This is a genomic window from Streptomyces sp. NPDC091272 (assembly GCF_044757485.1).
In the GTDB taxonomy this organism is placed as follows: Bacteria; Actinomycetota; Actinomycetes; order Streptomycetales; family Streptomycetaceae; genus Streptomyces.
On sequence record NZ_JBIVVC010000002.1, the window covers coordinates 286,770 to 400,321 of the forward strand.

Annotated in this window: 103 protein-coding genes and 2 tRNA genes (2 of these 105 cut by a window edge); 35 read left to right on the forward strand and 70 right to left on the reverse strand. The window is 71.5% G+C overall.

Translation table 11 applies throughout. From position 1 onward, the window contains the following. The 4 genes from rsrA to ACIQM4_RS06105 form a co-directional block, all read right to left on the reverse strand. Positions 1-350, reverse strand: partial view of a mycothiol system anti-sigma-R factor gene (gene rsrA / locus ACIQM4_RS06090; RefSeq protein WP_401586697.1) — the 5' portion only. The gene continues 1 nt to the left of window position 1, outside the view; only the first 350 of its 351 coding nucleotides appear in the window; the start codon lies at positions 348-350; only part of the stop codon is in view: it crosses the left edge, with 2 bases visible at positions 1-2. Further along, a complete protein-coding gene (locus ACIQM4_RS06095; protein ID WP_401588124.1) occupies positions 347-1,015 on the reverse strand; it encodes a sigma-70 family RNA polymerase sigma factor in 669 nt (222 codons plus the stop codon). The genes rsrA and ACIQM4_RS06095 overlap by 4 nt, the downstream gene beginning before the upstream one ends. A 240-nt stretch (positions 1,016-1,255) precedes the next feature. Next, the gene (locus ACIQM4_RS06100; protein ID WP_401586699.1) at positions 1,256-1,888 is read right to left on the reverse strand and encodes an alpha/beta family hydrolase; all 633 of its coding nucleotides are present in this window, start codon (positions 1,886-1,888) and stop codon (positions 1,256-1,258) included. Between the two features lie 106 nt (positions 1,889-1,994). After that, a complete protein-coding gene (locus ACIQM4_RS06105) occupies positions 1,995-2,816 on the reverse strand; it encodes an SOS response-associated peptidase (RefSeq protein ID WP_401586702.1) in 822 nt (273 codons plus the stop codon). Positions 2,817-2,865: 49 nt separating this feature from the next. Here ACIQM4_RS06105 and ACIQM4_RS06110 point away from each other — a divergent pair, with 49 nt between their 5' ends. The 4 genes from ACIQM4_RS06110 (at position 2,866) to ACIQM4_RS06125 (ending at position 6,614) form a co-directional block, all read left to right on the forward strand. After that, on the forward strand, positions 2,866-3,642 hold the full coding sequence (locus tag ACIQM4_RS06110; RefSeq protein WP_401586704.1) for a M50 family metallopeptidase: 777 nt from the start codon (positions 2,866-2,868) through the stop codon (positions 3,640-3,642). A 172-nt stretch (positions 3,643-3,814) separates the two neighbouring features. Further along, on the forward strand, positions 3,815-5,158 hold the full coding sequence (gene aroA, locus ACIQM4_RS06115; protein ID WP_401586706.1) for a 3-phosphoshikimate 1-carboxyvinyltransferase: 1,344 nt from the start codon (positions 3,815-3,817) through the stop codon (positions 5,156-5,158). Positions 5,159-5,177: 19 nt separating this feature from the next. Further along, a complete protein-coding gene (gene rsgA, locus ACIQM4_RS06120) occupies positions 5,178-6,194 on the forward strand; it encodes a ribosome small subunit-dependent GTPase A (protein WP_401586709.1) in 1,017 nt (338 codons plus the stop codon). Positions 6,195-6,290: 96 nt separating this feature from the next. Next, positions 6,291-6,614 carry a DMT family transporter gene (locus tag ACIQM4_RS06125; protein WP_401588127.1) on the forward strand — a complete coding sequence of 108 codons (324 nt, stop codon included), beginning with the start codon at positions 6,291-6,293 and terminating at the stop codon, positions 6,612-6,614. A gap of 71 nt (positions 6,615-6,685) precedes the next feature. Here the strand turns inward: ACIQM4_RS06125 and ACIQM4_RS06130 are convergent, their stop codons facing one another. Continuing rightward, on the reverse strand, positions 6,686-7,264 hold the full coding sequence (locus tag ACIQM4_RS06130; protein ID WP_401586712.1) for a TetR/AcrR family transcriptional regulator: 579 nt from the start codon (positions 7,262-7,264) through the stop codon (positions 6,686-6,688). Positions 7,265-7,407: 143 nt separating this feature from the next. On the opposite strand from ACIQM4_RS06130, the gene hisN reads away from it, so the two are divergent. Next, positions 7,408-8,208 (forward strand): histidinol-phosphatase, encoded by an 801-nt coding sequence (gene hisN, locus ACIQM4_RS06135; protein ID WP_401586714.1) that lies wholly within the window; start codon positions 7,408-7,410, stop codon positions 8,206-8,208. Positions 8,209-8,368: 160 nt separating this feature from the next. Then, positions 8,369-8,773: a cyclic nucleotide-binding/CBS domain-containing protein gene (locus ACIQM4_RS06140; protein WP_401586717.1), complete on the forward strand. Its 405-nt coding sequence runs from the start codon at positions 8,369-8,371 to the stop codon at positions 8,771-8,773. Positions 8,774-8,864: 91 nt separating this feature from the next. Here ACIQM4_RS06140 and ACIQM4_RS06145 read toward each other — a convergent pair whose 3' ends face one another. Beyond that, positions 8,865-10,373, reverse strand: a complete 1,509-nt coding sequence (locus tag ACIQM4_RS06145; protein WP_401586719.1) for a catalase — start codon at positions 10,371-10,373, stop codon at positions 8,865-8,867. Between the two features lie 93 nt (positions 10,374-10,466). On the opposite strand from ACIQM4_RS06145, the gene ACIQM4_RS06150 reads away from it, so the two are divergent. Next, positions 10,467-10,877: a Fur family transcriptional regulator gene (locus ACIQM4_RS06150; protein WP_401586722.1), complete on the forward strand. Its 411-nt coding sequence runs from the start codon at positions 10,467-10,469 to the stop codon at positions 10,875-10,877. Positions 10,878-11,011: 134 nt separating this feature from the next. Here the strand turns inward: ACIQM4_RS06150 and ACIQM4_RS06155 are convergent. The 4 genes from ACIQM4_RS06155 to ACIQM4_RS06170 form a co-directional block, all read right to left on the reverse strand. Next, positions 11,012-11,085 (reverse strand) — tRNA-Met (locus ACIQM4_RS06155). A 92-nt stretch (positions 11,086-11,177) separates the two neighbouring features. Next, entirely contained in the window at positions 11,178-13,193 is a 2,016-nt protein-coding gene (locus ACIQM4_RS06160; RefSeq protein WP_401586725.1) for a tetratricopeptide repeat protein, read from the reverse strand. Positions 13,194-13,357: 164 nt separating this feature from the next. Beyond that, a tRNA-Met gene (locus ACIQM4_RS06165) sits at positions 13,358-13,431 on the reverse strand. Between the two features lie 67 nt (positions 13,432-13,498). Beyond that, positions 13,499-16,411, reverse strand: a complete 2,913-nt coding sequence (locus ACIQM4_RS06170; protein WP_401588129.1) for a UPF0182 family protein — start codon at positions 16,409-16,411, stop codon at positions 13,499-13,501. 186 nt (positions 16,412-16,597) lie between these two features. On the opposite strand from ACIQM4_RS06170, the gene ACIQM4_RS06175 reads away from it, so the two are divergent. Further along, positions 16,598-17,179, forward strand: coding sequence for a PPA1309 family protein (locus ACIQM4_RS06175; protein ID WP_401586727.1), 582 nt, complete (start codon positions 16,598-16,600; stop codon positions 17,177-17,179). Positions 17,180-17,306: 127 nt separating this feature from the next. On the opposite strand, the gene ACIQM4_RS06180 is transcribed toward ACIQM4_RS06175, so the two are convergent. From ACIQM4_RS06180 to ACIQM4_RS06195, 4 genes are all read right to left on the reverse strand, one after another. Continuing rightward, positions 17,307-18,395: a PDZ domain-containing protein gene (locus tag ACIQM4_RS06180; protein WP_401586729.1), complete on the reverse strand. Its 1,089-nt coding sequence runs from the start codon at positions 18,393-18,395 to the stop codon at positions 17,307-17,309. Positions 18,396-18,588: 193 nt separating this feature from the next. Next, a complete protein-coding gene (locus ACIQM4_RS06185) occupies positions 18,589-18,759 on the reverse strand; it encodes a hypothetical protein (RefSeq protein WP_401586731.1) in 171 nt (56 codons plus the stop codon). Positions 18,760-19,060: 301 nt separating this feature from the next. After that, the gene (locus tag ACIQM4_RS06190; protein WP_401586734.1) at positions 19,061-19,534 is read right to left on the reverse strand and encodes a molybdenum cofactor biosynthesis protein MoaE; all 474 of its coding nucleotides are present in this window, start codon (positions 19,532-19,534) and stop codon (positions 19,061-19,063) included. A 163-nt stretch (positions 19,535-19,697) separates the two neighbouring features. Further along, positions 19,698-20,828, reverse strand: a complete 1,131-nt coding sequence (locus ACIQM4_RS06195; protein WP_401586737.1) for an SDR family oxidoreductase — start codon at positions 20,826-20,828, stop codon at positions 19,698-19,700. A 192-nt stretch (positions 20,829-21,020) separates the two neighbouring features. On the opposite strand from ACIQM4_RS06195, the gene ACIQM4_RS06200 reads away from it, so the two are divergent. Beyond that, a complete protein-coding gene (locus ACIQM4_RS06200) occupies positions 21,021-22,487 on the forward strand; it encodes a zinc-dependent metalloprotease (RefSeq protein WP_401586740.1) in 1,467 nt (488 codons plus the stop codon). Further along, entirely contained in the window at positions 22,484-23,005 is a 522-nt protein-coding gene (locus ACIQM4_RS06205; RefSeq protein WP_401586743.1) for an NUDIX hydrolase, read from the forward strand. Before ACIQM4_RS06200 ends, ACIQM4_RS06205 begins: the two co-directional genes overlap by 4 nt. Before the next feature lie 156 nt (positions 23,006-23,161). Here the strand turns inward: ACIQM4_RS06205 and ACIQM4_RS06210 are convergent, their stop codons facing one another. From ACIQM4_RS06210 to ACIQM4_RS06225, 4 genes are all read right to left on the reverse strand, one after another. Continuing rightward, complete coding sequence (locus ACIQM4_RS06210; RefSeq protein ID WP_401586745.1) at positions 23,162-23,917, reverse strand: AIM24 family protein; 756 nt, start codon at positions 23,915-23,917, stop codon at positions 23,162-23,164. Between the two features lie 17 nt (positions 23,918-23,934). Then, positions 23,935-24,615 carry an AIM24 family protein gene (locus tag ACIQM4_RS06215; protein ID WP_401586748.1) on the reverse strand — a complete coding sequence of 227 codons (681 nt, stop codon included), beginning with the start codon at positions 24,613-24,615 and terminating at the stop codon, positions 23,935-23,937. Positions 24,616-24,628: 13 nt separating this feature from the next. After that, the gene (locus ACIQM4_RS06220) at positions 24,629-26,284 is read right to left on the reverse strand and encodes a TerD family protein (protein ID WP_401586751.1); all 1,656 of its coding nucleotides are present in this window, start codon (positions 26,282-26,284) and stop codon (positions 24,629-24,631) included. Between the two features lie 138 nt (positions 26,285-26,422). Then, positions 26,423-26,965, reverse strand: a complete 543-nt coding sequence (locus tag ACIQM4_RS06225; protein WP_401586754.1) for a M48 family metallopeptidase — start codon at positions 26,963-26,965, stop codon at positions 26,423-26,425. Positions 26,966-27,332: 367 nt separating this feature from the next. On the opposite strand from ACIQM4_RS06225, the gene ACIQM4_RS06230 reads away from it, so the two are divergent. Both ACIQM4_RS06230 and ACIQM4_RS06235 read left to right on the forward strand, forming a co-directional pair. Further along, a complete protein-coding gene (locus ACIQM4_RS06230) occupies positions 27,333-28,478 on the forward strand; it encodes a ThiF family adenylyltransferase (RefSeq protein WP_401586757.1) in 1,146 nt (381 codons plus the stop codon). A gap of 78 nt (positions 28,479-28,556) precedes the next feature. After that, positions 28,557-30,002, forward strand: a complete 1,446-nt coding sequence (locus ACIQM4_RS06235; RefSeq protein ID WP_401586760.1) for an ABC1 kinase family protein — start codon at positions 28,557-28,559, stop codon at positions 30,000-30,002. A 49-nt stretch (positions 30,003-30,051) separates the two neighbouring features. Here ACIQM4_RS06235 and ACIQM4_RS06240 read toward each other — a convergent pair whose 3' ends face one another. From ACIQM4_RS06240 to ACIQM4_RS06260, 5 genes are all read right to left on the reverse strand, one after another. After that, positions 30,052-30,264: a hypothetical protein gene (locus ACIQM4_RS06240; RefSeq protein ID WP_401586762.1), complete on the reverse strand. Its 213-nt coding sequence runs from the start codon at positions 30,262-30,264 to the stop codon at positions 30,052-30,054. A 181-nt stretch (positions 30,265-30,445) separates the two neighbouring features. After that, positions 30,446-30,775, reverse strand: coding sequence for a hypothetical protein (locus tag ACIQM4_RS06245; protein ID WP_401586765.1), 330 nt, complete (start codon positions 30,773-30,775; stop codon positions 30,446-30,448). Continuing rightward, complete coding sequence (locus tag ACIQM4_RS06250) at positions 30,772-31,149, reverse strand: WhiB family transcriptional regulator (RefSeq protein ID WP_401586768.1); 378 nt, start codon at positions 31,147-31,149, stop codon at positions 30,772-30,774. The genes ACIQM4_RS06245 and ACIQM4_RS06250 overlap by 4 nt, the downstream gene beginning before the upstream one ends. Positions 31,150-31,322: 173 nt before the next feature. Next, on the reverse strand, positions 31,323-31,667 hold the full coding sequence (locus ACIQM4_RS06255; protein ID WP_401586771.1) for a hypothetical protein: 345 nt from the start codon (positions 31,665-31,667) through the stop codon (positions 31,323-31,325). Positions 31,668-31,837: 170 nt separating this feature from the next. Then, positions 31,838-34,021, reverse strand: coding sequence for an ATP-dependent DNA helicase UvrD2 (locus ACIQM4_RS06260; protein ID WP_401586774.1), 2,184 nt, complete (start codon positions 34,019-34,021; stop codon positions 31,838-31,840). Between the two features lie 223 nt (positions 34,022-34,244). On the opposite strand from ACIQM4_RS06260, the gene ACIQM4_RS06265 reads away from it, so the two are divergent. Further along, positions 34,245-34,502 (forward strand): glutaredoxin domain-containing protein, encoded by a 258-nt coding sequence (locus ACIQM4_RS06265; RefSeq protein ID WP_401586776.1) that lies wholly within the window; start codon positions 34,245-34,247, stop codon positions 34,500-34,502. Positions 34,503-34,677: 175 nt separating this feature from the next. Here the strand turns inward: ACIQM4_RS06265 and nudC are convergent, their stop codons facing one another. The 6 genes from nudC to ACIQM4_RS06295 form a co-directional block, all read right to left on the reverse strand. Next, a complete protein-coding gene (gene nudC, locus ACIQM4_RS06270; protein ID WP_401588132.1) occupies positions 34,678-35,628 on the reverse strand; it encodes an NAD(+) diphosphatase in 951 nt (316 codons plus the stop codon). 343 nt (positions 35,629-35,971) lie between these two features. Continuing rightward, positions 35,972-37,366: a dipeptidase gene (locus tag ACIQM4_RS06275; protein ID WP_401586779.1), complete on the reverse strand. Its 1,395-nt coding sequence runs from the start codon at positions 37,364-37,366 to the stop codon at positions 35,972-35,974. A gap of 10 nt (positions 37,367-37,376) precedes the next feature. Beyond that, on the reverse strand, positions 37,377-41,240 hold the full coding sequence (locus tag ACIQM4_RS06280; protein WP_401586781.1) for a UvrD-helicase domain-containing protein: 3,864 nt from the start codon (positions 41,238-41,240) through the stop codon (positions 37,377-37,379). A gap of 64 nt (positions 41,241-41,304) precedes the next feature. Beyond that, on the reverse strand, positions 41,305-44,733 hold the full coding sequence (locus ACIQM4_RS06285; RefSeq protein WP_401588134.1) for an ATP-dependent helicase: 3,429 nt from the start codon (positions 44,731-44,733) through the stop codon (positions 41,305-41,307). Positions 44,734-44,980: 247 nt separating this feature from the next. Continuing rightward, positions 44,981-45,103, reverse strand: a complete 123-nt coding sequence (locus ACIQM4_RS06290; protein ID WP_401586783.1) for a hypothetical protein — start codon at positions 45,101-45,103, stop codon at positions 44,981-44,983. Positions 45,104-45,162: 59 nt separating this feature from the next. Beyond that, on the reverse strand, positions 45,163-45,549 hold the full coding sequence (locus ACIQM4_RS06295; RefSeq protein ID WP_401588137.1) for an MGMT family protein: 387 nt from the start codon (positions 45,547-45,549) through the stop codon (positions 45,163-45,165). Between the two features lie 170 nt (positions 45,550-45,719). On the opposite strand from ACIQM4_RS06295, the gene ACIQM4_RS06300 reads away from it, so the two are divergent. Both ACIQM4_RS06300 and ACIQM4_RS06305 read left to right on the forward strand, forming a co-directional pair. Next, the gene (locus ACIQM4_RS06300; RefSeq protein ID WP_401588140.1) at positions 45,720-48,497 is read left to right on the forward strand and encodes a lysylphosphatidylglycerol synthase domain-containing protein; all 2,778 of its coding nucleotides are present in this window, start codon (positions 45,720-45,722) and stop codon (positions 48,495-48,497) included. Positions 48,498-48,587: 90 nt separating this feature from the next. Next, positions 48,588-50,156, forward strand: a complete 1,569-nt coding sequence (locus ACIQM4_RS06305) for an alpha/beta hydrolase (RefSeq protein WP_401586786.1) — start codon at positions 48,588-48,590, stop codon at positions 50,154-50,156. Between the two features lie 152 nt (positions 50,157-50,308). Here ACIQM4_RS06305 and moeZ read toward each other — a convergent pair whose 3' ends face one another. The 7 genes from moeZ to ACIQM4_RS06340 form a co-directional block, all read right to left on the reverse strand. Beyond that, positions 50,309-51,487 (reverse strand): adenylyltransferase/sulfurtransferase MoeZ, encoded by a 1,179-nt coding sequence (gene moeZ, locus ACIQM4_RS06310; protein WP_401586789.1) that lies wholly within the window; start codon positions 51,485-51,487, stop codon positions 50,309-50,311. Between the two features lie 63 nt (positions 51,488-51,550). Next, positions 51,551-52,372, reverse strand: a complete 822-nt coding sequence (locus ACIQM4_RS06315; protein ID WP_401586792.1) for a spherulation-specific family 4 protein — start codon at positions 52,370-52,372, stop codon at positions 51,551-51,553. Then, the gene (locus tag ACIQM4_RS06320) at positions 52,360-53,367 is read right to left on the reverse strand and encodes an NAD-dependent epimerase/dehydratase family protein (protein WP_401586794.1); all 1,008 of its coding nucleotides are present in this window, start codon (positions 53,365-53,367) and stop codon (positions 52,360-52,362) included. The genes ACIQM4_RS06315 and ACIQM4_RS06320 overlap by 13 nt, the downstream gene beginning before the upstream one ends. Before the next feature lie 185 nt (positions 53,368-53,552). After that, entirely contained in the window at positions 53,553-54,794 is a 1,242-nt protein-coding gene (locus tag ACIQM4_RS06325) for a hypothetical protein (RefSeq protein WP_401586796.1), read from the reverse strand. Then, positions 54,791-56,872 carry a DUF3492 domain-containing protein gene (locus tag ACIQM4_RS06330; RefSeq protein ID WP_401586799.1) on the reverse strand — a complete coding sequence of 694 codons (2,082 nt, stop codon included), beginning with the start codon at positions 56,870-56,872 and terminating at the stop codon, positions 54,791-54,793. The genes ACIQM4_RS06325 and ACIQM4_RS06330 overlap by 4 nt, the downstream gene beginning before the upstream one ends. Before the next feature lie 243 nt (positions 56,873-57,115). Next, entirely contained in the window at positions 57,116-58,873 is a 1,758-nt protein-coding gene (locus ACIQM4_RS06335; RefSeq protein WP_401586801.1) for a DUF3152 domain-containing protein, read from the reverse strand. Positions 58,874-58,881: 8 nt separating this feature from the next. Next, a complete protein-coding gene (locus ACIQM4_RS06340; RefSeq protein WP_401586803.1) occupies positions 58,882-59,868 on the reverse strand; it encodes an alpha/beta fold hydrolase in 987 nt (328 codons plus the stop codon). A 144-nt stretch (positions 59,869-60,012) separates the two neighbouring features. On the opposite strand from ACIQM4_RS06340, the gene ACIQM4_RS06345 reads away from it, so the two are divergent. The 4 genes from ACIQM4_RS06345 (at position 60,013) to ACIQM4_RS06360 (ending at position 62,169) form a co-directional block, all read left to right on the forward strand. Continuing rightward, positions 60,013-60,249 carry a hypothetical protein gene (locus ACIQM4_RS06345; RefSeq protein WP_401586806.1) on the forward strand — a complete coding sequence of 79 codons (237 nt, stop codon included), beginning with the start codon at positions 60,013-60,015 and terminating at the stop codon, positions 60,247-60,249. 312 nt (positions 60,250-60,561) lie between these two features. Then, positions 60,562-61,260 (forward strand): TetR/AcrR family transcriptional regulator, encoded by a 699-nt coding sequence (locus ACIQM4_RS06350; protein ID WP_401586809.1) that lies wholly within the window; start codon positions 60,562-60,564, stop codon positions 61,258-61,260. A 133-nt stretch (positions 61,261-61,393) separates the two neighbouring features. Then, entirely contained in the window at positions 61,394-61,621 is a 228-nt protein-coding gene (locus ACIQM4_RS06355; RefSeq protein WP_389244036.1) for a DUF3107 domain-containing protein, read from the forward strand. A 278-nt stretch (positions 61,622-61,899) separates the two neighbouring features. Then, complete coding sequence (locus ACIQM4_RS06360) at positions 61,900-62,169, forward strand: hypothetical protein (protein WP_401586811.1); 270 nt, start codon at positions 61,900-61,902, stop codon at positions 62,167-62,169. A gap of 57 nt (positions 62,170-62,226) precedes the next feature. Here the strand turns inward: ACIQM4_RS06360 and ACIQM4_RS06365 are convergent, their stop codons facing one another. Then, positions 62,227-62,964 carry a ferritin-like fold-containing protein gene (locus ACIQM4_RS06365; RefSeq protein ID WP_401586814.1) on the reverse strand — a complete coding sequence of 246 codons (738 nt, stop codon included), beginning with the start codon at positions 62,962-62,964 and terminating at the stop codon, positions 62,227-62,229. A 490-nt stretch (positions 62,965-63,454) separates the two neighbouring features. On the opposite strand from ACIQM4_RS06365, the gene ACIQM4_RS06370 reads away from it, so the two are divergent. Together ACIQM4_RS06370 and ACIQM4_RS06375 are read left to right on the forward strand one after the other, a co-directional pair. After that, positions 63,455-65,467, forward strand: a complete 2,013-nt coding sequence (locus tag ACIQM4_RS06370; protein ID WP_401586816.1) for a DEAD/DEAH box helicase — start codon at positions 63,455-63,457, stop codon at positions 65,465-65,467. A 381-nt stretch (positions 65,468-65,848) separates the two neighbouring features. Then, positions 65,849-66,742, forward strand: a complete 894-nt coding sequence (locus ACIQM4_RS06375) for an alpha/beta fold hydrolase (protein ID WP_401586818.1) — start codon at positions 65,849-65,851, stop codon at positions 66,740-66,742. A gap of 44 nt (positions 66,743-66,786) precedes the next feature. On the opposite strand, the gene ACIQM4_RS06380 is transcribed toward ACIQM4_RS06375, so the two are convergent. Then, the gene (locus tag ACIQM4_RS06380; protein ID WP_401586820.1) at positions 66,787-67,704 is read right to left on the reverse strand and encodes an NYN domain-containing protein; all 918 of its coding nucleotides are present in this window, start codon (positions 67,702-67,704) and stop codon (positions 66,787-66,789) included. 212 nt (positions 67,705-67,916) lie between these two features. Between ACIQM4_RS06380 and ACIQM4_RS06385 the strand changes: the two genes are divergently transcribed. Next, entirely contained in the window at positions 67,917-68,069 is a 153-nt protein-coding gene (locus ACIQM4_RS06385; protein ID WP_185032735.1) for a hypothetical protein, read from the forward strand. Positions 68,070-68,141: 72 nt separating this feature from the next. On the opposite strand, the gene ACIQM4_RS06390 is transcribed toward ACIQM4_RS06385, so the two are convergent. From ACIQM4_RS06390 to ACIQM4_RS06400, 3 genes are all read right to left on the reverse strand, one after another. Next, complete coding sequence (locus ACIQM4_RS06390) at positions 68,142-68,747, reverse strand: MarC family protein (RefSeq protein WP_401586823.1); 606 nt, start codon at positions 68,745-68,747, stop codon at positions 68,142-68,144. A gap of 272 nt (positions 68,748-69,019) precedes the next feature. Next, on the reverse strand, positions 69,020-69,886 hold the full coding sequence (locus tag ACIQM4_RS06395; protein ID WP_401586826.1) for a PHP domain-containing protein: 867 nt from the start codon (positions 69,884-69,886) through the stop codon (positions 69,020-69,022). Positions 69,887-70,089: 203 nt separating this feature from the next. Then, positions 70,090-70,728 (reverse strand): DUF6758 family protein, encoded by a 639-nt coding sequence (locus tag ACIQM4_RS06400; protein ID WP_401586828.1) that lies wholly within the window; start codon positions 70,726-70,728, stop codon positions 70,090-70,092. Between the two features lie 214 nt (positions 70,729-70,942). On the opposite strand from ACIQM4_RS06400, the gene ACIQM4_RS06405 reads away from it, so the two are divergent. After that, the gene (locus ACIQM4_RS06405) at positions 70,943-72,214 is read left to right on the forward strand and encodes an MFS transporter (protein ID WP_401586831.1); all 1,272 of its coding nucleotides are present in this window, start codon (positions 70,943-70,945) and stop codon (positions 72,212-72,214) included. A gap of 186 nt (positions 72,215-72,400) precedes the next feature. Here the strand turns inward: ACIQM4_RS06405 and ACIQM4_RS06410 are convergent, their stop codons facing one another. Further along, complete coding sequence (locus ACIQM4_RS06410; RefSeq protein ID WP_401586833.1) at positions 72,401-72,985, reverse strand: suppressor of fused domain protein; 585 nt, start codon at positions 72,983-72,985, stop codon at positions 72,401-72,403. A gap of 527 nt (positions 72,986-73,512) precedes the next feature. Between ACIQM4_RS06410 and ACIQM4_RS06415 the strand changes: the two genes are divergently transcribed. Next, positions 73,513-74,628: a magnesium and cobalt transport protein CorA gene (locus ACIQM4_RS06415; RefSeq protein ID WP_401586836.1), complete on the forward strand. Its 1,116-nt coding sequence runs from the start codon at positions 73,513-73,515 to the stop codon at positions 74,626-74,628. A 52-nt stretch (positions 74,629-74,680) separates the two neighbouring features. Continuing rightward, positions 74,681-75,193: a hypothetical protein gene (locus tag ACIQM4_RS06420; protein WP_401586838.1), complete on the forward strand. Its 513-nt coding sequence runs from the start codon at positions 74,681-74,683 to the stop codon at positions 75,191-75,193. 31 nt (positions 75,194-75,224) lie between these two features. Here ACIQM4_RS06420 and ACIQM4_RS06425 read toward each other — a convergent pair whose 3' ends face one another. Beyond that, complete coding sequence (locus ACIQM4_RS06425; RefSeq protein WP_401586841.1) at positions 75,225-75,992, reverse strand: hypothetical protein; 768 nt, start codon at positions 75,990-75,992, stop codon at positions 75,225-75,227. Positions 75,993-76,202: 210 nt separating this feature from the next. Here ACIQM4_RS06425 and ACIQM4_RS06430 point away from each other — a divergent pair, with 210 nt between their 5' ends. The 3 genes from ACIQM4_RS06430 to ACIQM4_RS06440 are packed head-to-tail and all read left to right on the forward strand — an operon-like array spanning position 76,203 to position 79,228. After that, entirely contained in the window at positions 76,203-77,474 is a 1,272-nt protein-coding gene (locus tag ACIQM4_RS06430) for a magnesium transporter MgtE N-terminal domain-containing protein (protein ID WP_401586844.1), read from the forward strand. Then, positions 77,464-78,051: a DUF1003 domain-containing protein gene (locus ACIQM4_RS06435; protein ID WP_401586846.1), complete on the forward strand. Its 588-nt coding sequence runs from the start codon at positions 77,464-77,466 to the stop codon at positions 78,049-78,051. The genes ACIQM4_RS06430 and ACIQM4_RS06435 overlap by 11 nt, the downstream gene beginning before the upstream one ends. Positions 78,052-78,094: 43 nt before the next feature. Then, entirely contained in the window at positions 78,095-79,228 is a 1,134-nt protein-coding gene (locus tag ACIQM4_RS06440) for an Mrp/NBP35 family ATP-binding protein (RefSeq protein ID WP_401586849.1), read from the forward strand. 77 nt (positions 79,229-79,305) lie between these two features. Here the strand turns inward: ACIQM4_RS06440 and ACIQM4_RS06445 are convergent, their stop codons facing one another. From ACIQM4_RS06445 to sigE, 5 genes are all read right to left on the reverse strand, one after another. Beyond that, positions 79,306-79,983 (reverse strand): hypothetical protein, encoded by a 678-nt coding sequence (locus tag ACIQM4_RS06445; protein WP_401586851.1) that lies wholly within the window; start codon positions 79,981-79,983, stop codon positions 79,306-79,308. A gap of 210 nt (positions 79,984-80,193) precedes the next feature. After that, positions 80,194-80,676 carry a sec-independent translocase gene (locus tag ACIQM4_RS06450; RefSeq protein ID WP_401586854.1) on the reverse strand — a complete coding sequence of 161 codons (483 nt, stop codon included), beginning with the start codon at positions 80,674-80,676 and terminating at the stop codon, positions 80,194-80,196. Between the two features lie 131 nt (positions 80,677-80,807). Beyond that, entirely contained in the window at positions 80,808-82,511 is a 1,704-nt protein-coding gene (locus tag ACIQM4_RS06455) for a S1C family serine protease (protein ID WP_401586857.1), read from the reverse strand. Between the two features lie 147 nt (positions 82,512-82,658). Then, positions 82,659-83,666 carry an anti-sigma factor family protein gene (locus tag ACIQM4_RS06460; protein WP_401586860.1) on the reverse strand — a complete coding sequence of 336 codons (1,008 nt, stop codon included), beginning with the start codon at positions 83,664-83,666 and terminating at the stop codon, positions 82,659-82,661. Continuing rightward, on the reverse strand, positions 83,663-84,445 hold the full coding sequence (gene sigE, locus ACIQM4_RS06465; protein WP_401586863.1) for an RNA polymerase sigma factor SigE: 783 nt from the start codon (positions 84,443-84,445) through the stop codon (positions 83,663-83,665). The genes ACIQM4_RS06460 and sigE overlap by 4 nt, the downstream gene beginning before the upstream one ends. A gap of 152 nt (positions 84,446-84,597) precedes the next feature. On the opposite strand from sigE, the gene ACIQM4_RS06470 reads away from it, so the two are divergent. After that, a complete protein-coding gene (locus tag ACIQM4_RS06470; RefSeq protein WP_401586866.1) occupies positions 84,598-85,263 on the forward strand; it encodes an O-methyltransferase in 666 nt (221 codons plus the stop codon). 126 nt (positions 85,264-85,389) lie between these two features. On the opposite strand, the gene ACIQM4_RS06475 is transcribed toward ACIQM4_RS06470, so the two are convergent. Next, positions 85,390-85,557, reverse strand: coding sequence for a DUF3117 domain-containing protein (locus ACIQM4_RS06475; protein WP_003966491.1), 168 nt, complete (start codon positions 85,555-85,557; stop codon positions 85,390-85,392). Positions 85,558-85,858: 301 nt separating this feature from the next. Between ACIQM4_RS06475 and ACIQM4_RS06480 the strand changes: the two genes are divergently transcribed. Continuing rightward, positions 85,859-86,659: an enoyl-CoA hydratase/isomerase family protein gene (locus ACIQM4_RS06480; protein WP_401586868.1), complete on the forward strand. Its 801-nt coding sequence runs from the start codon at positions 85,859-85,861 to the stop codon at positions 86,657-86,659. A gap of 42 nt (positions 86,660-86,701) precedes the next feature. Here ACIQM4_RS06480 and ACIQM4_RS06485 read toward each other — a convergent pair whose 3' ends face one another. Then, entirely contained in the window at positions 86,702-87,286 is a 585-nt protein-coding gene (locus ACIQM4_RS06485; RefSeq protein WP_401586870.1) for a DNA-3-methyladenine glycosylase I, read from the reverse strand. Continuing rightward, the gene (locus tag ACIQM4_RS06490; protein ID WP_401586872.1) at positions 87,283-87,765 is read right to left on the reverse strand and encodes a DivIVA domain-containing protein; all 483 of its coding nucleotides are present in this window, start codon (positions 87,763-87,765) and stop codon (positions 87,283-87,285) included. The genes ACIQM4_RS06485 and ACIQM4_RS06490 overlap by 4 nt, the downstream gene beginning before the upstream one ends. Before the next feature lie 140 nt (positions 87,766-87,905). On the opposite strand from ACIQM4_RS06490, the gene folP reads away from it, so the two are divergent. Further along, positions 87,906-88,766, forward strand: coding sequence for a dihydropteroate synthase (gene folP, locus ACIQM4_RS06495; protein WP_401586874.1), 861 nt, complete (start codon positions 87,906-87,908; stop codon positions 88,764-88,766). Between the two features lie 202 nt (positions 88,767-88,968). On the opposite strand, the gene ACIQM4_RS06500 is transcribed toward folP, so the two are convergent. Next, positions 88,969-89,718, reverse strand: coding sequence for a TIGR00730 family Rossman fold protein (locus ACIQM4_RS06500; RefSeq protein ID WP_401586877.1), 750 nt, complete (start codon positions 89,716-89,718; stop codon positions 88,969-88,971). Positions 89,719-89,787: 69 nt separating this feature from the next. Beyond that, on the reverse strand, positions 89,788-90,867 hold the full coding sequence (gene dapE / locus ACIQM4_RS06505; protein ID WP_401586879.1) for a succinyl-diaminopimelate desuccinylase: 1,080 nt from the start codon (positions 90,865-90,867) through the stop codon (positions 89,788-89,790). A 147-nt stretch (positions 90,868-91,014) separates the two neighbouring features. Between dapE and ACIQM4_RS06510 the strand changes: the two genes are divergently transcribed. Beyond that, positions 91,015-92,019: a hypothetical protein gene (locus ACIQM4_RS06510; protein ID WP_401586882.1), complete on the forward strand. Its 1,005-nt coding sequence runs from the start codon at positions 91,015-91,017 to the stop codon at positions 92,017-92,019. 408 nt (positions 92,020-92,427) lie between these two features. Continuing rightward, positions 92,428-92,877: an ATP-binding protein gene (locus ACIQM4_RS06515; RefSeq protein ID WP_401586884.1), complete on the forward strand. Its 450-nt coding sequence runs from the start codon at positions 92,428-92,430 to the stop codon at positions 92,875-92,877. A gap of 84 nt (positions 92,878-92,961) precedes the next feature. On the opposite strand, the gene dapC is transcribed toward ACIQM4_RS06515, so the two are convergent. Then, the gene (gene dapC, locus ACIQM4_RS06520; protein ID WP_401586887.1) at positions 92,962-94,062 is read right to left on the reverse strand and encodes a succinyldiaminopimelate transaminase; all 1,101 of its coding nucleotides are present in this window, start codon (positions 94,060-94,062) and stop codon (positions 92,962-92,964) included. Positions 94,063-94,203: 141 nt separating this feature from the next. Further along, positions 94,204-94,524, reverse strand: a complete 321-nt coding sequence (gene fdxA / locus ACIQM4_RS06525; protein ID WP_018089397.1) for a ferredoxin — start codon at positions 94,522-94,524, stop codon at positions 94,204-94,206. A 143-nt stretch (positions 94,525-94,667) separates the two neighbouring features. Between fdxA and ACIQM4_RS06530 the strand changes: the two genes are divergently transcribed. Together ACIQM4_RS06530 and ACIQM4_RS06535 are read left to right on the forward strand one after the other, a co-directional pair. Then, on the forward strand, positions 94,668-95,684 hold the full coding sequence (locus tag ACIQM4_RS06530) for a GNAT family N-acetyltransferase (RefSeq protein WP_401586891.1): 1,017 nt from the start codon (positions 94,668-94,670) through the stop codon (positions 95,682-95,684). A 1-nt stretch (position 95,685) separates the two neighbouring features. Beyond that, positions 95,686-96,543 (forward strand): tetratricopeptide repeat protein, encoded by an 858-nt coding sequence (locus tag ACIQM4_RS06535; RefSeq protein WP_401586893.1) that lies wholly within the window; start codon positions 95,686-95,688, stop codon positions 96,541-96,543. A 161-nt stretch (positions 96,544-96,704) separates the two neighbouring features. Here ACIQM4_RS06535 and ACIQM4_RS06540 read toward each other — a convergent pair whose 3' ends face one another. The 15 genes from ACIQM4_RS06540 to ACIQM4_RS06610 all read right to left on the reverse strand — a co-directional run. After that, the gene (locus ACIQM4_RS06540) at positions 96,705-99,104 is read right to left on the reverse strand and encodes a peptidoglycan binding domain-containing protein (protein WP_401586896.1); all 2,400 of its coding nucleotides are present in this window, start codon (positions 99,102-99,104) and stop codon (positions 96,705-96,707) included. Between the two features lie 150 nt (positions 99,105-99,254). Next, positions 99,255-99,719, reverse strand: a complete 465-nt coding sequence (locus tag ACIQM4_RS06545; RefSeq protein WP_401586899.1) for a DUF6113 family protein — start codon at positions 99,717-99,719, stop codon at positions 99,255-99,257. After that, entirely contained in the window at positions 99,716-100,612 is an 897-nt protein-coding gene (gene mshB / locus ACIQM4_RS06550; protein ID WP_401586901.1) for an N-acetyl-1-D-myo-inositol-2-amino-2-deoxy-alpha-D-glucopyranoside deacetylase, read from the reverse strand. Before mshB ends, ACIQM4_RS06545 begins: the two co-directional genes overlap by 4 nt. 113 nt (positions 100,613-100,725) lie before the next feature. Then, positions 100,726-100,920, reverse strand: a complete 195-nt coding sequence (locus tag ACIQM4_RS06555; protein ID WP_401586904.1) for a hypothetical protein — start codon at positions 100,918-100,920, stop codon at positions 100,726-100,728. Between the two features lie 309 nt (positions 100,921-101,229). Then, a complete protein-coding gene (locus ACIQM4_RS06560) occupies positions 101,230-102,312 on the reverse strand; it encodes a hypothetical protein (protein ID WP_401586907.1) in 1,083 nt (360 codons plus the stop codon). A 250-nt stretch (positions 102,313-102,562) separates the two neighbouring features. Beyond that, positions 102,563-103,750, reverse strand: a complete 1,188-nt coding sequence (locus tag ACIQM4_RS06565; protein WP_401588142.1) for an ABC transporter ATP-binding protein — start codon at positions 103,748-103,750, stop codon at positions 102,563-102,565. 1 nt (position 103,751) lies between these two features. Then, positions 103,752-104,726 (reverse strand): ABC transporter ATP-binding protein, encoded by a 975-nt coding sequence (locus tag ACIQM4_RS06570; RefSeq protein ID WP_401586909.1) that lies wholly within the window; start codon positions 104,724-104,726, stop codon positions 103,752-103,754. A 14-nt stretch (positions 104,727-104,740) separates the two neighbouring features. After that, positions 104,741-105,727 (reverse strand): ABC transporter permease, encoded by a 987-nt coding sequence (locus tag ACIQM4_RS06575; protein WP_401586912.1) that lies wholly within the window; start codon positions 105,725-105,727, stop codon positions 104,741-104,743. Continuing rightward, positions 105,720-106,643 carry an ABC transporter permease gene (locus ACIQM4_RS06580; RefSeq protein WP_401586914.1) on the reverse strand — a complete coding sequence of 308 codons (924 nt, stop codon included), beginning with the start codon at positions 106,641-106,643 and terminating at the stop codon, positions 105,720-105,722. Before ACIQM4_RS06580 ends, ACIQM4_RS06575 begins: the two co-directional genes overlap by 8 nt. Before the next feature lie 58 nt (positions 106,644-106,701). Then, positions 106,702-108,324 carry an ABC transporter substrate-binding protein gene (locus tag ACIQM4_RS06585; protein ID WP_401586917.1) on the reverse strand — a complete coding sequence of 541 codons (1,623 nt, stop codon included), beginning with the start codon at positions 108,322-108,324 and terminating at the stop codon, positions 106,702-106,704. 181 nt (positions 108,325-108,505) lie between these two features. Beyond that, positions 108,506-109,654 carry an ABC transporter ATP-binding protein gene (locus ACIQM4_RS06590; RefSeq protein WP_401586919.1) on the reverse strand — a complete coding sequence of 383 codons (1,149 nt, stop codon included), beginning with the start codon at positions 109,652-109,654 and terminating at the stop codon, positions 108,506-108,508. After that, the gene (locus tag ACIQM4_RS06595) at positions 109,647-110,705 is read right to left on the reverse strand and encodes an ABC transporter ATP-binding protein (protein WP_401586921.1); all 1,059 of its coding nucleotides are present in this window, start codon (positions 110,703-110,705) and stop codon (positions 109,647-109,649) included. Before ACIQM4_RS06595 ends, ACIQM4_RS06590 begins: the two co-directional genes overlap by 8 nt. Before the next feature lie 9 nt (positions 110,706-110,714). Further along, positions 110,715-111,680: an ABC transporter permease gene (locus ACIQM4_RS06600; protein WP_401586923.1), complete on the reverse strand. Its 966-nt coding sequence runs from the start codon at positions 111,678-111,680 to the stop codon at positions 110,715-110,717. Next, entirely contained in the window at positions 111,673-112,599 is a 927-nt protein-coding gene (locus tag ACIQM4_RS06605) for an ABC transporter permease (RefSeq protein WP_401588145.1), read from the reverse strand. Before ACIQM4_RS06605 ends, ACIQM4_RS06600 begins: the two co-directional genes overlap by 8 nt. A 143-nt stretch (positions 112,600-112,742) precedes the next feature. Then, positions 112,743-113,552, reverse strand: the 3' end of a protein-coding gene (locus ACIQM4_RS06610; protein WP_401586925.1) for an ABC transporter substrate-binding protein. Its footprint extends 834 nt past the window's final position; only the last 810 of its 1,644 coding nucleotides appear in the window; its start codon lies off the right edge, out of view; its stop codon occupies positions 112,743-112,745.

Genomic DNA, 113,552 nt, shown 5'->3' on the forward strand with positions numbered 1-113,552 from the left:
TACTTCTTCTCCTTGGCCCCGGCCGACAGCACGTCCGCCGTCACCTCCGGCGGGGCCAGGTCCGGTGCGGCCACGTCCTGTTCCGGCACGGCCTGCCCGGAACGGATCAGGTCGATCCGGCCAAGCACCTTCGACCGCAGGTCTACCGGTACGTCGTCCGAGCCGCAGCAGCGCTTGACGAGCTTCTTCACGGCCTGCTCCAGGCCGTACTTCTCCAGGCACGGCGAGCACTCCTCGAAGTGCTCCTCGAACTTGGTGCACTCGCCGTCCGGCATCTCTTTGTCGAGGAACTCGTAGAGATGGTCGAGCACCTCAGAGCAGTCCGTCTCGTGCGGATCTCCGCAGCTCATGAGCCCGAGCCTTTCGCGTCGTTCGACTCCCCGGACACCGGTCCGCCGCCCGCAGGCACCAGGCCGCGGTCCCGGGCGTAGTCCTCAAGCATGCCGCGCAGCTGGCGGCGTCCCCGGTGCAGCCGGGACATGACCGTGCCGATCGGTGTCCCCATGATGTCCGCGATTTCCTTGTAGGCAAACCCCTCGACATCGGCGAGGTACACCGCGATCCGGAACTCCTCCGGGATCGCCTGCAGCGCGGACTTCACGTCCGAGTCGGGCAGGTGGTCCAGCGCCTGCGACTCGGCGGAGCGCAGCCCCGTCGACATGTGCGACTCGGCGCGGGCGAGCTGCCAGTCCTCGATCTCCTCGGACGCGCTGCGCAGCGGCTCGCGCTGCTTCTTGCGGTACGAGTTGATGAAGGTGTTGGTGAGGATCCGGTAGAGCCAGGCCTTGAGATTGGTCCCCTCACGGAACTGGTGGAAGGACCCGTACGCCTTGGCGTACGTCTCCTGGACCAGGTCCTCCGCGTCGGCCGGGTTGCGCGTCATGCGCAGCGCGGCCGAGTACATCTGGTCGAGGAAGCCCAGCGCGTCCCGCTCGAAGCGCGCGTTGCGCTCGGCGGTGGTCTCCTCCGCGTGGCCGGCATCGGTCCCTGCGTCGGTCCCAGTGACCGGACCCACCTCCTTCAGCGCCGTGGCGAGCCCGAATGCGGACCCGCTCGACTCGGAGGATAGACGACTACCCTGCTTGCCCGCCGCCTGAGCGGACGTGGTCGCCGCTGCGGAAAGCACCGTCCAGTCCAGGTCAGAGGCGCGCGGTCGGCGCGGGCAGATGGTGGAACCCATGCGGCGAACTCCCTCTCGTTTCAATGTCGGACGCTGGCGACAACAGCGCCGGGACGCCCGGCATTCCCGAGCTGTTCACCGCAGCCGCGCCAGCCACTCCCGCACCGCGGCCGTCAGCCCGGCCAGCGCCGCCTCCTGGCCGGTCTCCGCCCGCTTGGGCACCGCGAAACCGTGGTCCCCGTACGGCACTTCGACGAGAGAGAAATCACCGTCGGGGAACTCCCCCGGCCGACCGAACGGATCGTTGCCGCCCTGTACGACCAGAGTGGGCACGCCCGCCCCCAGCAGTTCGTCCTTACGGGACTTCTCGGGCCTCCCCGGCGGGTGCAGCGGAAAGCTCAGCGCGAGCACGGCGCGCGCGCCGAGCCCGGCCGCCGTCCGGCACGCGACCCGCGCCCCCGCGCTGCGCCCGCCGGACACCACGGGCACCCCGGCCGACGCCAGCTCCGGCCACACCCCGTGCCAGCCGACGTCGAGCGTCCTGGGCGCGGGCGCCAGCTTCTTCCCCGCCACCCGCCAGGGCTGCTCGACGAGCGCGACGCTCACGCCGGCGGCGGGCAGGGCGGCGGCGAGGGCCTGGAGGTCGCGGGCCTCGATGCCGCCCCCTGCCCCGTGACCGAGGGCAGCGACCGCCCACGCGGCCTTCGCGTCGTACCAATGCACACGTGCCTCGCCGGCACCGGTCTCCACACTCACCACTCGGCTCATGCGGCCATCCTGCCGGGCCCCGCAGGGGGACGCCGCCCCTGAGACCCCCCTTGAGAACCGCCGCCCCTGAGACCCGCCGGACGTGAGACCCGCCGGACGTGGTCCGTCAGAAGAGGGTTCCCACCTCGGGTCCGTCCAGCTCCGCCACCAGCTCGGGCCCGTTGTTGCGGACGTTGCTGACCGCCGTGCCCACCGGGTACGCCCGCACGGCCCCGGCCCGCGGCGGCGCCAGCAGTTCCCGTACCTCCTCGGTCTCCGTCAGCGCCGGGTCCAGCCAAGCGGCCCACTTCTCCGGCGTCAGCACCAACGGCATCCGCGGGTGGATCTCGGCGAGCGAGGCAGGACCGCCCTCACCCGCCGGCCCGCCGGCGAACGGTGCCTCCTCCGCCGCGGTGGTGACCACGGAGCACGTCGCCCACCAGGCCGACGGGTGGTCGTCGGGCAGCGTCCGGTCGCGCCAGAACTCGTAGAGCCCGGCCATCGCCATGACGTCCCCGTCGGCGGGCGTCACGAAGTACGGCTGCTTGCGCGCCCGCTTCTTCTTGCCCTCCTCCTCAAGGTCGCGCTCGGCGGCCCCGGTCACCCACTCGAAATAGCCGTCCGCCGGCACGATGCACCGCCGTGACGCGAACGCCTTGCGGAACGACGGCTTCTCGTGCACCGTCTCGGCCCGCGCGTTGATCAGCCGCGCGGCGCCCTCGGGCGACTTCGCCCAGGAGGGCACCAGGCCCCACTTCAGCATCCGCAGCTGGCGAACCGGAGACGGGTCCGCCGCGTCCTTCAGGGGGCGCTGCAAAATCACCGGCACCGTCTTCGTCGGCGCCACGTTCCAGTCCGGCACGTAGCTCTCGGCCGGATCCCACTTCTCCACCTCGAAGAGCCCGGCGAGGTCTTCGGCCCCGCGGCTCACCGCATACCGTCCACACATACTTGTCACACTGCCATGCCCGTCCAGTCCCCAAGGAGCCGCCCGAAAAATGGACACCCTCAACACGGCCGGCGCCCACCTCTCCACCCACCTCTCCCAGCACGTCAGCACCCTTGCCGCCGCCGACCTCGGGCCCCTCTGGGACCGGCTCACCGGCACCCAGCCCGACCCCGAGCAGTGGATCCTGTACGCGACGGCCGCCCTCGCCCTCGTCGCCGTCGTGCCGCACGCCCTGTGGCGACTCTCACGCAACGCGATCACCATCGCGCACGAGGGCGGGCACGGCCTGGTCGCACTGCTCACCGGCCGCACCCTCACCGGCATCAGGCTGCACTCCGACACCAGCGGTCTCACCCTCAGCCGCGGCAAACCGACCGGCATCGGCATGATCCTGACCGCCGCCGCCGGGTACACCGCACCACCCCTGCTCGGCCTCGGCGGCGCATGGCTGCTGGCCGCCGACCACATCACCCTCTTCCTCTGGCTCGCGACGGTGCTGCTCCTCGCGATGCTGGTGATGATCCGCAACGCGTACGGGGTGCTGACGGTCGTCCTCACGGGTGCGGCCTTCGTCCTGGTGTCCTGGCTGACCGGTCCTGACGTGCAGGCCGCGTTCGCCTACACCGCTGTCTGGTTCCTGCTGCTCGGCGGCGTGCGGCCGGCCTTCGAGCTCCAGTCCAAGCGGCGGCACGGCGGGGCACCGGACTCGGACGCCGACCAGTTGGCCCGCCTCACGCACGTACCGCCGCTGATGTGGCTGGCAATGTTCCACATCGTGTCGCTGTGCGCGCTGCTGGGCGGCGGACGCTGGCTGCTGGGGCTGTAGGCCCCCGGGCCGCCGTACCCGAGGAACGTTCCGGGAAGGTCCGCGAACGTCCTGGAACGCCCAAGAACGCTCGGCAAAGCCCGGGAGCTGCCCTATCACTCCCGGATTACGCCCCGGTTTCCACATATCTGATCAAGATCTGAGCCCCCCAAGAGCCATTAAAGTGAAGGCCATGACCGAAAGCGCCGTGCACCCTGCCCTCTGGCCCGCCCCCTACGCGACCGGGGCCGTCGACGCGACGGTCACCGTGCCCGGCTCCAAGTCGGTCACCAACCGCGCGCTCGTCCTGGCCTCGCTCGCCGCGGAGCCCGGCTGGCTGCGCCGTCCGCTGCGCTCGCGCGACTCGCTCCTGATGGCCGAGGCACTGCGCTCGATGGGCGTGGGCATCGAGGAGACCGTGTCCTCCAGCTCCTCGGTCGCGGGCGGCCCCGACGGTTCCGGCGAGGCCTGGCGGGTCATCCCCTCCGGGCTGCACGGCCCGGCCACGGTCGACGTCGGCAACGCCGGTACGGTCATGCGCTTCCTGCCGCCCGTGGCCGCCCTCGCGGACGGCCCGATCCGCTTCGACGGCGACCCCCGTTCCTACGAGCGGCCCCTCGGCGCGGTCATCACGGCGCTGCGCACGCTCGGTGCCCGCATCGACGACGACAACCGGGGCGCCCTGCCCCTCACCGTCTTCGGCGGAGGCGGTATCGAGGGCGGCCGGGTCGAGATCGACGCGTCCTCGTCCTCCCAGTTCGTCAGCGCGCTGCTGCTTTCCGCGCCGCGCTTCAACCAGGGTGTGGAAGTACGGCACACCGGCCCCACGCTGCCCTCCCTGCCGCACATCCGGATGACCGTCGACATGCTGCGGGCCGTCGGCGCCCAGGTCGACACTCCCGAGTCCGGGGGCGAGGCGAACGTCTGGCGGGTCGCGCCCGGCGCGCTGCTCGGCCGCGACCTGACCGTCGAGCCCGACCTGTCCAACGCGCAGCCGTTCCTCGCCGCCGCGCTGATCACCGGCGGCCGGGTCACCGTTCCGGACTGGCCCGAGCACACCACCCAGCCCGGCGACGCGCTGCGGGAGATCTTCACCGCCATGGGCGGTTCCTGCGAGCTGACCGAGCAGGGTCTGACCTTCACCGGCACGGGCACCGTCCACGGCATCGACTGGGACCTGAGCGAGGTCGGCGAGCTGACCCCGGGCATCGCCGCTGTCGCCGCCCTGGCCGACTCCCCCTCCACCCTCCGCGGTGTCGCGCACCTGCGCCTGCACGAGACGGACCGGCTCGCCGCGCTCACCAAGGAGATCAACGAGCTCGGCGGCGACGTCACCGAGACCGCCGACGGCCTGCACATCCGCCCGCGCCCGCTGCACGGCGGCACCTTCCACACCTACGACGACCACCGGATGGCGACCGCGGGCTCGATCCTGGGCCTGGTGGTCGAGGACGTCCGCATCGAGAACGTGGGGACGACGGCCAAGACGCTGCCCGACTTCCCGCAGATGTGGTCCGACATGCTCGCGGGCAACTGACCGGCCGGGCGGAACGACGATGCGCCGCTACGGCAAGAACCCCGACGAGGACGACATCCGCGTCCGCCCCAACCGCAAGGGCAACCGGCCCCGCACCCACATCAGGCCCAAGCACGAGGACGCCCAGCAGGGCATGGTCCTCACCGTGGACCGGGGACGGCTGACCTGCCTCGTCGAGGGCCGTACGGTCATGGCTATGAAGGCCCGTGAACTGGGCCGCAAGGCAGCCGTGGTGGGCGACAAGGTCATGATCGTCGGCGATCTCTCGGGCGCCAAGGACACCCTCGCCCGCATCGTCCGCATCGAGCCGCGCGCCTCCGTCCTGCGCCGCACGGCCGACGACGACGACCCGTTCGAGCGGGTCGTCGTCGCCAACGCCGACCAGCTCGCCATCGTGACCGCCCTCGCCGATCCGGAGCCGCGCCCCCGCATGATCGACCGCTGTCTGGTGGCAGCGTACGACGGAGGTCTGACACCGCTGCTGGTGCTCACCAAGTCCGACCTGGCCTCCGCCCACGACCTCCTTGAGATGTACGTGCCGCTGGGCGTGCCGTACATCGTCACCAGCCGCGAGGAGCTGGAGAACGGGGCGGCGGGCGACGTCGTCCGCGACCACCTCGACGGCAAGGTCACCGCCTTCGTGGGCCACTCGGGCGTCGGCAAGACGACCCTGGTCAACACCCTCGTACCGGAGGAAAGGCGGCGCACGACGGGACACGTCAACGCGGTCACCGGGCGCGGCCGGCACACCACCACCTCCGCGCTCGCGCTCCCCCTCGCGGGTGACTCCGGTTGGGTGATCGACACCCCGGGTGTCCGGTCCTTCGGCCTGCACCACGTGGACCCCTCGCGCGTCATCCACGCCTTCCCCGACCTGGAGCCCGGCACGGAACAGTGCCCGCGCGGCTGTACGCACGACGAGAACGCGCCGGAGTGCGCCCTGGACAAGTGGGTGGCCGACGGGCACGCGGACCCCGCCCGGCTGATCTCGCTGCGCCGGCTGCTCGCCACCCGGGAACGGCGCGAGGGCGACTGAACCCCGGCGTTCGCCCCCGCGTCTGCCTGGTAAAGGCATAATCGCACCGAGCGAGACGAAGCGGTCACCTGCACAGGAGACATGGGAGGCACTCAAATGGCGTGGCTGCTGGTGGTGTTCGCCGGAATCCTCGAAACCGGCTTCGCCGTGTGTCTCAAGCTGTCGCACGGCTTCACGAGACTCTGGCCCACGATCGCCTTCGCGGCGTTCGCACTGGGCAGCTTCGGTCTGCTCACCCTGTCCCTGAAGAAGCTGGACGTGGGCCCCGCGTACGCGGTCTGGACCGGCATCGGCGCGACCGGCACCGCCATCTACGGAATGATCTTCCTGGACGACGTCGTCTCCACGCTGAAGCTCGTCTCCATCTCGTTCGTCATCGTCGGCGTCATCGGCCTCCAGCTCTCCGGCTCCTCGCACTGAGCACACGCCGGCGTTCCTGGGCGGGTCACGCCGGGCCGGCGACCGCGCGTACGCCGGGCACCTCGCACGGGTCACGCCGCGTCGGCGACCGCACGTACGAACTCCGCCACCGTGACCGTTCGCCGGTCGCCGGGCGGTGCGACCACCCAGGAGACCGCGAGGCGCACCACCGTTTCGCACGGCCACCGCTCCCCCACCGCTGCCGCCGCCCGGTCCCGTACGACTGCCAGCAGTTCCCCCGCTCCCGGCGCGCCGCCGTCCGCCCGGCGCTGCGCCGCGCCCGCCGCAGCCAACGCCCCCCTCGCCGCCCTCCCGGAGGGCAACCGTTCCGGCCAGCACCCGCTCACCAGCGCCCGTACCAGCGGATTTCCCCGCGCGGCCCGAACGATCCACTCGGCGAGCCCGGCCAGCCGGTCCTGGTCCGACCCGGTCCGGTCGGCGAGCACCCGGTCCACGCCTGCCAGGAAGCCGTCCGCCTCCCGGCGCACCAGCGCCCGCGCCAGTCCGTCCTTGCTGGAGAACTCGTTGTAGAGGGTCTGCCGTGACACCCCCGCCGCGGCGGCGACGTCGACCATCCGCACCGCCGACCAGGGCCGGACCGCGAGCGCCGTGTAGGCGGAGTCCAGCAGGGCTTCCCGGGCAGTGGGCATAGCGTCGCCTCCCGCCTGCCAGCGTTGACGGCCCGTCACCCACTGTCAAGGGCGCCTGCCTCCGGGCCGCGGAAGGTGCGCCGGAATGCGGCTCCGAGGGTCCGTCCGCACGTCCGCCCGAGGCGCTCGATACTGTGGCGGGCATGCCCGACTATCACGATGACCTGCGCCTCGCCCACGTCCTCGCCGACGCCGCCGACGCCCAGACCATGGGCCGTTTCAAGGCCCTGGACCTCAAGGTCGAGACGAAGCCGGACATGACCCCGGTGACCGAGGCCGACAAGGCCGCCGAGGAGCTGATCCGCGGCCACCTCAAGCGCGGCCGTCCGCGCGACGCCGTCCTCGGCGAGGAGTACGGCCTGGAGGGCTCCGGCCCGCGCCGCTGGGTGATCGACCCCATCGACGGTACGAAGAACTATGTGCGCGGCGTCCCCGTCTGGGCCACGCTGATCTCCCTCATGGAGGCCGGTGAGGGCGGCTACCACCCGGTGATGGGTGTCGTCTCCGCGCCCGCGCTCGGCCGCCGCTGGTGGGCCGCGAAGGGCGGTGGCGCGTACACCGGCCGCAGCCTGACCTCCGCGACCCGGCTGCAGGTCTCGAAGGTCCCGCGGATCGCGGACTCGTCCTTCGCCTACTCCTCGCTCTCCGGCTGGGAGCAGCAGGGCCGCCTCGACGGCTTCCTGGATCTCTCCCGCGCCTGCTGGCGGACGCGCGGCTACGGCGACTTCTGGCCGTACATGATGGTCGCCGAGGGTTCCGTCGACATCTGCGCGGAGCCCGAGCTCTCCCTCTGGGACATGGCCGCGAACGCGATCATCGTCGAGGAGGCGGGCGGCCGCTTCACCAGCCTGGACGGGGTCACCGGTGTGGAGGGCGGCAACGCGGCGGCCTCGAACGGCCTGCTCCACGACGAACTGCTGGGCTACCTCAACCAGCGCTACTGAGACGTCTGAGGGGCGTGTGCCGGTTTTTTGCGCGCCCCTCAGTTCGCCTCTACCTGCCCCTTGTTGACCCCGGACGAGCCTGCCACTCTGAAAGCTCCCTCACTTGTGAACTTGTGAATTCGTTCTCGTGCGAATTCGTCCCAGGAGGTGGCTGAACTCCATGCTCGTTCGCGATGCCATGAGCACGATGGTCCTCACCATCGGCCCCGCCCACACCCTCCGCCAGGCCGCCCGGTTGATGTCCGCACGACATGTCGGGGCGGCCATCGTCCTCGACGCGGACACCAGCGGACTCGGCATCCTCACCGAACGCGATCTCCTCGTCTCGGTCGGCGCCGGCCAGGACCCCGACCTGGAGACCGCCGGCGCCCACACCACCACGGACGTCGTCTTCGCCGCCCCCTCCTGGACGCTGGAGGACGCGGCACAGGCGATGGCGCACGGTGGCTTCCGCCATCTGATCGTGCTGGACGAACAGGGCGAGCCGGTCGGCGTCGTCTCGGTCCGCGACATCATCCGCTGCTGGGCCCCGAGCCGCCGCCACCCGGCGGCGCTCGCGGGCTGAGCGTTCGTTCACATCCTTACGGAAAAGCCGGTGGGCCGGGCCCCCGCGAGGGGGACCCGGCCCACCGGCCTTTTCACCGTCCGGCTGCCGCCTACTTGCTGCGCAGCTCCTGCACGGCGGCTTCGAGGCGCTTGCCGAAGTCGGCGTCCGCCTGACGGAAGTTGTTCACCGCGCGCACGGCGATCTCGTCGCGCGAGACCTTGGAGATGAAGCCGGCGAGGTTCTCGATCAGCCGGCCCTTCTCGTCCTCGGACATCATCCGGTAGAGGTTCCCCGCCTGCACGAAGTCGTTGTCCTCGGCGTGCGAGGGCGCCTCGTGGTTGCCGGTCACGCCGGCCACCTCGGTCGGCTGCCACAGCGGGCGGTTGGTCTGGAGCGGACCGCCGAAGCTGTTCGGCTCGTAGTTCTTGGCGCCGTTGTGACGGCCGTCGTACAGGAAGCCGTCACGGGAGTTGGTGCGCGCCTCGGTGGCGTGCGGGCGATTCACCGGCAGGTGGTCGGCGTTGATGCCGACGCGGTAGCGGTGGGCGTCGCCGTACGCGAAGAGACGGCCCTGGAGCATCTTGTCGGGGGACGGGCCGATGCCCGGCACGAAGTGCGCGGGGCTGAAGATCGACTGCTCCACCTCGGCGAAGATGTTCTGCGGGTTGCGGTTGAGCTCCAGCTTGCCGATCTCGATCGGCGGGTAGTCCTCGTGCGGCCACACCTTGGTGAGGTCGAACGGGTTGAAGCGGTACGAGGCCGCGTCCGCCGCCGGCATGATCTGCACCTGCACCGTCCAGGACGGGAACTCACCGCGCTCGATGGCCTCGCGCAGATCGCGCTGGTGGCTGTCGGGGTCCATGCCGGAGAGCTGGTTGGCGTCCTCGGTGGTGAGGTTCTTGATGCCCTGGTCGGTCTTGAAGTGGTACTTGACCCAGAAGGTCTCGCCCGCCTCGTTGTTCCACTGGTAGGTGTGCGAGCCGTAGCCGTTCATGTGGCGCAGCGTCGCCGGGATGCCGCGGTCACCGAAGAGCCAGGTCACCTGGTGGGTGGACTCGGGGCTCAGGCCCCAGAAGTCCCATACGTTGTCGGCCTCCTGGGAGCCCGTGTACGGGTCGCGCTTCTGGGTGTGGATGAAGTCGGGGAACTTGATGGCGTCCTTGATGAAGAAGACGGGGGTGTTGTTCCCGACCAGGTCGTAGTTCCCCTCCTCCGTGTAGAACTTCAGCGCGAAGCCACGCGGGTCGCGGACGGCGTCGGCGGAGCCCAGGTTGCCGGCCACCGTCGAGAAGCGCAGGAAGGTCTCGGTCTGCTTGCCGACCTCGGAGAGGAACTTGGCCCGCGTCCACTGCGAGACGTCCCGGGTCAGCGTGAAGGTGCCGTACGCACCGGCGCCACGGGCGTGCACCACGCGCTCCGGAATGCGCTCGCGGTTGAAGTGCGCGAGCTTCTCCAGGAGTGCCTGGTCCTGGACGAGAACCGGCCCGCCGATGCCTGCCGTCTCGCTGTTCTGATTGTCGGCGACCGGCGCGCCGGCCTCGGTGGTGAGCGGTCCCTGCGACGTCACGTGCGCCTCCTGCGTATCTCTTGCAAACCCTGTCCCTTGGCTTGTCGCCATAGTCGATCCTACAATGGACTTTGTCTAAGTCAAGCGGGCATCCAGAATCACATCGGTTCGGAACTGGGGTCCCGTTCCTGTTAGGCTGAGGGCATGAGCGACCTTCTGGAACGACTGCGCGGGCGCGGCTGGCGCATGACCGCACAACGCCGTGTCGTGGCCGAGGTCCTCGACGGGGACCACGTCCACCTGACGGCCGACGAGGTGCACGCACGCGCCGTCGGCAAGCTGCCGGAGATCTCCCGGGCCACGGTGTACAACACCCTCGGCGAGATGGTGTCCCTCGGCGAGGTCATCGAGGTGTCCACGGACCGCCGCGCCAAGCGCTACGACCCCAACGCCCACCGCCCGCACCAGCACCTGGTCTGCGCGCGGTGCGGCGCCATCCGCGACGTCCACCCGGCGGGCAACCCGCTTCGGGACCTCCCCGACACGGAGCGCTTCGGCTTCACGATCTCCGACGTGGAAGTGACGTACCGAGGCGTCTGCCCGAACTGCGCATAGGTCCCGGTCGAACCGTGACCGGTGGCCGCACCGGCCACGCCGCCTCACGTAAACAGCGCAGACCCCGTCACGAAAACACCGGAGGCCCGGAACTCTTTCGAGTTCCGGGCCTCCGGTGTGCACTACTTCTTCAGTAGCGGGGACAGGATTTGAACCTGCGACCTCTGGGTTATGAGCCCAGCGAGCTACCGAGCTGCTCCACCCCGCGTCGGTAGACACAACCCTACGCGGCACCCCCCGACCTGCGCAAATCGTTTGGCGCGGGCCGCCGACGGCCGGAACTTCAGCCGTCCGCGCGGCTCAGGCCGTCAGCTCCTGATGCAGCGCGTCGCGCAGCCGGGCGGCCCGCTCGGCCACCTCGGCGGGCCCCAGCTCCACCGCCCGTTCGCACCACCGCTCGCCCTCGCCCAGCTCACCGCGCCTGGCCGCCAGCAGGGCGAGGCGCAGCGCGGCCCGGCCGTGTCCCGCCTGCGCCGCCCTGGTCCACCACAGCTGCGCCTCCGGCTCGCGCCCCTCGCGCGCCAGCAGCAGACCGAGGTTGAAGGCCCCGCCCAGGCTTCCGGCCTCGGCCGCCTCCCGGTACCAACGCGCCGCGCCCTCGACGTCGCCGCGCCCCGCCGCGAGCATTCCGACCCGCACCTGGGCACGGCGGTGCCCCTGCTCGGCGGCCCGCTCGTACCACTCCTCGCACTCGGACTTCTCGTCCACCGGTTCGCCGAGCACGGGAGGTCCCGCGGGCGGCTGCCTGGCGTCCAGCAGCATGCCGAGCCGGAACGCGCCCTCCGGGCTGCCCCCGCCCGCCGCCCGCCGCAGGTGTGACTCCGCGGCCTGCTCGTCACCTTCGCGCAGCAGGGCGATGCCGACCTGGAGCGCCGCCTCGGTGTGTCCGGCGGCGGCGGCCCGTTCGTACCACTCCAGCGCGCCCTGCTCGTCGCCCCGGCCCGCGTGCAGGATCCCCAGGTTGAAGGCGGCGTCGACACTGCCCACCTCGGCGGCCTTGGAGAACCACGGCTCGGCGCCGGACGCGTCGCCACCTTGCAGCAGCAGGATGGCCAGCGCGTTCGCCGCCTCGCGGTGGCCCGCGTAGGCGGCCCTGCGGTACCACTGTTCGGCCTGGGCGGTACGCCCCTGGGCGGCGCACAGCAGACCCAGGTTGTACGCGCCGTTGATGTCGCCCGCGTCCAGGGCGGCCCGGTACCAGCGCTCGGCGGTCTGCTGCTCACCGCGGGCGGCGTGCTGTGCGCCCAGCGCGTTCGCGGCGTTCCCGTCGCCCTCCTGGGCGGCGCGCAGCCACCACACGGCGGCGCTCTCCTCGTCGCCCGCGTCGCGCAGCAGGAACCCCAGCGCGCACGCGGCTCGCGGCTCGCCGTCCTTGGCGGAGGTCAGGTACCAGCGCCCGGCCTCCTTCAGCTCGCCGCGGGCCTCCAGGATCACGCCCAGGTGCAGGGCGGCCCGCCGGTGGCCGCGCGCGGCGGCCTGGCGGTACCACTGCTCGGCCTCCACCTCGGGCGGCTTCTCGCCGGGGGCGACGGAGGAGGAACGCACCATGCGGGGGTCGGTGTCCCAGGTGATGCCGCGCCGGTTGGCCACGTCGGCGGCGGGGCCGCCCCCGGTGGGCGTCCCCGCCCGGCGGTCGAGGAGCCTGGCCAGGCGGTACGAGGCCTCCCGGTGGCCCTGTTCGGCGGCGGCGCGCAGCCAGCGCTCGGCGCCGACGTCACCGCGGTGCTCAAGGAGGTCGGCCAGCGCGTAGGCGCCCAGCGCGTGTCCGTGCTCGGCGGACTGGCGCAGCCAGTACTCGGCCGCGGGCTCGTCGCCGCGCTCGCGGTAGTGCCTGCCGAGGGCGTGGGCGGCGGCGGCGGAACCCGCGACGGCGGCGATGCGCCACCAGCTGGCGGCCTCCTCCGCGTACCCGCGCTGGAGCAGCAGGACGCCGAGGTTGTTGGCGGCGGCCCGGTCGCCCTCGGCGGTGGCGGCGCGGAGGTGGGGCTCGGCGCCGTCCAGGTCACCGCGGCGCAGCAGCAGGGCGCCCAGGACGCTCATGGACGCGGGGTCGCCGTTCGCGGCGGCCTGCCGGTGGCGCAGCTCGTCCTCCGCCGTGGCGGTGTCGGTGCCGTCGGCGTCCTCGCCGCCGTCGGCCGGGCGCCGTTGGACCGGCAGGCCCGTCTCGACCCAGCCGGCGCCGTCCTGCCCGTGGCCGACCGCGCCGGTTACCTCGTGCGCCGTCTCGTCATGCACCGTGGTCTTCCGCGCCTTGTTCCGCGTTGTCTCAACCTGCCCTGTCTCCAACAGAGTTGCCCTGTCCCCCATAGTTTTCATCGTCGCACCACCCGCAACCCGGGTACACCTGGTATACCGCAGCCATAGAGGTCACTACAGCGTTTTGTCGACATGCCCACAGGGCGACAAGTCAAACACATACGGTGTGCGGACATACGACGAGGGCCCGGATCCTTAATGGATCCGGGCCCTCGTCGAATGAGTAGCGGGGACAGGATTTGAACCTGCGACCTCTGGGTTATGAGCCCAGCGAGCTACCGAGCTGCTCCACCCCGCGTCGTTGTTGTACAACCGTACCACGACGCGGGGAGGGGCCTTCTCGCCCCGTCACCTGCTCCCGCCTGCTATTCGTTCTTCGCGGGCTCCTTCGGGTCCTTCTTCTCCGGGGCCTTCGGGTCCTGCTTGGCGGGCGGCGCCTGCTGGGCGTCGGCCGCCCGCTGGAGCGCGTCCTGAAGCTTCTCCTGGGCCTTGCCGTAGGCGGTCCAGTCCTGCTTCTTCAGCGCCTCCTCACCCTCCCCGTACGCCGTCTGGGCGTCCGAGATGGCCTTCTGGAGCGCTGTCGTCCCGGTGGCCGGCGGCTTGGTGGGATCGTCGCCCTCGTCGGGCGGCGTCACCGCCCCCTTGTCGCCGAAGACCGCGTTGAGCGCCTCGGCGAGCGAGTTCTTGAAGACGGTCTCCTTGCCGTAGGAGACGCCGACCTTCTTCAGCAGCGGGTACTGGGCGTTGTTGCCCTGTGCGTACACCGGCTCGACGTACAGGAACCCGTCGTTGAGCGGGATCGTGAGCAGGTTGCCGTACTGGATGTCGGAGTTGGCGCCCTTGGTGTTGCGGACGAACTCCGTCACCTCGGGGTTGGTGCTCAGCCGGTTCTGCACCTGCTGCGGCCCCAGCACGTCCCCGGTCACCCGCAGCAGTCTTATCGTGCCGTAACTGCTGCTCGCGGCATCGGCGTCGACCGCCATGAACCCCCCGAGGTTGGGGCGTCCGTTGGGCGTGAAGGTGGTCGTCAGCGAGAACTTCTGGCTCTCGTCACCGGGCATCTTCAGGCTCAGGTAGTACGGCGGCACGGCGCCCTTGGCGTCGGTCGTCGGGTCGTCCGGGACCTGCCAGGCGTCGGAGCCGCTGTAGAACTGCGCCGGGTCCTCGACGTGGTACCGGGTGAGCAGCTCGCGCTGGACCTTGAACATGTCCTGCGGGTAGCGCAGGTGCGCCTTGAGCTCCGGGTCGATCTGGGACTTGTCCTTGACCGTGCCCGGGAAGGCCTTCTTCCAGGTCTGCAGGACCGGGTCCTTGTCGTCCCACTCGTAGAGCTGGACCGAGCCGTCGTACGCGTCGACGGTGGCCTTCACCGAGTTACGGATGTAGTTGACCTGGTTCTGCTGGGCGACCACGGCGCGCTGGTTGGTGGTCAGCGAGTCCGTGGTGGAGTCCCCGAGCGTCGTGCGCGACGCGTACGGGTAGCCGTTGGTCGTCGTGTAGGCGTCGACGATCCACTGGATCTTGCCCTTGACGATCGCCGGGTAGGCGTCGCCGTCGATGGTCAGCCACGGGGCCACGGCCTCGACGCGCTGCTTGGGCGTGCGGTTGTAGAGGATCCGCGAGCCCTCGCCGATGGCGCCGGAGTAGAGGATCTGCGGCTCGCTCATCGTGACGGCGTAGGCCGCACGGTTGAGCGGGTTGGAGAGGTTGACGCCGCTGCCACCCTTGTAGCTGGTGTTCTTGGTGTCCTCGCCGTTCTTCTCGTAGTCGAGCTCCTGCTGCGGGCCGCCGACGATCGAGTACTGCTCGGTCTTCTCGCCGTAGTAGATCCGCTGCTCGTACTTGCCGCCGTCGGTGAGGGCGCCCTTGGCCGGGAGCCCGGACTCGGTGAAGTCGGGACCGCCCTCGGTGTCCGCGTTGACGGAGGTGCCCTTGGCGGCCACCACGCCGTACCCGTGGGTGTAGGTGAAGTGGTCGTTGATCCAGTTGCGCTTGGGGATGCCCTTGAGGTCCAGCTCGCGGAGGCCGATGACGGTGTCCTGGCCGTTGTACCGGTCCACGTCGAGGGTCTGCGGGAACTGGTAGTACTTCCGCTCCTGCTGGAGCTGGCGGAAGGTCGGCGACACGACGTTCGGGTCCAGGAGGCGGTAACTGGCCGCCGTGTCGGCGTCCTTGCGCAGTTTCGCGTTGTCCCCGCCGTCGTTGGTGCCCCGGTAGTCACCCACCTTGGCGCCGTCGATCTTGTACGCCTGACGGGTCGCGTCGATGTTCTTCTCGATGTACGGCGCTTCCTTGGCCTGCTCGTTCGGCTGGACCTGGAACTTCTGCACGATCGCCGGGTAGAGCCCGCCGATCAGGATCGCGGAGAGCACCATCAGTCCGAAGCCGATCACCGGCAGCTGCCAGGTGCGGCGCCACAGCGTCGCGAAGAACAGCAGGGCGCAGATCACGGCGATGCAGAACAGGATCGTCTTCGCCGGGAGGTAGGCGTTGGCGTCGACGTACCGCAGGCCGGTCCAGTTGCCGGTGGCCTTGAAGTCGCTGGACTTGACGGCCAGTCCGTACCGGTCGAGCCAGTACGCCACGGCCTTCAGCGCGACGAAGATGCCGAGCAGCACCGAGAGGTGACCGGTGGCGGCGGCGGTCGCGCGCGCACCCGGGCTGGTCAGCCGCAGCCCGCCGTACAGGTAGTGCACCAGGGCGGCCGCGACCAGCGAGATCACCGCGGCGGCAAACCCGAAGCCGAGCAGGAAGCGGTACCACGGCAGGTCGAACGCGTAGAACGACACGTCAAGACCGAACTGCGGGTCCTTCTGCCCGAACGGCACCCCGTTGAGGGCCAGCAGCCAGGTGCGCCACTGGCCGGACGCGGAGGCACCGGCGATCAGCCCGACGAGAGCGGTGATCGCGATGAGCACCCACTTCTTGTACGGAGCGAGTCCCATCCGGTAACGGTCGAGGCTCTGCTGCTCCATCGACATCGCGCTGAGCGGCGGCCGGAGCCGGTGCGCCAGCCAGATGTTCACGCCGACGGCAGCCGCCATGAGCAGACCGAAGACGGCGAACAGCCCGATCTTGGTCCACAGGGTGGTGGTGAAAACGGACGAATAGTTGACCGATCGATACCAGAGCCAGTCCGTCCAGAACCCGGCGAACATGACGAACGCCATGGCCAGAACGGCCAGGACCCCCAGTGTCATGAGCAGGGTCCGGGCGCGCCGGGAGGGCCGGCCCACTCTGATCCGTGGCCCGGTCGGGCCTCCGCCGCGGTCCGGCATCTGGAAAGCCAACGTGCGCACCTCGAAGTTCGCTGTTGTGTTTGCGGGGTTAAGCGTGCTGTCTGGTCGGGACGTGCTGCCTGCGGTGTGGATCGGGCCCCGCCTGCGCGGGGTCCGTACCTATGCAACTTAACGAAGCTTTACTCAGTTCCCGCTTTGGGGGCCGAAGGAGGCAGGATATTCACCATGTCCAACTCCTCCCCCTCAGACCACACCCCTCCGATGCCGTCGCCGGGCACGCCGATGGCCGCGAGTCCGCTGACCCGGGCCGTACTGGAGATCGACGAGTACGCGTCCGGCATCGGCTGGGACAAGCCGGCCAGGCTGTTCGCCCTCGTCGACACCGCCAAGCTGCGCAAGCAGGAGCCGGGGCTCGCCTCGCAGCTCGGGATCGACGCGGCCCAGGCCGCCGGGTTCACGCCGATCGAGCAGGAGGAGATCCCGCGAGGCAAGGCACTGGACGAGTTCCTCGGCACGATCGCCTGGCCGGCGTCGGTGACGGGCTGCGCCCTCACCGTGGAGCGCCTGATGCTGCCGCCGTCCGCCGAGGCGTCCGTACCTGAGGGCCTCAAGGGCGCGCAGCTGACCAAGTGGGTCGCGGGGCACCCGGACCGGCAGGAGGTCCGGATGACGGTGGCGGTGCTGCGCGGCGGCGCCCGGGAGTCGGCGATCCGGCTGCGCGAGAAGGACTCCCCGAACGAGGTCCTGACCGGCCCCGACCTGGTGCCGGGACTGGCCGAGGCACTGGCGGCGACGTTCGAGGCATAACCCGCCGGCCGGTCGGCCCGTCGTGCGTTTCGGCCGCGGCGGGCCGGTCGTTCCGTCGTGCACCTGGGCGGGCGGGCCGGTCAGCGTGGGCCGGTCAGTCCGTCGTGCACCTGGGCAGGCGGGCCGGTCAGTCCGTCGTGCACTTGGGCAGACGGGCCGTGTCTCCCGTGCGGATGCCGTCCATCGCCTCGACCGCGTCGTCGAGGGTGTCGACCTTGACGAGGGTCAGCCCGTCGGGAACGTCGGCGGCGGCGGTCGCGCAGTTGTCCTTGGGCGTCAGGAAGTACTCGGCGCCCGCCTTGCGCGCGCCGACGGTCTTCATCTGGATGCCACCGATCGGGCCGACCTTGCCCTTCTCGTCGATGGTTCCCGTACCGGCGACGAACTTCCCGCCCGTCATGTCCTTCGCGGTCAGCTTGTCGACGATGCCCAGGGAGAACATCAGACCCGCACTGGGACCGCCGACGTCGGCGAGCTTGATGTCGATGGTGAAGGGGAAGGTGTGGTCGGTCCCGGCCTGGATGCCGACGATCGGCCGTCCGTTGTCCTTGGCCTTCTCGGTGGTGACGGTGACCTTCTCGGTGGTCGTCGGCTCCTTGTGCGCCTTCTCCGCGGCCTCGGCGTCCTTGGTCGGCACGACGGTGAAGACCACCTTCTCGCCGGGCTTGCGCTGAGTGACGAGCTTGGCCACGTCCCCCGGCTCCCGGACCTTCTTGCCGTCCACCTCGCGGACGACGTCACCCGCGTGCAGCTTCCCCTCGGCGGGGCTGCCCTTGACGACGCTGGAGACCACCACGCGGGTGGCGACGGGCAGCTTCAGCTCCCTGAGGGCGGCGACCTTCGCGCTCTCCTGGGACTGGCTGAACTCCTCGGCGTTCTCCTGGGTGGACTGCTCCTCGGTCTTGCCGTCCGGGTAGAGCGTGCTGTGCGGCACCACGATGCTGTCGTGCGCCAGCCAGCCGTACACCACCTCGACCAGGTTCATCGAGTAGTCGGCGCCGGTGACGCGGACCGTCGTCATGTTGAGATGCCCGCTCGTGGGGAAGGTCTTGTGCCCGGAGACCTGGAGCACCGGCTCACCGCCGGCCGTGCCGAGGGTGTTCACCGTCGGCCCCGGGGACATTTCCGAGTACGGCACTTTGATGAGGACGCCCGCGCAGAGCAGCGCGATCAGGACGAGGGTGGAGGCGAGCATCGTCGCAGTGCGGCGTGGCATGGAACGACAGTACGGGAAGGCTTTGCGGGAGCACCCGTGGGGCCGGTCCGTACGGGGAGCGGAGGGTTTCCGTCGTCGCTCTCACACGGCTCGGGACGGCCAGCGCTCCCGACGACCCGAGGCGCCGCACCGGCCCGACCCGGCGCACCTCACTGCTGGAACGTTTCCGCCGCGCTGGAACGTTTCCGCCGCGTCAGGCGGCGTCCGAATCGGAATGCGACTTCTGCATGGCGTCGCGGAACTTCTCGTAACCCGCGAGTTCGGCGACATCGCCGGTAGTGCGGTTACGGGCGGCCCAACTTCCCCATATCGCAGCCCCTACGGCTGCGAAAAGCGGAATCAGCAACCAGGCAAGTGCAGCCATTTCCGACCTCCCGACCCAGTGAGCGGCCACTGAACAATCCCAAGTGATCGCAGCCAGCCGATCAGCAGATTAACCATCCGCTGCTTCAACGCTCGGGCCAGGGTGCGGGTTACGCAAATCGTGGCGGTTGGCGGTAGAGGCGTTTAGCCGGGTTTGGCCCGTGGGGCGGCATTGGTGCCCGCTTCGGGGCAATTCGAAGTTCGACCCTCCGGGTGACTCCGGACCCACGGCGGAGGCGATTGCGGACCACGGCGGGCGACGCGGGTCCGGTCCTCGACGTCCCCTCCAGGGTGGTCCGAATTCAGCAGGCGCCGACCCATTCCTCCGTGCCGTCCGAGAATTTCTGGTGCTTCCAGATCGGGACCTCGTGCTTCAGGTCGTCGATCAGCATCCGGCACGCCTCGAAGGCCTCCGCGCGGTGCGGGCAGGAGACGGCCACCACGACCGCGAGGTCACCCACCGAGAGATCACCCACCCGGTGGACGGCCGCGAGCGCCCGCACCGGGTGGTTCGCCACCACCTTCTCGGCGACGCGGCGCATCTCCGCCTCCGCCGAGGGATGGCAGGAGTAGCCCAGAGCGTCGACGTCGGCGCCCCCGTCGTGGTTGCGGACGGTGCCGACGAACAGGGCGGTGCCGCCGGCGGCGTCGTCCCCGACGGCCCGGAAGACCTCGTCGAGGGAGAGCGGGGTGTCGCGGACCGAGAGCAGCCGGATCGGGTCCTGCGCCGCCTGCTCGCCCGGGTGAGTGGTCGGGGTGCTCGGAGTACCTGCCATGAACCCATCGTGCCGTACGGCACCGACAACGCGGAATTGCCCTTTCGACCGGCACGCGTGCGTGCCGTATGGAGCGTCCTACAGGGCGTACGGGACACAGCCCGCCGCGCGCGTGCCGTGCGGCGGGTCCCGCCCGCGTACCGGCCGGTGCTCCCGTACGGGTTCAGATGCGGCGGCGGGCCTTTCGGGCGCGGCGTACCAGGGCGGCCGTGCCGAGCAGCGCTACCGTCGCCCCCGCGGCGCCCGCGGCCGTGGCGTCCTTGCGGCCCAGGCGGCGGCCCGCGAGGGTGTGCCGGCCCGCCACCTCCTCAAGGAGCTGTGCGAGTACCTCCTCGTTGGTCCACCGCGGCCGCCAGCCCGCGTCGTGCAGCCGCGAGACGCTGACCACCCAGGGGTGCATCGTGTACGCGAGGTCGCCCGCGGGCGACGGGGTGAGTCCGATCCGGTGCAGCCGGGCGGCGGCCCCCAGGGCGACGGCGGACGGCAGTTCCATCCGGCGGATGCCGCTGAGCTCCTCGACCTCCTCCTGTTCCAGCCAGCCGTCGCAGCCGACCACGAGCTCACCCTCGACCTTTTCGAGCGCCGCGTACTCCAGGGCGCTGACCAGGTCCTCCATGTGGCAGAACTGCCAGGTGGGGCGGGATCCCGCGGCCACCAGCAGGCGGGGTGACTCGAAGTAGCGGGTGAGCGCCGTGTCCGTACCGCCCACGAGCACGGCGGGACGGACGACGGTCACGTTGAGGCCGGGGTGGGCGCGCGGGGCGCGGCGGCCGAGCCGCTCGACCTCCAGGAGGTCGCCGACCCCGGTGGCCTCGGCGGTGGCGCGCAGCTCGGCGTCCTCGGAGAGCGGGATGTCGTTGTCCGGGAGGGCGCCGTAGACCATGGCGGAGGTGCACAGGACGACCCGGTGCACCCCGGCTGCGGCAGCTGCCGTGAGCACCGTCTGCGTACCGCGCACGTTGTAGGCCGTGCGGGCCGCGGGGTCCGTCTCCAGGTCGAGGTCGAGCGCGAGGTGCACGACGACGTCAGCGCCGCGCAGCTTCTCGGCGATGGCGGGGTCGCGGACGTCAAGGATGTGCCACTGCGCCTCGGTGACGTCACCTCGCCGCTCGTCGATCGCGACGACCTGCTTGATCTCCTGCGAGTCGGCCAGTCTGCGGGTCAGCAGGGCGCCGACCCCGGACGCGGCGCCGGTGACCGCGACCACGGGACCCCGCACGGCGGGGGTTGAGCGGTTTCGCGCTGCGCGAACCTTGGGATCTGTTGCGCGAACCTTCGGATCTGGGGAACTCACCGGGCGTCTCCAGCGGTTGTCTTCAGTACGTACGCGTGTTGGCGCGTACGGACCAGGTGGCGTCCATCCTGCCGCAGGCCCCGAGTCCGCGGAGCACCGAGACCGTAATCCGGTTCCGGTGTCTACGCTGGGTGGTGATGTCGGGCAGCCGCCGTCGGCACCAGCCGGCGGCCCTACGAGCCGAGGAAACCCGTGAGTGACACCCCATTCGGATTCGGCCTTCCGCCGGAGGAGCCGGAGGACGGCGACGGCAAGAAGAAGGACCCTGCCGGTGGTGGGCAGGGTTCCGGCGGTGATCCGTCCAACCCCTTCGCGGGGTTCGGCGCCGTGCCAGGCATGGGCGGGGCCGGGGGTGACAACCCCTTCGCCGCGATGTTCGGCGCGATGAATCCCAACGATCTCGGCGCCGCCTTCCAGCAGCTCGGCCAGATGCTGAGTTACGAGGGCGGTCCCGTGAACTGGGACATGGCCAAGGACATCGCCCGCCAGACCGTCGCGCAGGGCACGTCCGACGGCACCAAGGACTCCAGCGTGAGCCCGGCCGAGCGGTCCGCCGTCGAGGAGGCCGTGCGCCTCGCCGACCACTGGCTGGACGGCGTGACCTCGCTGCCCTCCGGGGCGACGACCTCCGTGGCGTGGAGCCGCGCGGAGTGGGTCGAGGCGACCCTGCCCGCGTGGCAGCAGCTGGTGGACCCGGTCGCGGAGCGCGTCGGCGCGGCCATGGGCGATGTGCTGCCCGAGGAGATGCAGGCCATGGCGGGCCCGCTGATCGGCATGATGCGGTCCATGGGCGGCGCCATGTTCGGCCAGCAGATCGGGCAGGCCATCGGCGTGCTGGCGGGCGAGGTGACCGGGTCCACGGACATCGGCCTGCCGCTCGGCCCGGCCGGCAAGGCCGCGCTGCTGCCGGTGAACATCGAGACGTTCGGCAAGGACCTGGGCGTCGACAAGGACGAGGTGCGGCTGTACCTGGCGCTGCGCGAGGCCGCCCACCAGCGGCTCTTCGCACATGTGCCGTGGTTGCGCTCGCACCTGTTCGGCGCGGTCGAGGGGTATGCCCGCGGGATCACCGTGGACACCTCGAAGCTGGAGGAGGCGGTCGGCGGGCTCGACCCGTCCAATCCCGAGCAGCTGCAGGAGGCGCTCCAGCAGGGCATGTTCCAGCCCGAGGAGACCCCGGCGCAGAAGGCCGCCCTGGCCCGCCTGGAGACGGCGCTCGCGCTCGTCGAGGGCTGGGTGGACGCGGTCGTCCACGAGGCTGCGAAGCCGCGTCTGACGTCCGCCGACGCCCTGCGCGAGACGCTGCGCAGGCGGCGCGCGTCGGGTGGCCCCGCCGAGCAGACCTTCGCGACGCTGGTGGGCATGCAGCTGCGTCCGCGCAGGCTGCGGGACGCCGCCCGGCTGTGGGCCTCGCTCACGGACGCACGCGGTCACGAGGGCCGGGACGGGCTGTGGGAGCACCCGGACATGCTGCCGACGGCACAGGACCTGGACGATCCGGACGGGTTCGTGCACCGCGAGCAGATGGACTTCTCCGAGCTGGACAAGATGCTCGGGGAGGCGGCGGGCGGCCCCTCCGGCGCGAAGCCCAGCCTTGAGAAGGACGACGAGGGCGGCGAAGGCGCTGCCGACGACAGCAAGGGTGACGGCGACAAGTGACCCTGCACGACGACGCGGTCCTCGTACTCAAGGGGTACGAGGACCAGACCGACCTGCGGCAGCAGTACCTGGATCACCTCGCGGCGCATCCGGACGGGATGTGGAAGGCCTGCACGGCCGGTCACCTCACGGCCAGCGCCCTGGTGGTCGACCCGGAGCGCGGCCGGGTGCTGCTGACGCTGCACAGGAAGCTGAAGATGTGGCTCCAGATGGGCGGTCACTGCGAGAGCGGTGACGTCTCGGTTGCGGACGCCGCGCTGCGGGAGGCCACCGAGGAGTCCGGCATCGAAGGTCTGACGCTGCTCCCGGGCGGCCCGGTGCGGCTGGACCGGCATCCGATCCCGGCCCCGTGCCACTGGCACTTGGACGTCCAGTACGCGGCGCTCGCCCCGCCCGGCGCGGTCGAGGCGATCAGCGACGAGTCGGACGACCTGCGCTGGTTCGGCTACGACGAGGTCGCGACGGTGGCCGACGAGTCGGTCGTACGACTGGTGAAGCGGGTCCGGGCGGCGTTGTGACCGACGGGGCGGCCTCGTTGGAGGCCGCCCCCCCTTCTCCAGGGGCGCGGGGAACTGCGCGACCGGCCACGGCGCACCCGGAGCTGGACAACGCGTCCCCCAGAGCTGGACAACGCGTCCCCTCCCCCCCGCTTCCCCCGCCGCGAGCGCGAGCGCTCAGCTCCAGGCGTTTCCCTGGTTCTGGCCGTGTGCGCCCTGCTGGCCGACGCCGTACTGCGCGGCCATGCCCTGGCCGATCACCGCGTTCTGCGGCGGCATGACCTCGCTGGGCTGGACCAGCACGATGCCCTGGCCGAGGAAGCTGAGCTCCCAGCCCTCACCCGTGTTGCCGCGCCTGCGCCGGATGCTGGAGGAGTGGGTCTGTGCCTGCATCTGCACCCGCAGCGACGCCGACCAGGCGACCACCGCGTCCGCGTCGGCGCTGATGTACCGGTCGGGTGTGACCTGCATCATCAGCGGCTGCCCCGAGGTCATCAGCGCCACCTTGCCGCGACCGGAGATGTTCATCTGGTACTTGCCGGAGCCGGAGATCCCGTACTGGCTGTCGACGGCGACGACCTCGGTGTGCAACGCCGAGTCCAGCGCCAGGACATAGCCGCTGTCGACGGTGAGGCCGGCCTGGTCGACGTCGACGACGTGGATGTACTGGGCAAGGTTGGCGAGGAAGACCGTGCCCTGCCCGGAGCAGCGCATCAGGTCCAGGCCCTCGCCCGTGTGCGCACGGGCAAGCTGTTGCTGCTGCGAGCGGTACTCGCCGTCGAACTCCATCAGTCCCTGGTAGGCGACCATGCTGCCCTTGCGGGCCAGGACGTCGTCGTGGCCGGTCAGGGCAACCCGCAGGAGCTGCGGGTTCTGGGCGGTGTAGCGCTCGGCCGACTGTTGTTCCGTATGGCCGAAAAGCGGGCTCTGCATGATGTTCCCCGTCCCCCTCAGTGCTTGATCCGCAGCCGGTCCGAGCTGTCCTCGCTGGGCTGTACGACGACGACGCCTTGGCCCGAGAAGGCCATCTGGTACGCCTCGCCGCTGCCCCTGCCGATCAGTGAGGACGCCTTGAAGCTGCGCTTGCCCTTCACCTTGAGGTTCGGGGACCACGCGATCAGCGCGTCCGGATCGACGTACGTCTCGTCCTCGCCGCTGCCGCAGTCCACGACGAGCGGGGTGCCACGCGAGGTGAGGGCGATCCAGCCGGTGCCGGAGACCTTCACGTTCCACAGCCCCTGGCCGGCGAACTTGGCGAGGCCCTTGACGCGCTCGACGCCCCACTGGAGGGTCGCGTCGAAGGCGAGCAGGTTGGTGCCGTTGACCGAGAGCGCGTCGTCGGTGAGGTTGATGACGACGACGTCCGCGCCGTAGTCGGCGAGGTAGAGCAGGCCGTCGCCGGCGCACTTCATCAGCGGGGCGCCCTCGCCGGTGATCCACTGCGAGGCGATCTGCCGCACGGCGGGCGGGTTGGGCTCGTACTGGACGAACCCTTCGTAGGCGACCATCGAGCCCGTACGCGCGTACAGGTCCTGGCCGGTGGCCATGGCGACCTTGAGCATGGACCGGCCGTGGTTCTCCATGCGGGCGGCGACGGGGGTCGGGGCGAAGCCCGCGAGCTGCTGGTTCATTCTTCGGGCTCCCTCAGACCTCGTACGGCTGGACGACGATGAAGTTTCCTGGCGCTCCGCGGAACTGCAGGTTCACGGTCTCGCCGCTGTGGCCGGGGAACGCCTGGCGGCGGAGCCTGACCTGGCTGGAGAGGATCACCTGGGACGCCGCCGACCAGGCGACGATCGCGTTGCTGTCGGCGAACGTGGTGGGCGTGACCGGCAGGACGACCGGGATGCCCTGGGTCTTCACCACGACGGTGCCGGTGCCGTGGAACAACATCGTGAAGAGCGCGCCGCCGGGGATGCCGTGGCCCTCGATGCGGCGAACCTCGTGCTGGAGCGTCTCGTCGAACGCGAGGACGTTCTCGGCGGAGACGCAGATGCCGTCGCCCTGGAGCTCGATGGGGTGCAGATGGGCGGCGTTCTCCGCGAAGAAGACCTGGCCCTGCCCGGTGCAGCGCATCAGCTGCATCTCCTGGCCGGTGGCGTTGCCGATGATGCGGCCCTTGAAACCGGCACCCTTGTAACTGAAGTCGACCTTGCCCTGGTACATCACCATGCTGCCCTGGCGGGCGAGGACGGGTGTGCCGTTGTTGCCGAGGTCGACCCGCATGAGCTGCTCGTTCTGCGGGGTCCAGCGCTGGCCGGTGGGTGTTTCGCGATACTTCTGCAGGGCGGCGCCGAGCCCGGGGGCGGTCTGCGGCGCACCCTGGGGAATCCCCTGCGGGGCGGCCGGGCCGGGCTGCCCGTACGGGTGGTGGTGCTGTCCGTACTGCTGCGGGGGCTGGTGTCCAGGCTGTTGGCCGTACTGCTGCGGCGGCTGTTGTCCGTACGGCCCGGGGGCGGCGGGTGCGACCGGTGGGTAGCCGTACTGGGCGCCTTGGCTCTGTCCCGGCACCTGGCCGTACTGCTGCGGCGCTTGCGGCTCCTGCGGGGCGTGCGGCGGCTGTCCGTACGGCTGTTGCGCGTGCAACGGCGCAGCGATCGTCTGCGCGGCGTGCACCGGCGGGACGTCGGGTGCGGGGGCCGGGTGCGCGGTGGTCTCGGCGCGCTGCTGGGGCACCGGCTGGGCGGGGCCGGGGCCGCCGGCCGGCGGGGCGAACCCGGGGACGGCGCCCTGCTGCGGCGCCGGCGCGCCGGGGGGCTCCGCCGCCGCCTCCTCCTCGACCTCGCCGCCGAAGTTCTTCAGCAGCGCTTCGAGACCGCCGTCGAAGCCCTGGCCGACCGCGGCGAAACGCCACACGTCCTTCAGGTAGAAGTCGCCGAGCATCACGGCACGCTCGGTGCTGAACTCGGCCCCGGTGAAGGAGTAGCGGACGACTTCCTCACCCCCGGCGACCACCCTGATGTAACCGGGAGACACCTGCGACATCTGTCCCGCGCCGTCGATCGTCGCGGTGAACGACAGCTTGTGGATGTGGGATGGGACGCGGTCCAGGGTGACTCGGAACGACTCCGTGTCACCGGCCTGCGCGCCCAGGAGCTGGATCGACTCCTCGGGTGACTTGGGCTGGTTGAAGAAGATGAAGTAGCGGTCGTCGGTCAGCTGCTCGTCCGCGTCGAGACCGAAGCAGCTGATGTCGAAGGACAGCCCGGGAGCGCCGATCTGTACGCCTACGTACAGATCCGTCCCCGCTGTGAGGTCACTGACTTTGGCCTTGTGGCCGCGCTGGAAGTCCCTGGCCATACGTAACGACCGTCCCCCGTCCCGGATGAATACTTCGCGTCAGGCTAACCGCAAACACTGACAGTGCGGCTGGCCGGTACACAGTCGGTACAGATCACCGCGGTGAGCGCTCAGCAACGGGGCCGGTGGTACGGAGCGTTACTCGCCGCGCGCCTTGGGGAGGTGCGGCAACCGGTCGGCGGCGACCACTCCTTCAAGGTAGCCGCGGGCCCGCTCGGTGCGCGGATACGCCTCCAGGAGCCGCCAGAAGGCCGCCCCGTGACCGGGCACCAGCAGATGGGCCAACTCGTGGAGGAGCACGTAGTCGATGACGTACTCGGGCATCCCCTGCAACCGGTGGGAGAGGCGGATGCTGCCCTCGGACGGCGTGCAGGAACCCCAGCGGGAGTTCTGGTTGGTCACCCAGCGCACGGACGCGGGCACCGCACGGCCTTCGAAGTACTGCGCGGAGAGCCGGCCGGCCCGCTCGCACAGGTCGTCGTCACCCAGGGTTCGTCTGCTCTCCTGGGCGGCGAGCTTGTCGAGCATCACGCTCACCCAGCGCTGCTCCTCCGCCTGCGACATCCGGGCGGGGATGAGCACGATGGTGCGGTCACCCTCGCGGTACGCGGAGACGGTGCGGCTGCGGCGGGCGCTTCTGCGCACCTCGACGGCGAGGCGGGGGGACGGGTCGACGGACACGCCCCGACGGTACCCGCTGCACGTGGCGGACGTCGTGCCTGTGCGGTGTTCCGGCCGGAACCGGCGCCGTGTCGGACTGGGGGCGTGTCGAGCTGAGGGGCGTGTCGGGCTGGGGCATGTCGGGCTGAGGGGTGTGTCGGGTCGGGGGCGTCGGGCCGGGGGGTGTGTCCGGGGGGGGGTGTGTCCCGGGGGGGTGTGTCCGGGGGGGTGTCGGGGCGGGCGTGGGCCCCACCGGTACGACTGGTGCGCGGCCCTGTGGACAACTTTCGGCACCGATTCGCGCCGGGTCCCATTCTGAGATCGGCACACAGAGCGACGGAGCGACTGCCCGGCAGGCGGTCGACGGCGGAGAGGGAAGGGGCGGCTCATGTATCCGAGGGTGAAGCCCGCGTTGCGCCGGGCCTGGCGGGACCGGCAGAGCGTGCAGTTCGGGGTGACCTCCGCGCACGCGGTCCTGGTGGGGCCGGTGGACACGGCGACCGGCAGCATGATCGAGCTGCTGGACGGGACGCGCGGCATGCCGCTGCTGCGGACGGAGGCCAGGGCGATGGGGCTGCCGGAAGGTCAGGTGGACAACCTGGTCACCCGGCTGACGGCGGCGGGGCTGATCGACGACGTGACAGCGGGAGGGCCCGGGGCGAATTCCCTGCTGGAGCGGCCGGGAGAGCTGGACCGGCTGCGGCCGGACCTGGCCTCGATGACGGTGGTGCATCCGGAGCCTGGCGGTGGAGCGCGGCGGCTGGCGGCGCGTCGGGCGGCCCGGGTCCAGGTGCGCGGGGCGGGGCGGGTCGGCGCGCATGTCGCCTCGCTGCTGTCGGCTTCCGGGGTGGGGCGGGTGGAGGTGCTGGACGGGGGCTGCGTGGAGCCGTGGGACGTGGCGCCGGGTGGGCTGCCCGCCGGGTCCGTCGGTGCGCGGCGGGACATCGCGGCACGTCGGGCGGTGCGTGGGGCGGCGCCCGGCCGGCCGCCGCAGGACCGGCCGGGCGAGAGGGGAGAGCCCGCGGCCGAACCGGGGTTGTCGCTGGTCGTGGTGACGCCCAGGGACGGCCTCGACGCCTATGCTCCCGATCCCGCGACCGGTGAGGACTGGATCAGGACCGGGGTCCCACATCTGTACGCGGGGGTGGTGGAGGCGACGGGGGTGGTGGGCCCGTTGGTACTGCCGGGCGGGAGCGCCTGCGCCGGGTGCATGGAGCGCGCTCGCGCGGAGCTCGACCCGGGGTGGCCCCGGATGCTGGCGCAGTGGCGCTCGGGGCGGCGGGCAGCCGTGCCGGCCTGCGACATCGCGTTGGCTGCAGCCGTGGCCGGGCTGACCGCGGCTCATGCGCTGGCCTTCCTGGACGGCGAGCTGCCGTCCAGCACGGGGGCTCGCTGGGAGGTCGCGCTGCCACTCCTGGACTGGCGCTCCCAGTCGCTGCCCGCGCACCACGAGTGTGCCTGCGGTGCAGGTGGGGGCGGGGACGGGGACACCGCCTCGGGAGAGTTGAAGGCGCACGACACAATGGCCGGGTAGGCGCCGTCGAAAGGGCACTGGGTAGGGCACTGTCAGCAGGGTTCGCGCGGCGCGGCTGTCTGGGAACTGGAGGGGCGCATGTCTGATCTTCCCCGGAAGGCGGTAACTCGTACCGCCAAGCTGGCCGCGTTGCCACTGGGCTTCGCCGGCCGGACCGCCTGGGGTCTCGGCAAACGGATCGGCGGGAAGTCCGCCGAGATCGTCGGGCGGGAACTGCAACAACGCACGGCGGAGCAGCTCTTTCGCGTGCTGGGCGAGTTGAAGGGCGGCGCGATGAAGTTCGGACAGGCGCTGTCCGTCTTCGAGTCCGCACTGCCGGAGGAGATCGCCGGGCCGTACCGCGCGGCGCTGACCAAGCTCCAGGAGGCGGCTCCCCCAATGCCGGTGAGCACCGTGCACGGGGTGCTGGTGGAGCGGCTGGGCGAGGACTGGCGGGAGCTGTTCCAGGAGTTCGAGGACAAACCGGCGGCCGCCGCGTCGATCGGCCAGGTGCACCGGGCGGTGTGGCACGACGGGCGCGAGGTGGCCGTCAAGGTGCAGTACCCGGGAGCCGGCGAGGCCCTGCTCTCGGACCTCAACCAACTGGGCAGGTTCGCCAAGCTGTTGGGGCCGCTCATCCCGGGGATGGACATCAAACCCCTGATCACGGAGCTCCGCGACCGGGTGTCGGAGGAGCTGGACTACGAGTTGGAGGCACGGGCCCAGCGCGAGCACGCGACGGAGTTCGCGGACGATCCCGACGTGGTGGTGCCCGAGGTGGTGCACCAGTGCGACCAGGTGCTGGTCACCGAGTGGATGGACGGGATACCGCTGTCCGAGGTGATCACGGACGGGACGCAGTCGGAGCGGGACCGGGCAGGTCAGTTGCTGGCCAGGTTCCTGTTCTCGGGTCCGGCCCGCACGGGACTGCTGCACGCGGACCCGCACCCGGGCAACTTCCGGCTGCTGCCTGCGGACCCGGGCGGGCCGAAGGACGCTCCCTGGCGGCTGGGGGTGCTGGACTTCGGGACCGTGGACCGGCTGCCCGGTGGGCTTCCGGAGACGATAGGCGAGGCGTTGCGGACGACGCTGGAGGGCGACGCCGACGCGGTGTACGGCATGTTGCGCCGGGAGGGGTTCGTCAAGGAGGACATCGACCTCGACCCGGGGGCGGTACTGGAATACCTGGTGCCGATCATCGAACCGGCCGCGGCCGAGGAGTTCACCTTCACCCGTGGCTGGCTGCGGCAGCAGGCGGGGCGGATCGCCGATGTCCGTTCCCCGGCACACCAGTTGGGCAAGCAGTTGAATCTGCCGCCGTCCTACCTGCTGATCCACCGGGTCACGCTGAGCACCATCGGGGTGCTCTGTCAGTTGGGGGCGACGGTGCGGCTGCGGGACGAGCTGGAGGAGTGGCTTCCCGGCTTCCTCCCCGAGGTGTCTCCCGAGGGGACTCCTCAGGGGACTCCCGAGGCGGGCCCCGAGGGCGCAGAGGCTCCCCCGGAGCAGGCGGAGGGGACGGCGGGTCGGGCCGGCGCGGAGTAGGACCCGTCCGTGGTCCTGCTGGGCCGGGAGGGTGCGGCGGGGCGGGGTCTCACCATCGGGAGGGGTCGAGGCGGCCCTCGATCGCCCTGAGATGGGCGCGGGCGCAGTCGACGCAGAAGTAGCGTCGGCTGCCGTTCTCGACGGAGCAGGTCCAGGTCGGCGGGGCGCCGCCCGGGGCGGGGGTGCCGCAGAGTGCGCACACGGCGTTCCCCTCGCCGGGTGCGGAGGGCGGCTGCGCGGGGCTGGAGTTCTGAGGATCCACCTGGCGACGGTACCCGCCCACCGGGCGCGAAACCCCGCCCACCGCGAAGCCCTGCCCACCGCGAAAGAAAGCCCGGTGGGGCCGGTCCTCGCGGACCGGCCCCACGGTGTGGTGGTTCTGGTGCTCGTCGTGCAGGTCCTCGTACCAGCGGGTGCTCGTACGGTGTACCGGAGGCGGTCGGTCAGTGCATGACCGCCATGGCCAGCGCGCGGCGGGCACGGAGCGACACGCGCTCCGCACGCCGCTGCATGCGCCGGGCGGCGACCAGGCGGACGGCCTGGCGTTCCGCGTCGGCTTCCCGCCGACGCTCCTGCATATGGGCACGAGCCATGGCTTCTGGGATGAGTTGCATCTCGCGGGTCCTGTTCTGACGCGAGGCGTTCGCGCCGATGGTGCTTGCGGTGGATGTTGCGGAGCCGGACGGCTCGTACGTGGTGGGGGTCATCGGGTCCTGCTTCTGGGGATCGTGCGTGTGGGGGCGGTCAATGGGTCCTGTGCCGGTGATGTTCATGCTGCGACCGGGTTCTTGCGCGGACGACCGCGCGGACGCTTGCGGGCGACGACGACGCCCTGGACGAAGAGCTCGCCACCCCAGACGCCCCAGGGCTCGCGGCGCTCCTTGGCCCCGGCGAGGCAGGCCTCGACCAGCGGGCAGGTGCGGCAGAGCGCCTTGGCGTACTCGACATCGGCCGGGGACTCGGCGAAGAAGACCTCCGGGTCGTACGAACGGCAGGGGACGGGCACGCCGAGGTCCTCGATGGCGTCGTCGAGCGCGGTGAGCGCGGTGAGCGCGGTGAGGGGGGTCAAGGTCGGGTCCTCCGTGGAGCCGGGCGGCGGGAGCGGGTGGGAAGTCGGTACGGACGGGGCGTGCGTGTCGAGTTGCACGGTGGTGGGTTCCTCGTCTTTTCGTTCCGGCCTGTTGGCCGGGTGCTGGCTGGTACCGGTTGCTGCTTGGTCCCGAGGCCCCTTCGCCCTGTCGTTCCGGTTCGGGAAAAACAGAAGGGCCGCGGATCCCGGGTGGGGTTCCGCGGCCCTGAAGGCGCCGGCCTGATCGTCGATCAGGCTGGATCACTCCAGGGTTCGAGCCCACGGAAGGCCCACATCATGTGGTGGTGCTGCTGCGTCGTCTTCGATCCGGCACCGGTCGCCGCAAACGCATAGGCCTTCGCCTGTGCCTTCGCTACTGCTGCTTCCGGTGCCTCGGTCGGTCGCTCATTACGCTCCCGGACGGGAAGGCCCACCAGGGCGGCCGGGCTGACGGCAGAGATGCCGGACAGACCGGTGGCGCGCAGCGAGGCGGAGGCGACACGCAGGGAAGCGACCGCAGCGACCGAAGAGCCGAGAGAGCAGGTGGAGACGACCGAGTGATCGGTGGTTTTGGTGGAGTTGATGGAGCTGGTCACTGGAATCGCCTCCTCTCGGCGTCTAAGGGGTCGTGGCCGGAGCCACGACACGCGTATTCGGATAAGTACAGCACGAAAACAGGGCTTCAGAGAAGAGCCGCTGTTCCCGTGGTTAAGAACCTATGGGGCTCCCGGGGAGTAGCGCAAACTATTTTCTCGACGAGTTTCGCTCAGTCTTCGGCCGCACCCTCGCCGAGCTCCTGACCTGCGCAGAGGGCCAGTACATCGGTTCCGTACAGCCGTAGCTTGCGGGCGCCGACCCCGGCGATCCTGGCCAGCTCGCCCTCGGCCTCCGGCCTGGCCTCGGCGATGGCCATGAGGGTCTTGTCGGTGAAGACGCAGTACCCGGGCTGCCCGAGCCTCCCGGCCTGGATCTCGCGCCAGTCGTGCAGCCGCTCGTACAGCCCCTCGTCCATGTCGGAGGGGCAGTCCTCGCAGCGCATCAGCTTCATCTCGCCGCCTTCGATCAAGGTCTTCCCGCACACCCGGCAGCGGATCGGGCCCCGGAAGGCGCGCACGGCGGTGCCGGGCGCCGCCGCACCCGCGGCCGGTCCGCCGCCCGTGGCCGTCCGGGGCGCCCGGTTCCCGGAACCGGGACGCAGTCCCTTCAGGAAGCGGCTGGCGGTACGGGAGGGACGGCCGCCGGGCGAGCGGGCGAGCCCCCAGGAGAGGCTGAGGTGCACCCTGGCCCGGGTGACGCCGACGTACAGCAGGCGGCGCTCCTCCTCCACCTGCTCGTCGGTCTTCGCGTACGTGATCGGCAGCATGCCGTCGGTGAGGCCGACCAGGAACACCGCGTCCCACTCCAGGCCCTTCGCCGCGTGCAGCGAGGCGAGGGTGACGCCCTGGACGGTGGGGGCGTGCTGGGCTGCCTTCCGCTCCTCCAGTTCCTTGACCAGATCGGCCAGGCCGGCTGCCGGGGCGGACCTGGCGAAGTCCTCGGCCAGGCGCACCAGCGCGGCGAGCGACTCCCAGCGGTCCCGGACCGCGCCCGACCCGGCGGGCGGGGTCGGTTTCCAGCCGCTGCCGCTGAGCACCGCGCGGACCTGGGCGGGCAGCCCGGCGACCCCGTCGAGCAGTGCGTCGTTGTTCCCGAAGCGGGCCGCGCTGCGCAGCGCCGTGATCGCCTCGCTCACCTCGGGCCGCTCGAAGAAACGCTCGGCCCCGCGCAGCTGGTAGGGCACCCCGGCGTCGGCGAGCGCCTGCTCGTACACCTCGGACTGGGCGTTGATGCGGTAGAGCACGGCGATCTCACCGGCCGGGACGCCGGCCGCGATCAGGTCGCGGATGCGGCGGGCGGTGCCCTCGGCCTCGGCGGGCTCGTCGCCGTACTCGCGGAAGGCCGGGGCGGGGCCCGGGTCGCGCTGCGAGATCAGCTCCAGGCGGTGGTCGGCCGCGCGGCCGGTGGCCGGGGCCAGGACTCCGTTGGCCAGGTGGACGACCTGGGGGGTGGAGCGGTAGTCGCGGACCAGCTTGACGACGGTCGCCTCAGGGTGACGGGTGCGGAAGTTCAGCAGGTGGTCGGGGGTGGCGCCGGTGAAGGAGTAGATGGTCTGGTTGGCGTCGCCGACCACGCAGAGGCTGTCGCGGTCGCCGAGCCACAGGTCGAGCAGCCGCTGCTGGAGCGGGCTGACGTCCTGGTACTCGTCGACGACGAAGTGCTGGTACTGGCGGCGGAACTCGTCGGCGATGAGGTGCTGGTCCTGCAGGATGCCGACGGTGAGCAGCAGCACGTCCTCGAAGTCGATGACCGAGCGTTCGCGCTTGAGCTGCTCGTACATCGCGTAGACCTGGCTGATTTCGGCCGGGGAGCGGGGGGCCTCGCGATGTGCCTTGGCGATCTCGGCGGGGTAGTCCCCCGGGACGATCTGGGTGACCTTGGCCCACTCGATCTCGGCCGTCAGGTCGCGCAGCTCGCCCCGGTCCAGGCGGATGCCGAGATGTCCGGCCGCTTCGGAGACCAGCGCCACCTTGCGTTCGATCAGTCGGGGCAGGTCGCCGCCGACCGCCTTGGGCCAGAAGTAGCGGAGCTGGCGCAGGGCCGCGGCGTGGAAGGTGCGGACCTGGACGCCGCCCGCGCCGAGCTGGCGGAGCCGGCCGCGCATCTCACCGGCGGCGCGGACGGTGAAGGTCACCGCCAGCATGCTGTTCGGCTCATAGGTGCCCAGTCGCACTCCGTAGGCGATCCGGTGGGTGATCGCCCGGGTCTTCCCGGTCCCGGCTCCGGCGAGGACGCACACGGGGCCGTGCAGGGCGGTCGCGACCTCGCGCTGCTCGGGGTCGAGCCCGTCGAGCACCGCGTCGGCCGTCTCCGGTACCTGCGGGAAAAGGGAGGAGTGCGTTGCTGATGTCACCCTGCCATGCTGCCAGGTCGCAAGGGGCGGGTGCGGCGGTTGTCCACAGGGGGTGGGTAGTGGTCGTACTAATACGGGAATGGTGGGCGCCTCGCGTACGTTCGAGTCACTGGGAGTACGGATCCAGTACGGATTACCGAGCGCAGGTACGCCCGGCGCAGGACCACCAGCGCCGGATCACCCAGCGCCGGATCATTGAGCGACGCAGAGGAGCGAGAAGGACATGTCGGGCACCGTGACGATGTACAGCACCACGTGGTGCGGCTACTGCCGCAGGCTCAAGGGCCAGATGGACCGCGAAGGCATCGCGTACAACGAGGTCAACATCGAGCACGACGCCGACTCGGCCGCGTTCGTGGAGAAGGCGAACGGCGGCAACCAGACCGTTCCGACCCTGCTCGTGGTGTCCCAGTCGGGCACCGAGTCGGTCATGACCAACCCGTCGTTGGCGCAGGTCAAGCAGGCACTGGCCGCGGCCTGACCGCTGCTTGAGTGGGGCGTGACCGCGGCCTGACCGCTGTTTGACTGGGGCGTGACCGCGGCCTGACCGCGGCCTGACCGCCCGAGCGTCCACGCAGAGAACCGCCGCCCGGCACAGCATGCCGGGCGGCGGTTCTCTGCGTGGCGGGGGCAGGTGCGCCCCGGGTGCCGAAGGGTCAGGACGCGCGGCCGGGCTTCGGCAGCGGTTCGCCGTACCAGAGCTCGATGAGGCGGGCCGCGATCGAGATGCCGTACGGCGGGAGCACCTCGCCGGACTCGAAGGCGGCGGCGAGGTCCTCGCGGGAGAACCAGCGGGCCTCCTCGATCTCCTCGCCGTCCACGTCGATCTCGAAACCGGTGGCGCGGGCCATGAAGCCGAGCATCAGGCTGGACGGGAAGGGCCACGGCTGGCTGGCGACGTACTCGACCTCGCCGACCACGACACCGGCCTCCTCGAAGACCTCGCGGGCCACCGACTGCTCGATGGACTCGCCGGGCTCGACGAATCCCGCCAGCGTCGAGAAGCGGCCCTCGGGCCAGTGCACCTGACGGCCGAGGAGGGCACGGTCCTGGTCGTCGGTGACCAGCATGATCACGGCAGGGTCGGTGCGCGGGTAGTGCTCGGCCCCGCAGGCCTGGCAGCGCCTGATGTGACCGGCGGCGGCGATCACCGTGCGCTCCCCGCAGCGCGAGCAGAAGCGGTGCAGCCGCTGCCAGTTCTCCAGGGCCACCGCGTGCACCATGAGCCCGGCGTCCCGGGGGGAGAGCAGCAGACCGGCCTCGCGCAGACCGGCCGCGCGGGCGGACTGGTCCATGCGGCCCGGGAGGGAGTCCTTCTGGAGGGCGAAGTAGCTGACGCCGTCGTCGTCGGTGCCCAGGAAGTAGCGGTGGGTCTCGGTGACGGGGGCCTCGAAGGCCGGGGTCATGACCAGTTCGGTGCCGCCGTCGGGGGTGTCGTCGACCAGCGCCTGACCGCCGGAGACGACGAAGACGCGGGTCGAGGGGTGGCTCCAGGCGGCGGCCAGCCAGGCCTCGTCCATGCGGTGGTGCGCGGCGCGGTCGATGCCGCTGGCGGCGGCAAGGGTAAGCGGCCGGCCGGAGGCCGCGAGGGCGCCCGCGGCGGACATGTCCGTGGTGCGGGTGGCACCGGACGTGCCGGCGGTACCGGACGTGTCCGTGGGGCCGGACCTGCTCTTGGGGCTGGTGACGTCGTTGTCGGTGCTGGTGCTCACAGGTGCTTCCAACTCCCCCGGGTAAATCGGGATTCTGTTCTGCTCAGCGGTGGTCCTGCTCAGCGGTGATTCTGCTCGGCCGTGATTCTGCGGCCGTGATTCTGCTCGGCCGAGATTCGGCCGTGATTCTGCTCTGCAGCGGCGGTTTGCTCTGCCCGGTGGAGGTTCGGCCCCGCCGGGCGGTGGTGGAAGGCGGCTCAGTGGTGATGAAGGGCGGGTCAGGGTGATGGCGGCCGGCTCAGCGGGGATGGGCGGCGAGGTCGCCCCACAGGTAGGCGGTGGTCTCGACGCCCTTGAGCAGCAGGTCCAGCTCGACCTTCTCGTTGGGCGCGTGCCAGCCGTCGGACGGGACGGAGATGCCCAGGAAGAGGACGGGGGCGCCGAGGACGTCCTGGAGATCGGCCGCCGGGCCCGAGCCGCCTTCGCGCGTGAAGCGCACCGGCTGCTCGAAGGCACGGCCCATGGCCCGTACGACCGACTGCAGGGCGGGGTGGTCGAGCGGCGTCAGACAGGGGCGGGTGGCCGCGCCGAAGGTGATGTCGTACCGGATGCCGGCCGGGACGCGGGTGGCGAGCCAGTCCCGTACTGCCTGCTCGATCTTTTCGGGGTCCTGGCCGGCGACGAGGCGGAACGAGAGCTTCAGTTCCGCGGACGAGGGGACGATCGTCTTCCCGCCGGGGCCCTGGTAGCCACCGCCGATCCCGTTGACCTCGGCGGTGGGGCGGGCCCAGACGCGTTCGAGCGTGGAGTAGCCGCTCTCGCCGTGGGTGGCGTACGACTTGGCGGTGCTCAGCCACTGCGCCTCGTCGAAGGGGAGCTCGGCGAAGAGAGCGCGCTCCTGCTCGGTCAGCGGGACGATCCCGTCGTAGAAGCCGGGGACGGTGACGCGGCCGTCCTCGTCGTGCAGGGCGGCCACCACGCGGGCGGCGACGGTCGCCGGGTTGGGCACCGCCCCGCCGAAGGAGCCGGAGTGGATGTCCTGGTCGGGTCCGCGGAAGGTGATCTCGCAGTCGGCGACGCCGCGCATCCCGGTGCAGACGGTCGGGGTGTCCTCGGACCACATGCCGGTGTCGGAGACGATCACGGCGTCGGCGGCGAGACGCTCCCGGCGCTCCTCGACGAGGGCCCGGAAGTGCGGCGAGCCCGACTCCTCCTCGCCCTCGACCAGCAGCTTGAGGTTGACCGCGGGGGCGGTGCGGCCGGTGGCGGCGAGGTGGGCGCGCACGCCGAGCGTGTGGAAGAACACCTGGCCCTTGTCGTCTGCAGCGCCCCGCCCGTACATCCGGCCGTCGATCGTCGTCGGCTCGAAGGGCTCCGTGTGCCAGCCGTCCTCGCGGGCGGCGGGCTGCACGTCGTGGTGTCCGTAGACCAGGACCGTGGGGGCGTCCGGGTCGCCGGACGGCCACTCGGCGAAGACCGCGGGGCAGCCGTCGGTGGGCCAGACCTCGGCGGTCGGGAAGCCGGTCTCCTTGAGCTTCGCCACCAGCCACTCGGCGCTGCGCCGTACGTCCTCGGCGTGCTCGGGCTGTGCCGAGACGGAGGGGATGCGCAGCCACTCGGCCAGGTCGGCGAGGAAGGCGGCGCGGTGCTCCTCGATGTACGTACGGACGGCGCTGTCCGGGGTGTCGCTCATGACCTTGAGCCTAACTCTCCGGCGGAGGTGCGGCGTCCGGTGCCCAGGTCGCGGGCTCGCCGTCCGGGACCTCGCCGGAGAGGATGCGTTCCAGCTCGGGGCGGCCGGGGAGGCGGGCAGGGCGGACGACCTCGCCGCTCCGTACGTACAGGAATGTGGCCAGAACCTCATCGGGGCGCAGTCCGTGCAGCTCCGCCCAGGCGAGCCGGTAGATGGCCAGCTGGAGGGGGTCGGCGGCGCGGGTCCTGCTGGTCTTCCAGTCGACGATCTCGTACTCACCGGTGGTCTCGTCGCGGTACACGGCGTCGATTCGGCCGCGGATCACGCGGCCCGCGAGGCTGAGGTGGAACGGGGTCTCGGTGCGGTACGGGGTGCGGCGGGCGTACGTGGTGCGCTCGAAGGCCTCCTTGAGGGCGGCCAGGTCGCGCTCGTCGGCGATCTCGGCGTCGTCCTCGTCGCCGCCGGGCAGCTCGTCGGGGCCGAGCATGGGCAGCGGCAGCTCCTCGAAGCGGGACTCCACCCAGGCGTGGAAGCGGGTGCCGCGGCGGGCGGCGGGCTGCGGCGGCCTGGGCATGGGGCGGGCCAGCTCCTGGGCGAAGCCGTCGGGGTCGGCGGCCAGGCGCATCAGCTGGGTGGCGGAGAGGGCGGCAGGGACGGGGACCTCGCGGGTGGTGGCACGGGAGCGGCGCAACTCGTCGGCGAGGGCGTCGAGGTCCCGGTCCCAGGAGTCGACGGCGCGGGACTCCTCGGGAGTCAGGGGCGCGAGAGACACCGGGGCTTCGTCCGGGCTCGGGGGCACGTGCGGGCTCGGGGACACGTGCGGGACCGAACCCGCGCCCGCGCCCGGGTCCGGGTCCGCGCCCGGGTCCGGGTCCGGGTCCGGGTCCGGGTGCGAGCGAGGGGCCGGGACCGAGTCGGAGCGGGCGGCGTACGGGTGCGGGCGGGCCGGGACGGACTGGCCGGCCGCGGGGCGGGCGTGGGGGGTGTCGTACTGGGCGCCGCGGTCGGAGGTGTCGTGCTGGGGGGTGCCGGGATCGGTTCTCTCGTGCTGGGCGGCGTCCGGGTCGGAGCTCTCGTGCTGGGCGGCGTCCGGGTCGGAGCTGTCGTGCTGGGCGGCGTCCGGGTCGGAGCTGTCGTGCTGGGCGGCGTCCGGGTCGGAGCTGTCGTGCTGGGAGGCGTCTGGGTCGGGGCTGTCGTGCTGGGACGCGTCCGGGTCCGGGCGTCGCGTCGCGAGTGCGTCCCAGTCCGTGAGGTCCAGCGGTTCGTCCGGTGCGTCGGGCCATGCCTCGGCCGCCTCGGGGTGGCCGGGGTCCTCCGGGGCCTCCTGCGGGATCCAGTCGTCCCATGCCGCCGGCTCCGGTACGGGAGGGGGCTGCGGGGTCTCCCGGAGTGCGTCCAGGTGGGCGCGGACCGTGGCTGCCGCGTGGCGGCGGCGGCTCAGGGCCTCGTCGTCGAGCGGGAGCGGCCACGCGCGGTCGGTGTCCGGCTCCTGGAGGGCGGGGTTCTCCTCGTCCTCCGCCGGCCGGTCCGCCCACACCTCAATCTCGCCGAAGCCCGCCACGCAGTGCTCGTACAGCGCGGTCAGGAAGTCGGAGGGGCCGCGCGGCTTCTTCTGGGAAGGGCCCCACCAGTGGCCCGAACCGAGCAGCAGGCTGCGGGGGCGGGTGAACGTGACGTACCCGAGCCGGAGTTCCTCGGTGTGCTGGTGGTCCTTCATCAGGTCCTTGAACCGCTTCATGCCCTTGGCGTCCCACTCCGTCACGTCCGGGAGGGTCTGCGCGTCGCCGCGCAGGGCGTGCGGGAGGACCTTGGCCTGGGAGGTCCAGGAGTCTCGGGTCTGCTCGCTGGGGAAGGTGCCCTTGACCAGTCCGGGAGCGGCGACGACGTCCCACTCCAGGCCCTTGGCCTTGTGCGCGGTGAGGACCTTGACGGTGTTCTCCCCGCCGGGCAGGGCGTTGTCCATGCCCTTCTCGTACTGGGCGGCCGTGCGCAGGAAGCCGAGGAAGGCGAGCAGGGTGGCCTCGCCGTCCAGCGAGGCGAAGCCGGCCGCCGTGTCGAGGAAGTTGTTGAGTGTTTCGCGGCGGCGGGCCGCCAGTGCCTGCGGGGAGGCGGAGAGCTCGACCTCCAGCCCTGTGGTGTGCAGGACGCGGTGCAGCACGTCCATGAGGGGGTCGGCGAGGGAGCGGCGCAGGTCGCGCAGTTCCAGGGCGAGGTGGGCGAAACGCACCCGGGCCTCCGCCGAGAACGGCAGTCCGTCGTCCGCCTCCCCCGCGGATTCCAGGAAGGTGTCGAGGGCGTCCGCGAGCGATATCACCTCGGACGGGTCGACCCCCTCGACGGCCTCCGCCAGCCGCCGGTCCGGATCGTCGTCGGCGGCGCTCCCCCGGTGGACGAGCAGGCGCGCGCGGCGGCCGAGGAGAGCCAGGTCCCGGGGCCCGATGCGCCACCGGGGGCCGGTCAGCAGGCGTACGAGAGAGGCGTTGGCTCCCGGGTCCTGGAGGACCTCGCAGACCGCGACGAGGTCCGCCACCTCGGGCAGGTGCAGCAGCCCGGACAGCCCGACCACCTCGACGGGGACGTCCCGGGCGACGAGCGCCGCCTGGATGGCGGGGAAGTCGCCCGCGGTACGGCACAGGACCGCGATGTCCTGGGGTTCCTTGCCGGTGCGCACGAGGTGGGCGAGGGAGTCGGCGATCCAGTCGATCTCCTCCTCGTGCGTACGCAGCAGGGCGCAGCGGACGATGCCGTCGCGCTCCGCGCCGGGGGCGGGGCGCAGTGCCTCGACGCCTTGGTGCATGGCGCGCAGCGGGGCGGCGAGGCCGTTGGCGAGGTCGAGCAGCCGGCCGCCGCTGCGGCGGTTCTCGCTGAGCGAGTAGCGGCCGGCCGGCCGGCCGTCCTCGTACGCGAAGTGCTCGGGGAAGTCGTCGAGGTTGGCGACGGAGGCGCCGCGCCAGCCGTAGATCGCCTGGCAGGGGTCGCCGACCGCGGTCACCGGGTGGCCGGTGCCGCCGCCGAACAGTCCGGACAGCAGCAGCCGCTGGGCGACCGAGGTGTCCTGGTACTCGTCGAGCAGGACGACCCGGAACTCGCCGCGCAGCGCCGCGCCCACCTCGGGCAGGGCGGCGAGCCGTGCGGACAGCGCGATCTGGTCACCGAAGTCCAGGAGGTCGCGGCCGCTCTTCTGCTCCCGGTAACGGACGGTCAGCTCCAGCAGTTCCCGGCGGGCCTCGGCCGTCTCGGGGACCTTGCGCAGGTCGGCGTTGGAGAGCTTGGCGCCCTCCAGAATGCGCAGCAGTTCCGTGTCGTACGTCCGCAGGGCGCGCGGGGTGACGAGGTGCTCGGCGAGCTCCGCGTCCAGTGCCAGGACGTCACTGACCAGGGTGGCGAAGGACCGGGTGAGGGAGGGGTACGGGCCGGGGGCCTCGCGCAGGACGCGGGCGGCGAGCTGGAAGCGGGTGGCGTCGGCGAGCAGACGGGCGGAGGGTTCGAGGCCGATGCGCAGCCCGTGGTCGGTGAGGAGCTGTCCGGCGAAGGCGTGGTAGGTGGAGATGCGCGGTTCGCCCGGGGGGTTGTCCGGGTCGATGGCGTCGGGGTCGGTGACGCCGGCGCCGATCAGCGCCTTGCGGACGCGCTCGGCCAGCTCGCCCGCCGCCTTGTTGGTGAAGGTGAGGCCGAGGACCTGCTCGGGTGCGACCTGGCCGGTGCCCACCAGCCACACCACCCGGGCAGCCATCACCGTCGTCTTGCCCGACCCGGCCCCGGCCACGATGACCTGCGGGGCGGTGGGTGCCGTGATGCACGCCAGCTGCTCCGGGGTGAACGGGATGCCGAGGAGCTGCTTGAGCTGCTCGGCGTCGGTGAGGGTGGTGGTCACCTCGAAGAGGCTAGCCGGGACCACTGACAACGCCGACCACAACCGGCGTGACCTGCGGTGACGGTCATTCCACCACGTGCTTTCCCTCCGGCAGGGCGCTGCACGACGCCCGGAACGCGCAGTGCGCGCACTGCTGGCCGGTGCTGGGTGCGAACCGCTCGTCGAGGACCCTACCCGCGGCCGTGGCCAGCAGGTCGCCGACCCACTCCCCCGCGAGCGGCTCCTGCGCCTGGATCTTCGGCAGGTCCTCGCCGCCGTCCTTCTTGGCCGCGGGCTGCCGCAGCTGGACGAGCTCCGCGCCGCCGGGTTCCGGGCGCACCCCGCCGAAGACCTCGTCGACGGCTCCCTCCCGGACGGCCAGCTGGTAGACCGCGAGCTGCGGGTGGTGGGCCACCTCGTCACGGGTCGGGGCGGCCTTGCCGGTCTTGAAGTCGACGACGTACGCCCGGCCCTGCGCGTCGGTCTCGACGCGGTCCATGGAACCGCGGATGCGCACCTCGTAGTCGCCGCCCGCCTCAAGGGTGACGTCGAAGCCGTGCTCGGTGGCCACGGCGGTGCGCCCGCCGCGGTCCGTGACGTGCCACTGCAGGAAGCGCTCCAGCGCCACGCGCGCGTGCTCCTTCTCCTGCCGGGACTTCCAGGGCGCGTCGAAGGCGAGGGCGTCCCAGACGGAGTCGAGCCGCTCCATCAGGACGCCCAGGTCGGCGGGCGTGCGGCCGGAGGCGACCTCGTCGGCGAGCACGTGGACGACGTTGCCGAAACCCTGGGCGGCGGTGGCGGGCGCGTCCGCCTTGACCTCGCGTCCCAGGAACCACTGGAGGGAGCAGGTGTTGGCGAGCTGGTCGAGGGCGCTGCCGGACAGGGCGACCGGCTGGTCGCGGTCGCGCAGCGGCACGGCGCTGTGCGTCGGCTCGTACAGCCCCCACCAGCGGTCCGGATGGGCGGCGGGCACCATCGGCCGGCCGTCCTCGTCACTGAGCGCGGCCAGCGCCGCGAGCCTGCGGGCCGCCGCGTCGCGCAGTGCGGCGGAAGCCTCCGGGTCGACGGTGGTGGCGCGCAGTTCGGCGACGAGCGCGGAGACGGCGAGCGGCCGGCGGGGTCTGCCGGTGACGTCGCGGGGCTCGACGCCGAGCTCGGTGAGGAAGCGGGAGGGCTGGTCGCCGTCGTCGGCGGGGGCCTTCACCGCGGTGACGACGAGGCGTTCACGCGCGCGCGTGGCGGCGACGTAGAACAGCCGGCGCTCCTCGGCGAGGAGGGCGCCGGGGGTGAGGGGCTCGGCGAGCCCGTCACGGCCGATCCGGTCCGCCTCCAGGAGGGAGCCGCGGCGGCGCAGGTCGGGCCAGAGCCCTTCCTGCACCCCGGTCACGACGACCAGCCGCCACTCCAGGCCCTTGGCGCGGTGGGCGGTCATCAGCCGTACCGCCTCGGTCCTGACGGTGCGCCTGCTGAGGGTGTCGGCGGCGATGTCCTGGGCGTCGAGCTCCTCCAGGAAGTTGAGGGCGCCGCGCCCTCCTGAGCGCTCCTCGGCGCGGGCCGCGGTGTCGAACAGGGCGCATATGGCGTCCAGGTCGCGGTCGGCGTTGCGCCCGGCGGGGCCGCCGCGCAGGGCGGCCCGCTCCAGGCGGCGGGTCCAGGTGCTGCTGCCCGCCCACAGCTCCCACAGCGCCTCCTCGGCGGTGCCGCCGCCTGCCAGGAGTTCGCGTGCCTTGCGCAGCAGGGCGCCCAGGCGCTGCGCCCCGCGCGCGTACGCGGGGTCGTGCGCGACGAGCCGTTCGGGCTCGGCGAGCGCACGCGCGAGGAGGACGTCGGACGGCGGCGGCACCTTGCTGCCCGCGGCGCGCTCCTCGTCCCGCAGGGCGCGCCCGAGCCGGCGCAGGTCGGCGGCGTCCATGCCGCCGAGCGGGGAGGCGAGGAGCTCGACGGCGGTCTCGGTGCCGAGCCAGACGGGTACGCGCACAGGGCCCGCACCGTCACGCCCAGGGACGTCACCACCACCCTGCTCGCCGTCACGCCCAGGGGCGTCACCACCACCCGACGCGCCGTCACGCTCAAGGATGTCGCCACCACCCTGCGCGCCGTCACCCCCAGGGGCATCCTGCGCGCCGTCACGCTCGCCGCCCGCGTCCGCGGGCGCCTGCTCCGTCGTGAACGGGGTCCGTGGCGCGCGCTCCAGTGCCGCCTGCGCCACCGCCCGCAGCGCGGTCAGCAGCGGGGTGACCGCGGGCTCGTGCCGCAGCGGCAGGTCGTCGCCGTCGATCTCCAGGGGCACCCCGGCCGCGGTCAGCGCGCGCCGCACCGAGGGAATCGTCCGGCCGCCCGCGCGCACGAGCACCGCCATCTCGCTCCACGGCACCCCGTCCTCCAGGTGTGCCCGGCGCAGGATGTCCGCGACGTTGTCCAGCTCGGTGCCCGCGGTCGGATACGTGTAGACCTCGGTCCTGCCGCCGTCCCGGACCGGCGCCAGGTCCCGGTGGGCCCGCACGGCCTCGGCCGGCAGCCTGCCCAGCGGCATCCGCCGGGTGAGCAGCCTGGTCGCGGCGAGCAGCCCCGCGCCGGAGCGGCGCGAGGTGGTGAGGACCTCGACGCGGGCGGGGCCGCCGTCCGCGGTGCGGAAGGTCTGCGGGAAGTCGAGGATGCCGCCGACGTCCGCGCCCCGGAAGGCGTAGATCGACTGGTCGGGATCGCCGAACGCCACCAGCGTGCGCCCCTGCCCGGCCAGCGCGTGCAGCAGCCGCACCTGGGCGGGGTCGGTGTCCTGGTACTCGTCGACGAAGACGGCGTCGTACGCGGCGGCGAGCCGTCCGGTCGCTGCCTCGCGCTCGGCCAGCAGTACCGCGCGATGCACCAGTTCCGCGTAGTCCAGGACGCCCTGGAGGTCCAGGACGTCGAGGTACTCGGCGAGGAAGGTCGCCGCCGCCTGCCAGTCGGGGCGGCCGGTGCGCCGCGCGAAGTCCCGCAGGGCGCCGGGGCCGAGCCCCAGCTCACGGCTGCGGGCCAGCACCGCGCGGACCTCGTCGGCGAAGCCGCGGGTGGTGAGGCAGGCCCGCAACTCGTCGGGCCAGCTGACATGTGCCAGACCGGCCTTCTCCAGGTCGATCTCGCCGGCGAGCAGTTCCCGTACGGCCACGTCCTGCTCGGGTCCCGAGAGCAGCCGCAGCGGCTCGCTGAACAGGTCGCTGTCCTGGTGGGCGCGGACCAGCGCGTAGCAGAACGAGTGGAAGGTGGTGGCCTGCGGCGCCTGCCGGGCGCCGAGCCGCAGCGCCATCCGGTCGCGCAGTTCGACGGCCGCCTTGCGGCTGAAGGTCAGCACGAGGATCCGCTCGGGCTTCGCCCCCGCCGCCACCCTGGCCGCCACCGCCTCGACGAGGGTCGTCGTCTTGCCCGTGCCGGGGCCCGCGAGGACGAGCAGGGGTCCCTTCCCGTGGTCAACCACCGCGCGCTGCTGTGCGTCAAGCAAGGGGGGCTCCACCCGGCCAGGCGCCGTCCGGACCAGCCGGTACGCGCCCGGGACCTGCCGCCGTGCCCGCGGTTGCGGCCGGTAGGGCTGTGTCCGGTGCGTCCGGGAGGTTCCGGTGGAGCCCGAGGGGTCCGAGGAGAGGGAGGTGCTCACGTGGGTCGCCGGTCCTGGTGGGTGGTGTGCTGGTCTGCCTTGCGGCTGCGGGGAGCGTCTGTGGGGTGGGCAAACGCACCGTACGGGGCCGCTGTGCCGTGTGCGGCGGACGTAGTGCGTGCTCCCGACGCTACGCCAGTGGACACCGGGGACGCAGCGGCTCCGCCTCCCCCGCCCCCGTACCGGTGTTCGTCGTCCCCCTGCGCACCTCGTACTCCGTACGGTCCCAGGAGTGCCCCTGCGCGCGTGACATGGCGGAAGCTTGGTGGTGTGAGCCGTACGACCCGACGCGCCCCGGCCGGTGCCTGTGCCTCAGGAGCCGTCCCCGCGGCCGTTCCCCGGAGCCTCGCGCCCGTCCCACCTGGCGCGCTTCATGTCGAGGCGCGGCAGGTGCCCCTCGGCGGTGCGCGGGGCGGTGCGCAGCGGAGTGCCCTCGTCCCGGTACCGCGCCATGGCGCGCAGCTCGTGGCCCGGCAGCAGCAGGCCGTCCGCCCGGACGACGCGCCACCAGGGCACCGCGCCCCCGTACAGCGCCATCACCCGGCCGACCTGCCGGGGCCCGCCGTCGGCCAGCCACTCCGCCACGTCCCCGTACGTCATCACCCGGCCGGGCGGGATCCGTTCCGCGACCGCCAGGACACGTTCCGCGTACTCCGGGAGCTCGTCGCTCACGGCAGGGTCGTCGCTCATCCGGCCCATCCTGCCGCATGCCACCGACAGGACACCGGGGCGTGCGCCCGCGCGCGTGGGGCCCGGGGAAATGGCGCGCGCTGCACCCTGACGCCCCACCGCACCATCCGGTCATGCCACCATCATCCGGACGGTGCCTGGTGAGAGACCAGGACGAGACGACGACGAAGGAGCAGGACGTGCAGCCTCGACCGGCGGCAGGCGCTCCTGACGCCGTCCCACGCCCGGACCCGGAAGCCCCTGACCTGGGGGCCCCAGACCCGGAGCCCCCGCGGACGGACATTCCGGGCACCGGGAGCCGTGGTGGTGACACACCCCACCCGGTCGTGATCTCCCCCGGCGGTTCGTCCGACCTCACCGACGAGGGCCACGTGGAGCGCGTCTCCGGCGACGAGCCGCTGCTCGCCGCCCGGGTGCACCGCCCCGCCGACCTCGTACGACTGCTGTCGGGCCTGCTCGGCATCGCCTGTGTGATCGCCCTGGCGGCGTTCGCGCACGGCACGGCGTCCGGTCTTGAGAAGGACATCCTGGAGGGCACCAAGAAGACCCCGGTCGTCTTCGTCCAGCTGGCCGGTCTCGTCTCCAGCATCGCCGTGCTGATCCTGCCGGTCGGCTTCGCGATCGAACGGCTGATCAAACGTGACGGACTGCGGATCGCCGACGGCGTCCTCGCGGCGGTGCTCGCGCACGGGGTCGCCCTCGCCACCGACCTCTGGGTCTCGGGCCCCGCCCCGGAGGCCATCCGGGAGGCGCTGACCCAGGTCACCAACGACGGCAGCGGCGCGCTCACCGACCCGGTGCACGGCTACCTGGCACCCGTCATCGCGTACATGACCGCGGTCGGGATGGCGCGCAGGCCGCGCTGGCGGGTGGCGCTGTGGGCGGTGCTGCTGCTCAACGCGTTCGCGGTGCTGGTGGGCGGTCAGACCACACCCCTGTCGATCATCGTCACCGTGCTGATCGGCTGGACCGTGGCGTACGCCACGCTCTACGCGGTGGGCTCTCCCAACGTGCGCCCCACCGGACAGACCCTCCTCGCCGGACTGCGGCACGTGGGCTTCCGTCCGGTGTCCGCGATGCGCGCCGAGGAGCCCCTCGACGTTGGCGACCAGGGTGACCGGGGGCGGCGCTACATCGTCACCCTGGAGGACGGCCCGCCCCTCGACATCACCGTGGTCGACCGCGAGCAGCAGGCGCAGGGCTTCTTCTACCGGGTGTGGCGCCGGCTCACCCTGCGCGGGATCACCCAGCGCCGGTCCATCCAGTCGCTGCGGCAGGCCCTTGAGCAGGAGGCACTGCTCGCGTACGCGGCCATCGCGGCGGGGGCCAACGCACCCAAGCTGATCGCCACGTCGGAGCTCGGCCCGGACGCCGTCATGCTCGTGTACGAGCACCTGGGCGGCCGGACCCTGGACTCGCTGTCCGACGACGAGATCACGGACGACCTGCTGCGGGACGCCTGGCGCCAGGTGAGGGCACTCCAGTCGAGACGTATCGCGCACCGCAGACTGGCCGGCGACGCCATTCTGGTGGATCGTTCCGGCACGGTGATCCTGACCGATCTGCGGGGCGGCGAGATCGCGGCGGGCGACGTCGTGCTGCGGATGGACGTGGCGCAGTTGCTGACCACCCTGGGACTGCGCACGGGCGCGGAGCGGGCCGTGGCCACCGCGGTGGACGTACTGGGCCCCGACACGGTTGCCGACAGCCTTCCGCTGCTCCAGCCGATCGCGCTGAGCCGCTCCACGCGTGCGACGCTGCGCCGGCTGGGCCGGGAGCGGTCGCAACGGCAGCGCGAGGCGGTGCTCGAAGCCTCGCGGCTCGCCAAGGAGGCCCGCGCCCGCGAGAAGGGCGAGGAGGAGGATGCCGGCGGGCGCAAGGCCGTACGCGCGGAGAAGAAGGCCGAGAAGGAGGCCATCGACGAGGCCGTGGAAGGCGCCAGGGAAGAGGATCTGCTGATGCAGATCCGCCAACAGGTGCTGCTGATCCGCCCGCAGGCGCCGGTCGAGGCGGTCCGTCTGGAGCGCATCAAGCCGCGCACCCTGATCAGTCTGCTGGCCGGGGCCTTCGCCGCGTACATCCTGATCTCGTACCTTCTGAAGAACCCGATCACCGACGCGTTCAGCACGATGGAGTGGGGCTGGGTCGCGGTGGCGGCCCTGTTCTCGGCGCTCAGTTACGTGGCGGCGGCGATGAGCCTGCTGGGCTTCGTGCCCGAGAAGGTGTCGTTCTGGCAGACCGTCAAGGCGCAGGTGGCGGGCTCCTTCGTGAAGCTGGTGGCGCCGGCCGCGATCGGCGGTGTGGCGCTCAACACCCGGTTCCTGCAACGGTCGGGCGTACGCCCCGGGCTCGCCGTCGCGAGTGTGGGAGCGTCCCAGCTGTTCGGCCTGGCCAGCCACATCGGACTGCTGATGATCTTCGGTTATGTGACCGGGACCGAGCAGACCTCCTGGGAGAACCCGTCCCGGACGGTGATCGCGGGCCTGCTGACGGCGGCGGTGCTGGCGATGATCGTCACCGCGGTTCCGTTCATGCGGAAGTTCATCGTGACCCGGGTGCGTTCGCTGTTCGCCGGTGTGGTGCCGCGCATGCTCGACGTGTTCCAGCGGCCGAAGAAACTGGCCACCGGTATCGGCGGCATGGTGCTGCTGACGGTCGTGTTCGTCATGTGCCTGGACGCCTCGATCCGCGCCTTCGGGCAGGGCGACGGCGATCACCTGAGTTACGCCGCGGTCGCGGTGGTCTTCCTGACGGCCAACGCGGTGGGTTCGGCCGTGCCGACGCCCGGCGGCGTCGGCGCGGTCGAGGGCGCGCTGCTCACCGCGCTGACGCTCTCCGGACTGCCGGCGGCGGTCGCGGCGCCCGCGGTCCTGCTCTACCGACTGCTGACGTTCTGGCTCCCGGTGCTGCCGGGCTGGCTGTGTTTCAACTCGCTGACCCGCAAGGGCGCCCTCTAGCCGGCGACGACCACCTCAAGGAGGCGGCCGGGGCACCCGCATGGACCCCGGCGCGCGCGGTCCCGCCCGCCCCGGCGCACGATAGAGGGCATGCCTACCCCTTTCGCGCTGCGCGCTCCCGCCCTGGCCGCCTCCGTCGCCGTACTGCTGTCCCTCGCCGGATGTACCGACGGAGGCAGTAGCAACGGCGGCGGTGAGGGCGACAAGAAGCAGGACCTCGGCTCCCAGGAACTGAAGTGGGCGGACTGCCCGGCGCCTGACGCCGCGCAGGGTGAGGGGACGGAGCCTTCGCCGCTGCCGGGCGGTGCGGAGTGGCAGTGCGCCACCATGCAGGTGCCGCGCGACTACGCGAAACCGGACGGCGACCGCATCGGCCTGGCCCTGATCCGGGCCCGCGCCGCCGACCAGGAGAAGCGCATCGGTTCGCTGATCTTCAACTTCGGCGGCCCCGGCGGCTCCGGGGTGACCACCCTGCCGAGCGCGGGCAAGGACTACGCCGAGCTCCGCTCCCGGTACGACCTGGTGAGCTTCGACCCGCGCGGCGTGGGCGGCAGCGCCCCCGTGAAGTGCCAGGGGGACAAGGCCCTTGACGCGTACTACGCCGAGGACGCGACACCCGACGACGACGCCGAGGAGAAGAAGTACGCCGACGGCATCAAGGAGTACGCGGACGCCTGCGAGAAGAACTCGGGCGCCGAACTGCCCCACGTCGGCACCACGAACGCCGCCAAGGACCTCGACCTCATGCGCCAGGTGCTCGGCGACGACAAGCTGTACTACTTCGGCATCTCGTACGGCACCGAGCTCGGCGGCGTCTACGCCCACCTGTTCCCCAAGAGGGTCGGCCGGGCCGTCTTCGACGCGGTCGTGGACCCCACCCAGAAGACCGAACAGAGCTCGCTGGGCCAGGCCAAGGGGTTCCAGCTGGCGTTGAACAACTTCGCCAAGGACTGCGTCGCCCGCGGTGACGAGTGCAAGCTGGAGGGCAGCACCCCCAAGGAGATCGAGGACGGCATCGTCGAGCTCCTCGCCCGCCTCGACAAGAAGCCGATCCCCGGCACGGCGGGCCGGCAGCTGACCCAGAGCCAGGCCACCAACGGCATCGTCCAGACGCTGTACTCGAAGGAGTTCTGGCCCTACCTGGAGCAGGGGGTCGACGAGGCCGACGGCGGCAACGGCGCGCTGCTCCTGGTGCTCGCCGACTCCATGAACGGCCGCAACCAGGACGGCACCTACAGCAACATCGGGGCCGCCAACGCCGCCATCAACTGCGTGGACTCCAAGGAGCGGTTCGACGTCGCGTACGCCAAGTCGAAGGTCCCGGAGTTCCGCAAGGCGTCCCCCGTCTTCGGCGACTTCCTCGCCTGGGGCCTGTCCGGCTGCTCCTCGTGGCCGGTGCCGGGCCAGTGGGAGACCCCGGACGTGAGCGCCGCGGGTTCGGCCCCGATCCTCGTCGTCGGCAACACCGGTGACCCGGCCACGCCGTACGAGGGCGCCCGGAAGATGGCCGAGAAGCTGGGCAAGGGCGTCGGCGTCGAGCTGACCTACAAGGGCGAGGGCCACGGTGCGTACAACAGCGGAAGCGCGTGTGTGAAGACGAACGTCGACAAGTACCTGCTGGAGGGCAAGGTCCCGACCGCGGGAACGGTCTGCTCATAACGGCAGCCGCCGGGGACACGGCAAGGGAACCGGGCGGCACCACGGCCGCCTGGGACACGGCGAAGGGGCCGAGCGGCACCACGGCCGCCCGGGACACGGCGAAGGGGCCGGGCAGCACCAGCCGCCCGGCCCCTTCGACATCCGCGGCCGGTCTAGTAGACCGGCTTCTCCGGCTCGATCTGGTGGACCCAGCCGATCACGCCGCCGCCGACGTGCACCGCGTCCGAGAAGCCCGCCGACTTCAGGACGGCGAGGACTTCCGCACTGCGGACACCCGTCTTGCAATGCAGGACGATCTTCTTGTCCTGCGGCAGGCTCTCCAGGGCGGTGCCCATCAGGAACTCGCCCTTGGGGATCAGCTTCGCGCCCGGGATCGAGACGATCTCGTACTCGTTCGGCTCGCGGACGTCGATGATCTCGATCTTCTCGTCGGCGTCGATCCACTCCTTGAGCTGCTTGGGGGTGATCGTGGAACCGGCCGCCGCCTCCTGGGCCTCCTCGGACACGACGCCGCAGAAGGCCTCGTAGTCGATGAGCTCGGTGACGGTCGGGTTGGCACCGCAGACCGCGCAGTCGGGGTCCTTGCGGACCTTGACCTGGCGGTACTGCATCTCCAGCGCGTCGTAGATCATCAGGCGCCCGACCAGCGGGTCGCCGATGCCGGTGAGGACCTTGATGGCCTCGGTGACCTGGATGGACCCGATGGAAGCGCAGAGCACGCCGAGCACGCCGCCCTCGGCGCAGCTGGGGACCATGCCCGGCGGCGGGGGCTCCGGGTAGAGGCAGCGGTAGCACGGGCCGTGCTCGGACCAGAAGACGGACGCCTGGCCGTCGAAGCGGTAGATCGAACCCCATACGTACGGCTTGTTGAGCAGCACGCACGCGTCGTTGACCAGGTAGCGCGTCGCGAAGTTGTCCGTGCCGTCGACGATGAGGTCGTACTGGGAGAAGATCTCCATCACGTTCTCGGCCTCGAGCCGCTCTTCGTGCAGTACGACGTTCACATACGGATTGATACCGAGGACCGAGTCCTTCGCGGACTCGGCCTTCGAGCGGCCGATGTCGGCCTGGCTGTGGATGATCTGGCGCTGCAGATTCGATTCGTCGACCTCGTCGAACTCGACGATGCCGAGCGTGCCGACGCCTGCGGCGGCGAGATACATCAGAGCGGGCGACCCGAGGCCGCCGGCACCCACGGCAAGCACCTTGGCGTTCTTCAGGCGCTTCTGCCCGTCCATCCCGACGTCCGGGATGATCAGGTGGCGGGAGTACCGACGGACCTCGTCGACGGTGAGCTCAGCAGCTGGCTCAACCAGGGGTGGCAGCGACACGGGAACTCCGGTGGTCGGTAAATCAATACGGTTGTTCTCCGCGTAACACTGCCACGCCCCTTCTCATTCCGAGACACCAGGTCCGATGCGCGAGACGATTTCGTCCCAGTACCCGGGCAGTGCCTCCCAGGCGCTGCCGACCTGGTCACCTGTCCTGTCCCGGTCCGTCCGGTCCGTGAACCAGATCGTCCCGGCGCCCTGCCAGCGCGCGATGCGCAACGCCTCCTCCAGGTGCGTGCGCGGCACCCCGTGCACCAGGTGGCAGAACCGGGAGGCGGGGTGGGCGGCGGTCCACTCCGCGGCCTGCGACCAGCGGTAGTCCGTCCAGGGGCCGGAGAAGGTCACCAACTGGTCGGCGGCCTCGGCATATCCGGCGTACGGGTGGGTGCCGTGCCCGAGGACGACACGGGCGCCCCCCTGCGCGTCGCCGCTTCCGGCCCCGTCGAGCATCGACCGCAGGGCGGCGGTGAGCTTCCGGGTGGCGGGCAGTTCGTCCCGGTCCGCGGGACACCGGTCCAGGTAGAAGCCGTCGACCCGGTACCAGTCCAGGAAGCGCCTGGCGTCCTGGACCAGTTCGTCGTACGCCCGCGCCCCGTACGTCATGTCGAGGTGTCCGAGCACCCTGAGCCCCGCGTTGCGCAGCCTTCCGGAGGCTTCGAGGCAGTGCGGGTCGGGGCGGGCGCCGGGTCCGTCGGCGACGTTGAGCACGGTCCAGTGCAGGGGGGCCGTGAGCCCCGTGCCGGGCGCGTGCAGCCGGGAGAAGCGCAGGAGTTCGGCCCACTCGACGGGGGCGAGCAGCGGGTGCGCGTATCCCGGCACGCCGATTCCGAGCCGGTCCGCCCCTAGGCCGGGGCGGACCGCGCCTGCCGTGCTCAGATACGGCACGCCGCCTCCATCCAGATGTCCGCGAGCGATTCCTCCAGGTTGATCCGGGGCCGCCAGCCGAGCCGGTCGCGGGCCGTGCGCACATCGGCCTGCTGCCAGCTGCCGCAGCCGTCGGGGTAGGGGTAGGGGGCCGCCCCGAGGTGTTCGGACATGGCGTCCGAGGGGCGCGGGGCGCCGATGGTGGGGACGCCGCCGTTGCGCACGGCGGCGCTGGCGGCCGCGGAGCTGGAGTAGCCGCTGGGGGCGTCCAGTTCGTGCAGGGCGCCGCCGTAGCCCGCCACCCGGGCCAGGACGGCTGCGGCGTCCCGCAGCCGTACCGCGCGCCCGGTGCCGATGTTGACGACGCCCTGGGCGGCGGACAGCGAGGCGGCGTGCACGGCGCGCGCCACGTCGCGCACGTCGACGAAGTCGCGCTGCACCCCGAGGCCGCTGAGCTTGAGCTCACCGTCGCCGGACTGCATGGCGCGGCGCATCGCCTCCGCGAGGCGGCCGAGCGGTGATCCGGCGGGGGTGCCGGGCCCGACCGGTGAGAACACCCTGAGGACGACGGCGTCCAGGCCGGAACCGAGGACGAGCTCCGTGGCCGCCAGCTTGCTGACGCCGTACGGTCCGCCGGGGCGCGGCACCGCGTCCTCCGCGGTGGACGACCCCGGCTGTGAGGGCCCGTACTCGGCGGCGCAGCCGAGCTGGACCAGGCGCGCGCCGCAGCCGCTGCGGCGCAGGGCCTCACAGACGGTGGCGACGGCGACGGTGTTGTGCCGGGTGAGGTCGCGGGCACCGCCCCTGGTGGCGCCCGCGCAGTTGACGACGACCCCGGGGTGGACGGCGTCCAGGAAGCGGGTCAGGGCTCCCGGGCTGCCGGTCGCGAGGTCGAACCGTACGTCGGCGTCGTCGCCCCGGCCGAGCGCGGTGAGCTGGACGGCGGGGTCGGCGAGGAGGCGGTCCGCGACGAAGCGGCCGAGGTATCCGTTGGCGCCGAGCAGCAGAACCCTCATCGTGCGTCCCCCCGGTGCCGACGGGCGCGCACGGGCTGCACGGAGAGAGGGGGTGGGGGGTTCATGTGACGTTCTCCTTGAGGGTGTTGTACGGGCCCCTGCCGATGCGGCACGGGTACTGCTGCGGCTGCTGCGGCGTCGGCTCCGCAACTGCCTGTGGTGGTGGTCTGGGTAGGGCCGGCCGGTCAGTCGCGCCGCCCCGCGTGCGCGGAGGCACGCGACAGTGCGACCGCCGCGTGCGCGAGGAGGCCGAGGGCCGCGGCCCCGCAGGCGAGAGCGGGCAACGCACCGGCCCCCCAGCCGCGGGCCACGGCCCTGACGGGTGCGGCCAGGGCCTCGCAGCCGGGCAGCCGCGCGGCCAGCAGGACGGCCAGTACGGTGATTTCGGCGGCGCAGGCGAGGGTGAGCCCCGTCGCGCCCGCCCGGGGCAGTCCGTGCACGGCGAGCAGCCTGGCCAGGAAGAGCAGGGCCCCGACCGCGACCGCGGACACCGCGAACGAGCCGCCGAAACCGAGCCGGGAAGCCCCGTACAGCAGCAGTGCCAGGGCGGCGGCGTACAGAGCGAACACCCCGAACAGCAGCGGCCGGACGGCGGCGCCGAAGTCCTGGGTGCCACGGCTCATCCGCAGCCTGCGGTGCGCCTGCACGGTCAGCAGCCGCCCGCACCAGGCGGCGGGCGCGAGGGCGGCCGCGAGTCCTACGAGGGTGGCCGGGGACGGCGCCCACAGCGGGCCGTCCCCGAGCAGCCACCGCAGGACGCCGTCGCCCGCCGCCGCGTACAGCAGCAGCCAGCCGGTGCGCGCCCAGGGTGCGTATCCGTCGGCGCGCAGCGGCCCTCTTCGCAGGCACAGCAGGAGGGCGGCCAGGGTGGCGAGCACTCCGGCGGCGACGGCGGCCACGCGGGCCGCGCCGGACAGCCCGTCGGCGCCCAGCAGGGTGAGCGCGCACAGGGCGCCCGGCAGGAGCGCGTAGGCGGCCCAGGCCGTCGGCAGCGAGGTGTCGTGCTCCCGGGGCTCCGGGGCGCGCGCCGGGACGTCGTCCTCGTCGGCGCGTGGCACGCGCGCGTAGAGCTCCTCGGCGAGCGAGAAGACGTCCCGGTGCCGGAAGCGGGCGGCGGTGCGGTCGGTGACGCCGTGCGCCTCAAGTCCCGCGGCTATCTCCAGGGGGTCGACGGCCCGCTCGCACAGTTCGCGGTGGCGGTGCATCAGGACCCTGACGGGGTCGGCGGGAGTACGGCGGACGACGCGCGCCGTACGGCTGCCGCTGCCGCTGCCGCTGTCGTAGCCGCTGTCGCTGTCGCTGTCGCTGTGACTGTGGCTTGCTCTCGCACTGGCGCTGAGGGTTGCCCGCGCGCGGCCTCCGGTCACGTCCGTGCCGTGGGCCGGGGTCTCCGCCATGCCCGTCGGGTCTGCCGTCTGCGTGGTCATGGGCGTGCCTCCCGAAGGGCGTCGGTCTCGTCGGCGGGCGAGGGGTCGTGGGCCGTGGGCCGGGCCGGTGTGACGGCGGGGGCGGGGAGACGGGCCTCCAGGTCGTAGATCCGCCACTCCAGGCCGGACATCCGTTCGCTGAGGTCGCTCACCTGGTCCGCGAGCAGGGGGTCGGGCTCGTGCTCGACGAGGACGGCGAGCGTGCCGTGCGCCTCGGCGGTCCGGTGCTGCCCGGCCCCGCTCCCGCCGTTCTCGTACGAGGACCAGCTCGGCACCCGGGCGGGGACGGCCGGAGCGGTGGCGACCGGCACGGGGGCGGGCGCGGTGTCCGGGGCCCCGGCCGGATTCGTCCCGGCAGGTGCCTCCTGCGCCGCGGCCGTTCCCGTCCGCCCGCCCGCACCGCCCGGGGCAGCGGGGACAACCGAGGTCCCGGCCGCCGCCACCCCCGTCCAGGCGCCCGGCACATAAGCCTCCGCCGGGAATTCGAAGGGCAGCGGGGCCGAGTCTCGCGCCTCGCGACGTACCGGACAGTGCGAGACCATCTCCAGATAGATGTCGCGAAATGCCACGAGATTCTGCTCCACGGTGAAGAGTTCGAGCGCCCGCGCACGCCCCGCCGCCCCCAGCCGCGCCCTGCGCTCCGGGTCGCGCAGCAGGGCCAGGCAGGCGTCGGCGAGTGCGCGCGGGTTGCGCGGCGGCACCACCAGGCCCGTACCGCCGATGACTTCGACGACCGCGCCGACGTCGGTGGAGACCGTCGCCCGGCCGCAGAACATGGCTTCGACGAGGCTGAGCGGGAAGCCCTCGACCACGCTCGACAGCACCACCACGCAGCCCGCCGCGTAGGCGTCGGCGAGCTCCGGCACCCCGGGCCCGCCGATCTCCTCGAAGGAGACGGGACTCCCGCCCACGGTGCGGGCGTCGGCGGCCTCGTCCGGGAAAAGCTGCGCGGCCAGCGCACGGCAGTGGTCGAGGTACCCGCGCGCGGAGCCCTCGCCGACGGGCGCCGCGACGATCCGCAGCCGGGTGCCGGGGGCGGCCCCGCGGACCGCCGCGAAGGCGTGCAGCAGACCGACGAGGTCCTTGGCCGGCTCGACCCGCCCCACCCACACCAGCGTGCTGTCGTCCCCGTCCGCCATGGAGGTGCCGGACTCGCCGACCGCCGCGAACCTGGCGGACTCCATCCCCGGGTAGACCGTGCGCTGCTTGGCCCGGTCGGCGCCGCAGCGCTCCTGCCAGCGCCGGGCGTGCGCGTTGCCGGGAGTGATCAAGGCGGCCTGCGCGTACACCTCGGCGGCCAGCAGGCCGTGGAAGGCGGCGAGCAGCGTGCGCACGGGGGCGCTCAACTCGGCCTCCTGGGCGGCCAGGTAGTGCGCCCGCAGCTGCACGCCGTACTCGGTGACGAGGAGCGGCACGCCGAAGAACCGCTTCGCCAGCAGGCCGGGCAGTGCCGCGGCCCCGCCCGATGCGGCGTGGCAGAGGTCGACGGCGCCGAGGCCGCCCTCCCCCGTGTCGTACCAGTCGAGCGAGAGCGGGCGCAGGGCGCGCTCCAGGAGGTCGGCGAAGGCCAGGTAGTCGGGCACCTTGGCGCCCTGTACGACCCGGGGTGCGCCCGGCGCACGGCAGGCGCGTTCCAGCGCGCGCACGGCGCGTTCGGAGCGCAGCGCGGTGTGCAGTCCGCCCTTTTCGCGGGCGAGTTCGGCGAGCCCGTAGAGCCCTGTGCAGAAACGCTCCGCCGCGGGGGGCGCACCGGCGCTCTCCCCCGTGCAGACGGCCGAGACCAGCTCCGCCAGGTGCGCGTCGAAGCGGCGGCGTTCGCGCCGCCCGTAGGAGCGCGCGCCGAGCCTGCCGTGCGTGGTCCTGAACTCCGTCTCGGTGGCCCACAGCGGGGCGGTTCGCACCCGGTGGACCTGCGGCGGCAGTTCGAGCCAGCCCTGTTCCTCCTGGTCCGCGCTGCGGCTCAGGGCGTAGATGTCGAACTCGTGCCGCGCGAGCCCGCGCACGAGCCGGTCGCACCAGAACCTGGACTCACCGGTCGCATACGGGTAGCCACCCTCGGTAAGCAGTCCGATCCGCATGTGTGCACCCCCGATCTCCCTTGTGGGCAGCCGCCGTTGGTCCGGCGACTCGCAGCGGGACCGACCGTATGCGGACATGACGGTGGCGCGACGGACGGTTGTCCATCGCGCCACTGGAAGGGGTGAACAGTCGTAACTTATCCGCGTGGCCCGCGTTCAGCCGCGCTAGGGAGGTGTACGCACACGGGGTCGCGGCCCGCGCGCGCAGCGCGGGGAAGCGCCGACGACGGGCCGGGCCGGCCGTCAACTACCGGGGTGCACCCACGGGTTGGGCCTGCACTTCTTGTCGCCCGTCTCCAGGGTCTTGGTCTGCTGCATCATTACCGGGGCCAACGCGCCGTTCTCCTCGCAGTTGCGGTGGTTGTGCCCGAGGCGGTGACCGACCTCGTGGTTGATCAGCATCTGCCGGTACGGGAGGAGCAGCTTCAGCCCGAACGTGGGCGCCCCGCCGGCCCACCGGTAGGCGTTGATCATCACGCGTTCGGTGGCCGCGGAGTCGCAGGAGACGTTCTGCGAGAGGGTGTCCAGACCGGACTTCTGGCACCAGGTGTTGGTGGTGACCGGGGTGGCGAGCGTGACGACGAAATCCGCCTTGCCGGCGGATATTCGCTCGAAGGACATCTCTCCCGCGCCGGCCCAGCTCCTCTTGTCGTTGAGGGTCTTCTGGACCGCGTCTGCGAAGAACTTCCCGTCGAGACCGATGCTCTTCTCGACGTCCACCCGGTAGCGGTAGTGGCGCAGGCCCTGCGCGGGCGCCTTCGCCGTGCCGGGGACGGTGTCGAAGGAGTTCGGCCCGCTCTGGTCGGCGGCCATCGTCAGCTTCGTCGCCATGCGCTGCTCGTACGTCGGCGGGACGGCGGGCGCCCGCTCCCCCTCGCTGCCCTGCGGCGTGGTCCGGTCCTCGTCCCGCGAGGCGCCGTCGACGAGCGGCCGGTCGCCCACGCGGGCGGTCACGGCGTCCTTCGCCCCCTGACCCGAGTGCTGCCCGGCCACCACGACCGCGAGCACGGCGGTCACCGTGGCGGCGGAGAACCCGGTGACCGTGCGCGCCCTGCGTCGCCTGGCGCGACGCGCGGTGCCCTCGGAATCGAGCTCGTCCTGGTCGGGTTCGCCCTCGCTGTCGGCGCCCGCGTGGAGCGCCTCGGCCTCGTCCCAGTCGGTGACGGCCGCGTACGGGTCACGCGCCTGCGTACGGGAAGCCGGCTGCGTGCCGGGCTGCTGCGGGGTGCGGAGGGCGGACTGCGTACGGGGCGACTGCCGGGCGTCGTCCTCGAAGGCCTCGACGAACTCCCGCCGGGGCCCCGGAATCCGCGCCCCGGACCCCGACCGGGCCGGCGACGGGTGCTGATTCTGCGGCTGCTGCGGTTGCTGCCGCTCCTGTGTCTGGGGCTGCTGCCGCTCCTGTGTCCGCGATTGCTGCCGCTCCTGTGTCTGCGGCTGTTGCCGCTCCTGCGCCCCGGACCGCTGCGACTGCGGATGCGGATGCGTGCTCCCCGCCGAACGGGGCGTATGCGGCGCCCGCGGCGCGCCGACCCAGTCGCCGTACCGCCCGCCGCCGGTGTCGCCGACCGCGCCGGACCTGCCGGACTCGCCGGACCTGCCGGACTCCTCGGACGCCCTCGTGGAGCCGCTGCCGCCTGACGTACCGGAGGTCCCGGCGGCGCCCCAGCCGCCGCCCGGCTCGCGCTGCTCGGGGTGCCCGCCCCTGACCGGCTGCGAAGAGGGCTGCGGGGCCTGCGGTCCGCCCGCGAGGTGGTGCGGCCTGAAGCGCGGCACCGCACCCGTGGCCCCCTGGTGCACGGGGAACTCGCCCGTGTCGCCGCGCCTGCGCCGCCCGCGCCCCGGGGCGTCCGACGCGCCGCCGGTACCACCCGGGGAATCGGCCCGTCGGGCGTCGGCCTTCGCGGCGTCGGTCCCCCAGGCGTCGCTCCCCGCACCCTTGCCGGGGTTCTCGTCGGCACCCTTGGACGCGGGTGCGGCATGGCGACTGTGACGTCCCACTCGGCGGATCAGCTCCTAGTTTCTGTCTTTATGAGCCCCAGGAACGCCTCGGCGACCGCCTCGGGGTACTCCATCATCGCCACATGCCCGGCATCCGGAAGGGCCAGGAGCCGGGAATTGCGGAACTTCGCCGCCGCCTTGCGCGCCACCCGGAAGGACACCAGCTGGTCGCGCCCGCCGTACACCAGCAGCGTCGGCGCGAGCACCCGCTCCGCCTGCCGCCACAGTCCGTGCTGGCCGCCCAGGGTGTAGGCGTCGACGATGCCCCGCGCGGAACGCGTCATCGCGTCCCAGAAGTACGGCAGCCCCAGCCGCCGTTCCATCTCGTCGACGGCCGCCTGGAAACCCTCGGGCGTGACCCGGCCCGGGTCGCCGTAACAGAGCCCCGTCACCCCGCGCGTGCGTTGCTCGGCCGTCCAGTCCCTGCTGAGCTTCGCGAACAGCCCGGCGACGCCGGGCACCGCGAGCAGCGCGGTCGGCACCGCCGTCCTCTGCACCCGGATCTCCGGCAGCGCGGGCGACACCAGGGTCAGGCTGCGCACGAGGTCCGGGCGCACGGCGGCGACCCGCGTGGACACGGCGCCGCCGAGCGAGTTGCCGAAGAGGTGGACCGGACCGCGTCCGCTCGACTCCAGGTAGCGGATCACGGCGCGCGCGTGCCCGGTGATCGAGTAATTGCCGTCGTCCGGCGGCGGCGAGTCGCCGAAGCCGGGGAGGTCGAGGGCCTCGCTGTCGACGACGCCGTCGAGCAGCGGCATCAGCGCGGACCAGTTCTGCGAGGAGCCGCCGAGCCCGTGCACGTACAGCGCGGGCGGCAGTCCGGTGGACCCCGGCGGCCGGGAGCGCACGGACAGCGTCAGCCCCGGCAGGGCGACGGTCCGCAACTCCTCGCCCTCGGCGACCCTGACCGCACTGACCATCGGCAGCGGCGCGGCGACAACACTGGCCTCCGCCCCTGCGTCCGCGCCGGATTCCGGCAGATCGGTCGAATCCATGGCGCCAATGTTACGAGACGATCACACCGGGGCTCATGTGTTCGCGGTCACAGGGCCGCGTGGCGCGCACCTGCGCGCACTCCTACGCTCGAAAGAAGGTGTGCACGCGCACATGACGAGGTGTGCTCCGGAAAGGCGGACCCCATGCCGACTGTTGACCCGAGCGACCCCGACACCTTCGAGCCCGAGGCAGGGACGGACGACGCCGAGAACCGGCCCCTGTCCGACGAGACCCCCGAGGCGGATGCCGTCGAGCAGCACACGGACCTGACACCGGACAAGGACAACCCGCTGACCACCGTCGATCCGGACCTGGCGAACGAGGCGGACGCCGCCGAGCAGACCCGCGTGGTGGTGCTCGACGAGGACGACTACCGCTGAGGGCGGTGGTGGTGCTCGACGAGGACGACCACCGCTGAGGGCGGTGGTGGTCCCGGACGAGGACGACCACCGCCGAGACCCGGCCTCCACCGCTCACCGTGCGGCGCTCCCCGCTCACCGGACGCCATCACCCCGGTGCCGGTCGGCCCGTCGACGGGCCGAACTCTCTTCACTCGGTGTCCGCTCCGTGAAATTCTGCGTCCGCACCGCGCACAGCGGGGTTACCCAAAAGTACGATGGCGCTGCGGCGCACATCACACGGAACAGCCGTGCGGTGAGAGGTCCGTGAACATGAAAGACATGGGAGGCGGCGTGACAGCCACCGAGCAGACAGAGGCGGCGCGCCCGCGGGGCACCCGCCTGCCTCGCCGAGCCCGACGCAACCAGCTCCTGGGCGCCGCCCAGGAGGTCTTCGTCGCACAGGGCTACCACGCGGCCGCCATGGACGACATCGCCGAGCGCGCCGGAGTCAGCAAGCCGGTGCTCTACCAGCACTTCCCCGGCAAGCTCGACCTCTATCTGGCCCTCCTGGACCAGCACTGCGAGTCGCTGCTCCAGGCGGTGCGCACCGCGCTGGCCTCGACGTCCGACAACAAGCTGCGCGTCGCCGCCACCATGGACGCCTACTTCGCGTACGTGCAGGACGAGGGCGGCGCGTTCCGCCTCGTCTTCGAGTCCGACCTGACCAACGAGCCCGCGGTGCGCGAGCGCGTGGACCGGGTCTCGCTCCAGTGCGCGGAGGCGATCAGCGAGGTCATCGCCGAGGACACCGGACTGTCCAAGGACGAGTCGATGCTGCTGGCGGTGGGCCTGGGCGGCGTCTCCCAGGTGGTCGCCCGCTACTGGCTCTCCAGCGGCAGCACCATCCCCAGGGACCAGGCGGTCCAGCTCCTGACCTCGCTGGCCTGGCGCGGCATCGCGGGCTTCCCGCTGCACGGCATCGACCAGCACGGCACGGACCCGCACGGCGCGGACCCGCAGGGCCCGCCGAAGGGCGCCGACCAGAACTGACGCGGCCCCTGGCACCGCGTGTTCGCTCCCGGCGTTGCCCTGGGCGCCGATCACGCCCCCGCGCCGGGCTAATGTGGCTGGACGTACGGCGCGGGGTGACCGCGCCGACCCAGATCGTCGGAGGGACATAGCCGTGGAGGTCAAGATCGGCGTGCAGCACGCACCCCGGGAGATCGTTCTGGAGAGCGGGCAGTCCGCCGAGGAGGTCGAGCGCGCCGTGGCCGACGCGCTGGCCGGCAAGGCGCAGCTGCTCAGCCTGAACGACGACAAGGGCCGCAAGGTCCTCGTACCGGCGGACCGGATCGCCTATGTGGAGATCGGCGAGCCGACGCAGCGGCGAGTGGGCTTCGGCGCCCTCTAGTACGCGACAAGGCAGAAGACGAACGGCCCGGCGGGTTCTCCCGCCGGGCCGTTCGTTCGTGTGCGCCCGTGCTCCGTGTGGGCACGCTCCGTGCTCGGTCTGCGCGTGCCTGGGGCGCACATGCTCGTGCGGGCATCTTGCGTGCGACACCGGAGGTTTGGCCCGGCGCACCGAACAGTTCATACGACTGGACGACCGGGGAGGGTTGTATTCCGCACGTCCCGGGTAAGACGGGCTACGACCCATTTGCCCACGTTGCAGTGCAGGAGGGAACCACGTTGATCTGGGAAGCTCTCGGCTCCGTCATCCTTGGACTCGCCCTCGCCCAGGCGGCCGCGCACCGGCTGCCGGACCGCCTGCCGCCCCGTCCGCACGTACTGGCCGCCGGCATCGTCGGCGCACTGTTCGGCGCCTGCCTGACCCACGCGGCCATCGGCTCCGGTCATGTACTGCTCACGCTGGTCGGCGCGGCCGCGGTGGGCTCGGTGACGCTCTCGCTGCTGCTGCGCCCCTCGGGCCGTATGCGCGGCAGGTCCGCCGCGGCGTAGCCCTCCGGCTGCGCCGCGGCCACGCGCGGGGCGTGGCGAGCGCGCCGGGAGGCGGACTCAGGCTGCGAGGCCCAGCGCCGCCATCCGCTTGGTGTGCGCCTCGGTGATACGGGAGAACATCCGGCCGACCTCCGCGAGGTCGAAGCCGTCCGCCACCCCGCCCACGAGCATCGTCGAGAGCGAGTCGCGCTCCGCGACCACGCGCTGCGCCTGTGACAGCGCCTCGCCCATCAGCCGCCGGGCCCACAGCGCGAGCCGGCCGCCGACCCGCGGGTCAGCCTCGATGGCGGCCCGTACCTTCTCCACCGCGAAGTTGCCGTGCCCGGTGTCGTCGAGCACCGCGAGCACCAGCGAGCGGGTGTCCGTGTCCAGGCGGGCGGCGACCTCACGGTAGAAGTCACTGGCGATCGAGTCGCCCACGTAGGCCTTGACCAGGCCCTCAAGCCAGTCCGACGGGGCGGTCAGCCGGTGGAAGTCGTCGAGGGCCTTCGCGAAGGGCTCCATCGCGGCGGTCGGCTCGGCGTCGATCTCCGCGAGCCGGGCGCTCAGCCGCTCGAAGTGGTGGAACTCGGCGGAGGCCATCTTCGCGAGCTCCGCCTTGTCGCCCAGCGTCGGCGCCAGCTTCGCGTCCTCGGCGAGACGCTCGAAGGCCGCCAGCTCGCCGTACGCGAGGGCACCGAGAAGGTCCTCGACGGCGGCGCGGTAGGTCGGCTCGACGGAGGCGGTGTCCCAGTCCTGGGCGGCGATTCCGGTGGGTGCGTCGGGGGTGTCGACGGGGGTGTCAGATGTCTCCATAACGCGCACAATAGCCCGCCGGAGAGGCCGGGTAAGGGCCTGGTCAGCGGGCGCCCCCCGCGCCACCGCCTCCACCACCGCACCACCATTCCTACGAATTCACCCAACACACATGCGCGAATCCGGGGTACAGTGGTAATGCGCCTGCTGAGCATTCCCCGCGTACGCACTGAGGTTCGCGCGCTTTCAGCAGGCCATCCGAATGAGGATGCCCGGTCGGTGGCCCGATCGGCTCCGACCCGACAGCCCTCCGGCGCGCGGTGCACACGCACCACCGCGGACGAGGGAACCCTCAGCGGCATGAGCGCTAGAGCAATGGCAGTGGTCCCGCGCCACCCGGTCCTCCCAAGGCCGGATGAAACCCCAGGCACGGTACGACCCCCGTTGTTCGCCTTGTGTCGCGTCTCACAGAAGAGGCAGCACCCTGACTACGTTCCGAGACCTCGGCATCCTTTCCGAGACGGCCGAAGCCCTTGAGGCGGTCGGCATCATGTCCCCCTTCCCCATCCAGGAGATGACGCTCCCTGTCGCGCTTTCGGGCAGCGACGTCATCGGCCAGGCCAAGACCGGTACGGGCAAGACCCTCGGTTTCGGCCTCCCGCTCCTTGAGCGCGTGACCGTCCCCGCCGATGTCGAGGCGGGCCGCGCGAAGCCCGAGAAGCTGACGGACGCCCCGCAGGCGCTGGTCGTCGTACCCACCCGCGAGCTGTGCCAGCAGGTCACCAACGACCTGCTGACCGCCGGCAAGGTGCGTAACGTCCGGGTCCTCGCGATCTACGGCGGCCGCGCGTACGAGCCCCAGGTCGAGGCGCTCAAGAAGGGCGTCGACATCATCGTCGGCACCCCGGGCCGCCTGCTCGACCTGGCAGGGCAGAAGAAGCTCGACCTGTCCCACATCCGCGCGCTCGTCCTCGACGAGGCCGACGAGATGCTGGACCTGGGCTTCCTGCCGGACGTCGAGAAGATCATGAAGATGCTGCCGCCCAAGCGGCAGACCATGCTCTTCTCTGCGACGATGCCGGGCGCCGTCATCGGACTGGCCCGCCGGTACATGACGCAGCCCACCCACATCAGCGCCACCTCGCCCGACGACGAGGGCGCGACCGTCAAGAACATCACGCAGCACGTCTTTCGTGCGCACAACATGGACAAGCCGGAGCTGGTCTCCCGCATCCTGCAGGCCGAGGGCCGCGGCCTGGCGATGATCTTCTGCCGCACCAAGCGGACCGCGGCCGACATCGCCGAGCAGCTGGAGAAGCGCGGCTTCGCGTCCGGCGCCGTGCACGGTGACCTCGGCCAGGGCGCCCGCGAGCAGGCGCTGCGTGCCTTCCGCAACGGCAAGGTCGACGTGCTGGTCTGCACCGACGTGGCCGCCCGCGGCATCGACGTCGAAGGCGTCACCCACGTCGTGAACTACCAGTCCCCCGAGGACGAGAAGACCTACCTGCACCGGGTCGGCCGCACCGGCCGCGCGGGCGCCAAGGGCATCGCCGTCACGCTCGTCGACTGGGACGACATCCCGCGCTGGAAGCTCATCAACAAGGCGCTGGACCTGCCGTTCGACGAGCCCGAGGAGACGTACTCCACGTCCCCGCACCTCTACGAGATCCTCTCCATCCCGGCCGGCACGAAGGGCATACTGCCCCGGGCCGACCGCACCCGCGCGGGTCTTCGCGCGGAACAGGTCGAGGATCTGGGCGAGACGGGTGGCCGCGGCCGCAAGTCCGCGCCGGTGGCTGCCGCCGCCGTGGTGGAGGAAGAGCGCCAGGCCCGTACGCGTACGCCGCGCCAGCGGCGCCGTACGCGCAGCGGCTCGGAGCTCGGCGACACGGCTGCGGTCGTGAGCCAGGCCACCGAGGCTCCGGCGGACGCTCCCGTCTCCGAAGCGGTCGCGCCTTCCGAGGGTGCGGAGCCGCGCACGCCGCGCCGCCGCCGTCGGACGCGTGCCACGGCGCCGTCCGCGGGTGCGGTCGCGGTGGCCGAGTCGCCGGTGGCCCCGCCGGCCCAGGCTGCTTCCGCGGTGTCCACCGCTCCCGCCGCTCCCGCCGCTTCTGCCGCTCCGGTGGCCGCCGCTCCGGTGACGGCCGAGGAGGCCGAGCCCGCGGCCAGGCCTCGTACGCGCACCCGGACGGCGAAGGCGGCCGAGGCCACCGAGGCCTCGGCTCCCGCACGGGCCACGCGGGCACGGGCACCTCGTGCCAAGAGCCCTTCCCCGGTCGTCGACGCGTCCGCCGAGGTGTTCGAGGCTCCGGTACGTCCGCGCCTCAAGCGTCCGGTCCGGGCGAGGGTCTCGGCCGAGCCCGAGGTCGACTTCCAGATGGCCCCGATGCCGGAGCCCGAGCCGACGCAGCCGCGTCGCAGGGCGCCTGCCCGGACGTCGAAGCCGAAGACGGAGAAGGCGGCTCCGGCTGCTGGGTCCGCGGCCGGCTCCGCCTCGGAGGGCGAGGCAAAGCCGCGCCGTCGACGCGCGGCGCGCAAGCCGGCTTCGCAGCCGGAGAGCTGATCGTGGCTGGATCTGCTGGATCCGGTCCATCTGCTTGAACTGTCTGATCTGACGGCCCCGCTTCCCACTGGGAGGCGGGGCCGTCGGCGTACGGAAGCCTCCGGGGCGCTCCGCGTGGGGTGCGCTCCGCGTGGGGCCGCCCCCTTGCCCACCCGTCCCGCCCCCGGGGGGCGGCCCCGCTGCCCGAGGGGGCTGGGGTGGGGAGGTGGGGCGCGGCCCCGCTGCCCAAGGGGGCTGGGGTGGGGAGGTGGGGCGCGGCCCCGCTGCCCAAGGGGGCTGGGGTGGGGAGGTGGGGGGCGGCCCCGCTGCCCAAGGGGGCTGGGTGGAGGAAGAGGGGGCTGGGGCCGAAGGGTTTGGGTGGGGGGTGGGTAGGGTCGGGGGATGAGCAGGCCGTCGACATTTACTCCGCCCGTTGGTGTTCGTGCCGTTCCTCTGCGTACCGAGCGCGGGGTCTTTGCCGCGCTCGAAGCGGTGCCGGAGGCGGGTGCGACGCGCGGTACCGCCCTTCTGCTGCCCGGCTTCACCGGCAGCAAGGAGGACTTCATCGCGATGCTCGCGCCGCTCGCCCGCGCCGGTTATCGCGCAGTCGCCGTGGACGGCCGCGGGCAGTACGAGTCCGAGGGGCCACCGGACAGCCAAACCCCTTACGCGCAGGCCGAGTTGGCCCATGACGTACTCGCGCAGGCCCTCAGCCTCGGCGCCGGGGGGACAGCCGCGGGCCCCCTGCACCTCCTCGGTCACTCCCTGGGCGGTCAGATCGCCCGCGCCGCAGTCCTCGCGGACCCCGCGCCGTTCCGTTCGCTGACGCTGATGTCGTCGGGGCCCGCGGAGGTCGACCCCTCCCAGCAGGAGAAGATCGCGCTGCTGACGCAGGCCCTCGGCGTCATGCCGATGGGCGACGTGTGGGACGCGATCCAGGCCATGGAGACGGCCGCCCCCGAGGAGACCACCACCCGGGCGCGCGATCCCCGGCTGGAGGCCGCACTCCGGCGCCGCTGGCTGCGCAACAGCCCCGCGCAGCTCGCCGCGACCGGGCACCAGCTCACCACCGAGCCCGACCGCGTGGCCGAACTGCGGGACACCGGTCTGCCGCTGCACGTCGTGTCGGGGTCCTTCGACGACACCTGGCCCGTGCCGCTCATCGACGACATGGCGGCGCGCCTCGGCGCCCATCGCACGGTGATCAAGGGAGCGGGCCACTCCCCCAACACCGACGGCCCGGACGAGACCGCACAGGCCGTCGCCGGCTTCTGGCGCTCCCTGACAAGTCCCTAGTACTGGAGTAGTGGAGTACTGGAGTACTGGAGTACTGGGAAGCTCTAGTACTGCGACTGAAGGTGTTGCCAGAAGCCGTCCCGCAGCGAGCGGCGCAGGTCGGAATGGCCCCGCAGCGAGCGCTGGAGCATCCGCTCCGCCTCGACCAGCAGCTCCTGGTCGACCGGGCCCGGCAGGTAGGGGCGTCCGGGCAGGAGCTCGCCGAGCTGCTGCCTGCCCCGTTCGGCCAGCCACTTCGCGGCGATCTGGGCGCCCAGGAAGCGGACGTCCTCACGCGACGGCGCGGGGCCGTTCTCCTGCTCGTACGTGGTGACCGGGCGGCGCGAGACGTACGGCTTGCAGAAGTCGAGGTCGAAGGTGCGCTGGCTGTCGACCTCCCAGAGCAGCGGCTCGGCCTGGTTACGGCCGTCGCCCGCCTCGATGCCCCACAGGTGCACCCGGGCCCCGTACCCCTGTGCCGCCTCCACCGCTGAGACCAGGTCCTCGTCGCCGCCGACCAGCGCCGCGTCACTGATCGCGCGCTGCCTGGCGAGTGACTCCAGGTCCGTACGGATCAGCGAGTCGACGCCCTTCTGCTGGTTGTTGGCGTTGAGGTTGCCGAGGCGGACCTTGACGTCCGGGAGCTCGGCGATCGACTGCTGCTCGGTGGTGTGGATGCGGCGCCTGGCCCCGTCGTACCAGTACACCCGCAGCAGCCGGCTGTCCGCGAAGATGATCCGCGCCTTGTCGATGAAGGCCTCGATCAGGCCCTCCGCGTCCAGGTCGAAGGAGCGCCGGTCCTCGGTGCCGGTGACCAGCAGGCCCGCGGCCGCGTACACGTACCCCGCGTCCACGAAGATCGCGTGGGTGGAAGGTGTCTTGGCCACCTCCGCGAGCACACGGGTGAGGAGTTCGTTGGTGCGGTCCAGGCGGGCGGAGATCCTGGCCAGGTCGGAAGGGCCCGAAGGCTGTGCGTCGTCCATACGACGCCCATTGTCCGTGGCGCCCCAGGCACCGCACAAGCGGCGCTCTACCGCTGAGTAGTTAGCCTTACGAAAGTTTTCTTTAGTGTAGGGAATGTTTTTCGGGAGAGGCTGGTTGTACCCCTATGGAACGCACCGACCGCAAGGTCCCCGTGCGCCCCACACATTCACCACAGTTCTCCAGCAGGAGGATCAGACGAAGGGAGAAGCGCATGCGCTTCGAAATCATGCGACTGGACGACGTCGACGGCACCGCCGTTGACAGCACCGTCGTGGACGCCGCCTCCGTCAACCGGATCGTGCAGCAGGCCGCCTCAATCGGCCAGCGCATCTACATCCGCCCGGCCGACAGCTCGGCCTCGTAACGCGTACGACGTAACGAAGACGATTTCGACGATTTCCCCGAGCGCCCCCGTGCAGCACCTGCACGGGGGCGTTCAGCTGCCCCGGACCACCTGGGTGATGCCGTTGATGATCTGCTGCACGGCAAGGGCGGAGAGCATCATCCCCGCGAGGCGCGTCACCAGCACCACACCGCCCTCCTTGATCAGACGGATGATCACCAGCGAGAACCGCATCACCAGCCACAGCACCACGTGCATGGCGACGATGGCCGCCCATACCGAGATCTGACCGGTGACGGTGTTGTTGTGCTGGACGGCGAGGATGACCGAGACGATCGCACCCGGCCCGGCGAGCAGCGGCATGCCCAGCGGTACGAGGGCCACGTTGACGTCCTTGGTCTGGGTCGGCTCCTCATTCTTACCGGTCAGCAGGTCGAGTGCGATGAGCAGCAGGAGCAGGCCGCCCGCGATCATCAGGGCGGGGATCGAGACGTGCAGATAGTCCAGGATCTGCTGGCCGACGACACCGAAGACGGCGATCACGCCGAACGCGACGGCCACCGCCTGCCAGGCCATCCGGCGTTGCACCTTGGCGGGCCTGCCCGAGGTCAGACCGAGGAAGATCGGGGTGATCCCAGGGGGGTCCATAATTACGAAAAGCGTGAGAAAGAGGGATCCGAAAACAGCGAAGTCGAGCACAGTGAGGCCTTGCGGGAAGGGGCCGTACCGACGGCGCACACAGGCGCGCGGGGCACAGCTCGTTGCGGAACATGGGGGAGTTTGCCGGACGCGTGCACACAGGTGCGTATGCGTGCGTACGGGTGCGTATGCGTGTGTACGGGTGCGTATGCGTGTGTACGGGTGCGTACGGGTGCGCATGCGGTGGGACGCGTGCGTGCCGTGCGTACGGATTCGTACGGCACCGGAGGGCCCGGTGCGGTCAGGCGCGCCCTGGACCTGCGAAGAAGTCCTTACGCGCGCGGGCGTCCACCCGCGCCTGGCACCGGGAAGGCGCCGGTCGCACGGCGGGTGATCTCGCCGTAGACGTCGGGGTGGGTGGTGTAGTCCCCGAGCCGTACGCTCTTGCGGCTGCCGTGGTAGTCGCTGGAGCCGGTGACCAGGAGGTCGTGCTCGGCCGCGAAGGCGCGGAGCCTGGCGCGGTCGTCCGCGTCGTGGTCCATGTGGTCGACCTCGATGCCGTCCAGGCCTGCGGCGGCCAGTTCGGCGACGGAGCTCAGCGGTACGGTGTCGCCGCGCTTGGCGGCGCCGGGGTGCGCGAAGACGGTGACGCCGCCCGCCTGCTTGACCAGGCGGATGGCGGTGAAGGGGTCCAGCTCGTGCTTGTCGACGTACGCCCGGCCGTCGTTGGCCAGCCACTCGGAGGTGAAGGCGGCGGAGACGTCCTCGACGACGCCCAGTTCGACCATGGCCTCCGCGATGTGCGGGCGGCCGAGCGAGGCGTCCCCCGCGATCCGTGCGACCTGCTCCCAGGTGACGGGAACGCCGAGCTCCTGGAGCTTGGCGACCATGCCCTTGGCACGCGGCACCCGGTCGTCCCGGACGAGCTCGCGCTCCCGGGCGAACTCGCTCTCCTCGGGGTCGAAGAGATACGCCAGCATGTGCATGCCGGTGCCGTCCAGCCGGCAGGAGAGCTCGGCGCCGGTGACGAGGGTGAGGCCCTCGGGCAGTGCAGCGACGGCCTCGGCGTGGCCGCGCACCGAGTCGTGGTCGGTGAGGGCGACGACATCGAGCCCCGCGGCGCGGGCGCCCAGCACCAGCTCGGCGGGGGTGTCCGTGCCGTCGGACGCCGTGGAGTGGGTGTGCAGGTCGATGCGCACGACGTGTACTCCAGGGGCAGGGCGGACGGAGGGGACGTCCAAGGGTAACTGGAACCGGAACATGCCCAGGTCAACCGCCCGCGAGCAGGTTCCACCCTGAGCTGTCCGGTCGGCCCGTCCGTCCGGTCGGCCCGTCCGTCCGGTCGGCCCGTCCGTCCGGGCTGCCCATCCGGGCTGTTCACCCGTCCCCGCACGCCGTCCGCTCAGGACAGAATGCGCCGCGACAGCGCCCCGCAGGGCAGCAGTTCCACTTCTGCCCCGGCGTCCCGCAGGTCGGTCAGGACCAGTTCGTCGTACATCAGCAGACCGGACTGCTCGGGCCAGACGATCGCCCAGAGCCAGATTCCGCGCGCCTCGCCCGCGAAGACCGCGCGGTCCGCCGGCGTGCCGGAGACGTGCCACATCGGGGTGGGCCGGCCTGCCGCGAGGACCTTGGTCTGCGGAGGCTTCTCCATGGCGATGTGCGCACCGGGGTCGGGGCCGTCGATGCCCGCATGGCGCGCGCCGAGTCCCACGCCCAGTTCCTCGGCCACCAGCAGGAGTTCACCGAACCCGCCGAGCGGCCCGGGCCCCGAGCAGACGACCGCGGTGGCCCGGCCGCCGGTGCGGTCGTCACCCGCGTACGCGATCCCGCTGAACAGCCAGCCGACCGGCAGCGGCCACGGCATCCAGACGGGGACCTGCGCACGGTTCACCGCGACGGCGAGGGCCTCGACACTGGGCGGCAGCACCGGCTGGAGCGGGTGCACCGCGCCGTGCTCGGAGCAGTGCCAGGTGTCGGCGAACAGACCGGGCGCCCTGACCCGGCCTCCGCACTTCGGGCAACTGGGTTCGCCCCTCATAGCGCCCAACAGTCCTCCCCGGTCGACGCCGCGTCAAGGACGATCACCCGTCCGGCACGCACCGCCTCAGCCGTGCACGGTTTGCGGCTTCACGATCTCTCTCCCGAACTTTCCCCGCCTCCCACCGGCCAAAACTAGATGTAGCTTGCATCCATTAGGGAATCTAACTTATTGTTTGTATATCGCAACGATCTAGCGGAGAGCGAGGGAAGTCATGCCACACGGCAAGGCAGTCGTGTCACACGGCGCGGGCCGGGGAGAGGACCCCTTCGACGAGGGCGCGGGCAGCCTGCTGCGGCAGCCGAAGGCGGTCTGGGCCACCGCCGGGGCGTCCGTCGTCGCCTTCATGGGCATCGGACTCGTCGACCCGATCCTGCCGTCCATCGCCAAGGGCCTGAGCGCCACCCCGAGCCAGGTCTCCCTGCTGTTCACCTCGTACTTCCTGATCACCGCCGTCGCGATGCTCGTCACCGGATTCGTCTCCAGCCGGATCGGCGGCAAGAAGACGCTGCTGCTCGGGCTCGCGCTGGTCGTGGTCTTCGCTGCGCTGTCCGGCACCTCGGGCTCGGTCGGCGAACTGGTCGGCTTCCGGGCCGGCTGGGGGCTCGGCAACGCGCTGTTCGTCTCGACGGCGCTCGCCGTGATCGTCGGAGCGGCGGCCGGCGGCAGCGCCGCGGCCATCCTGTTGTACGAGTCTGCGCTCGGCCTCGGCATGGCGTGCGGCCCGCTGCTCGGCGCGGCGCTGGGCAACGCGAGCTGGCGCTACCCGTTCTTCGGCACCGCGGCCCTGATGGCCATCGGCTTCATCTGCATCCTCGCCTTCCTCAAGGAACAGCCGAAGCCGGCGCAGAAGACCTCGCTCCTCGCCCCGATCAAGGCGCTCGGCCACGGAGGTCTTGCCTCGGTCGCCGGATCCGCCTTCTTCTACAACTACGCGTTCTTCACGATCCTGGCGTTCACGCCGTTCGTGCTGAACATGACCCCGTACAAGTCGGGCGCGGTCTTCTTCGCCTGGGGTCTGCTGCTCGCGGTCTTCTCGGTCCTCGTCGCCCCGCGGCTGCAGAAGCGCATCGGCTCACTGAAGGTGCTCGGCGGCTCGCTGGTCCTGCTCGGCGTCGACCTGCTCGTCCTGGGCTTCGGCAACCACACCACCGCCATCGTCGCCACGATCGTCTCCGGTGCCTTCATCGGCGTGAACAACACCGTCTACACGGAGCTGGCACTCGGCGTCTCGGACGCGCCGCGGCCGGTGGCCAGCGCGGGCTACAACTTCGTCCGCTGGTTCGCCGCGGCGGCCGCCCCGTTCCTCGCCCCGAAGATCGAGGAGTGGAGCAACATCCACATCCCCTTCGTGGTCGCCGCGATCACGGCGGTCCTCGGCGCGGTGGTCGTCCTGGTCCGCCGGCGCGCCCTCACCCACGAGGCCGAGGAGCTCCGGCCCGCGCACGCCACCGAGGACGGCGTGACGGTCTTCGCCAACAGCTGAGCCACCGCCCACCCGAGCCGCCCCGCCGCCCGGCAACCCCTGGCCGGGCGGCGGGGCTTTGCGGTCCGTGCTGCGGGGGTTGCCGGTCGCGCTGCGGGGCTGCGGGCCGTCCTACGGGGCTTTGCCGGCCGTCCGTACACGCCCTTCCCGAAGATCGAATTCCAGTGCGTTTCCCGGCCGGTCCGCTCAGTCCAGCGGTACGCCCGCGCGCAGCGGGTCGCGCAGGTCCGTGCCGTGCGAGAGCCAGCGCTCCTGGAGTTCCTGAGCCCCCTTCACCCGCTTCCTGGCCGCCTCGTTCGCCGTCATCGGCAGCAGCGGCAGGAAGCGCACCGGGTCCATCGGCCCCGCCAGTTCCAGATCCTCGACCAGGCCGCCCGCCTCCGCCACCAGTACGGAGCTGAAGGGCGCGCCGGGCCACAGCGGCCCGCCCACGTCCAGCGAGGCTCCCGGCGCCACGACCAGGCCCTCAACCTGCGGGGAAGCGGCCAGGACCGCAAGCGGGCGGAGCACCTTGTCGGTGTCCGCGAGCCCGGCGCGCACCGAGAGGACCAGCTCCGCACGCGGGCCCTTGACCGGGTCGGCGAGGGCGGCGGTGGGGTCGGCCATCGGGGTCGCCGACATGCCGAGCGTGGCGTAACGCACGATGTCGCCGTCCATGAACCGCAGGACCTCGATCCGGTCCGTGCCGAGGAACGTGACGGCGGCGCGCGCGTCCGGTTCGCCCAGAGTCGTCCGCAGTCGGGCTTCTACCAGCGCAAGAACATCTCCCATGGTCCGCGAGCATAGGCCGCGTATGGAACGGGCAAAGGCGCGCCTCGACGGGACTTGACACCGAGGGTGGCTGGTAGCCTGGGCCGCTGGTCGGGGCGATCGGAAACAACGCTTCTGCGTTACTCGTCGCCCCTGATGACACGTCGTCCCCCACGGGGGACCGGCCGGAGGAGGTGGGGCTGCGGTGGATCGAAGTCGACCCGGTAGTACCAACCGCTCTTCCGTACCACCTCTGCCCCACGCGGTCTGAGGGCTTCGTACCCGGCTCCCGGAGCACCGAAACACCTCGGTTCCCAGGAATTTCACACGTACGACGGGCACGACGGAAGAGCACTTCGCCCTTACCTGATCTGCCTGACCCGTGTCTGAGCGAACGCCGTCACCGCGTCCTCGCGGTACCGCCCGCTTTGCCGACGTGCACACCGGTGGTCCCCGCACCGTGACAGTCACACCGCCGTGACGCCGCACGTCTCCATTCCGGGCAGTGCCACGCGCTCCGCCGACGGCTTCCTGAGAAGGAGACCGCCATGTCGATGATCCGTGACCTGCGCGCAGTCGTACGTCCGTCCCTGCGCGGCAAGAACACCCCGACCGTCTACGCCAACTACGACGCCACCCGCGACCACTCCTCCTCCAGTGCGGTCGTCGACTGCGCCGTCTACCGCGACGGCCGCCGGATGAAGGAGTGCGCCACCCCGCACGAGGCGATGATCCGGGTACGTGAGTCCGGCGGCTTCGCGTGGATCGGTCTGCACGAGCCGACGGAGGCCGAATTCGCCGGGATCGCCGCCGAGTTCGGGCTGCACCCGCTGGCTGTCGAGGACGCGGTGCACGCACACCAGCGGCCCAAGCTGGAGCGCTACGACGACACCCTGTTCACCGTCTTCAAGACGATCCACTACGTGGAGCACGACGAACTGACTGCGACCAGCGAGGTCGTGGAGACCGGTGAGCTCATGTGCTTCACCGGCCGGAACTTCGTGATCACCGTCCGGCACGGCGGCAAGGGCTCGCTGCGCGCGCTGCGCCACCGCCTCCAGGACGACCCCGAGCTCCTCTCCAAGGGGCCGTCCGCCGTCCTGCACTCCATCGCGGACCACGTCGTCGACGGTTACATCGCGGTGGCCTCGGCCGTGCAGGACGACATCGACGAGGTGGAGATCGACGTGTTCTCGGCCCCCGCGAAGGGCAGCCCGAAGGGCGTCGACGCGGGCCGGATCTACCAGCTCAAGCGCGAGGTCCTGGAGTTCAAGCGCGCGGTGGCGCCGCTGCTGCGCCCGATGCAGCAGCTCAGTGAGCGGCCGATGCGGCTGATCGACCCGGACATCCAGAAGTACTTCCGCGACGTCGCGGACCACCTGGCGCGCGTGCACGAGCAGGTCGTCGGCTTCGACGAGCTCCTCAACTCCATCCTGCAGGCGAACCTGGCGCAGGCGACGGTCTCGCAGAACGAGGACATGCGCAAGATCACCTCGTGGGCGGCGATCGTCGCCGTACCCACGATGATCTGCGGCGTCTACGGCATGAACTTCGATCACATGCCGGAAACACACTGGAAGTACGGGTACGCAATCGTGCTCGGCGGCATCGCGGTGGTGTGTCTCGCCATCCACCGGCTGCTGAAGCGCAACGGCTGGCTGTAGCGGGCCCGTCCCGGTTCGCCCCGCTGCCCGCGACGGGGCCTAGGCTGCTCCCATGTCGCAGACCTCGTTCCTCGACCGGGCCCTCGTCGAGGAGGCCACCAAGAAGTCGGGCCTCATCTGGGTGCGCGGGTCCGGCCCCGCCCGCGCCCTCTGGCACGTGTGGCTCGACGGCGCCGCGCACCTGGTCGGCGACGGTCCCGGTGAGCAGCCGTTCCCGGGCCTCGCGGACGGCTCGGCCGCCGAGGTCACAGTGCGCAGCAAGGACAAGGGCGGCAGGCTCGTCGCCTGGACGGCCGTCGTCCGGGAGCTGACCGCCGGCAGCGAGGAGTGGGACGCGGCCGTCGCCGAGCTCAAGGGCAAGCGGCTGAACGCGCCCGACGCCGAGCAGATGACCGACCGCTGGGCCCGCGAGTGCCGGGTGCTGCGGCTCACCCCGCAGGGCGGCGTCGGCGCGCTCCCCGACGACTCCCTCGCCGCGCGCCCGCTGCCGACCTGGGCGACCACCAGGCAGCCCGCCCCGGCCGGGCTCCCCAAGCTGCTCCTGAAGCGCGGGCGCAGGCGTTAGGGCCGCCCGGCGGACGGGGCCCGCAGGAGAGCTAGTCGCTCGCCTTCGGCAGCTGGCGGCCGTAGTCCACGGTCAGGTCCTTCGGCGGCGGTGTCAGGGTGAAGTCCCTGTCCCAGTCGGCCAGTTGCACGACGCCCGCGCCTCCCGCGCGGGCCAGCCGCAGCGGGTAGGGCTTCTTCTCCAGGGAGACGTCGAGGGCGCCGCCCCGGCCGTCCTCGCCGCCGACCACCTTGATGGTGCGCATGCCCGCGATCTTCTCGCGGTCGCCCTTGCCGAGCGAGCCGTTGAGTCCGAGCAGGCCTTCGAGGAGTACGTCCTTGTCGGTGAAGCCGCGGAACTGGTCGTACGCCGGGTCGCCCTTGGGCACCTTGACGTACTTGTCCTCCAGCTTGTCGGCGGCGTCCGCGTCCTCCTGCTTGAAGGTGGCACCCGGCTGGGTGGCGTCGTGCCGCCAGAAGTCGGCGCCCGCCTTCATGAAGAGCTCGTCGCCGATGCGCAGCAGCTCGAAGGTGGAGTCCTTGGTGGTGACGGAGCCCGCGCCGCCGTCCTTCTTGAGCCGCATGTTCAGCTTGTACGTGCCGCCCTTGCTGACGAACGTACCGGTGAGGCGTACCGCGGCGGCGGCGTTCGCGGTCGCGCGTGCCTTGCCCTCGATCTCGGCCGCGGACAGCTTGCCGACCCCGTTCGTCCCCTCGTCCGGGTCCTCGCCGCACCCGGCGAGGCCGGCCGCGAGACCGGTACAGACCGCACCGAGGAGTACGGCCCGGCGGACCCGGGCAGCCGGGGAGAATACGGTCACGGTCGGCACTGCCTCTCCTGCGGGGGTCCGGGGTGTCCGGTCGGCAGAGGGCAGCGTACCCGGGTCGTCTGCGCCGAAGGGCAGAGAGCCGTACGGTCGGACCGACGGAGCGTCGTTGATCTCCACGGGCTAGCCTGAAGCCGGTATCAGGCGTATTTGCAGACAAATCTCGTCCGGCCCGCAGCACAGCACGAGAAGGAGGCAGCCGGGATGGCAGCAGGGGCGCCGCGCGTCTTCGTCTCGCACCTGGCGGGCGTGCCCGTCTTCGACCCGAACGGGGACCAGGTCGGGCGGGTCCGCGACCTGGTCGCCATGATGCGGGTCGGCGGACGGCCGCCGCGCCTGCTCGGCCTGGTCGTCGAGGTGGTCAGCCGGCGACGGATCTTCCTGCCGATGACCCGGGTGACGGGTGTGGAGTCCGGCCAGGTCATCACCACGGGTGTGGTGAACATGCGCCGCTTCGAACAGCGCCCCACCGAGCGGCTCGTGCTCGGCGAGCTGCTCGACCGGCGGGTGCGGCTGGTCGACGGCGACGAGGAGGTGACCGTCCTCGACGTGGCCATCGCGCAGCTTCCGGCCCGCCGCGACTGGGAGATCGACAAGGTCTTCGTACGGAAGGGCAAGGGCGGTGCGCTGCGCCGCAAGGGGGAGACGCTGACCGTGGAGTGGTCGGCGGTCACCGGGTTCTCCCTGGAGGAGCACGGGCAGGGCGCGGAGAACCTCATCGCCGCCTACGAGCGGCTGCGCCCCACCGACCTCGCCAACGCCCTGCACCACCTGACGCCCAAGCGCCGCGCCGAGGTGGCCACCGCCCTCGACGACGACCGGCTGGCGGACGTGCTGGAGGAGCTCCCCGAGGACGACTCGATCGAGATCCTCGGCAAGCTCAAGGAGGAGCGGGCGGCGGACGTCCTGGAGGCGATGGACCCGGACGACGCGGCCGACCTGCTGTCCGAGCTGCCGGAGGAGGACAAGGAGCGGCTGCTTGAGCTGATGCGGCCGGACGACGCGGCGGACGTGCGGCGGCTCCTGTCGTACGAGGAGCGGACGGCCGGCGGTCTGATGACGACCGAGCCGATCGTGCTGCGGCCGGACGCGACGGTCGCCGACGCGCTCGCCCGGGTGCGGCAGCAGGACCTCTCCCCCGCGCTGGCGGCGCAGGTGTACGTGTGCCGGCCGCCGGACGAGACCCCGACCGGCAAGTACCTGGGTACGGTGCACTTCCAGCGGCTGCTGCGGGAGCCGCCGGGGACGCTGGTCAGCTCGGTGGTGGAGTCCGACCTGCCGCCGTTGTCGCCGGACACCGCGCTGCCCGCCGTGACCAGCTATCTCGCCGCGTACAACATGGTGGCGGCGCCCGTCGTGGACGAGGGCGGGGCGCTGCTCGGGGCCGTGACCGTCGACGACGTGCTGGACCACCTGCTGCCGGACGACTGGCGGGAGACCGAATTCAATCCGGGGGGTGTCATCGGTGGCCACTGAGCGGGGTGGTGAGGGCAAGGAGCGCGCGCGGTCCACGAGCGGCGCGAGCGCGGTGACGCGCGCCTCCCGGGTACGCCTGGACCAGCCGAAGGCGCCGCGCAAGCGTCTGCTGCCGGAATGGGACCCGGAGGCCTTCGGCCGGTTCTCGGAGAAGATCGCCCGGTTCCTGGGCACGGGTCGGTTCATCGTCTGGATGACCGCGGTGATCATCATCTGGGTGCTGTGGAACATCTTCGCGCCCAAGGATCTGCGGTTCGACGAATTCCCCTTCATCTTCCTGACCTTGGCGCTGTCCCTCCAGGCCTCCTACGCGGCCCCGCTGATCCTCCTCGCGCAGAACCGGCAGGACGACCGGGACCGGGTCACCCATGAACAGGACCGCAAGCAGAACGAGCGGTCCATCGCCGACACCGAATACCTCACACGCGAGATCGCGGCCCTGCGGATGGGCCTGGGCGAGGTGGCCACCCGTGACTGGATCCGCTCCGAACTCCAGGACCTGGTCAAGGAGTTGGAGGACCGCCGGGCCGTATTCCCGGCGGAGCGCACGGACCGGGGTGACGAAGCCGACCGCTGACCGGGCTTCCCGCTCGGGCACCCCGCCGCCGTAGTATCGGAGCATGGCTACGGAAGACGCGGTGCGTGAAGCACTGGCGACGGTGAACGACCCCGAGATCCACCGACCGATCACTGAACTCGGCATGGTCAAATCGGTTGAGATCGGGGCGGACGGCACAGTCGCCGTCGCGGTCTATCTGACCGTCTCCGGCTGTCCGATGCGGGAAACGATCACCAAGAACGTGCGCGAGGCCGTAGAGCGCGTCGAGGGCGTCACCGGCGTCACGGTCGAGCTCGACGTGATGAGCGACGAGCAGCGCAAGGAGCTCGCGGGCGCCCTGCGCGGCGGCACCCCCGAGCGCGAGGTCCCCTTCGCCCAGCCGGGCTCCCTGACCCGGGTGTACGCGGTGGCCTCCGGCAAGGGCGGTGTCGGCAAGTCCTCGGTGACGGTGAACCTGGCCGCGGCCATGGCCGCGGACGGCCTGAAGGTCGGCGTCGTCGACGCGGACATCTACGGCCACAGCGTGCCCCGGATGCTCGGCGTGAAGGGCAGCCCCACCCAGGTCGAGAACATGATCATGCCGCCGTCGGCGAACGGCGTGAAGGTCATCTCCATCGGCATGTTCACCCCGGGCAACTCGCCCGTGGTGTGGCGCGGCCCGATGCTGCACCGCGCGCTCCAGCAGTTCCTCGCGGACGTGTACTGGGGCGACCTGGACGTTCTGCTGCTCGACCTGCCGCCGGGCACGGGCGACATCGCGATCTCCGTCGCCCAGCTGGTGCCGAACGCGGAGATCCTCGTCGTCACCACCCCGCAGCAGGCCGCGGCCGAGGTCGCCGAGCGGGCCGGCTCCATCGCCGTCCAGACCCACCAGAAGATCGTCGGCGTGGTCGAGAACATGTCGGGGATGCCGTGCCCGCACTGCGACGAGATCGTCGACGTGTTCGGCTCGGGCGGTGGCGAGCGGGTCGCCGACGGCCTGACGAAGACGACCGGCGCGACCGTGCCGGTGCTGGGGACCATCCCCATCGACGTACGGCTGCGCGAGGGCGGCGACGACGGTCGCCCCGTGGTGCTGACCGACCCCGCCTCCCCCGCCGGATCCGCGCTGCGGGGGATCGCCGGGAAGCTGGGCGGCCGGGCCCGCGGGCTCTCCGGAATGTCGCTGGGCATCACTCCGCGCAACAAGTTCTGACCACGCGGCGGAGCAGCTGAACGGGTAAGGGGCGGCCTCCTGGAGGCCGCCCCTTACCCGTTACCGATGAGCCGCGCTCACGCGTCGTACGTGGTGACGTCCTTCACCACCGAGAACCCCAGGCCGTACGCGCTCATGCCGCGCCCGTACGCCCCCAGGTGGACACCCGCCGTGGTGGACCCGGCGAGCACCCAGCCGTACTCGGACTCGCGGTAGTGGAACGGGGTGGCCACGCCGTCGACCGGCAGCGAGAGCGCCGACCAGTCCGGGCCCTCCAGGTCGTCGGCCAGTTCGAAGGACACCTCGGTCTGCTGGTCGAGCCAGTTGTCCCGCATCGAGTGGTCGAGCTGCGCGGGCCAGGTCTGCGACAGCAGCCCGGAACCGGCGAGCCAGGCCGCGGAGGACACCGAGGTGGCGTCCAGCGTGCCGGTGCCGTCCCCGCTGCGGCGTACCGGCGAGGCGGCGACGGTCACCACGACCGCGAAGCGCTCCTTGTCCGGACCCTCGTCCCCGGCGGCTCGTATCGTCGGCTCGTCGCCGTGCCCCATCGCACCGTGCTGCACGGTGCCGTCGGCCGCCGTGCCGACCTGCATCAGCCAGCGCGGTCCGGTGAAGGCCTCGTCGAGGCCGTACCAGGGGAACGGGGCGCGCAGATAGCCGTCGACCGTACGCCGGGTTGCCGGCACCCCTTCCGCGGTGATCCCACCGGGCGCACCGGAATCCTCTTGCGCCTCTACCCGACTCGTCGTCTCCATCTGCCCGGCCGCCTCCTCGATCGTCAGGGTCCGGTGCGGCCCGCCCCCCTCGGGCGTCCTGCAAGCCGGACAGATGGAGAATAGCCACCCCGGCGGCGCGCGGAGGGCAGGGCAGGCGGTTGCGGCCGGTGTGTCCGGTACGCGGCAGGGCGAATCGGCCGCGGCGTGAGGCGGCCCGCCGGTGCGCCGGGGCGCTGTCGTGCCAGGTGGCTAGGTGGCGTCGGGGTCGAACGACGGGCGGTCGTCCTTGCGGAGGTTCGCGGGGGCCGCGGCGGGCGCGTCGTCCTTGGTGAGGTTCGCCCGCGCGCCGGATCCCGTCTCGGGGTCCGGGGTGTCCGAAGGCGTACGGGCGGCGGGCCTGGCCCGGCCGTTCACCACGTCCGTGACCTCTTCGAGCTCGCCCCGCAGGTCGAAGCTCTCGCGGATCTCCTTGAGCCCGAGGTCGTCCCCGCCGTGTTCGGCCAATTGCTTGCGGACGAAGTTCTTCGGGTTGAGGTCCTCGAACTCGAAGTCCTTGAACTCCGGGCCCAGCTCGCTGCGGATGTCGTGCTTCGCGCTGTCCGAGAACTCACGGACCTTGCGGATGAAGCGCGTGGCATCCTGAATCAGCTTCGGGAGCTTCTCCGGGCCGAAGATGAGCACGGCGAGGACCGCGAGCGTCAGCAGCTCAAGTCCGCCTATGTCAGTGAACACCTTGCAGCTCCTTGGATTCTCCGGGCTCGTTCCACGGTACCCGCCCCAGCTGTCCGGACGGTACCTTCAGGTGACACCTGTCTGCCGTCCGTACGACACCCCGGCATCCGGCGGGTGCCGCCCCCGGCCGGTCAGGAGTCCCCTGCGCTGCCGAGCCTGAGGGTCACCTTCTGCTCCTTGCCGCCGCGCCGCAGCGTCAGCTCCAGCTGTTCCCCGGGCCGCCGTGAGCGGATCTTGACGATCAGCTCCTCCCCGCTGTGCACCCGCTCGCCGTCGACCTTGGTGATGACGTCGCCCGGTTTGATGCCGGCCTTGGCCCCGGGGCCGTCGGGAGTGACCGACGGGGTGGCGTCCGCGCCCTTGGCGCCGACCTGGGCGCCGTCACCCGTGAACTTCATGTCGAGCGAGACACCGATCACCGGGTGGGTGGCCCTGCCGGTGTTGATCAGTTCCTCGGCGACGCGCTTGGCCTGGTTGATCGGGATCGCGAAGCCAAGACCGATGCTGCCGCCCTGACCGCCTTCGAGACCGGAGCCGCTGTCAGGGCCGCGGATGGCGCTGTTGATGCCGATGACCCGGGCCTGCCCGTCGACCAGCGGGCCGCCGGAGTTGCCCGGGTTGATCGGGGCGTCGGTCTGCAGGGCGTCGACATAACTGACGTCGCTGCCGTCGCCCTTCTCGCCGCCCGCGGTGATGGGCCGCTGTTTGGCGCTGATGATGCCGGCGGTCACGGTGTTCTGCAGGTCGAACGGGGCGCCGATCGCCACCACCGGGTCACCGACCCGGACGTTGTCGGAGTTGCCGAGCGGCAGCGGCTTCATGCCGAGGACACCGGCGACCTTCACCACGGCGAGGTCGTATCCGCTGTCCTTGCCGACGAGCGTGGCCTTCGCCGTCTCACCGCTGCTGAAGGTGATCGAGATGGTGCCCGAGGCACCGGCCGGTTCCACCACGTGGTTGTTGGTGAGGATGTGGCCGCTGTTGTCGAGGACGAACCCGGTACCGGTGCCCTTGGCACTGCCGCCGCTCACATGGAAGGTGACGACACTGGGCAGGGCGCTGGCGGCGATGCCCGCGACGGTGTCGGGGGCACGGTCCCGGGGAGCCTTGTCGGCCTGCGGGAGCCGGACGCCGCCGGTGATCCCGTTGTTCCGCTCGATGTAGGCACCGACTCCCCCACCGATCCCCCCGGCCAGCAGCGCGATCACCAGCGCACCGGCGAACAGACCACCGCGTCGCCGCTTCTTCCGCGGCGCCGCGTCCGAGTACACCAACGGCTGCGAGGGGACCGCACTCCAGGGGTCGTACTGAAGCCACTGCGACGGCGGGTACTGCTGCTGGAGAGGCGGCTGCGGGTGCGGGTGGGACGGCTGCTGCGACTGTTGCGTGTGTGGCTGTGGCTGTGGAGGCGCGTCGAAGTGCGGTGGTACGTGGGTGCCGTGCGCCGGTGTCGGCATCTGCACCGGCGGTGCGGGCGCCCACGGCCCGGGGCCTCCGTAGGGCGGTGTGCCGTAAGGGTCGGGATCGTGCAGGGGCTTGGAACGCTCCCGGCCGAAACCGTCGACTCCTTCGGATCCTTCGACGCTTTCGATCCCAAGGGGCCCTTGGGATCCCTCGCGCCCAGGTATCGCAGGCTCGGACGACCCGCCGCCCGACGTCACAGGACCTGCTGCCTCAGGAGGGCTCGCCGCCCCGGGGACCACCGGCTCCTCGGCTCCCGTCATCCCCGGCACCTCGGCGGCGGGCGGGGCCGGGGCCGTCGGGGCCCCCGGTCCCGCCGTCGCAGGGCGGCTCCACCACTTCGCCACCGGTCCGGCGGGCTTGCCCTCGTCCATGCTCTCCCCGCAACTGCTTTGGGCCCGTACCGCGATCCGCACGGAAACCCGCACAAGGATCCGTACCTCGACCCGATTCCGCGCCCGCTGGCGGGCACCCCTTACCTGGATTCAACCAGGTTTGCGATTGCTCGCGCAGAGTACGGGTCAGCGGCTGCGGGAAACCGAGAGCTCCGGCGTGGCAGGGGCGGCCAGTTGACCGGTCGCCGGCAGTTTCGCCGGGGGCGGCGCCGTCGACGCCGGGGCTATCAGCGGGGAGGCCACCGAGCTGTCCAGCAGGGACACCGGGAAGACCCTCGTGCCGTCCTGCCGCCCGTGCCACGGCCCCTGGGACCCGCCCCAGCCCTGCCGCAGTGCCTGCCCGTGCCGTTGGGCGAGGGCGAGCGGATACCCCGCCAGCCCCGTGCCGTACGGAACGGGCGGCGCCGCCGTGCCCGCGCGGCCGGAGCCGGACGAGAGCAGGGTGGGACCGCTGCCGGTGGAGGCCGTTGCGGAGCCGACGCTGCTCGCACCGCCCTGGCGACGGCTGGTGTCCGTGCCCGCGGGGGTCGCCGCCCTGGTCGGGACGAGTCCGCCGGCCCGCTCGCCCCGCGCCGCGGGGTTGTTCGCGGTCTCGGCGGGGAGCGCGCCGCCGAGGGCGATCGCCGCCAGCGAGACGGCGCTCGCCGCGGCGAAGGCGAACCTGCGCGGCCTGCGCCCGCCTGCCCGCTCGCCCTCCGGGCGGCCGACCTCGTGGATCCGGAAGCCCCGGTCGGGTGCGGCGCCGGGGAGCACGCCCTGGTGGGCGGCGGCCGGCTCGTACCGGATCCGGCCGCCGAACCTCAGGTCGTCACCCGTACCGAAGACGCCGAAGGAGCTCTCGCCGAATCTTCTGCGGCCCGGCGGCTCGTCGTCGTCCGGCCGGTCCTCGTCGCCACTGCCGCCCGGCAGACCCTGGAGCCGTGCCAGGAACCCCTCGGAGGGGCCAGGCGGCGCGGAGTGCGCGAAGAAGTCCTTGAGCCTGCGCTGGGCGTCGGCCTCGGCCTTGCACCGGGCGCAGGTAGCCAAATGGGCCAGGACACGCTCGCGCGAGTCATGGCCCAGTTCGCCGTCCACCAGGGCGGCGAGCCGGTCCCCGAGGTGCTGTTCCGCCGGGGTGGGTCGTGATCCGCTCACCCTAGTCCGCCCTCTCCGGCCGCCGTGGGCACGATCGGCATCCCGGCTCCCACCGAGGCCATCGCGCGCTGTTCGGCACGGGCCTGCGGAGAGCGGTGCTTCAGCGCCTTGCGCAGGTGGGAGCGGCCACGGTGGATGCGGCTGCGGACGGTCCCGAGCTTGACGCCGAGCGTGGCGGCGATCTCCTCGTACGAAAGGCCTTCGATGTCGCAGAGCACGACGGCGGCACGGAACTCGGGCGCGAGGGTGTCCAGCGCCTGCTGCACGTCCGCGTCGAAGTGGGTGTCCTGGAAGGCCTGCTGCGGCGACGGGTCACGGCTGGGCAGCCGCTCGGCCGCGTCGTCACCGAGGGAGTCGAAACGGATGCGCTGCTTGCGGCGCACCATGTCCAGGAAGAGGTTGGTCGTGATCCGGTGCAGCCAGCCCTCGAAGGTGCCGGGCGTGTACGTCGACAGCGAACGGAAGACCCGGACGAAGACTTCCTGGGTCAGGTCCTCCGCGTCGTGCTGGTTACCGGTCAGGCGGTACGCCAGACGGTAGACGCGCGTGCTGTGCGTGCTGACGATCTCCTCCCAGGTGGGAGGCGTCCACGTCTCCTCCGCGTCCGAGAAGTCAGCGAAGGTCGCCGTGGTGGCGGGGGTGGAACGGTCAGCGGTGTCGGTCACGGATTTCGGCTCGCCCGCAGACCTGAGAAAGCGCCGGAGCACTCCTCCCCGATCACCGGCCGCAGCCGCACCTCCCCTGTCGGCTCTGGTGGTGTCCAGTGGAGCCCCTACCATAACCACCTCGCCCGTTAGCTCCGGATAAGAGTCTTTGCGTGAATTTTGGGCCCGTTGCCGGTCCCGGTCACCGTGATCCATCTGTCCCCCCTGTCCCTTCACAACGACCGGTCCCATCTGCGAGTTCCCGACTCCAGCGGATACAGTCACGGTTGCGCCAACTACGGGGACAGGAGAGGGTCATTACCGCCAACCGGCAGACGAGCTGGGCGTTCGCCGACGCCTACGTCGCCGAGGACGACACTCTGCGCTGGGCCCGTGACCGGGCCCGGGACGCGGGCGTGCCCTCGGTGTCCCCGGGGACCGGCGCCGCTTTGCGGCTGCTGGCCGGGACGGCGGACGCCAAAGCCGTCGCCGAGATCGGTACGGGCACGGGCGTGTCCGGCATCTATCTGCTGCACGGGATGCGTCCCGACGGCGTGCTGACCACCGTGGACCTGGAGCCGGAGCGGCAGACCTTCGCCAAGCAGGCGTTCCGCTCGGCGGGCTTCGCCGGGAACCGGGCCCGCTTCATCCCGGGGCGCGCCCTGGACGTGCTGCCCCGCCTCGCGGACGGCGGCTACGACCTCGTCTTCTGCGACGGCGACCGGCTGGAGTCCCTGGACTACCTCGCTGAATCGTTGCGGCTGCTGCGCCCCGGCGGACTGGTCTGTTTCGAAGGGGTCTTCGCGGACGGCCGCACCGTGGACTCCGCCGCGCAGCCCGCCGAGGTGCTGCGGCTGCGCGAACTGCTGCGCACGGTGCGCGAGTCGACGGAGCTGGTCTCCTCGCTGCTGCCGGTGGGCGACGGACTGCTGTGCGCGGTACGGCGCGGCTGAGGCCCCGCACGGCGGGACCGGGGCGGTGCGGAGCCGGTCCCGCTCCCGGAAAACACCACTGCCCCGGTTCACGCTCGCGCGTGGCCGGGGCAGTGGAGAGATAAGAGCGCTATCCGCCTTCAGGCGTTAGCCGACGACCTTCTTCAGGGCGTCGCCGAGTGCATCGGCCTCGTCCGGAGTCAGCTCGACGACAAGTCGACCGCCGCCTTCGAGCGGAACGCGCATGACGATGCCCCGCCCCTCCTTGGTCACCTCGAGCGGGCCGTCGCCCGTCCGCGGCTTCATGGCCGCCATGCTCGTTCCCCTTCCTGAAACCAGCTCACGCAGCCGACAACCCAGGTGTCACCGGCATCGAACACATTGCTTCCAGGCCATTATCCCGCATCGCAGGACCCAATGACCAACATCGGTTGGCATCGCTTGCGCAACGCGCAGCCACAAAACGGCCCAATTCGGCGATCCAGCTGCGATACTTCGCCGCTCTGTACCGGCTCCGGACGACTTTTTGTTTGACGCAGGTCACATGTGCAGCGTCGCCGATCTCCGCCATGCTGGCCTGTGCATGCCCAATTTTCGCTTCTGGAGGGGACCGACGATGGCCGACACCGTGCTCTACGAGGTGACCGACGCTCTCGCGACGATCACCATCAATCGTCCCGACGCCATGAACGCGATGAACACCGAGGCGAAGGTCGCGCTGCGGGACGCGGTGCAGGCCGCGGCCCAGGACGCGGGCGTGCGCGCCGTGTTGCTGACGGCGACGGGCCGGGCGTTCTGTGTCGGCCAGGACCTCAAGGAGCACGTCTCCTCGCTCACCGCCGACCGGGCGGCGGGCACCGGCAACACGATGAGCACCGTGCAGGAGCACTACAACCCGATCCTGCGCGCGCTGACGGAGATGCCGAAGCCGGTGGTCGCCGGGGTGAACGGGGTCGCCGCGGGGGCGGGCCTGGGCTTCGCACTCGCCGCCGACTACCGGATCGTCTCGGAGGAGGCCGCCTTCAACACCTCCTTCGCCGGGGTCGCACTGACCGCCGACTCGGGCGTGTCCTGGACGCTGCCACGGCTGATCGGCCACGGCAGGGCCGCCGACCTGTTGCTCTTCCCGCGCTCGATCAGCGCGCAGGACGCCTACGAACTGGGCATCGCCAACCGGGTGGTGCCGGCCGCCGCCCTGGCCGCCGAGGCGAAGGCCGTGGCGCGCGCGCTCGCGGAGGGCCCCACGGTGGCGTACTCCGCGCTGAAGGCGTCCCTTGCGTACGGGACCGGGCACACCCTGGCCGAGACGCTGGAGAAGGAGGACGAACTCCAGACCCTGGCGGGCGCGTCGGAGGACCACGCCATCGCGGTGCGGGCGTTCATCGACAAGGCGAAGCCGAAGTACCTGGGCCGCTGATCCACGCGTGACGCGGGTGTGGCGTGAGGCGTGTGGCGTGCGTTACGTGCGGCCTCCCCGGGCCACGCAGTCGGCCAGGTGGTCGTCGACCAGGCCGCACGCCTGCATCAGGGCGTACGCCGTGGTGGGACCGACGAAGCGGATGCCGCGCTTCTTGAGGTCCTTGGCCAGCGCCGTCGACTCCGGGGTGACGGCGGGCACGTCCGCGAGTGAGCGGGGCGCGCGGCGGGACCCGGCCTCCGGTGCGTACGACCAGATCAGGCGGTCCAGCTCGCCCTTGTCCCACTCGCCGATCACCCGCGCGTTGGCGAGGGTCGCCGCGATCTTGGCGCGGTTCCGGATGATGCCCGGGTCGGCGAGCAGGCGGGCCGCGTCCTCGTCGGTGAAGCGCGCCACCCGGTCGATCGCGAAGCCCGCGAAGGCGGTGCGGAAGCCCTCGCGGCGGCGCAGGATCGTCAGCCAGGAGAGCCCGGACTGGAACGCTTCCAGGCACAGCCGCTCGTACAGCGCGTCGTCGCCGTGGACCGGACGGCCCCACTCCGTGTCGTGGTACGCGGTGTAGTCCTCGGTGGCGAGCCCCCAGGGGCAGCGCAGGGCCCCGTCGGGACCCGGTGCGGCGCCGGTCATGAGCGGGGCTCCCCGGGGCCGGAGGGACGGGCTCCGGGATCATCGGAAGGCCCGGTACCGGGAGCACGCTCCGTGCCGGGGGCGGACTCCACGCCGGGAACGTGCTCCGTGCCCGGGTCGAACTCCGTGCCGGGGCCGGGCCCCGGCTGTTCGGTGAAGAGGTGCGGGCCGCCGACCGTCGCGGCCTGGGCACCCGCGAGGGCCGCTTCCAGCTCGGCGATACGCGCGTCCCGCTCGGCCAGTTCGGCACCGACCCGGCCGAGGACGTCGTCGACGTCGGCCATGCGGTACCCCCGAGGAGCCAGCGGCAGCCGCAGCGCCTCGATGTCCGCGCGGGCGACCGGGCGGGTCAGGGGCAGCGGATCCACCAGATGGTCGGGGCCGGCTTCCGGGAGGGGACCCTCGTCACCGCCGCCGACGACGGCGAGCGTCACCGCGGCGACGACCACCACCATCGCCAAGAGCAAGAACCAGAACACCAGCGTCTCCCCGGGGCACCGACACGATCACGAATCACGCGATCCTTCCGACCCTGATCGTGCCACGCGGGTGTGACAGCTAAGGTCACAGACGGCCTCTCCGGGGCCGCCCGAGGTCCGTGACGAGGAGGAACCTGCAGATGCTGAGGCTGGGACGGCGCGTGTTCGACACCCACGAGCCGGTGATCATGGCGATCGTGAACCGTACCCCGGACTCCTTCTACGACCAGGGGGCGACCTTCCGGGACGAGCCCGCGCTCGCCCGCGTGGAGCAGGCGGTGTCGGAGGGCGCCGCCATCATCGACATCGGCGGGGTCAAGGCGGGCCCCGGCGAGGAGGTGAGCGCCGAGGAGGAGGCGCGGCGCACGGTCGGCTTCGTGGCCGAGGTGCGGCGCAGCTTCCCCGACGTCGTCATCAGCGTGGACACCTGGCGGCACGAGGTCGGCGAGGCGGTCTGCGAAGCGGGCGCCGACCTGCTCAACGACGCGTGGGGCGGCGTCGACCCCAAGCTCGCCGAGGTCGCGGCGCGCTACGACGCGGGGCTGGTGTGCACGCACGCGGGCGGTGCCGAGCCGAGGACCCGGCCGCACCGCAGGGAGTACGAGGACGTCATGGCCGACATCCTCGACGTGACCGTCGCGCTGGCCGAGCGGGCGGTCTCGCTCGGGGTGCGACGGGACGCGGTCATGATCGACCCGGGCCACGACTTCGGGAAGAACACCCGGCACAGCCTGGAGGCCACGCGGCGGCTCGGGGAGATGGCGGAGACGGGCTGGCCGGTGTTGGTGTCCCTGTCGAACAAGGACTTCGTCGGCGAGACGCTGGACCGCCCGGTCAAGGAACGGCTGCTCGGCACGCTGGCGACGACGGCGGTCTCGGCGTGGCTGGGGGCGCAGGTGTACCGGGTGCACGAGGTGGCGGAGACGCGCCAGGTGCTGGACATGGTGGCGTCGATCGCGGGGTGGCGGGCGCCGGCGGTGGCGCGCAGGGGCTTGGCGTAGCAGCAGCGCTCCGCCGGGAGCGCTCCGCGTGGAGGTGCTCCGGAGGCGCCCCGGCCCTACGTGGAGGGCCGGGTGCGCCCCGGCCCTAAGTGGAGCCGGGGCTGGGGAGCTGGAGGCGCCCCGGCCCCACCCGGAGCCGGGGCCCCCGCCTCTCACCCTCCGGAAACTCTCCGGTCCTGCCTGACGGTCTTACTTTCCGGTCCTACTTTCCGGTTTCCTTGGTCACCAGGGCCACCGCTTCCTCCACGTCGTCCGTGACGTGGAAGAGGAGCAGGTCCCGTTCGGATGCCTTGCCCTGGGCGATGACCGTGTTGCGGAGCCAGTCGACGAGTCCGCCCCAGTACTCCGTACCGAACAGGACGATCGGGAAGCGGGTGACCTTCTGGGTCTGGACCAGGGTCAGCGCCTCGAAGAGCTCGTCGAGGGTGCCGAAGCCGCCGGGCAGCACCACGAAGCCCTCCGCGTACTTCACGAACATCGTCTTGCGGACGAAGAAGTAGCGGAAGTTGACCCCGATGTCGACGTGCGGGTTGAGCCCCTGCTCGAAGGGCAGTTCGATGCCCAGGCCGACCGAGACGCCGTTGGCCTCCCTGGCCCCCTTGTTCGCGGCCTCCATCGCGCCGGGGCCGCCGCCCGTGATCACCGCGAAGCCGGCATCGACGAGCGCGCCGCCGATCCGTACGCCCGCGTCGTACTCCGGTGAACCCGCCGGGGTACGGGCCGAGCCGAACACACTGATCGCGCTGGGCAGTTCGGCCAGCGCGCCGAAGCCCTCCACGAACTCCGACTGGATGCGCATGACCCGCCAGGGATCGGTGTGCACCCACTCCGAGTCGCCCTCCGTGTCCAGCAACCGCTGGTCGGTGGTGCCGGGCTGGACCTGTTCCCGGCGGCGCAGGACCGGACCGAGCCGCTGCTCGTCGTGTGTCCGTCCCTCTTCAGGATGCGTCATGCCGTGCTCCCTTCGCTGCCGTACGTTGTCCGGTCAGAGTAGGTCCACAGAGGTGACGAACGGTGAAATTCAGGCCGTCAGCCAGGCACGGAGTCGTTCCTCGCATCGCCGGATCTTGTCCACCTCGACGTGCTCGTCGCGCTTGTGGGCGAACAGCGGGTCGCCAGGGCCGTAGTTCACCGCAGGCACGCCCAGCGCGGTGAAGCGGGCCACGTCGGTCCAGCCGAACTTCGGCTTGGCGGTGCCGCCGACGGCCGCCATGAAGGCGGCGGCCGCCGGGTGCGAGAGGCCGGGCAGCGCGCCGGGCGAGTGGTCGTCGACGACGAACTCCGCGATGTCGCAGCCGGCGAAGACCTCACGGACATGGGCGATCGCGTCGGCCTCCGAACGATCCGGCGCGTAACGGAAGTTGACCGTCACCGTGCAGGCGTCCGGGATGACGTTGTTGGCCACGCCGCCCTCGACGCGCACGGCGTTGAGCCCCTCGTGGAACTCCAGGCCGTCGATGACCGGACGGCGGGGTTCGTACGCGGCCAGGGCGGCCAGGATCGGGGCGGCCTTGTGGATCGCGTTGGAGCCCATCCAACTGCGCGCGGAGTGCGCGCGTTCACCCGTGGTGCGCAGGTGGACGCGCAGGGTGCCCTGACAACCGCCCTCGACCTCGGCGTACGAAGGCTCCAGGAGGATCGCGAAGTCGCCCTCCAGCCAGTCCGGGTGGGCCGCGGCGACGTGGCCGAGGCCGTTGAGGTGCGCGGCGACCTCCTCGTTGTCGTAGAAGACGAAGGTGAGGTCGCGGTTGGGGGCGGGGACGCCGGCCGCCATCGCCAGTTGCAGGGCGACGCCCGACTTCATGTCGCTGGTGCCGCAGCCCCACAGGACGCCGTTCTCGTCGAGTCGCGAGGGCACGTTGTCGGCGATCGGCACGGTGTCGATGTGCCCGGCGAGGACCACGCGCTCGGCCCGCCCCAGCTGTGTGCGCGCGACGACGTTGTTGCCGTGGCGGTCGACGGTGAGGTGCGGCAGCGCCCGCAGCGCCTGCTCGATGGCGTCGGCGAGCGGCTTCTCGGTGCCGCTCTCGGAGCGGAAGTCGACGAGCCAGGCGGTGAGGGCCGCGGCGTCCTGGCTGAGGTCAAGGGGTGCGTCGGTCATGCGTCCGACCCTAACCACCTCACCCACGCCGTCGGCCCCACGGCCCCGGGCGCCCCAGCCACGCCGTCGGCCGCCCGCCCGTCCGGCGTCGGCAGCCGGGGTCCGGTGTGAGCGGACTGGTGTGCGGGCTCCAGTACCTTGGCTGTTGTGCCCCAGCTCCCCCTTCTCTCCTCCCTTCACGGCCGTACCCTCCGCCTGCTCGTGGGCGCCGTCGTACTGCTGGCGCTGGCCGGATATGTGGCGGTGCAGTACTTCGCCGGCGGTCAGTCCTCGACCCGTTGCGTGGTGCGCGGCGGCGACGGCACCCAGGGGAGCGGCGCCAGATACGAGCTGACCGCCGAGCAGGCCGTCAACGCCGCGACCATCTCCTCCGTGGGTACGCGCCGGGGCATGCCGGAGCGCGCGGTCACCATCGCCCTGGCGACCGCCCTCCAGGAGTCCGCGCTGCGCAACATCCAGCACGGCGACCGCGACTCGCTCGGCCTCTTCCAGCAACGCCCCTCGCAGGGCTGGGGCACGGGTGAGCAGATCCTCGACCCCGCGTACTCCGCCGGCCGCTTCTACCAGCACCTCACCGAGGTCCCCGGCTACTCGCGGCTGCCACTGACGGTGGCCGCGCAACGGGTGCAGAAGAGCGGTTTCCCGCAGGCGTACGCGAAGCACGAGCCGGACGCCGCGCTGCTCGCCTCGGCCCTCACCGGCCGCAGCCCCGCATCTCTCACGTGTGACGCGCGCAAGGGCGGCGACGACGGCAAGCAGGGCGATCCGGCGAAGGTACGCGAAGGCCTGACCGGTGCGTTCGGCGCGGACGTGCTGTCGTCGGCCGGCGCCTCCGGCTCCCCCGCGAGCGGTTCCGCCGACGCGAAGACCGTCGTGGTGCCGGTCCCCGGGGCGGACGGCGGGGACGGTGCGGCACGCGGCAGCGGCACCTTCGCCGACCCCGCCCAGCAGCGCGGCTGGGAGCTGGCGCACTGGGCGATGGCCCATTCCGCCGAGCTCCGCATCACCCGCATCGCGTACGCCGGCCTCGCGTGGGACACCCGGCAGGCGGCAAAGGGCTGGCAGTCGGTCACGGCGCGGGGCGAGGGGGCAGGCGCAGTACCGGGCACCCGCCAGGACGCCTCCGAGGTCCGGATCAGCACCGCGCGGTAGCGCGCCCGGACGAGCGGCCTGCAACGGGCCGAGGACTTCCGGCCCGGCACCGCGCGCCGCGCACCTCGCACCACGCACCACGCACCCGTTCGAAAATCGGGCGGTCACACGTCCACCGGGTCACCCGAAGGGGGCGTCCGGAGAGTTGGCGCCGTCCGGCCGGGGGCGACCGCGCCCGAACCTGGCCGCCCACGGTCAAAACCCTTACGCATCAAGGGGAGCGGGGGTCTCGACCGGTCCGCCCACGCTGCTCGTTTGCCCGTTTTTATCCGCAGCGGACCGAGCGGCGCATTGCGAACTCTTTACTTCGCCGCACCGCAACCTCCCCCGCCCTCCGAGCGGTTGTCATGTCGTCCGATCGCCGGACAGACAGCGTCTCAACAACGTCTTCTCCCGCTAAGGAGCACCATGTCCCTCCCCCTGGCCCGTCGGATCGCCCGCGCCGCCCTGCTCGGCGCAGCAGGCGCAGCTTCCGTGGTCGGCGCGGCCGGCTCCGCCAGTGCGGTCGACCTCCCGGCGGCCTCGAACCTCGGTGGCCTGACCGCGCTGGACGGCGCAGGCCTCGGCGACGCGGTCGACGGCGCTTCCCAGCAGGCGTCGAACATGGCGGGCGACACCGGCAGCGCCGCCGTCAAGAAGACCGTTCCGGCCGCGGGCAAGACCGTCGGGAAGGTCGGCAAGACCGCCACGCCCGCCGCCCAGAAGGCCGCCGGCGACGTCGCGGGCAGCGCCGGTGAGGTCCTCGGTGAGACCGCCAAGACCGCCACCGAGGGCGGCCTGCCCACCGGTGGCCTCCCGACCGCCGGTGGCCTGCCCGGCGCCGGCACCCTGCCCGTCGGCGGTCTGCCGCTCGGCTGACCGGCCCGCACCACGCATGCGACGGGGCCCCGGGAGTACGTACTCCCGGGGCCCCGTCGCGTCCCGGTCGCGTCCCGCGCGGTCCTAGCCGGCCAGCCGTGCGACCGCCGCCGCCACCCGCTCGTCGGTGGCCGTGAAGGCGACCCGTACGAACCGCTCCCCCGCCGTCCCGTAGAAGTCGCCCGGCGCCACCAGGATGCCGAGCGACGCGAGGTGCGCGACCGTCTCCCAGCAGTTCTCGTCGCGGGTGACCCACAGGTAGAGGCTGGCCTCGCTGTGCTCGACGCGGAAGCCGTGCGCCTCCAGCGCCGCCCGCAGCGCGGTACGCCTGGCCGCGTACCTGGCGCGCTGCTCGGCCACGTGCGTGTCGTCGCCGAGCGCGGCGACGGTGGCGGCCTGGACCGGGGCTGCGGTCATCATTCCGCCGTGCTTGCGGATCTGCAGCAGGTCCCCGAGGACGTCCGCATCACCGGCGACGAACGCGGCCCGGTAACCCGCCAGGTTGGAGCGCTTGGACAGCGAGTGGACGGCGACGATCCCCTCGTACGTACCGCCGCAGACGTCCTCGTGCAGCACGGAGACCGGCTCGGCCTCCCAGCCCAGCTCCAGGTAGCACTCGTCGGCGACGACCAGCACGCCGTGCTCGCGCGCCCACGCGACGATCCGGGTCAGCTGGTCCTTGCCGATGACCCGGCCGGTCGGGTTCGAGGGCGAGTTCAGCCACAGGAGCTTGACCAGGGCGGGGTCCAGGTCGGTGGTCGGGTCGTCGTAGACGACGGCCTCCGCGCGGGCCAGCCGGGCACCCACCTCGTACGTCGGGTAGGCCAGCCGCGGGTACGCCACCTGGTCGCCGGGGCCCAGGCCGAGCTGGGTGGGCAGCCAGGCCACCAGTTCCTTGGAGCCGACCACCGGCAGGACGTTCGCGTGCCGCACGTCCTTCGCGCCGAGCCGCCGCTCCACCCACTCCACCAGCGCGTCGCGCAGTGCGACCGTGCCCCACACGGTGGGGTAGCCCGGCGAGTCCGCGGCCGCGACGAGGGCCTTCTGGATCAGCTCGGGGACGGGGTCGACGGGGGTGCCCACGGAGAGGTCCACGATGCCGTCGGGGTGGGCGGTCGCCGTCTCCTTGTACGGCTCCAGCTTGTCCCAGGGGAAGGTGGGGAGGCGGTCGGTGACAGTGCTCACGGGACTCTTCGCTTTCTCGTAGCTTTCGTACGCACGAGGACGGATCGGGCGGCGATCGGGCGGCACCGGAAAACGCCTCGGCCCCGTACGGCAACGGAGGCCGTACGGGACCGGGGCGACGCTTTTCGGCGGACCGCCTGCTTACTGGTTCTGCGGCGGCAGCGCGGCGATGAAGGGGTGGTCGCGCTCGATCAGGCCGAGCTTGGAGGCACCACCGGGCGAACCGAGCTCGTCGAAGAACTCGACGTTCGCCTTGTAGTAGTCCTTCCACTCCTCCGGGGTGTCGTCCTCGTAGAAGATCGCCTCGACCGGGCAGACCGGCTCACAGGCACCACAGTCGACGCATTCGTCCGGGTGGATGTACAAGGACCGGGAGCCCTCGTAGATGCAGTCGACCGGGCACTCCTCGATGCACGCCTTGTCCTTGACGTCGACACAAGGCTGCGCGATGACGTAGGTCACGCTGTCGTTCCTCCTCGATAGGGCGCGGCGGGCCGAGCTCTCCGGCTCCGTCCACGGGCGCGCGGGAGCGCGGCGTCGTGCGATGCCCGCACCTAGTATCTCCGTTCCCGGGCACGATCCGAACAGGAGGGGTGGGGAGAGCTGTGGAATTCACCACCGGCGGACAACTTGAGGTGCGGCTGACACCGGACGACGTGGGCAAACGGGTATCAGTCCGGCGCCTGACCGGCGACTCTGCGCCCGGCGCCCGTTTCACCGACGTGGTCGGCGTGCTCACATCGTGGGACGCAGGTGTGCTGTCGATCACACGAAGGAGTGGTGAGACGGTTCGGGTCGACGAAACGTCGCTGGTCGCGGCGAAGGCGGTGCCCGCGGCGCCCGCCCGGCGACGCGGCCCCGCGGCGGATTTCACCGAGCTGGCGAACGTGACCGCACGGGCCTGGCAGCCGGTCGAGAGCGAACGGCTCGGCGACTGGACCCTGCGGGCGGCCGACGGCTTCACCAGACGGGCCAACTCCGTCCTTCCGCTCGGCAGCCCCGGGCTGCCGCTGGACGAGGCGCTGTCGTACGTACGGAAGTGGTACGCGGACCGGGATCTGCCGCCGTACGTGCAGGTGTCCACCGGCGCCCGGGGGACACAGGAGCTGCTCGGCGCGGAACTCGCGACGCGGGGCTGGGAGTTGGAGGTGTCCGCCGAGGTGCGCGTGGGGGCGCTCGTCCCGCTCGGCGACCTGGGGGCGGACGGGGTGGACGTCACCTTGGCACGCTCCGCCGACGAGGCGTGGATGTCGCGCTACCAGCGTTTCGAGGCTCCGGGCGCGCAGGTGACGAAGGTGCTGCACAGCGGGCCCTCGGTGTGGTTCGCCACGGTACCCGGCGCGGACGGCGGCGGCCCGGCCGCGATCGGCCGGTGCGTGGTGGACGGGCGGTGGGCCGGCTTCATGGCGGTCGAGGTCGACCCCGCGCACCGGCGGCGGGGCCTGGCGACGGCCGTGATGGCGGTCCTGGCGCGCCAGGCGCTCGACGAGGGGGCGTCCGCCGCATGGCTCCAGGTGGAGGCGGACAACGAGGGGGCGCGCGCGCTCTACGACGGGATGGGTTTCGCCACCCACCACAGCTACCACCATTACCGGCCCGGCCGGGATCGGGTACGGGACTGACATGAACGAATCCTCCGGCCCCGCCGATCTCCCCGACTGGCGTCGGCAGTTCGCGGACGAGGCACGGGCCGAGCAGCCCGACCTGGCGACGCTGTGCCTGCTGATCGGCGCGGTGGCCGACCCGCGCCTCGGCCGGACGGGCATCGACGAGGCGCAGATCGAACTCGACCGGCTTGCGGGGCTGTTGCCGTTCCGCCCCGTGGGGCCCCGGTCGTGGGCGGCGGCGCTGGCCGAACTCCTGGGCGCGCGGTGCGGGTTCGAGGGCGCCGCCGGTGACTACCGGCGGCTGGAGTCCTCGCTGCTGCCCGAGGTGCTGCGGCACCGCCGGGGGCTGCCGATCCTGCTGTCGGTGGTGTGGCTGGAGGTGGCGCGGCGGGCCGGGGCACCGGTGTACGGCGTGGCACTGCCGGGGCATTTCGTGGTGGGCTTCGGACGGCCGGGCGGGAGCGGGCAGGAGCTGGTGCTGGCCGACCCGTTCGACGGCGGCCGGCTGCTGACGGGGCCGGACGCCGAGGTGCTGGTGGCCGGGGCCACCGGGGAACCGCTCGACCCGGCGATGCTGCGGCCCGCCGACCCGCTCGGCATCGTGCTGCGGATCCTCAACAACATCCGGGCGTGGGCGGCGGCGCGGCCCGAGCGCAGCGACGTACAGCTGTGGGCGGTCGAGCTGTCACTGCTACTGCCCGCACACCCGGCCAGACTGCGTTACGAACGCGCTCAACTGCTCGTCCAGCGCGGTGACTTCCTGGCGGGCGCGGCGGAGCTGGAGGGGTACGCGGACGTCGTGGACGCGGTGGAACCCGCGACAGCACGGACAATCAGACAGCGAGCCAGGGCGGCCCGCGCACGCCTCAACTGAGACCGGGGGCGCGCCCCGGCCCGTCTCCCGCCCGCCGCGCGGGGCGGGCATCCGCGCGGGAGGGGGCGACGAGCCTCCGCACCGGCCGTCCCTCTCCCGGCCCGGCTGCCCGTCTCCCGCCGTCGCGCCTCCTGGCGGCCGAGCCGCCCCCGTCCCCCGCCCTACGACTCCTTCAGCGGAATCGTCTGGGTGCGTTCGGCGGTCGTCTTGCCGACCAGTGCCTTCGCCATCGCCTCGCGGACGTCCTCCATCGAGACCGGGCGCTTCGTGCCGTCCGCCTTGGTGATCATCACCTGGTCGAACGTGCCGCCGCAGAGCTCCTCCATGGCCTTCAGGTCGTAGACCGGCACCAGCTTGCCGCCCTGCGGCTTCATCGAGAGGATCTTCGGCAGCGACCTGGACCCGAACGGAATCCCCTTGCCGCCCGCCATCACGTTGATCTTCGCGGACATGGCGGGCTTGGCGAACTCGTTCATCGCACGGTCGAGTTCGGCCTGGCCGACCGTGGGCTGCTTGGCGACGGCCGGCAGTTCGACCGGCACGGTCTTTCCGGTCGCCACCTGCTTGCGGTAGGCGTCCCTGACCCGCTTCATCGAGGCCTGCACGTCAAGTGCCTTGCCCGGCTTGCCGGGTACGGCGACGGGGGTGCCCGACGAGAAGTCCACGGACGCGTCGGTGGCTGTGCCGGAGGTGCCCGCGAGGGAGGTCAGCGCGACGGTCAGCTTCTCCTCGTCGACGGGGATCACCGGTTCGGCGACACGCTCGCCGCCGAAGAGCGAACCCACCACGGAGACCGGGTTGTAGTCGCTGCCCGACGCGCCGCGCACGGTCTCCTGACTGTCCAGGGTCAGGCCCGCGTTGCCGGGCGCCAGTTCGGTCTTCTTCCCGTCGACGCTCAGCTGGAGCGGCAGTCCGGCCCGCTTGCCGAGCACCGAGTCGAGTTTGACGACCGCCTCGTCCTTGGTGCCGCCGCCGATGTCGAGGCCGAGGACCGTGGTCCCCTTCGGCACGTCGGAGTGGTTGAGCAGCAGACCGGCGCCGTAGACACCGCCGGCGATGACGATGACACCCACGGCCAGCAGGACCAGCTTGGAGCGGCCCTTCTTGGCGGGCGCCGCCGGCTTCGGGGCGGGCGGCGGCGGAGCCTGTTCGGTGCGTTCGGGCGCGCCCTGACCGAAGTCGGCGGCGCCCGGCGGGTCGGGCAGCCGGGGGGTGGCACCCGGCCCGCTCGGGAACGGGCTGCGCGGGCCGTCCGGTTGGACGACCGGGACGCCACTGGTCAGCGTGTCCCCGGAGACGTACCCGGGCGGTGTCATCGGGCCGGGGCCGGGTGCACCCGCACCACGGCCCGCGCCCGGACCCACGCCAGGTCCGGCGCCCGGAACCGAACCCGGCCCCGCGCCATGGCCGGCGCCCGGAACCGCACCAGGTCCCGCGCCCGGTCCCTGCGGGTCGTCGCGCGGGTCGGTCTGCGGGGTGAGGACGGCGGTGTCGTCGGTCATCCCCCCTGTGGCGTTCAGGCCGTTGAGCGGGTTCGTACCGTACGGGGCCGACGGCGCGCCCGCGCCGGGCCTCGCCTCCGGCCACGGGCCCGAAGCGGAACCGGAACCCTGCCCGGGAGCGGAACCCTGCCCGGGAGCGGAACCCTGCCCCGGAGCGGAACCCGCCCCCGGACGCGGGGCAGACCCTGGACGCGGGGCAGACCCCGGCCCGGCGCCAGGTCCGGACCCGGGCGCCGCGCCGGTCCCCGGAGCGGGGCCCGAGCCGGGCGTGCCGGGCCGTCCCGCACCGCCGGGGCCGACGCCACTGGCGATCGAACTGATCCCGCTGACCGGGCCGCTCGTCGGCCCGGAAGGGGCGACGGGGCCGCCGGCACCGGCAGCCACTCCCCCGTCGGCCCCCGTGCCGTCGGTGAAGTACGGCAGTCCGTCGCGCGGTCCGCCGCCCTGCGGGGCGGACGGCGCCGCAGGTGAGGGCTGCGGGGTGACGGGTGCCTTGCGCGGCGCGAACCAGTCGCTGGTCGGCTTGTCGTCACCCGGGGCGGAAGCGGAGGCAGTTCCGGCGGCGGAACCGGAACCGTCCGTGCCGTCGCCCCCCTGGTCCCGTACGGTCGCCCCCTGCACCCGGGTCGGGAGCGGAGGCTGCGTGGACGCGCCGGGCGCCCCCGCGGCAGGCGCCGAACCGCCGGGCCTGGCGGACGGGGCCGCGGAGAGCGGTTCCGACGGCGGCCAGACGGTCTCGCCCGTGGTGTCGCCACCACGGTCGGCCGACGGACCGTCACCCTCGCTGTCGCCCATCGGCTTGCGCATGACGACCGGCGGGATGGGACGCGATCCGGGGATGTTGATCCGGATACGGGTCGTCAGCGTCGTCTCGGTCCTGGGCCCGTCCGCCTCCGGAGTTTCGGCGGGCTCGTCGTACGCCGCCGCGCCGGCGCCGTCCTGGCCGTCCGGGTGGGGCGAAGGGTACGGGCTGGATCCGTACGGCGGCGTGCCGGAGGGGTAGGCGGCTGAGCCGCGCCCCTGCGCGCCGGAGGACGAACTGTCAGTTTCACGACTCAAGGCAGGTTCTCCCGGTTGGCTCCACCGCCCGTTCTCTTGACCATGTGCTGCGGGCGGCTCGGCGGCGCGCACCACCATACTGTCCGCCGCACACGGACGTTCCGCGGCCATGGGAAGGGCGTCCTTCGAATCCCGGCAGGAAGTGGTACGTCACTTCCCAAGTCGGGCGGCGGAACCGCCCGTTTGCGGCAATTGCGGCATGGTGGCGCAGATCACAGCCAGTGCGACACCGCCCAGCAGGAAGACACTTGCCCCGGTGCCGCCGCCGAGGAGACTGTCCCCCTCCGTCCGTCCGGTGACGCCGAGCAGCACGGCGACGGTCCAGCCGATGCCGGGCGCGAGGGCGCCGCTGCGGGTGCCCAGGGCGTACGTACCGCCGTAGAACAGCCCTCCGGCGGCGAGCAGCGAGAGCAGCAGTCCGAGGGGGACGAGGGCGCCGGAGACCAGCGAGCCCGCGAGGCCGGTGGCGGCGCCCACCAGAAGGAGGAGCGCGTAGAGGGGAGCGCGCGCCCAGCCGCGCCCGGCGGGCCCGGTGGCCCCCGTGCCGCCCGTGCCGCTCTCCGGCCCTCGCGGGTCCTTCGGGTGCGTTACGGCCTTGGCCCGCGGGGCGCTCACGCGTCCACCCCGGCGAACAGGTCGCTCTCGCTCTCCTCGGGCTCGCCCTCCTCGCCGGTGCGCGACGGGAGGAAGCGCTCGTAGTACTCGGTGGTGAAGATGGGCTGGGCGAGTTCGTTGGAGAGCAGGAACCAGGGCTCCTGGACGGTGATCTGGGTGGCGTGGGCGCGCATCGCGGCCACCTTCGCGGCGCCGTGGGCGCTCCCGTCGATCTCCGTGGTGATGTGCTCCCGGTCCACCACGCCCGGGACGTCGTCGACCTGCGCGATGCCCGGGAACCCCGGGTCCTCCTCGTGCAGACGGGCGAAGGCGGCCTCGGCGACGGGACGCGGCACGCGGTTCCAGTACACCTTCTCGACGGCGTACGGAACGCCGAAATCCGGCCGGTAGGTGGGCTCCGCCGCGAGCTCTGCCGCGCGCATGGCGACGCGGTGCGCCTGGATGTGGTCGGGGTGGCCGTATCCGCCGTCCGGGTCGTAGGTGACCAGTACCTGGGGGCGTACCTCGCGGATCACCGTGACCAGGTACGAGGCGGCGGCGTCGACCTCGGCGTGCCAGAAGGCGTTCTCGCGGTGGTTCTGCGGGGCGCCCATCATGCCGGAGTCGCGGTAGCGTCCCGCGCCGCCGAGGAAGCGGTGGTCGGTGACGCCCAGTTGCTTCATGGCGTCGGCGAGCTCGACGGCCCGGTAGGGGCCGAGCGCGTCGTCCCGGTCGGCGGCGAGGTGGGCGAGCGCAGGCGGAACGATCTCACCCTCCTCACCCTGCGTGCAGGTCACCAGGGTGACCAGGGCGCCCTCGGCCGCGTACTTGGCCATGGTGGCGCCGTTGTTGATCGACTCGTCGTCGGGGTGTGCGTGCACCAGGAGCAGGCGGCGGGTGGGGAGCTCGGTCATGGGGACAGCCTACGAGGTGGGGGCGCGAACGCCCCTCCGCACTCCCGGCCGGCCCTCCCCCGGCGCCTGCCGGCCCCCGGCCGCCCGACCGCCCCGCTCGCTCGCCCGCCCGCTCAGAAGTGGAAGTTGCCCAGCACCCCGGCCACGTTCGTGGTGACGTCCTTGATCGTGGGCGCGATGGACGAGCTGGCGAGATAGAACCCGAGCAGCATGCAGACCACCGCGTGTCCGGCCTTCAGCCCGGATTTCCGGACCAGCAGGAAGACGATGATCGCCAGCAGCACCACCGCCGAAATCGAGAGTGCCACGGCGGTTCACCTCCACTTAACTACGGTCGGGACGACAGGACGGGACAGGTGGCACGACAAGTGCCAGCGGGTTCATACCCACCTAGCGCTACGGATCATAACTATCCGCATCCACGCATTGATCGGTGCACGGCAGCACGAGGGGCGCACGAGGGGCGGGCAGTTGGGGAGCGTGGCCGAAAACCGACGCTCCGGGGAAGCGGATTGCGCGGAGCCCGGCCGCACCGGAGCGCCAACGACGCGCTGCCTGCCGACCGGCCCGGCGCCACCCGCCTACCAGCCCGGCGCCACCTGCCCGGCGCCACCCGCCTACCAGCCCGGCGGGCGCGAGGAGGGCGGTGGCGGGCCGAAGGTGCCGCCAGGTGCGCCGCCGTCCGGCGCATCCCCGTACCCGGACGAGTACCCGGCCCCGTACCCGCCCGTGGGTCCACCCCCGTATCCGTCATAGACGTTCGGCGCGAGCCGCGGCGGGCCCTGCGCCCCCACTCCCCTGCGTCCCAGCACGAGCACCAGCAGCACCCCTGCCACCAGCCCGAACACCCACCAGCCGACCATGAGTTGCTCGACCAGGTCGAGCTCCCCGAGCCCCGCGAACAGGTCTGCCCGTACCGCGACCGACACGCCCGCCGCCCCGCTCACGCCGATCAGGCCCGCCCCCACCAGCCCCAGCGGCCGGGAGTGCACCGCGCGCGCGAGCGCCCCGCACGCGCCGGTGAGGGTTACGGCCACCACGACGAGGGAGGCCCAGCCGGCCGGCATCCCGAGCAGTTGCAGCGCGCCGCCCCCGCCGGTGAAGCGGTCCGCGTACAGCGACGGCGGACCCGGGTTCTGGACGTACCAGTACACCTCCCAGGCCGCCGCCCCCGCCCCCGCGAACCCCAGGAGCAGGAACGCCGCGACCCCGGCACCCCTGCCCGGTCTGGTCGGCGTGATCCCGCGGCCGTACGAACGCAGCGGCCTGCGCCCGGCCACCACCACGATCAGCAGCGCCGCCGCCAGTCCGAGCGCCACGAAGGTGCCGAGCATCGCCCGCATCCGCAGGCCGTGCGGATACACCTCGGCGATTCCCTCGGCCCACAGCGCGGGGGCCCGCACCGCGAGGGTGACCAGGCCGGTGACCACCAGCGCCGAGGCGGCCACCGGCGAGCGGAACGCCCCGAGTGCCACGACGACGTACACGCACAGCAGTACGAGGTCGTAGAGCGTGGTCGCGGTGAGGAACCGGTCCGGGCCGCTGCCCGCCCACGCCCACCACAGCCGGGCCGGGTCGTCGACGAGGCGCAGGTCACGCACGATCCACAGGGCGGTCAGGACGGCGAGGAGCAGGCACACCGCGCTGCCCGTGAACCGTGCGCCGCGTACGAGTGACTGAGGCTCCCCCGTCGGTCCCATGGACTGAATGTTCCCCCGCGGTAAGGGAGTTGAACAAGAGGACCGCGGTGCGCCCGGGTGGCGTTCCACGGGCCTGCGCCACGCGGCGCGCCGCCGGTCCGCACATGACGACCGGCCGGGGCGACATGGCGCACCCCGGCCGGTCCACGGCACCCGCACGGCCGCACGTGCACAGCCTGACGGCTGTGTATATCGCGGCCGGGTCGCGGGCGTTGCCCGCGTGTTAAGCCCGCACCGGGGCGCCCGCGGGTCAGCGCGGCACCACCACCCGCTCCTCCGCGAAGTGGCACGCCGAGTCGTGGGCCGCCGGGGAGTCCACGTGCCGGAAGACCGCCGGGACCGCCAGCGCCGGCACCTCTTGCGCGCACCGCTCCTGGGCCTTCCAGCAGCGGGTACGGAAGCGGCAGCCCGACGGCGGGTCGGCCGGGGAGGGCACGTCGCCGCTGAGGATGATGCGGTCGCGGTGGTCACGGGCGGACGGGTCGGGGACGGGCACCGCGGAGAGCAGCGCCTGGGTGTAGGGGTGCGTGGGGTGCTCGTAGATCTCGGCGTCGGTGCCGATCTCGACGACCCGGCCCAGGTACATGACGCCGACCCGGTCGGAGATGTGCCGGACGATCGAGAGGTCGTGCGCGATGAAGAGATAGGAGAGGTCGAACTCCTGCTGGAGCCGCTCCAGCAGGTTGATGACCTGGGCCTGGACGGACACGTCGAGGGCGGAGACCGGTTCGTCGGCGACGATGATCTCCGGGTTGAGGGCGAGACCGCGGGCGATGCCGATGCGCTGGCGCTGGCCGCCGGAGAACTGGTGCGGGTAGCGGTTGATGTACTCCGGGTTCAGACCGACGACGTCCAGCAGGTCCCGCACCTTGCGCCGGCGGTCGCCCTTGGGAGCCACCTCGGGATGGATCTCGTACGGTTCGCCGATGATGTCGCCGACCGTCATCCGGGGGTTCAGCGAGGTGTACGGGTCCTGGAAGACCATCTGGATGTTGCGGCGGACCGCCTTCAGCGCGCGGCCCGACAGCTTGGTGATGTCCTCGCCCCGGTAGCGGATGGCCCCGGAGGTGGGCTGTTCCAGCTGGACGAGCATCTTGGCGACGGTCGACTTCCCGCAGCCGGACTCCCCGACGATGCCCAGGGTCTCGCCCGCGCCGAGGCCGAAGGAGACGCCGTCGACGGCCTTCACCGCGCCGACCACCTTCTTGCGGACGATGCCCTGGGTGAGGGGGTAGTGCTTGACCAGGTCCGCCACCTCCAGGATGGGTTCCGCGCCGGACGCGGGGCGCAGCGCGCCGGCGTCGGGGACGGCCCCGGCGGCGGGAGGGGGCGCGCCGGCGTCGCGGTCGGCCCCGGCGGCGGGAAGCGGCGTGCCGGGGACGGCGTGGGCCCCGCGGCGCCCGTCGCCGGCGCCTGGGCCCTCGGGCATCTCGGTCATGTCAGCCATCGAGCGTCTCCTTCCAGAAGTGGCAGGCGCTCTGACGGTCCTCGGCCACGTCGTACAGCGGCGGCACATCGGTTCGGCAGACGTCCCTGGCGCGGGGGCAGCGGGGGTTGAAGGCGCAGCCCGGCGGGATGTGCAGCAGGTTGGGCGGCAGGCCCTTGATCGCGTACAGCTCCTGGCCCTTCTGGTCCAGGCGCGGGATCGAGTCGAGGAGGCCCTTGGTGTACGGGTGGGCGGGCCGGGCGTAGATCTTCTCGACCGGGGCGGTCTCGACGATGCGGCCCGCGTACATCACCGCGATCTTGTCGGCCACGTCCGCGACGACCCCGAGGTCGTGGGTGATCAGGATGAGCCCCATGTTCAGCTCGCGCTGCAGCTCGGCGAGGAGGTCCATCACCTGGGCCTGGACGGTCACGTCGAGTGCGGTGGTGGGCTCGTCCGCGATGATCAGTTTCGGTTCGAGGGCGAGCGCCATGGCGATCATGATGCGCTGGCGCATACCGCCGGAGAACTGGTGCGGGTACTGCCCGACCCGTTCCTTCGCCGCCGGGATGCGCACCCGGTCCATCAGCTCCACGGCCTTCGCCCGGGAGTCCTTCCTCGACATCCCGCGGTGCACGACGAACATCTCGCCGAGCTGGTCGCCGACGGAGAGCACCGGGTTGAGGGAGGACAGCGCGTCCTGGAAGATCATGGCCATCCCGGCGCCGCGGATCTTGCGGCGCTGCTCCTCCTTGAGCTTCAGGAGGTTCTGGCCCTCGAAGAAGATCTCGCCCTGGCGGATGCGGCCGGGGGGCATGTCGAGGATGCCCATCACGGCCTGTGCGGTCACCGACTTGCCGGAGCCCGACTCCCCGAGCACCGCCAGGGTCTCGCCCTCGTCGACGCTGTAGTTGACCCCGTTGACGGCCTTGGCCACGCCGTCGCGGGTCTTGAACTCCACGTGCAGGTCGCGCACTTCGAGCAGCATCTCAGCAGCACCCTCTATCGCAGCTTGGGGTCGAGGGCGTCGCGCACCGCGTCGCCGAGCATGATGAACGCGAGGACCGTGATCGCGAGGGCTCCGGCCGGCCAGAGCAGCATGTGGGGCGCGTTGCGGACGTAGGCCGACGCGGACGAGATGTCGATGCCCCAGGAGACGGTCGGGGCCTTCAGGCCGACGCCGAGGTAGGAGAGCGTGGCTTCGAGGGCGATGTAGGTGCCCAGTGCGATGGTCGCGACGACGATGACCGGCGCGATCGCGTTCGGGGCGATGTGCCGCAGCAGCATCCGCGAGTTGCCGGCGCCCAGCGCCCGCGCGGCCTGCACGTAGTCGTTCTGCTTGGCCATGATGACCGAGCCGCGTGCGATACGGGCGATCTGCGGCCAGCCGAGCAGCACGATGAAGGTGATGACCGGCCAGACGGTGGTGCCGGGTACGACGGACAGGAAGACCAGTCCGCCGAGGACGACGGGGATCGCGAAGAAGACGTCCGTGATGCGGGAGAGCACCGAGTCGAACCAGCCGCCGAAGAAGCCCGCGAGGCCGCCGAGGACGCTGCCGAGCAGGGCGACCCCGATCGTCGCGCAGACGCCGACGGTGACCGAGGCCCTCGCCCCGTACACGGTGCGGGTGTAGACGTCACAGCCCTGGCCGTTGAAGCCGAAGGGGTGGCCGGGCCCGGAGCCCTGCTGGGCCTTGCCGAGGTCGCAGGCGAGGGGGTCCCCTGAGGCGATGGCCGAGGGCCACAGCGAGATGAACACCAGGAACGCGATGATCAGCCCGGAGACGATGAAGACCGGGTTGCGGCGCAGGTCGTGCCAGGCGTCCGACCACAGGCTGCGGGCCCTGTCACCGCCGCCGGCACCGGGTCCCGGCGGCTGCTCCAGGCTGGTCGCCTCGGCCATCGCGAGGTCCGTCGCCCCGCCGGCCCCGGCCGGGGAGATCGCGCCGTCGTCGCGGGCGTTCTGCGGATTCTTGGGCTCAGGCATACCGGATCCTCGGGTCGAGAACGGCGTACAAGAGGTCGACGATCAGGTTCGCCACCAGGAAGACGAGCACCAGGACGGTCACGAAACCGACCACTGTCTGCGAGCTCTGGCGGACGATGCCCTGGTAGAGCTGGTAGCCGACGCCGTGGATGTTGAAGATGCGCTCGGTGACGATCGCGCCGCCCATCAGGGCGCCGATGTCGGTGCCGATGAAGGTGACCACCGGGATCAGGGAGTTGCGCAGCAGGTGCCGGGAGATGATCCGGCGCCGCGGCAGGCCCTTGGCGACGGCGGTGCGCACGTAGTCGGCGCGGGCGTTCTCGGCGACCGAGGTACGGGTGAGCCGGGTGACGTACGCCAGGGAGACCGAGGCCAGCACCAGCCCGGGGATGAGGAGTTCGTCGATGGTGGCGGCGGGCGAGACCGCCGGTTTGATCAGGCCCCACTTCACCCCGAGCAGCAGCTGGAGCAGCAGGCCCGTGACGAAGGTGGGGATGGAGATGACGACCAGGGTGAGCAGCAGCACCCCGGTGTCGACCGGCCGGCCCCTGCGCAGTCCGGTGAGGACGCCGAGGCTGATGCCGATGACGACCTCGAAGACGATCGCCACCACGGTGAGGCGGGCGGTGACGGGGAAGGCGGTGGCCATCAGCTCGGTGACCTTCTGGCCGTTGAAGGCCTTGCCGAAGTCACCGGTGAACAGGTTCCCCATGTACGTCAGGTATTGCTGCCAGACCGGCTTGTCGAGGCCGAAGTCCGACTTGAGCTGTGCGGCGGTCGCGGGATCGCACTTGCGGTCGCCGCACAGCCCCGCGACGGGGTCGCCCATCACGTTGACCATCAGGAAGATCAGCAGCGTGGCACCGAAGAAGACCGGGATCATCTGGAGCAGACGCCGGATCACATAACGTCCCATGAAGGGCTCCCGTGGTCGTCGTAACGTCGTCGGCGGGTGAACCGGGGCGTGACGGCCGTCAGCTGACCTTGACCTGGTTGTAGACCGGGATGCTGAAGGGGTTCAGCGTGACGTTGGAGGTGCGCTCGGAGTAGGCGGCGGAGCCGTTCTGGTACCAGAGCGGGATGGCGGCCATCTGGTCGGCGACGACCTTCTCGGCCTCCTGGAACTTCGTGGTGGCCTTCGTGGTGTCGGTCTCCGCGTTGGCCTCCTTCAGCAGGCCGTCGAACTCCTTGCTGGAGAACTTGCCGTCGTTGGACGAGGCGCCCGTCGCGTACAGCGGCTCCAGGAAGTTCTGGATCAGCGGGTAGTCCATCTGCCAGCCCGCCCGGAAGGGGCCGGTGAACTTCTGCTGGCCGGCCTGGCTGCGGAAGTCGGCGAAGGTGCCGATGGGGTTGCCGACACAGGCCTTGTTGTTGCCCAGCGCGTTGTTGATGCTGTTGCAGACGGCGTCCACCCACTCCTTGTGGGAGCCGGTGTCCGCGTTGTACGAGATCGTCATCTGGCCGCCGGGGATGCCGCCGCCCTCGGCGACCAGCTTCTTGGCCTCGGCCGCGTTGTACTCGCAGGCCGCGCCGCACAGTCCGGCCTTGTAGCCGCCCGCCGCGCCGAGCACCGGGGAGGTCCAGTCGGTGGCCGGGGTGCGGGTCTTCTGGAAGATCGTGTCGGTGATCTGCGCCCGGTTGATGGCCATCGACAGGCCCCGGCGGACCTTCGCGGAGCCGGCCTTGTTCCAGTCGGCGTCGTAGAACGGGAAGGCGAGCGTCTGGATGATGCCCGCCGGGGTGTTGAGGTACCGGCCGCCGACGTCGTTCTTGACGTTCTTGAGCTGGGCGGCGGGCACGTCGTCCAGCAGGTCGAGGTTGCCGGCCGTCAGGTCGGTGTACGCGGTGCCGTAGTCGGTGTAGACCTTGAGGTCCACGCCCTCGTTCTGGGCCTTGTCGGCGCCCGGGTACTCGGCCCACTTGCGCAGGTTCATCACCGAGCCCTTGTCGTACGACTTGACGGTGTACGGGCCGTTGCCGACCGGTGCCTTGAGGAAGCCGTCGTGGTCGTCGAAGAAGACCTTCGGCAGCGGTGCGAAGGCGGCGTAGCCCAGCGTCTCGGGCCAGGTGGAGAACTTCTGGCTGAGCTTGACCGTGAAGGTGTTCTCGCCGGTGACCTTCAGCCCCGACAGGGTGTCCGCGGTGGCCGCGCCCTTCTCGGGGTGGACCTTGTCGTAGCCCTCGATGTAGCCGAAGAAGGGGGCGCCCTTCTGCTTGTTCTTGAGGTGCGCGCCGTAGTTCCAGGCGTCCACGAACGACTTCGCCGTCACTTTCTCGCCATTGCTGAACTTCCAGCCGGGCTTGACCGTGACGGTGAAGTTCTGCGAGTCGGTGGTGTCGATCTTCTCGGCGAGCATGTTCTCGGCCGCGCCGGTCTTCGGGTTGTACTTCTTGAGCCCGCGGAAGAGCATCTCCAGCACCTTGCCGCCCTGCACCTCGGTGGTGTTGGCGGGCTCCAGGGGGTTCTGCGGATCGCCCCAGGACGCACTGACCACGCCCGCCTCGCCACCGCCGCTGCCGCCGCCCCCGCAGGCGGTGGCCGCGAGTGCGACGGCTGCCGCACCCGCGGCCCACTTGGCGTGCCTGGCTCCGCGCATGGAGTGCCTCCTAGAGTCCCAAAGACGACTTAGGGACCTATATCACCCCATGTACCTCGAAGGTGCATCTTTGCCGCGCCCATCTGCCTGCCCCCGCCCGGGCCGCGCACAGCTCCGCCCCCGTACCGGGATTCCGGTACGGGGGCGGAGCTGTCGGGACCCGGCAACCGGGCGCGGTGGGTCAGGCCGCGCCCACCACGTCCTTCTCCTCGGCGAAGTGGCACGCCGACTCGTGGGCTGCCGGGGAGTCCTGACCCACGAACCGGGTCGGGATCGCCAGCAGCGGCTCCTCCTCGGCGCACCTGTCCTCGGCCTTCCAGCAGCGGGTGCGGAAGCGGCAGCCCGACGGCGGGTTGGCCGGCGAGGGCACGTCACCGCTGAGGATGATCCGCTCACGGTGCTCACGGGCGGACGGGTCCGGCACCGGCACGGCCGACAGCAGCGCCTGGGTGTACGGGTGCGTCGGGTGCTCGTAGATCGCCGCGTCGGAACCGATCTCGGCCATCTTGCCCAGGTACATCACGCCGACCCGGTCGGAGATGTGCCGGACGATGGACAGGTCGTGCGCGATGAAGAGGTAGGACAGGTTGAACTCGTCCTGGAGCTTCTCCATCAGGTTGATCACCTGCGCCTGGACGGAGACGTCCAGGGCCGAGACGGGCTCGTCGCAGATGATGATCTCCGGGTTGAGCGCCAGGCCGCGGGCGATGCCGATGCGCTGGCGCTGACCGCCGGAGAACTGGTGCGGGTAGCGGTTGATGTACTCCGGGTTCAGACCGACGACGTCCAGCAGGTCCTGGACCTTGCGCCGCCGGTCACCCTTCGGGGCCACCTCGGGGTGGATCTCGAAGGGCTCCCCGATGATGTCGCCGACCGTCATGCGCGGGTTCAGCGAGGTGTACGGGTCCTGGAAGACCATCTGGATGTTGCGGCGGACCGCCTTCAGCGCGCGCCCGGACAGCTTGGTGATGTCCTGGCCCTTGTAGAAGACCTCGCCCGCGGTGGCCGTCTCCAGCGTCATCAGGAGCTTGGCGACCGTGGACTTGCCGCAGCCGGACTCGCCCACGATGCCCAGGGTCTCGCCCTGGTACAGGTCGAAGGAGATGCCGTCGACGGCCTTGACCGCGCCGACCTGGCGCTTGAAGAGGACGCCATGGGTGAGCGGGAAGTGCTTGACCAGGTTGCGGACCTGGAGGATCGGCTCCCCGCGCTCCACCGGCGCCTCGATGGCGGCGACGGAGTCCTCGACCGAGGCGGTCTCCACCGTCTCGACCTCGGTGACGTTGGGGGTCGCGTCCACGGCCTCATCCGACTTCTTGAGCTCAGCCATGGATCGTCTCCTTCCAGAAGTGGCACGCGCTTCCGCGGCCGGGCAGTTCGGTGCCGTCCCGTTCGGTGACCTGGACCAGGGCAGGGACGTCCGTGCGGCAGACGTCCTGCGCCATGGGGCAGCGCGGGTTGAACGCGCAGCCGCTCGGGATCTTCAGCAGGTTGGGCGGCAGCCCCTTGATCGCGTACAGCTCCTGGCCCTTCTGGTCCAGGCGCGGAATCGATTCGAGGAGGCCCTTGGTGTACGGGTGGGCCGGCCGCTTGTAGATCTCCGCGACCGGGGCGGTCTCCACGATCCGGCCCGCGTACATCACCGCGATCTTGTCCGCGACGTCGGCGACGACGCCCAGGTCGTGGGTGATCAGGATCAGGCCCATGCGGTACTCGCGCTGCAGCTCCGCGAGCAGGTCCATGACCTGGGCCTGAACGGTCACGTCGAGCGCCGTGGTCGGCTCGTCCGCGATGATCAGGTCCGGCTCCAGGGCGAGCGCCATCGCGATCATGATGCGCTGGCGCATGCCGCCGGAGAACTGGTGCGGGTAGTCGTCGACCCGCGCCTTGGCGGCGGGGATCTTGACCTGCTCCATCAGCTCGATCGCCTTGGCCTTGGCGTCCTTCTTGGACAGACCGAGGTGTACCCGGTACATCTCGCCGAGCTGGTAGCCCACGGTCAGTACGGGGTTGAGGGAGGACAGCGCGTCCTGGAAGATCATCGCGATCTTCCGGCCGCGGATCTTCCGCCGCTCCTCGTACCCCATCGTGAGCATGTCCTGCCCGCGGTAGAGGATCTGGCCCTGCGGGATCTTGCCCGGTGGCATGTCCAGGATGCCCATGATCGCCTGCGCGGTCACGGACTTGCCCGAGCCGGACTCGCCGAGGACGGCGAGGGTCTCGCCCGCCCCGACGGAGTAGTTCACTCCGTTGACCGCCTTGGCCACACCGTCACGGGTGTGGAACTCCACGTGCAGGTCGCGCACTTCGAGCAGCGGTGTGCTGTCCGCCTCACCCGGTCCGGGGAAGGGAGCACCTGAGGTTTCTTCGATGATCGTCACGACGCCCTCCTAGCGCAGCTTCGGGTCGAGGGCGTCACGGACCGTGTCACCAAGCATGATGAACGCGAAGACCGTAAGGAACAGCATGCCGGCGGGGAAGATCAGCACATGGAGGTTGTTGCGGATCTCCTCGCTGCCCGACGAGATGTCGATGCCCCACGAGATGGTCGGGTCGGCGAGACCCAGTCCCAGGTAGGACAGCGTGGCCTCGGCCGAGATGAAGCCGCCCAGCGCGATGGTGGCGACCACGATGGTGGGCGCGAGCGCGTTGGGCAGGACGTGCCGGAAGAGCATCCGGGTGGTTCCCGCACCGAGTGCACGGGCGGCGGTGACGTAGTCCGCCTGCTTGGCGGTGATCACCGATGCCCTCATCACCCGGCAGATAGACGTCCAGCCGAGGAACGAGAGCGCCGCGATGACGACGTACACCTTGCGCTCGGTGAACGCGTTCAGGACCACCATCGTGCCCAGCAGGAACGGCAGACCGAAGAAGATGTCCACGACGCGAGAAATGATCGAGTCGAGCCAGCCGCCGAAGTAGCCGGAGAGCAGTCCCAGCAGGCCGCCGATGAGGGTGATCGCGACGGTGACGCCGACACCGACGAGGATCGAGGCGCGGGTGCCGTGGATGACACGCGCGTAGATCGAACGCCCCTGGATGTCGTAGCCGAACCAGTCCGCCTGGAAGAAGTGCCCCAGCTCGGGCTTGGACAGGTAGTGGTTCGTCAGGTCGCCGGCCCGCGGGTCGGCACCGGTGAACAGGCCGGGAAAGGCCGCGATCACCAGCAGGACGAACAGCATGGTCGCCGCGGTCCAGAACATGGGGCGGTGGCGCAGGTCGAACCAGGCGTCGCCCCACAGGCTGCGGGGCTTGCCGGTCGCGGCCTTCTGCACGACCGCGGGGCCCGGGTCGGCAGCCGGGGGCGCGATGGCGTCCACTGCTGCGTCGGTCTTGGACTTGGTCACGTCAGGCATACCGGATCCTCGGGTCCAGGACCGCGTACAGCAGGTCGACGATCAGGTTGATCACCAGGATGATCAGGACGAACACCGTGACGATTCCGACGATGGTGGAACCCTCCCGCTGCTGAAGCGCCCTGTAGAGAAGGTTGCCCACTCCCTGGACGTTGAAGATGCCCTCGGTGACGACGGCGCCACCGATGAATCCGCCGATGTCCGTGCCGATGAAGGTGACCACGGGGATCAGGGAGTTGCGCATCAGGTGCACCCCGACGATGCGGCGTCGGGGCAGACCCTTGGCGAGGGCGGTGCGCATGTAGTCCGCGCGAAGGTTCTCGGCGAAGGTCGTACGCGTCAGTCGTGCCACGTACGCCATGGAGAGCATGGCCAGGACGAAGCCTGGCAACAGCAACTGCGTGATGTCCATCGAGTCTTCGACGTTCGGAGCCACCCAGCCGAGGGTGTCCGCGAAGAAGTAGCGGGCCAGGTAGCCCATGATGAACACCGGCACCGAGATGACGATCAGGGTGAACAGCAGGACACCGGTGTCCGGGGCCTTGCCCACCTTGAGGCCGGCCCAGGCGCCGAGCGCGAGACCGACGATCAGTTCGATGGTGAGCGCGACGACCGTGAGCCTGATGGTCACCGGGAAGGCGGCCGTCATCTCGTCCCAGACGGGCCGACCGCCGAAGGTCTGTCCGAAGTCGAGCTGGAACAGGTCCTTCATGTAGTTCAGGTACTGCATGTGAAGGGGCTGATCGAGCCCGAACTCATGACGCAGCGAGGCCAACTGGGCCGGGTCCGCACCCTTGTCACCGAACATCGCCCGGATCGGGTCGCCGGGAAGGATGTGAACCATAAGGAAAATCAACAGAGTGGTCCCGATGAACACCGGGATCATCTGGAGCAGTCGCCGAGCGACGTAACGCCCCATCATGCCTCCATGCCGTGAGGGGTCGGCGATGGCCTTCGCAGTTGTTCTCCGCCGCGGGGTAGGGGCGGTGAGTTGACGGGCCTACGCCTGCTTGCCGGCGCCGCCCCTCTGTGGAGGCGGCACCGGCAGGCTGGTCCCGAGACTTACTTCTTGGCCTTCACCTGAACGTCGGAGAAGAGCGGGTCGCCGTCCTGGCCGTACACGATCTTTCCGAAGACGTTCTTGGACTGGCCCGAGTTGTTCTTGTAGAACCACAGCGGGATGGCCGGCATGTCCTTCGCCAGGAGCTGCTCGGCGTCCTGGTACAGCTTCACCGTGTCTTCGAGCGTCTTGGCCTTGTCGGCCTTGGCCGCCAGCTCGTCGAACGCCTTGTTGGAGTAACCGCTGGTGTTACCGGCGGCCGTGGTGCCGTACAGGTCGCGCATGAAGTTCGAGTTGACCGGGTAGTCGAGCACCCAGCCACCGCGGTACATGGACTTGACCTTCTTGGCGTCACGCGCGTTCAGGTCGGTCGCGAAGTCAGGCTTCGAGTCGCCGACGCACTCGACGCCCGTGGACTGGCGGATCGAGTTGCAGACCGCGTCGACCCACGCCTTGTGCGGCTGGTCGGCGTTGAACTGGATCGAGATCTTGTTGCCCGGGACGCCGCCACCCTCCTTGATGAGGGCCTTGGCCTTCGCCGGGTCGAACTTCGTGATGTCACCGAGGGCGCCGGCCTTGTAGCCGAGCACGCCGCGGGCGACGTAGGAGTCCGCGGGCTCACGGGTGCCGTTGAGGACGGTCTTGGTGATCGTCTGGCGGTCGATGGCCATCGACAGACCCTGGATGACCTTGGGGTCGATGTCCTTGAACTGGTCCGTGTAGAACGCCGGGACGATCGACTGGACCGCGGAGTACTCCTGGTCGATCGCGCGGTCGCCCAGGTCCTGCTTGTAGTTCTTCAGCGCGGTGAC

Coding starts and splice junctions, on each gene's coding strand:
- ACIQM4_RS06275 (WP_401586779.1), bottom strand. CDS start 37,366: ATGAGCGACACCCCGGACAGCGCCGTCCGTACGTACATCGAGGAGCAC.
- ACIQM4_RS06590 (WP_401586919.1), bottom strand. CDS start 109,654: ATGGCTGAGCTCAAGAAGTCGGATGAGGCCGTGGACGCGACCCCCAAC.
- ACIQM4_RS06130 (WP_401586712.1), bottom strand. CDS start 7,264: ATGCCCACTGCCCGGGAAGCCCTGCTGGACTCCGCCTACACGGCGCTC.
- ACIQM4_RS06570 (WP_401586909.1), bottom strand. CDS start 104,726: ATGCTGCTCGAAGTGCGCGACCTGCACGTGGAGTTCAAGACCCGCGAC.
- ACIQM4_RS06190 (WP_401586734.1), bottom strand. CDS start 19,534: ATGGCAGGTACTCCGAGCACCCCGACCACTCACCCGGGCGAGCAGGCG.
- dapE (WP_401586879.1), bottom strand. CDS start 90,867: ATGACCGACGCACCCCTTGACCTCAGCCAGGACGCCGCGGCCCTCACC.
- ACIQM4_RS06320 (WP_401586794.1), bottom strand. CDS start 53,367: ATGAGGGTTCTGCTGCTCGGCGCCAACGGATACCTCGGCCGCTTCGTC.
- ACIQM4_RS06430 (WP_401586844.1), top strand. CDS start 76,203: ATGGCAGCAGGGGCGCCGCGCGTCTTCGTCTCGCACCTGGCGGGCGTG.
- ACIQM4_RS06215 (WP_401586748.1), bottom strand. CDS start 24,615: ATGAACCAGCAGCTCGCGGGCTTCGCCCCGACCCCCGTCGCCGCCCGC.
- hisN (WP_401586714.1), top strand. CDS start 7,408: ATGCCCGACTATCACGATGACCTGCGCCTCGCCCACGTCCTCGCCGAC.
- ACIQM4_RS06105 (WP_401586702.1), bottom strand. CDS start 2,816: ATGTGTGGACGGTATGCGGTGAGCCGCGGGGCCGAAGACCTCGCCGGG.
- ACIQM4_RS06475 (WP_003966491.1), bottom strand. CDS start 85,557: ATGGCGGCCATGAAGCCGCGGACGGGCGACGGCCCGCTCGAGGTGACC.
- ACIQM4_RS06415 (WP_401586836.1), top strand. CDS start 73,513: ATGTCGATGATCCGTGACCTGCGCGCAGTCGTACGTCCGTCCCTGCGC.
- ACIQM4_RS06500 (WP_401586877.1), bottom strand. CDS start 89,718: ATGACGCATCCTGAAGAGGGACGGACACACGACGAGCAGCGGCTCGGT.
- ACIQM4_RS06515 (WP_401586884.1), top strand. CDS start 92,428: ATGTCCCTCCCCCTGGCCCGTCGGATCGCCCGCGCCGCCCTGCTCGGC.
- folP (WP_401586874.1), top strand. CDS start 87,906: ATGCTGAGGCTGGGACGGCGCGTGTTCGACACCCACGAGCCGGTGATC.
- ACIQM4_RS06385 (WP_185032735.1), top strand. CDS start 67,917: ATGCGCTTCGAAATCATGCGACTGGACGACGTCGACGGCACCGCCGTT.
- ACIQM4_RS06480 (WP_401586868.1), top strand. CDS start 85,859: ATGGCCGACACCGTGCTCTACGAGGTGACCGACGCTCTCGCGACGATC.
- ACIQM4_RS06420 (WP_401586838.1), top strand. CDS start 74,681: ATGTCGCAGACCTCGTTCCTCGACCGGGCCCTCGTCGAGGAGGCCACC.
- ACIQM4_RS06600 (WP_401586923.1), bottom strand. CDS start 111,680: ATGCCTGACGTGACCAAGTCCAAGACCGACGCAGCAGTGGACGCCATC.
- ACIQM4_RS06400 (WP_401586828.1), bottom strand. CDS start 70,728: ATGAGGGGCGAACCCAGTTGCCCGAAGTGCGGAGGCCGGGTCAGGGCG.
- rsgA (WP_401586709.1), top strand. CDS start 5,178: ATGCGCCGCTACGGCAAGAACCCCGACGAGGACGACATCCGCGTCCGC.
- ACIQM4_RS06245 (WP_401586765.1), bottom strand. CDS start 30,775: ATGAACATCACCGGCACAGGACCCATTGACCGCCCCCACACGCACGAT.
- ACIQM4_RS06110 (WP_401586704.1), top strand. CDS start 2,866: ATGGACACCCTCAACACGGCCGGCGCCCACCTCTCCACCCACCTCTCC.
- ACIQM4_RS06140 (WP_401586717.1), top strand. CDS start 8,369: ATGCTCGTTCGCGATGCCATGAGCACGATGGTCCTCACCATCGGCCCC.
- ACIQM4_RS06325 (WP_401586796.1), bottom strand. CDS start 54,794: ATGACCACGCAGACGGCAGACCCGACGGGCATGGCGGAGACCCCGGCC.
- ACIQM4_RS06560 (WP_401586907.1), bottom strand. CDS start 102,312: ATGGGACCGACGGGGGAGCCTCAGTCACTCGTACGCGGCGCACGGTTC.
- ACIQM4_RS06370 (WP_401586816.1), top strand. CDS start 63,455: ATGTCCCCCTTCCCCATCCAGGAGATGACGCTCCCTGTCGCGCTTTCG.
- ACIQM4_RS06220 (WP_401586751.1), bottom strand. CDS start 26,284: ATGGCCAGGGACTTCCAGCGCGGCCACAAGGCCAAAGTCAGTGACCTC.
- ACIQM4_RS06585 (WP_401586917.1), bottom strand. CDS start 108,324: ATGCGCGGAGCCAGGCACGCCAAGTGGGCCGCGGGTGCGGCAGCCGTC.
- ACIQM4_RS06180 (WP_401586729.1), bottom strand. CDS start 18,395: ATGCCACGCCGCACTGCGACGATGCTCGCCTCCACCCTCGTCCTGATC.
- sigE (WP_401586863.1), bottom strand. CDS start 84,445: ATGGTAGGGGCTCCACTGGACACCACCAGAGCCGACAGGGGAGGTGCG.
- ACIQM4_RS06365 (WP_401586814.1), bottom strand. CDS start 62,964: ATGGAGACATCTGACACCCCCGTCGACACCCCCGACGCACCCACCGGA.
- ACIQM4_RS06375 (WP_401586818.1), top strand. CDS start 65,849: ATGAGCAGGCCGTCGACATTTACTCCGCCCGTTGGTGTTCGTGCCGTT.
- ACIQM4_RS06485 (WP_401586870.1), bottom strand. CDS start 87,286: ATGACCGGCGCCGCACCGGGTCCCGACGGGGCCCTGCGCTGCCCCTGG.
- ACIQM4_RS06290 (WP_401586783.1), bottom strand. CDS start 45,103: ATGTCACGCGCGCAGGGGCACTCCTGGGACCGTACGGAGTACGAGGTG.
- ACIQM4_RS06170 (WP_401588129.1), bottom strand. CDS start 16,411: ATGCCGGACCGCGGCGGAGGCCCGACCGGGCCACGGATCAGAGTGGGC.
- ACIQM4_RS06160 (WP_401586725.1), bottom strand. CDS start 13,193: ATGAAAACTATGGGGGACAGGGCAACTCTGTTGGAGACAGGGCAGGTT.
- nudC (WP_401588132.1), bottom strand. CDS start 35,628: ATGTCCGCCGCGGGCGCCCTCGCGGCCTCCGGCCGGCCGCTTACCCTT.
- ACIQM4_RS06100 (WP_401586699.1), bottom strand. CDS start 1,888: ATGAGCCGAGTGGTGAGTGTGGAGACCGGTGCCGGCGAGGCACGTGTG.
- ACIQM4_RS06125 (WP_401588127.1), top strand. CDS start 6,291: ATGGCGTGGCTGCTGGTGGTGTTCGCCGGAATCCTCGAAACCGGCTTC.
- ACIQM4_RS06265 (WP_401586776.1), top strand. CDS start 34,245: ATGTCGGGCACCGTGACGATGTACAGCACCACGTGGTGCGGCTACTGC.
- ACIQM4_RS06210 (WP_401586745.1), bottom strand. CDS start 23,917: ATGCAGAGCCCGCTTTTCGGCCATACGGAACAACAGTCGGCCGAGCGC.
- ACIQM4_RS06150 (WP_401586722.1), top strand. CDS start 10,467: ATGAGCGACCTTCTGGAACGACTGCGCGGGCGCGGCTGGCGCATGACC.
- ACIQM4_RS06305 (WP_401586786.1), top strand. CDS start 48,588: ATGCCTACCCCTTTCGCGCTGCGCGCTCCCGCCCTGGCCGCCTCCGTC.
- aroA (WP_401586706.1), top strand. CDS start 3,815: ATGACCGAAAGCGCCGTGCACCCTGCCCTCTGGCCCGCCCCCTACGCG.
- ACIQM4_RS06330 (WP_401586799.1), bottom strand. CDS start 56,872: ATGCGGATCGGACTGCTTACCGAGGGTGGCTACCCGTATGCGACCGGT.
- ACIQM4_RS06345 (WP_401586806.1), top strand. CDS start 60,013: ATGCCGACTGTTGACCCGAGCGACCCCGACACCTTCGAGCCCGAGGCA.
- ACIQM4_RS06230 (WP_401586757.1), top strand. CDS start 27,333: ATGTATCCGAGGGTGAAGCCCGCGTTGCGCCGGGCCTGGCGGGACCGG.
- ACIQM4_RS06565 (WP_401588142.1), bottom strand. CDS start 103,750: ATGACCGAGATGCCCGAGGGCCCAGGCGCCGGCGACGGGCGCCGCGGG.
- ACIQM4_RS06235 (WP_401586760.1), top strand. CDS start 28,557: ATGTCTGATCTTCCCCGGAAGGCGGTAACTCGTACCGCCAAGCTGGCC.
- ACIQM4_RS06605 (WP_401588145.1), bottom strand. CDS start 112,599: ATGGGGCGTTACGTCGCTCGGCGACTGCTCCAGATGATCCCGGTGTTC.
- ACIQM4_RS06535 (WP_401586893.1), top strand. CDS start 95,686: ATGAACGAATCCTCCGGCCCCGCCGATCTCCCCGACTGGCGTCGGCAG.
- mshB (WP_401586901.1), bottom strand. CDS start 100,612: ATGACCGAGCTCCCCACCCGCCGCCTGCTCCTGGTGCACGCACACCCC.
- ACIQM4_RS06575 (WP_401586912.1), bottom strand. CDS start 105,727: ATGCCTGAGCCCAAGAATCCGCAGAACGCCCGCGACGACGGCGCGATC.
- ACIQM4_RS06440 (WP_401586849.1), top strand. CDS start 78,095: ATGGCTACGGAAGACGCGGTGCGTGAAGCACTGGCGACGGTGAACGAC.
- ACIQM4_RS06455 (WP_401586857.1), bottom strand. CDS start 82,511: ATGGACGAGGGCAAGCCCGCCGGACCGGTGGCGAAGTGGTGGAGCCGC.
- ACIQM4_RS06580 (WP_401586914.1), bottom strand. CDS start 106,643: ATGGGACGTTATGTGATCCGGCGTCTGCTCCAGATGATCCCGGTCTTC.
- ACIQM4_RS06405 (WP_401586831.1), top strand. CDS start 70,943: ATGCCACACGGCAAGGCAGTCGTGTCACACGGCGCGGGCCGGGGAGAG.
- ACIQM4_RS06410 (WP_401586833.1), bottom strand. CDS start 72,985: ATGGGAGATGTTCTTGCGCTGGTAGAAGCCCGACTGCGGACGACTCTG.
- ACIQM4_RS06295 (WP_401588137.1), bottom strand. CDS start 45,549: ATGGGCCGGATGAGCGACGACCCTGCCGTGAGCGACGAGCTCCCGGAG.
- ACIQM4_RS06340 (WP_401586803.1), bottom strand. CDS start 59,868: ATGGATTCGACCGATCTGCCGGAATCCGGCGCGGACGCAGGGGCGGAG.
- ACIQM4_RS06175 (WP_401586727.1), top strand. CDS start 16,598: ATGTCCAACTCCTCCCCCTCAGACCACACCCCTCCGATGCCGTCGCCG.
- ACIQM4_RS06145 (WP_401586719.1), bottom strand. CDS start 10,373: ATGGCGACAAGCCAAGGGACAGGGTTTGCAAGAGATACGCAGGAGGCG.
- ACIQM4_RS06445 (WP_401586851.1), bottom strand. CDS start 79,983: ATGGAGACGACGAGTCGGGTAGAGGCGCAAGAGGATTCCGGTGCGCCC.
- ACIQM4_RS06185 (WP_401586731.1), bottom strand. CDS start 18,759: ATGGCTGCACTTGCCTGGTTGCTGATTCCGCTTTTCGCAGCCGTAGGG.
- ACIQM4_RS06380 (WP_401586820.1), bottom strand. CDS start 67,704: ATGGACGACGCACAGCCTTCGGGCCCTTCCGACCTGGCCAGGATCTCC.